This is a genomic window from Sphingobacterium sp. UBA3549 (assembly GCF_002376635.1).
In the GTDB taxonomy this organism is placed as follows: domain Bacteria; phylum Bacteroidota; class Bacteroidia; order Sphingobacteriales; family Sphingobacteriaceae; genus Sphingobacterium.
Map to the genome: position 1 here is coordinate 1 of NZ_DFOE01000025.1, position 88720 is coordinate 88720.

General features: G+C 40.0%; 68 protein-coding genes. 33 read left to right on the forward strand and 35 right to left on the reverse strand.

Annotation, left to right across the window (positions count from 1 at the left end; translation table 11 throughout):
- Positions 1–49: 49 nt before the first annotated feature.
- Both B2W36_RS12930 and B2W36_RS12935 read right to left on the reverse strand, forming a co-directional pair.
- Positions 50–997: an MlaD family protein gene (locus B2W36_RS12930; protein WP_209576696.1), complete on the reverse strand. Its 948-nt coding sequence runs from the start codon at positions 995–997 to the stop codon at positions 50–52.
- A gap of 61 nt (positions 998–1058) precedes the next feature.
- Positions 1059–1859, reverse strand: coding sequence for an N-acetylmuramoyl-L-alanine amidase family protein (locus B2W36_RS12935; RefSeq protein WP_293884378.1), 801 nt, complete (start codon positions 1857–1859; stop codon positions 1059–1061).
- Positions 1860–2015: 156 nt separating this feature from the next.
- On the opposite strand from B2W36_RS12935, the gene B2W36_RS12940 reads away from it, so the two are divergent.
- The 3 genes from B2W36_RS12940 to B2W36_RS12950 all read left to right on the forward strand — a co-directional run bounded on the left by B2W36_RS12940 (position 2016) and on the right by B2W36_RS12950 (position 7745).
- On the forward strand, positions 2016–4691 hold the full coding sequence (locus B2W36_RS12940; protein ID WP_293888059.1) for a putative LPS assembly protein LptD: 2676 nt from the start codon (positions 2016–2018) through the stop codon (positions 4689–4691).
- Between the two features lie 332 nt (positions 4692–5023).
- Positions 5024–6283, forward strand: coding sequence for a competence/damage-inducible protein A (locus tag B2W36_RS12945; protein ID WP_293888061.1), 1260 nt, complete (start codon positions 5024–5026; stop codon positions 6281–6283).
- Positions 6284–6395: 112 nt separating this feature from the next.
- A complete protein-coding gene (locus B2W36_RS12950) occupies positions 6396–7745 on the forward strand; it encodes a dihydrolipoamide acetyltransferase family protein (protein ID WP_293888063.1) in 1350 nt (449 codons plus the stop codon).
- Between the two features lie 76 nt (positions 7746–7821).
- Here the strand turns inward: B2W36_RS12950 and B2W36_RS12955 are convergent, their stop codons facing one another.
- Positions 7822–9198 (reverse strand): MATE family efflux transporter, encoded by a 1377-nt coding sequence (locus tag B2W36_RS12955; RefSeq protein WP_293888065.1) that lies wholly within the window; start codon positions 9196–9198, stop codon positions 7822–7824.
- A gap of 240 nt (positions 9199–9438) precedes the next feature.
- Here B2W36_RS12955 and B2W36_RS12960 point away from each other — a divergent pair, with 240 nt between their 5' ends.
- The 7 genes from B2W36_RS12960 (at position 9439) to B2W36_RS12990 (ending at position 16255) form a co-directional block, all read left to right on the forward strand.
- Complete coding sequence (locus B2W36_RS12960) at positions 9439–9960, forward strand: Sec-independent protein translocase subunit TatA/TatB (RefSeq protein WP_293888067.1); 522 nt, start codon at positions 9439–9441, stop codon at positions 9958–9960.
- Positions 9961–10045: 85 nt separating this feature from the next.
- Complete coding sequence (locus B2W36_RS12965; protein ID WP_293888069.1) at positions 10046–12283, forward strand: Tex family protein; 2238 nt, start codon at positions 10046–10048, stop codon at positions 12281–12283.
- Positions 12284–12458: 175 nt separating this feature from the next.
- Complete coding sequence (locus B2W36_RS12970; RefSeq protein WP_293888070.1) at positions 12459–13172, forward strand: hypothetical protein; 714 nt, start codon at positions 12459–12461, stop codon at positions 13170–13172.
- 5 nt (positions 13173–13177) lie between these two features.
- Positions 13178–13453, forward strand: coding sequence for a hypothetical protein (locus B2W36_RS12975; protein ID WP_209576710.1), 276 nt, complete (start codon positions 13178–13180; stop codon positions 13451–13453).
- A 534-nt stretch (positions 13454–13987) separates the two neighbouring features.
- The gene (locus tag B2W36_RS12980) at positions 13988–14332 is read left to right on the forward strand and encodes a PadR family transcriptional regulator (RefSeq protein WP_293884392.1); all 345 of its coding nucleotides are present in this window, start codon (positions 13988–13990) and stop codon (positions 14330–14332) included.
- Complete coding sequence (locus tag B2W36_RS12985; protein WP_293888072.1) at positions 14322–14939, forward strand: hypothetical protein; 618 nt, start codon at positions 14322–14324, stop codon at positions 14937–14939. The genes B2W36_RS12980 and B2W36_RS12985 overlap by 11 nt, the downstream gene beginning before the upstream one ends.
- Positions 14936–16255 (forward strand): serine hydrolase domain-containing protein, encoded by a 1320-nt coding sequence (locus B2W36_RS12990; RefSeq protein WP_293888074.1) that lies wholly within the window; start codon positions 14936–14938, stop codon positions 16253–16255. The genes B2W36_RS12985 and B2W36_RS12990 overlap by 4 nt, the downstream gene beginning before the upstream one ends.
- 364 nt (positions 16256–16619) lie before the next feature.
- Here the strand turns inward: B2W36_RS12990 and B2W36_RS12995 are convergent, their stop codons facing one another.
- From B2W36_RS12995 to B2W36_RS13035, 9 genes are all read right to left on the reverse strand, one after another.
- Entirely contained in the window at positions 16620–17777 is a 1158-nt protein-coding gene (locus B2W36_RS12995) for a sialidase family protein (RefSeq protein ID WP_293888076.1), read from the reverse strand.
- A gap of 70 nt (positions 17778–17847) precedes the next feature.
- Complete coding sequence (locus B2W36_RS13000) at positions 17848–19830, reverse strand: beta-N-acetylhexosaminidase (RefSeq protein WP_293888077.1); 1983 nt, start codon at positions 19828–19830, stop codon at positions 17848–17850.
- Between the two features lie 6 nt (positions 19831–19836).
- Positions 19837–21054 carry an AGE family epimerase/isomerase gene (locus B2W36_RS13005; protein ID WP_293888079.1) on the reverse strand — a complete coding sequence of 406 codons (1218 nt, stop codon included), beginning with the start codon at positions 21052–21054 and terminating at the stop codon, positions 19837–19839.
- 33 nt (positions 21055–21087) lie between these two features.
- Positions 21088–23193: a GDSL-type esterase/lipase family protein gene (locus B2W36_RS13010; protein ID WP_293888081.1), complete on the reverse strand. Its 2106-nt coding sequence runs from the start codon at positions 23191–23193 to the stop codon at positions 21088–21090.
- Positions 23194–23227: 34 nt separating this feature from the next.
- Complete coding sequence (locus tag B2W36_RS13015; protein ID WP_293888083.1) at positions 23228–24463, reverse strand: MFS transporter; 1236 nt, start codon at positions 24461–24463, stop codon at positions 23228–23230.
- Positions 24464–24513: 50 nt separating this feature from the next.
- Complete coding sequence (locus tag B2W36_RS13020; RefSeq protein ID WP_293888084.1) at positions 24514–25653, reverse strand: hypothetical protein; 1140 nt, start codon at positions 25651–25653, stop codon at positions 24514–24516.
- Between the two features lie 89 nt (positions 25654–25742).
- Positions 25743–26663, reverse strand: coding sequence for a dihydrodipicolinate synthase family protein (locus tag B2W36_RS13025; protein WP_293888086.1), 921 nt, complete (start codon positions 26661–26663; stop codon positions 25743–25745).
- Between the two features lie 72 nt (positions 26664–26735).
- On the reverse strand, positions 26736–28301 hold the full coding sequence (locus B2W36_RS13030) for a RagB/SusD family nutrient uptake outer membrane protein (protein ID WP_293888087.1): 1566 nt from the start codon (positions 28299–28301) through the stop codon (positions 26736–26738).
- A gap of 9 nt (positions 28302–28310) precedes the next feature.
- Positions 28311–31598: a SusC/RagA family TonB-linked outer membrane protein gene (locus tag B2W36_RS13035; RefSeq protein WP_293888088.1), complete on the reverse strand. Its 3288-nt coding sequence runs from the start codon at positions 31596–31598 to the stop codon at positions 28311–28313.
- Between the two features lie 147 nt (positions 31599–31745).
- On the opposite strand from B2W36_RS13035, the gene B2W36_RS13040 reads away from it, so the two are divergent.
- Complete coding sequence (locus B2W36_RS13040) at positions 31746–32474, forward strand: FadR/GntR family transcriptional regulator (protein ID WP_293888089.1); 729 nt, start codon at positions 31746–31748, stop codon at positions 32472–32474.
- A gap of 264 nt (positions 32475–32738) precedes the next feature.
- Here B2W36_RS13040 and B2W36_RS13045 read toward each other — a convergent pair whose 3' ends face one another.
- Positions 32739–33911: a glycoside hydrolase family 27 protein gene (locus tag B2W36_RS13045; RefSeq protein WP_293888091.1), complete on the reverse strand. Its 1173-nt coding sequence runs from the start codon at positions 33909–33911 to the stop codon at positions 32739–32741.
- 526 nt (positions 33912–34437) lie between these two features.
- Between B2W36_RS13045 and B2W36_RS13050 the strand changes: the two genes are divergently transcribed.
- Positions 34438–37125, forward strand: coding sequence for a carboxypeptidase-like regulatory domain-containing protein (locus B2W36_RS13050; protein ID WP_293888093.1), 2688 nt, complete (start codon positions 34438–34440; stop codon positions 37123–37125).
- 304 nt (positions 37126–37429) lie between these two features.
- Here the strand turns inward: B2W36_RS13050 and B2W36_RS13055 are convergent, their stop codons facing one another.
- Complete coding sequence (locus B2W36_RS13055) at positions 37430–37882, reverse strand: hypothetical protein (RefSeq protein ID WP_293888094.1); 453 nt, start codon at positions 37880–37882, stop codon at positions 37430–37432.
- Between the two features lie 583 nt (positions 37883–38465).
- On the opposite strand from B2W36_RS13055, the gene B2W36_RS13060 reads away from it, so the two are divergent.
- The 5 genes from B2W36_RS13060 to B2W36_RS13080 all read left to right on the forward strand — a co-directional run bounded on the left by B2W36_RS13060 (position 38466) and on the right by B2W36_RS13080 (position 47569).
- On the forward strand, positions 38466–41585 hold the full coding sequence (locus B2W36_RS13060) for a SusC/RagA family TonB-linked outer membrane protein (RefSeq protein ID WP_293888096.1): 3120 nt from the start codon (positions 38466–38468) through the stop codon (positions 41583–41585).
- Between the two features lie 78 nt (positions 41586–41663).
- The gene (locus B2W36_RS13065) at positions 41664–43103 is read left to right on the forward strand and encodes a SusD/RagB family nutrient-binding outer membrane lipoprotein (protein WP_293888097.1); all 1440 of its coding nucleotides are present in this window, start codon (positions 41664–41666) and stop codon (positions 43101–43103) included.
- 104 nt (positions 43104–43207) lie between these two features.
- Complete coding sequence (locus B2W36_RS13070; RefSeq protein ID WP_209576724.1) at positions 43208–43633, forward strand: tetratricopeptide repeat protein; 426 nt, start codon at positions 43208–43210, stop codon at positions 43631–43633.
- Between the two features lie 422 nt (positions 43634–44055).
- Positions 44056–46386 carry a TonB-dependent receptor gene (locus B2W36_RS13075; RefSeq protein ID WP_293884398.1) on the forward strand — a complete coding sequence of 777 codons (2331 nt, stop codon included), beginning with the start codon at positions 44056–44058 and terminating at the stop codon, positions 46384–46386.
- Between the two features lies 1 nt (position 46387).
- Positions 46388–47569, forward strand: a complete 1182-nt coding sequence (locus B2W36_RS13080; RefSeq protein WP_293888099.1) for a PepSY-associated TM helix domain-containing protein — start codon at positions 46388–46390, stop codon at positions 47567–47569.
- Between the two features lie 141 nt (positions 47570–47710).
- On the opposite strand, the gene B2W36_RS13085 is transcribed toward B2W36_RS13080, so the two are convergent.
- The 5 genes from B2W36_RS13085 to B2W36_RS13105 all read right to left on the reverse strand — a co-directional run bounded on the left by B2W36_RS13085 (position 47711) and on the right by B2W36_RS13105 (position 57545).
- Complete coding sequence (locus B2W36_RS13085; RefSeq protein ID WP_209576731.1) at positions 47711–48436, reverse strand: LytR/AlgR family response regulator transcription factor; 726 nt, start codon at positions 48434–48436, stop codon at positions 47711–47713.
- A 75-nt stretch (positions 48437–48511) separates the two neighbouring features.
- On the reverse strand, positions 48512–49831 hold the full coding sequence (locus B2W36_RS13090) for a RagB/SusD family nutrient uptake outer membrane protein (RefSeq protein WP_293888101.1): 1320 nt from the start codon (positions 49829–49831) through the stop codon (positions 48512–48514).
- A 21-nt stretch (positions 49832–49852) separates the two neighbouring features.
- A complete protein-coding gene (locus tag B2W36_RS13095; RefSeq protein WP_293888103.1) occupies positions 49853–53191 on the reverse strand; it encodes a SusC/RagA family TonB-linked outer membrane protein in 3339 nt (1112 codons plus the stop codon).
- 19 nt (positions 53192–53210) lie between these two features.
- Complete coding sequence (locus B2W36_RS13100) at positions 53211–55814, reverse strand: zinc-dependent metalloprotease (protein ID WP_293888105.1); 2604 nt, start codon at positions 55812–55814, stop codon at positions 53211–53213.
- A 384-nt stretch (positions 55815–56198) separates the two neighbouring features.
- A complete protein-coding gene (locus B2W36_RS13105; RefSeq protein ID WP_293888106.1) occupies positions 56199–57545 on the reverse strand; it encodes a sensor histidine kinase in 1347 nt (448 codons plus the stop codon).
- Positions 57546–57796: 251 nt separating this feature from the next.
- Between B2W36_RS13105 and B2W36_RS13110 the strand changes: the two genes are divergently transcribed.
- Positions 57797–58330, forward strand: a complete 534-nt coding sequence (locus B2W36_RS13110; RefSeq protein ID WP_293888107.1) for a hypothetical protein — start codon at positions 57797–57799, stop codon at positions 58328–58330.
- 15 nt (positions 58331–58345) lie between these two features.
- On the opposite strand, the gene B2W36_RS13115 is transcribed toward B2W36_RS13110, so the two are convergent.
- Together B2W36_RS13115 and B2W36_RS13120 are read right to left on the reverse strand one after the other, a co-directional pair.
- Positions 58346–58759 (reverse strand): NUDIX hydrolase, encoded by a 414-nt coding sequence (locus B2W36_RS13115; protein ID WP_293884406.1) that lies wholly within the window; start codon positions 58757–58759, stop codon positions 58346–58348.
- A 131-nt stretch (positions 58760–58890) separates the two neighbouring features.
- Complete coding sequence (locus B2W36_RS13120; protein WP_293888109.1) at positions 58891–60033, reverse strand: aspartate aminotransferase family protein; 1143 nt, start codon at positions 60031–60033, stop codon at positions 58891–58893.
- 219 nt (positions 60034–60252) lie between these two features.
- Here B2W36_RS13120 and B2W36_RS13125 point away from each other — a divergent pair, with 219 nt between their 5' ends.
- Complete coding sequence (locus B2W36_RS13125; protein WP_293888111.1) at positions 60253–61686, forward strand: PLP-dependent aminotransferase family protein; 1434 nt, start codon at positions 60253–60255, stop codon at positions 61684–61686.
- Between the two features lie 303 nt (positions 61687–61989).
- Positions 61990–62988: a beta-ketoacyl-ACP synthase III gene (locus B2W36_RS13130; protein WP_293884409.1), complete on the forward strand. Its 999-nt coding sequence runs from the start codon at positions 61990–61992 to the stop codon at positions 62986–62988.
- A gap of 142 nt (positions 62989–63130) precedes the next feature.
- Here the strand turns inward: B2W36_RS13130 and B2W36_RS13135 are convergent, their stop codons facing one another.
- The 4 genes from B2W36_RS13135 to B2W36_RS13150 form a co-directional block, all read right to left on the reverse strand.
- Positions 63131–65407 carry a multicopper oxidase family protein gene (locus B2W36_RS13135; RefSeq protein WP_293884410.1) on the reverse strand — a complete coding sequence of 759 codons (2277 nt, stop codon included), beginning with the start codon at positions 65405–65407 and terminating at the stop codon, positions 63131–63133.
- A gap of 229 nt (positions 65408–65636) precedes the next feature.
- Positions 65637–66533 carry a DUF3347 domain-containing protein gene (locus tag B2W36_RS13140; RefSeq protein WP_293888113.1) on the reverse strand — a complete coding sequence of 299 codons (897 nt, stop codon included), beginning with the start codon at positions 66531–66533 and terminating at the stop codon, positions 65637–65639.
- Positions 66534–66695: 162 nt separating this feature from the next.
- Complete coding sequence (locus B2W36_RS13145) at positions 66696–67106, reverse strand: hypothetical protein (RefSeq protein ID WP_293888114.1); 411 nt, start codon at positions 67104–67106, stop codon at positions 66696–66698.
- A gap of 147 nt (positions 67107–67253) precedes the next feature.
- Positions 67254–68060 (reverse strand): alpha/beta hydrolase, encoded by an 807-nt coding sequence (locus B2W36_RS13150; RefSeq protein WP_293884413.1) that lies wholly within the window; start codon positions 68058–68060, stop codon positions 67254–67256.
- A 198-nt stretch (positions 68061–68258) separates the two neighbouring features.
- Here B2W36_RS13150 and B2W36_RS13155 point away from each other — a divergent pair, with 198 nt between their 5' ends.
- The 4 genes from B2W36_RS13155 (at position 68259) to B2W36_RS13170 (ending at position 70254) form a co-directional block, all read left to right on the forward strand.
- A complete protein-coding gene (locus B2W36_RS13155; protein ID WP_209576757.1) occupies positions 68259–68690 on the forward strand; it encodes an SRPBCC domain-containing protein in 432 nt (143 codons plus the stop codon).
- A 168-nt stretch (positions 68691–68858) separates the two neighbouring features.
- The gene (locus B2W36_RS13160) at positions 68859–69317 is read left to right on the forward strand and encodes a MaoC family dehydratase (RefSeq protein WP_293884415.1); all 459 of its coding nucleotides are present in this window, start codon (positions 68859–68861) and stop codon (positions 69315–69317) included.
- Positions 69318–69357: 40 nt separating this feature from the next.
- Positions 69358–69816 (forward strand): GNAT family N-acetyltransferase, encoded by a 459-nt coding sequence (locus B2W36_RS13165; protein WP_293888116.1) that lies wholly within the window; start codon positions 69358–69360, stop codon positions 69814–69816.
- 60 nt (positions 69817–69876) lie between these two features.
- The gene (locus B2W36_RS13170; RefSeq protein WP_293888118.1) at positions 69877–70254 is read left to right on the forward strand and encodes a bleomycin resistance protein; all 378 of its coding nucleotides are present in this window, start codon (positions 69877–69879) and stop codon (positions 70252–70254) included.
- 55 nt (positions 70255–70309) lie between these two features.
- Here B2W36_RS13170 and cysM read toward each other — a convergent pair whose 3' ends face one another.
- The 4 genes from cysM to B2W36_RS13190 form a co-directional block, all read right to left on the reverse strand.
- Positions 70310–71182: a cysteine synthase CysM gene (cysM, locus tag B2W36_RS13175; protein ID WP_293888120.1), complete on the reverse strand. Its 873-nt coding sequence runs from the start codon at positions 71180–71182 to the stop codon at positions 70310–70312.
- A 5-nt stretch (positions 71183–71187) separates the two neighbouring features.
- Entirely contained in the window at positions 71188–71997 is an 810-nt protein-coding gene (locus B2W36_RS13180) for a serine O-acetyltransferase (protein ID WP_209576764.1), read from the reverse strand.
- 122 nt (positions 71998–72119) lie between these two features.
- Positions 72120–72503: a DUF3037 domain-containing protein gene (locus B2W36_RS13185; protein ID WP_209576765.1), complete on the reverse strand. Its 384-nt coding sequence runs from the start codon at positions 72501–72503 to the stop codon at positions 72120–72122.
- Positions 72481–73278, reverse strand: a complete 798-nt coding sequence (locus tag B2W36_RS13190) for a HipA family kinase (RefSeq protein ID WP_209576767.1) — start codon at positions 73276–73278, stop codon at positions 72481–72483. The genes B2W36_RS13185 and B2W36_RS13190 overlap by 23 nt, the downstream gene beginning before the upstream one ends.
- Before the next feature lie 288 nt (positions 73279–73566).
- Here B2W36_RS13190 and B2W36_RS13195 point away from each other — a divergent pair, with 288 nt between their 5' ends.
- Genes B2W36_RS13195 through B2W36_RS13210 form a run of 4 tightly spaced genes read left to right on the forward strand, consistent with a single transcriptional unit; the run spans position 73567 to position 76764 of the window.
- On the forward strand, positions 73567–74109 hold the full coding sequence (locus tag B2W36_RS13195; RefSeq protein WP_293888122.1) for a DUF1599 domain-containing protein: 543 nt from the start codon (positions 73567–73569) through the stop codon (positions 74107–74109).
- 7 nt (positions 74110–74116) lie between these two features.
- On the forward strand, positions 74117–75301 hold the full coding sequence (locus B2W36_RS13200) for a BT_3928 family protein (protein WP_293888124.1): 1185 nt from the start codon (positions 74117–74119) through the stop codon (positions 75299–75301).
- Positions 75302–75306: 5 nt separating this feature from the next.
- Positions 75307–75822, forward strand: coding sequence for a shikimate kinase (locus tag B2W36_RS13205; protein ID WP_293884422.1), 516 nt, complete (start codon positions 75307–75309; stop codon positions 75820–75822).
- 3 nt (positions 75823–75825) lie between these two features.
- The gene (locus B2W36_RS13210) at positions 75826–76764 is read left to right on the forward strand and encodes a glycerophosphodiester phosphodiesterase family protein (RefSeq protein ID WP_293888126.1); all 939 of its coding nucleotides are present in this window, start codon (positions 75826–75828) and stop codon (positions 76762–76764) included.
- On the opposite strand, the gene B2W36_RS13215 is transcribed toward B2W36_RS13210, so the two are convergent.
- Both B2W36_RS13215 and B2W36_RS13220 read right to left on the reverse strand, forming a co-directional pair.
- Complete coding sequence (locus B2W36_RS13215) at positions 76758–79334, reverse strand: cation-translocating P-type ATPase (RefSeq protein WP_293888128.1); 2577 nt, start codon at positions 79332–79334, stop codon at positions 76758–76760. The two genes, B2W36_RS13210 and B2W36_RS13215, sit on opposite strands and share 7 nt — an antisense overlap.
- A gap of 169 nt (positions 79335–79503) precedes the next feature.
- On the reverse strand, positions 79504–79713 hold the full coding sequence (locus tag B2W36_RS13220) for a hypothetical protein (RefSeq protein ID WP_209576779.1): 210 nt from the start codon (positions 79711–79713) through the stop codon (positions 79504–79506).
- A 258-nt stretch (positions 79714–79971) separates the two neighbouring features.
- Here B2W36_RS13220 and B2W36_RS13225 point away from each other — a divergent pair, with 258 nt between their 5' ends.
- Positions 79972–81264, forward strand: a complete 1293-nt coding sequence (locus B2W36_RS13225; protein ID WP_293888130.1) for a hypothetical protein — start codon at positions 79972–79974, stop codon at positions 81262–81264.
- 202 nt (positions 81265–81466) lie between these two features.
- Here B2W36_RS13225 and B2W36_RS13230 read toward each other — a convergent pair whose 3' ends face one another.
- Positions 81467–82963: a succinate CoA transferase gene (locus tag B2W36_RS13230; protein WP_209576783.1), complete on the reverse strand. Its 1497-nt coding sequence runs from the start codon at positions 82961–82963 to the stop codon at positions 81467–81469.
- 410 nt (positions 82964–83373) lie between these two features.
- On the opposite strand from B2W36_RS13230, the gene B2W36_RS13235 reads away from it, so the two are divergent.
- Positions 83374–84207, forward strand: a complete 834-nt coding sequence (locus B2W36_RS13235) for a helix-turn-helix transcriptional regulator (RefSeq protein WP_293884426.1) — start codon at positions 83374–83376, stop codon at positions 84205–84207.
- Positions 84208–84246: 39 nt separating this feature from the next.
- Positions 84247–85098 (forward strand): 3-keto-disaccharide hydrolase, encoded by an 852-nt coding sequence (locus tag B2W36_RS13240; RefSeq protein WP_293884427.1) that lies wholly within the window; start codon positions 84247–84249, stop codon positions 85096–85098.
- 146 nt (positions 85099–85244) lie between these two features.
- Here the strand turns inward: B2W36_RS13240 and rpsT are convergent, their stop codons facing one another.
- The gene (gene rpsT / locus B2W36_RS13245) at positions 85245–85499 is read right to left on the reverse strand and encodes a 30S ribosomal protein S20 (protein WP_209576789.1); all 255 of its coding nucleotides are present in this window, start codon (positions 85497–85499) and stop codon (positions 85245–85247) included.
- Positions 85500–85612: 113 nt separating this feature from the next.
- On the opposite strand from rpsT, the gene B2W36_RS13250 reads away from it, so the two are divergent.
- Positions 85613–86146, forward strand: coding sequence for an RNA methyltransferase (locus B2W36_RS13250; protein ID WP_293884428.1), 534 nt, complete (start codon positions 85613–85615; stop codon positions 86144–86146).
- 90 nt (positions 86147–86236) lie between these two features.
- Positions 86237–87109, forward strand: coding sequence for a succinate--CoA ligase subunit alpha (gene sucD / locus B2W36_RS13255; RefSeq protein WP_293888132.1), 873 nt, complete (start codon positions 86237–86239; stop codon positions 87107–87109).
- A 77-nt stretch (positions 87110–87186) separates the two neighbouring features.
- On the opposite strand, the gene B2W36_RS13260 is transcribed toward sucD, so the two are convergent.
- Both B2W36_RS13260 and B2W36_RS13265 read right to left on the reverse strand, forming a co-directional pair.
- A complete protein-coding gene (locus B2W36_RS13260; RefSeq protein WP_293888134.1) occupies positions 87187–87687 on the reverse strand; it encodes a DinB family protein in 501 nt (166 codons plus the stop codon).
- 7 nt (positions 87688–87694) lie between these two features.
- Positions 87695–88582 carry a DUF4886 domain-containing protein gene (locus B2W36_RS13265; RefSeq protein WP_293888136.1) on the reverse strand — a complete coding sequence of 296 codons (888 nt, stop codon included), beginning with the start codon at positions 88580–88582 and terminating at the stop codon, positions 87695–87697.
- Positions 88583–88720: the final 138 nt, after the last annotated feature.

The window sequence follows — 88720 nt, forward strand, 5'->3', positions numbered from 1 at the left end:
CGACTTTTCGGACACCCTCTTTCTATAAGACTATTGTATTTTCAAAAAGCTACTTTTCTCCCTTTTTTCCAAAAATAGAAAGCTTGATATATTTTCCAGGATTCTCTTTAACATCCTTCATCAAATAATCCATTTCTTTTGAAGCATTATTCAGATTATTATATAAAGCTTCATCATTAAGCAATAATCCGATAGAACCCTTACCGCTGTTAATCTTCCCGGTAATCTCCTGAAAATCATTAACGGCGGTATTTACTTTGTTCATGGTGTGTTCAAAATCCAATCTGGCCGCTTTGTCCGTTATATTATTTAAATTGGACATAATCGAATTGATTTTCTCTCCATTTTGTGAAAAGTTGGATGTAATTGACTCCATGTTGGCCATGATGCGATTGAGTCTTCCCTTTTCGTTTCCAACTAGACCTTCTACATCTTTTGTGATTCCTTCCACATTTTTCAATGAGGTAGATATACTATGAATACTGTTTTTAAAGTCGTCCTGAAACTGCTTATCTAAAACATTATTCACAACGGACAATGTTGAATCCAGTTTAATGGTAATGGTTTCGATCCTCTTTTGAATAGGCTCAACCTTATCCATAATATTCGGTTGGACACCCGAAGCTAAAAAATCGCCGTCCTTTGCCAATTCCTTACTGTTGCCCATTTCAAAGACAATCGCTTTACTCCCCAGCAAATCTGTACTTGAAATTCTAGCAATTGTGTTTTTCGGCACGGCGTAATCAGCGTGAATTTTAAACTCTGTTTTAATTTTGCCATCAGGTTGAAGAATCATCTTCGATACACGTCCGATTTGATACCCATTCACTAAAACAGGCTTGGATGGAGTTAATCCATCAACAGTCTCGTAAGTTGTGTAATAGGTGTTATCGCTACTAAAAACATCATTCCCTTTTAGAAAGCTATAACCAATAAATAATAAAACTATTGCAACCGTTGCTAATATGCCGACCTTTGTCTCGTTTGATATTTTCACGAATAATCTATTTAGTAATGATCATTAATTTAAGTTTAAAACAGCACAAAAGCAAATCTGTTTAGCGTTCTACGGAATTTTTATAGATTTTTATAGCAGAAACCAGATTATCAACAATCTCTTGTTGTCCCGCATCAGACAATAAGTAGCTCTCCTCTTCTCTATTACTAATAAATCCAATCTCGGTCAATACTGCTGGCATACCCGCTTCCGCAAGTACAGCTAACCCTTTCTCCCAGAAACCTCTACTGTATCGGCCAGCTTTCACGTACTCGCCCTCTATCATTTGCGCAAGACGTATACTTTTTTCACGAAATCGATTTTTCATCAACGAGAAGATGATCGCACTTTCGGGATCTTTAGGATCAAATCCCTGATAGTTCTCTTTATAATTGGATTCCAGTAATAAGGATGCATTTTCACGAACAGCAGCATCCTGTTGGCCTAAACGATGCGAACCAGAAACCAATGTTTCGGTACCATGTGCACTCGAACCACTGGAATTACAGTGAATTGATATAAATAAATCTGCTTTATTAGCATTCGCTAAACGTATACGTTTATAAAGCTCCACAAATTCATCGGTCGTTCTCGTGTAGATGATCTTAATACCTGGAATATCTTTCTGAATCTGCTTTCCTAATTTTAAAGCGACATCTAAAGCGACATTTTTTTCCAAAGATCGTCTTCCTTGTGCACCAGTATCCTTACCGCCATGGCCAGCATCAATTACGATTGTCCTTATTTGGTAGTCCGGAGGCTCGGGCTGCCCATTGTTTAATTTGAAAGAATTCAATAAAAAAAATCCCAAAGTAGCTAACATGACGCTACACCATTTTCTAATTCTTAAATCTGATTTCATTGAATAATTATTTGCTCTACTATAAACGAATCAAAATGAGTCAATATTATTTGTTGAATAGATAACGATATTTAACATATTTTCTATTGCTTTTTTGACTAATTTTGTCTCTCGAAGTTTAACATTATTTCACAAAAATAACATTTGTCTTTAATTTTGAAGTCGTTAATCAACATTTTAACACTATTTATCATTCTTGCGGTGAGCACTGCTAGTCATGCTCAAAGTAGTATTCCATTAAAACAGAACGGACTTCAAGGTAAGAATCCTATTTCTGCGACCAATAAGTTGCAAGATACCAGTAAGACTAAAACGGGCGATACGACAAAATCTGTCCGGGATACCACCAAGAAAAAAGGAAGTGGCCTACAGGCAGAAGTCAGCATTATTGCTGTGGATTCGCAAAAATCTGAAGTTGCAAAAAACATCAGTCACCTTTATCGTGGTGCAAAGGTTAAATATCAGGATTTTGAACTTTCTGCTGATTATATCCGTCTTGACCGAAACAAGAAAAAGATTTTTGCTTCCGGAATTTATGACAAAACCGGCAAATATGTAGGACGTCCTATCGTGATTATGGGAAATGGCGAATCACCTAAAACTGTGGATTCACTCTATTATGATTACGAGAAACAGGAAGGAAACACTTATGGTATTATGACCGAGGTGGATGGTGGATATATCCAGGCCAATATTGTTAGAAAGAACATTTACGACGAAATGTCTATCTATAAGGGGCTTTACAGTACTTGTAATCTGCCCTACCCACATACCCATTTTGGTATCCATATTACCAAGGGTATTGTCACTAAAAACCAAATTATTTCAGGACCAGCTTATCTAGTGGTTATGGGCGTACCAATGCCAGTGGCATTTCCCTTCGCATTCTTTCCAAAACCGGATAAAAGGGCTTCTGGCTTTCTCTTTCCTTCTTTTGGAGAAGATTACACTAGAGGGTTTTCCATGCGAGATTTAGGCTGGTATTTGGCCTTCAATGATTATTGGGATAGTGAAATTCGAGGTTCATTGTACTCAAAAGGTTCGTGGGAAGCCTCCATCAATACACGCTATACCGTCAATTATAAATTTAACGGTGGTTTTAATATCCGTTATGCCAATACCAAAACAGGCACCGAAGGAACCCGAGATTATGGTTCCAATAAAGATTTTAACGTCACCTGGAACCACACCCAGCGCCAAGAAGCCAATCCCGGAACGTCTTTCTCCGCCAGTGTAAACTTTGGTACATCATCATTCTATAGAAATACCGGTACAAGTAGTAACCAGACAACCTATCAGAATCTGGCGCAAAACAGAATGGCTTCCTCAATTAGTTATGGGAAAGTATTTGCAGACGGTAAGGTAAACCTGACAGCCAGCTTAACCCATAATCAAAACATGGCGGATAGAAGTATACAAATGAGTTTACCGAACATCAGCTTAAACGTCTCTTCTTTCAATCCATTTGACAGCAAGGACCGTGTCGGTGAACAAAAATGGTATCAGCGTATCAATGTAGGTTATAGTTTCCAGGCACAGAACTCGGTCAGTACTATTGATACCTTGTTATTTAAACCGGGGGGCTTCAAAAAATTCCAAAATGGTTTCCAACACAACATCCCGATCAGTTTGTCGCTAAACGCGTTTAAATATTTTCAGTTTAACACCAGTGTCAATTATACAGAGCGCTGGTATTTGCAAAGCACCAGACAACGCTTTGATAATACAGCTGCCGGTTATACACAACGTATTGACACCGTACAGGGATTCAATCGTGCTTACGATTACTCCGTATCCACCGGACTTTCGACCAAGATCTATGGTATGTATCCTAAGATCGGTAAAATTCAGGCCATCCGACACGTGGTTACACCGTCGATCAACCTGAACTATAGGCCCGACTTTTCCGATCCAAAATATGGATTCTATCAGCAGTATAACGACCAATATGGAAATAGAAATGTATACTCCATTTTTAGTCAGGGTGTGTATGGCTCCCCTTCCGCAGGGAAATCAGCAGGTATAGGTTTTTCCATCGACAATAACATCGAAGCCAAAGTCAAAAGTAAATCGGATACCACAGATGGAGGGTTTAAGAAAATCCCTATTCTCCAGGGTCTAACCTTCAGCGGAAATTACAATTTCGTTGCCGATTCGCTTAAATTGTCCCCTATCACCTTCTCTGGCCGTACCGCTTTTTTCGACCAAAAGATGAATGTCAACTTCAACGGTACTTTTGACCCCTATTCAGTGAATGAAAATGGTGTTCGCGTCAATCGATATGCCATAAAGGATGGTAGCCTGGCGCGTCTGACAAATTTCGGTCTTTCCTTTGACTATAGCCTGAATCCCAAAGCTGCAAAATCACGTAATAATAACATCGATTCGTTAAGAAAAGAAATGTCTGGCGCAGGTATGACTCCCGAACAGGCACAGGCCTTAGCTCGAATCAGCTCAGATCCAAATGCATTCGTAGATTTTAATATTCCTTGGAACCTTGCGGCATCGTTCAGTTTCAATACGTCCAAATCATTCAACTCGAGCACGCGTAGAATGGAGAGCCAATTTACAAGTACCTTAAACTTACATGGTGACTTCAGCGTTACGCCAAAATGGAAAGTTACTTTTCAATCGGGATACGATTTTAAACAAAAGGAAGTGGTCATGACCTCTTTCAATATCTATCGAGATCTGCATTGCTGGGATATGTCGTTCGGCTGGATGCCTTTTGGGCGATACCGAAGTTATAATGTGACGATACGGGCTAAGGCCTCAATCTTACAAGATCTTAAGCTCACAAAAAGAGCAAGTTCAGGAGGCAGTTATTTTTAAAATAGCTGCTTTTTTTTGAAAATATCTAATCCTATTCGCCAGAAAAAACTTTCTCGCTTTCTTAACTATGACGATTTCGATATCATGAAGGTCGTATTTTATTCTCTAGCTTTTACCTTTGCGATAGCATACGACTCCCCATATCAAATGCATATTAATGGTCCCACCGAATCACAATTTTATGTAAGTTTATATCCTGAATCGTCCGATGTTGATTTTTTATTTTTAAACCTTGGCGGAAGAAAACTGAACGCTGAAAGATTAGGAAGATCAAACAATATACCCATATGTATATAATCCATTATGGCGAAGTGTTACATAATTATAACAAGATGAAAGCAGAGATTATTACCATAGGCGATGAGATCCTCATCGGTCAGATCATTGATACCAATTCGGGCTGGATTGCCAAACAACTGCTCCGATTCGAAGTGGATATCGTTCAAATGACATCGATCCCTGATACAGAAGAAGCTATTTCAAAAACGCTGAAAGACGCCTCTTCCCGGGCAGATTTGATTTTAATCACCGGAGGCCTAGGTCCAACCAAAGATGATGTTACGAAAAAAACAGCTGCAAAATATTTTGAAACGACCTTGGTTCGCGACGAAAATGTACTTCGTCATGTGACGAACATCTTTGAATCGCGTAAGTTAAAAATGCTTGACATCAATCTGCAGCAGGCCGATGTACTCGCAAATTGTGAAGTCTTATTTAATGACTATGGTACTGCGCCCGGCATGCTGGTAAACCAAGGCGAAAAGCGGTTTATATTTATGCCCGGAGTTCCCTTTGAGATGAAATTTCTGATGGAAAAACACGTACTCCCTTTATTAGCAACACAAGATCCAGACCTATTTATCTGTCATGAAACGATCTTGGTGGGAGGTATCGGTGAATCCTATTTAGCAGAAGAAATAAAAGATATCGAAAGCGAACTGCCACCTAGCATAAAATTAGCCTATCTACCGACATTGGCATTTATCCGGTTAAGACTATCCGGAAAAAGTAGAAACAAGTCTGATATTATGCTTCAGGTTGCTCTTTTCAAAAAGAAACTTATCCATCGTCTACAGCAGTATATCGTAGCAGATTATGATACGGGCATAGAGTCCCATCTGATTAAAGAGCTTACTCATCGGGGCAGTACCCTGACTACGGCTGAAAGTTGTACTGGTGGTAGCCTCGCCGCTTCGATCACTTCAGTAGCGGGAAGTAGTGCTGTATTTCTTGGCGGCACGATTCCCTACTCCAACAGATTAAAACACCAACTGCTCAACGTCAATGAAGAAACATTGGCTCAATATGGTGCCGTAAGTGAACAGACCGCAGTCGAAATGGCATCGGGCTCAAAAGCAGCGTTCTCTTCGGACTATGCCATCGCAACGACTGGAATAGCCGGTCCAGGTGGGGGCACGGCTGAAAAACCTGTTGGAACGATCTGGGTGGCTGTCGCCGGAAAAAAAGAAATTATAACCAAAAAGTTTCAATTTGACAATGACAGGCTCATCAACATCGAACGTACACGAATGAATGCCCTTTTATTATTATGGCAATTGTTATTAAAAGAAAAAGAACAAGAAGCACAATAGGATAAAATAATGTTTTAAAAAAACCGCTATTTAAGGAATAATATTTTAAATTGTTGAAAGTAAACCACAATTTAATTAACTTCGTTTTTCTATAACGAGATTGCTAAAAAATATGGCTTTATATAAACTCTTACTCCCAAAAATGGGAGAAAGTGTATCCGAGGCAACAATCACAAAATGGTTAAAACAACCTGGTGACCGGATTGATGAAGATGACACTTTATTGGAAATCGCAACTGACAAAGTTGATTCAGAGGTACCTTCTCCCGTAAAAGGCGTTCTAAAAGAGCAACGTTATACCGTAGACCAGACCGTCCAAGTGGGTGAAGTCGTTGCAATTATAGAAATTGAAGGCGAAGAGGAAGAACCTACGCCTCCTCAGCAAGAAATTACAATTCCTTCAACGACAAGCTCCGAAGAGCGTTTAGATTTGAACATACCAGGTGTCGAACAGTTGCCCAATGTCGCTGTTGACACTTCTTCTGCTCAGTACGAGAGCACGCTTCGTTTCTATTCACCTTTAGTAAAGAATATTGCTCGTCACGAAGGATTGTCTCAAGATGAGCTTGACCGTATACAGGGTACTGGAGCAGAAGGAAGAGTGACGAAGGAGGATATCTTAACGTATGTAGCGCATAGGGATTCGTCATCCAAATCTGAAACACCTCTTCAGGCCGATCAGGCTGAAACACGCACGGAGTCGCCCAAAATAATCGTAACAGCTCCATCCCATGTTCATACCGTTGCAAATGGTAATGATGAAATCATTGAAATGGATCGCATGCGAAGAATGATTGCAGATCATATGGTCAAAAGCACGCAGATCTCCCCCCATGTATGTTCATTTGTTGAGGCAGATGTAACGAATTTGGTTTTGTGGCGCAATAAAGTTAAAGATGCCTATAAAAAGCGCGAGGGAGAAAATATTACGTTTACCCCTTTATTCATTGAGGCTATCAGCAAGGCACTTAAAGATTTCCCATTGGTCAATATCTCGATCGATGGCTACAATATCATTAAGAAGAAAAATATCAATATCGGTATGGCCGCCGCATTGCCTAATGGAAATCTTATCGTACCAGTAATCAAAAATGCGGATCAATTGAGCTTAGTCGGATTGAGTAAAAGTGTAAACGACCTTGCACAACGGTCGAGAGCAAATAAGTTGAAACCAGACGACACACAAGATGGGACATTTACATTCACCAATATCGGCGCTTTCGGTAATATAATGGGTACGCCCATCATTAATCAGCCGCAAGCTGCAATCTTGGCAGTAGGTTCAATAACAAAAAAACCAGCAGTCATAGAAACGGAATATGGCGATATGATTGGCATTAGACATATGATGTATCTATCCCTCTCCTATGACCATCGCGCAATTGATGGAGCACTTGGAGGTACATTCTTAAAACGCGTTGCAGATTATTTGGAAAATTGGGATACGAATAGGGTAATCTAACATCCAAAATCGATCAATAGAAAAGGCTCTGTCAGTTGTTACTGACAGAGCCTTTTTTTGATGAGTATATACTTTTCTATTTCAACAAACTTTGTTCAAACTGCATTTTCTTCTTCTTGATTACCCGTTGAAATCGCAGATAGAGTAAAAGAGAAGACGTCAACAAACCTAATGTCAGCCCATACCATATCCCCTGGATGCCCCAGTTAAATACTATTCCCATTAGATAGCCGCTTGGCAAACCAATAATCCAATACGCAACAAATGTAATAATGGTGGGAATATTGACATCCCCCATGCCCCGTAATACCCCAAGACCGACCACTTGTGTGCCATCAAACAATTGGAAAAGTCCCGCTATGATCAACAGTTGAGAAGCAATAATGACGACGGCATGATCTGATGTAAAAATATAAGGCAGAAAATTATTCAGCAATGCAAACAAGGAAGCCGTAATCAACATAAAGATCAATACCAACTGGTATGAAGTAATCGCAAACCGTTCAAGACGGAAAAGATTTCTATTCCCATAGCTATTCCCCACCTTGATCGTGGCAGCAGCAGCAATCCCGCTCGCCATCATATACGTCATGGCGGCCAGTTGTATGGCTACCTGATGGGAAGCTTGCGCCGTAGCACTTATTGTACCGGCTAAGAGCGATGCCCCCGCAAAAGCCCCAATTTCAAAAACATATTGCATTGCTACTGGCGCTCCAATCCGCAATATTTTAAGCAGTCGATCCCAATCGATCAGGGTCACTTTAAAATATTGGATATACCCCTTGAATTTCTGCGATCGTAACACATAGGTCATCATGACAGTCATCATGAGCACACGGTCAATCAATGTACTATATCCAACCCCTTTGACTCCCATTGGACTGATGCCAAACATCCCTTTGACAAAGATGATTGCCAAAATAATATTCAGTACATTTCCCCAAATAGTTACATTCATGGCTTGCTTGGTAAATCCTAATCCCTCGGCAAATTGCTTGAATGTACTGAACACCATCAGTGGAAGCATCGATAAGCTAAGGATAAGCAAATAAGGCTTCGCTTCCTTCACCACCGCCGGATCTTGGTCGAGGTGATCGATAGCCAACATAGAACCAAAGTAAACTAAAGCAAACAGTAAAAGACCCGATAGAAGATTTAACCAAAAGCTATTAGATAACAAGATGGCACACTCTTTCTTATTATCACGACCATTCTCTTGCGCAATCAATGGCGTGATGCCATACGCGATACCTAATCCGATAACCATAACAACCATGAAAACAGCATGCACTAATGAAACTGCTGCCAGTGGAATAGTTCCTGCAAAATGTCCTACGATCACACTATCTGCGGTATGGACCAATGTATGTCCCAATTGTGATATCACGACTGGCCCCGCCAATACCATCGTACTTTTGTAATACGGCTTGAAAGTTTTAAATTTTCCCCACATAATCGATTTCTCAAAAAATAGCCACAAAAGTACGAAGATATTTCTGTCCTATCGTCATATTATAAAATATTTAGCAAAAATACAACAATTTACAGGCGCTAGACACGTACCGCGTGTTAAGTAATTTTTATGTTTCAAATACCTTAAAAATATCTTAAATTTACTTTTGGGTCTAAGAACTATAGAAATATAAATGTAACTTAGCATCTAGTTAGTAATCAAAAGAAGAGGAAAAAGAGTATGTACAATCCAGTAATAGCATTTCTAAACATCGGCACGCAGGAGATGATCTTAATTGTGTTTGCAATCTTGTTACTTTTTGGAGGCAAAAAGCTTCCTGAATTGGCGAGGGGTTTAGGAAGAGGGATACGTGAATTTAAAGATGCGTCAGAAGGTATAAAACGTGAGATTTCAGATCAAATCAATAATTTCGAAAAAGACATAGACGTTAAGCCAGAAGTAAAAGAAGAAGCTGTTCCTAATGACGTACGTCTGGCGGAAGAAAAGGCCCAGACAGCGCACCAAGAAGAGGTTAAACCAAATGAAACTGCACAGGGATCAGAAATAGAACAGCCAAAGAAAAAATATGAGTTCACCACTCCCGCCGGTGTCGTCGAACACAATCCCCATAAGCAACCGGATTACGGAGAAGAACCATCTCATATCACTTACGGATATAATGATCATTTTGCTGAAACTAAAAACAACGAAGTAGAAGATAAAAAAGTTCCTGAGCAGGACAATACCCATAAACCTGCCTAATTTTACTATTTTAGTTTATAATTAGATATACTTAGAGCTGTTGAATCACCATTCAACGGCTCTACTTTTTAAGATTAAACCATCAATGAGCGTATCAACACACGAAATTATTATTGCTAACGAGCTTTCTATTAGCGAAAAACAAGTTCGCACGACTATTGCACTATTAGACGAAGGTGCCACCGTTCCCTTTATCTCGCGCTACCGTAAGGAAATGACCGGAAGTCTAGATGAAGTTCAAATCACCGCCATCAGAGATCGTTTCCAGCAATTGCGGGACTTAGATAAACGCAAGGAAGCTGTTCTGAAATCAATAAACGATCAAGGGAAATTGACCCCAGCACTTGAACAACAAATATTAGGTGCCGAAACCATGGCCAGCTTGGAAGATATTTACCTCCCTTACAAACCTAAGCGCAAAACGCGCGCAAGTGTGGCTCGTGAGAAAGGGTTGCAACCCTTAGCGGATCTTATTTTAGCACAAGAATCTGGCGATTTCCTTGCACTTGCCGAAAGTTTAGTGGATGCAGAAAAAGGCGTAAAAAACACGGAGGACGCGTTGGCAGGTGCTCGCGATATTATCGCGGAAATCATTGCAGAAGACGCTACTGTAAGAGCTAAATCGAGAGCTATTTTTCTCGAAAAAGGCTCATTTGTTTCAAAAGTAGTTCCTGGAAAAGAAGAAGCTGCAATAAAATATAAAGATTATTACGACTGGTCTGAATCCTTAAAAGATGCTCCATCGCATCGTGTGCTGGCCATGCGTCGTGGTGAAAAAGAAGAATTGCTCTACTTGGACATTGCTGTCAATGAAGAGGAAATTCTACCGCGTATCGAATCTATCTTTGTGAAGAGTGGCAACGCTGCAGCTGCTCAGGTAAAACTTGCCCTGATAGACAGTTATAAACGTCTCCTCAAACCGTCCATGGAAACAGAAATACGTGTATTAACCCGTCAGAAAGCAGATGAGGAAGCCATCAAAGTTTTTGCAGATAACGTGCGTCAATTGCTTTTAGCCGCTCCATTGGGACAAAAGAGATTACTTGCAATCGACCCCGGGTTTCGCACCGGCTGTAAAACAGTCGTATTAGATGAACAAGGCCAGCTTAAAGAAAATACAGCTATCTTCCCACATACTGGTGCCAATGGACTGGCAGAAGCCCAAAAAACCATTAAGTATTTAGTATCGAAATATGATATCCAAGCTATCGCGATTGGAAATGGAACAGCTGGCCGCGAAACTGAAGAATTTGTACGGAAGCTTGGATTAAACAATGTGACTATTGTGATGGTCAATGAAAGCGGAGCTTCCATTTATTCTGCTTCCGAAACTGCCCGGGAAGAATTTCCAGATCAAGATGTTACGGTACGTGGCGCAGTATCCATTGGCAGGCGATTGATGGACCCACTTGCTGAACTGGTTAAGATTGATCCAAAATCCATTGGTGTCGGACAATACCAGCACGATGTAGACCAAAACAAGCTACAAACCTCTCTCGACGACACGGTCATCAGCTGTGTAAATGCCGTAGGAGTTGAACTGAATACAGCATCCAAACAAATTTTATCTTATGTTTCTGGTCTAGGTCCATCCCTGGCACAACAGATCATTAAATATAGAAACGAGAATGGCCCCTTTGCTTCAAGACGTGAACTGAAAAAAGTACCTCGTCTTGGCGATAAAGCTTTTGAACAAGCAGCTGGCTTTCTTCGCATTCGGCATGCAGCAAATCCATTGGATTCGTCGGCAGTACACCCCGAGCGATATGCATTGGTTGAGCAAATGGCCAAAGATTTAGGAAAAAAAGTGGACGATTTATTGAAAGATGCGGATCTTAGAAAATCTATTCCCTTAAAAAACTACATCTCAGAGGAGGTAGGCCTACCGACATTAAACGATATTCTAAGTGAATTAGCGAAACCGGGACTAGATCCACGCGAAAAATTCGAAGCATTCTCATTCACTGAAGGTGTCAACAGCATTGGGGATCTAAAGGTCGGTATGAAACTTCCAGGAATCGTCACTAACATTACCAATTTTGGGGCTTTTGTTGATATCGGTGTCCACCAAGACGGTCTGGTACATTTAAGTCAATTATCCAATCGTTACGTATCAGATCCTCAAGAGATCGTGAAAGTACAGCAGCATGTGATGGTTACAGTGACGGAAGTCGATGAAAAACGTAATCGCATTGCTTTATCTATGAAGACCGAAGAAAAGTCTACTCAGCCAAACAACAGGAGAAAGGATAACAAAATACAGGTCGAACCACAAACGGATATGGCAAGTAAGCTAGCTGCCTTAGCTAGTAGGTTCAAATAGATACGTTTAATTTCACCTAAAAGAGCTGATCTTTGCTGGACTACCTCCCATAAAGTATATACACTTTTGGAAGCGTTCCATTAATGGTCAGCTTTTTTGTTCCGTTAAATCTGATTTTAATGACTCATAGCGACTCTTTATTTGTATCTTTAAAGAAAACAACGATAAGCCCGTTATGAAAAATTGCACGCTATTATTCTTCCTTTTTTTTGGGATCTGTTTTTCTAAAGCCCAAGCACAACAGCAACTTCATGACGGAGCCTATCTGTATCAGGATGGCATGAATAAGCATTTAATGCTCGTTAAAGACCATTACATCTCCTTCATAAGTTACGATGATGTGAGGAAACGTTTTCACCATACTTGGGGTGGCACACTTGATAAACAGCAGAATCTGATCAATATCCTTATCGAATATAACTCACAGGATTCGACTACTGTCGGTAAAACCATGCAATTGCCGTATCGGGCTGAAGTAGATTCTCTCCATCTAAAAACAGCCCATCATTACCATCTCTATATGAAGCAGAAAAAGATTCCGCAGGATCTTGATGCACTTTGGCGAATTAGTGGGCGTCAACAGGAGGGAAAAATGAATAATATTCCAAAAGCAGATCGCAAAACAATCAAAATATTAGTTGATGGATATTTTCAATGGGTAGCGATTAATCCTGCACAAAAAGGTTTTTATGGTACTGGCGGGGGATTGTATCAATATGCTCGAAATCGGTATACTGAAACACTACAATTCTTTTCGAGAGACAATAATCGAGTTGGGCAGGCGCTCGCCTTTGATGGTGAAATTGTGGCTGGAGCATGGCACCATAAAGGAAAAAGTTCGAAAGGAGACGCTATTTATGAAATCTGGAGTAAAGAAATAACAGAATAAAAAAAATGACAATAGAACAATTTCAATCTCTTGAAAGCCCAGTTCAGCACTGGACGGCAGTACAAAAATCACTTTGGTATGATCTAAAAGGACATTGGAAAACAGCCCACGATCTGATTGATCAATTAGGCGGAATTGACGCAGCACATGTTCATGCATACTTACACCGAAAAGAAGGCGATCAATGGAATGCAGAATATTGGTACCGCCGCGCAAAACAGGATGTTTACAAGGGTAGTCTGGAAGAAGAATGGAAAGAGCTCTTTAAACGATATGTATGATAATAGACAATTTTCCACGAGTCTGTTCACTTTTTAATACATTCCCCAACGACATTGCGACAATACTATTAAAAAAAATATATTTTTAACTCAATAGCACTCAAGTCCGCCACATCCTAACAAAATATTACCAATTAAGAGAGCTTTGCAAGGAAAAATCGATAATTTTACGTAACAAACCTATCACAAAGAAAAATATTATAAGGCGAACAAACAGAATGGCACGGAAATTGAATAACACATACTATACTTGAGAAAGTATACTTTTCATAAATTTAGGTTAATAATTGGTTAGGTTAAACACTTGAAGTTCCCCACTTCAAGTGTTTTTTTTTGTAGAATTAGCTTGCATCAAATAACTTTCTATTCCGCTTCTGGTGTGACTTTTATGTACAACTTCACTTCCTTTTCTAATAACACTTCTACGCTAAGCATACCTTCTATTTATAGCACGGCAAATCATTTATCGAGGTCTGTAATGAAACTTTAAAATAAATACATTGCATTACTATGTATTTTGTTATATTTACCTCCATGAACAAAGAATTTATTGACAAATGGATTTCACAGCTAAAAAAAGGAAGCCTTTCTTTTGTTATACTCGGTGTCCTCGCTTACGAGCAAGAATACTATGGTTACGATCTTATCCAGGAGGTCAAGAAGAAAACCACCATTGATATTGCTGAAGGAACATTATACCCTTTATTAATTCGTTTAAAAAACGAGGGGTTGGTCGAATCGCAGTGGGTTCCGCAGAAGACTGGGATTCCAAGAAAATATTACAAAATAACAAAGGAAGGCCAAAGTACCTTCTTAGAAATGAGAAGTTACTGGGCAGGCTTAAACCAACACTTAACCACCTTGACTCATGCATTATAACCAAATACATTTTACCAATAGATTCTCGGCTCAGCTTTATAAAAATTACATGTCAACAGCCACGGCTCTTGTCAAAAAATTAGCATTGGAGCAACGTCAGGATATATTATGCGAAATTAATAGTCACATATTTGAGGCGTTGCAACAGCAATTTCCCCAACAGTTAATCCAGGATACGACGCCTATGCAGCTCGAAGATATTTTGGAGAAGCTAGGTTTACCTGCGACCTTTATCTTAGAAATGATCTCTTCAGCCTCCTTAGGTCAGGCAATAGCGCCTTCAACTGAACCGACATCCCTCTTGCAGATCCCCATCATATTTGCACGAGCGATAGTCAATTTGGTTTATTACACCACCTATACCCTGATGCTTATTGCTATATTTTTAGTAGTGGCCAAGTTTGTTGATCCACAGGGAGTAGGCTTTTTCTATGCGCCCAATAAGTTTTTCATATTCGGAAAACTTATTCTACAGCACGAAGAGGCCATACGGTATGAACAGTTGGGCAATTATTTTATTCCAGTTCTTCTATTTATCATCATTGGGCTGTATTATTCTTCAACGCTTATTCTAAAAATCAAAAAATCTATATACCATAAATTATGAAAAGAACCCCACTTTTGCTCTTGCTATTAGGCAGTCTAACCAGCCCAATTTTAAAAGCCCAACAATTTAGTCCTATCCGGATGGACAGTCTGATGTCAATATTAGAAAATAACCAAGTCTGGATGGGCAGTATTGCCATCAGTAAAGGAGACGAATTGCTCTATCAAAAGGCCATTGGATATGCAGACATCGCCCAGAAAAAGAAAGCGAGCCCAGATACCCGCTATGGTATAGGGTCGATTTCAAAAACTTTCACAGCAACCCTTGTTCTGAAAACAGTTGAGCTTGGAAAACTCCAGTTAAACCAGACATTAGCAACATACTTTAAGAACATTCCAAACGCAGAAAAGATCACAATTCATCAATTGTTAAATCATAGTAGCGGTGTTCATAGCGTCACCAACGACAAAGATTACCTGACATGGAACACTAAACCTCAAACTGAACAGGAACTTGTTGAACGCATTATCAAAGGTGGTGCTGAATTTACCCCTGGAAGCAAACATGAATACAGTAATTCAAATTATATTTTACTGACATATATCCTAGAAAAAGTATGGAAAAAAGATTACGCTGCGCTCTTGAAAACGTATATATGTGGACCATTGAAATTGGAACAGACCACATTTGGGCGTCCACAAAATAATAGCGGTGCTGTTAGTGAATCCTATCGATTTACGCAAGAATGGATCCTTGAACCACACACCCACAACTCTGTTCCCCTCGGTGCGGGGGCAGTTTGGTCAACGCCAACAGATCTAGACAAATTTTTCAATGGTTTATTCAGCCATAAAATAATCAATGCGGCGAGCCTCGACGCCATGAAAAAAATAGATCAAGGTTATGGACTTGGCTTATTCCAGTTGCCGTTCTATGAGCATATGGGTTTTGGACATACCGGCGGAATCGATGGCTATTCTTCTGTAGCTGGGCATTTCGATGATGGTAATTATAATGTCGCTATCATTAGTAACGCCAACAATTATAATAATAATGAAATCCTAAAGTTCAGTTTAGGTGAACTTTATAAAAAGTCCTTGCCACTACCGGATCTTACGGAAGTACAATTGACAGACGAAGAAATTACTAGTCTTGTTGGCGAATATAAAAGCGAACAGCCTCCAATCCAGATAAATATTACCCGAGAAGGAAACAAAGTGTTCGGACAGGTCATTGGTCAACCGTCGTTTCAGCTGAAAGCAAAGGATAAAAACACGCTGATTCAACCGCAATTTGGTGTAAAAATAGTTTTCGAGCGCAACGAAAACAAAATGACACTCTACCAAAATGGACATACACTTGTTTTGAAGAAATAAGGAGACATTGTTGCTAGTGGACGTAGCTATACGACTTGATTAATGAATATATCCCCATTTGCTATCCATATCTTCCCTATTCATCAAATTGTACAATCTAAAAAGCAGGATTTTATTTAAATCTTGCTTTTTAAGTTTCATATTTCACGATTTGTCTAAACAGACATTATTCGCCTATGCGGAATTACTTGAAAGCCTATAGAAATAGACCGCAGCGTGATGCTATCTGCATCAACTGTATGAGTTGAACCGATCGTTTAAATAAGTCGGGAACCTATATGATTAGCTGACTAAAGTTTTCAATGCAGCCACGCATTTTTTTGGTCGCAATACAAACAAGCTTCTAATTACCTTTATTTTCTAACTATTTAATATCTACTGGCAAAAAGACAATTTTGCTATAACTTTCTTTTTCAAATAAAACACCGAGTTTATTTTTATTTAAAAGCACTAAATCGGAATATGCGGCATAATCCCCTTTTACACCCTCAGGTGCTTTTGCAATAACCTGATTGAAATACCAGGTTTTACCCTGATCTTTACTTAACCGAACGGTTAGATTGTCTCTTCTATTGGTCGATGCAGCATTACAGACGGCTAATAGGTATCTCCCCTTCTTTTGCCAGGAAAGCACGGAACCCTGATTTACCGGGTCGGGCAAATTTTTATCAGAATAGGTTGTATCCCAAGTAACACCACCGTCGTTTGAATAAGACACAATCCTTGATTTTACATTACCTTGCTGATTGCGGGAATTCATGTATAATCCTGTCCCCGATATTTGTGCGGCCATTGTTTCATTTGATCCTTCAAATTTTACACTCGCACCGATTTTGAATATTTTTCCATGGTCGTCCGAATAATAAGAATGCGCAAAATAATCTTTGCCATCTGACTTCGGATTTCCTTCGGAGTGATTAGCTGGAATGTATATACGTCCTTTATATTTACCGGAATCAAATTGTAATGCATGTCCTGGTGTATTCGCATAAGTTCGCCAATCCTCCTGAAAGTTATACTTCGCATTTACCGAAGGCTGATTGGGGCGATGCGTCTCAAGCGTAATATTCTGTGGATTGGACCAGGTTTTTCCGCCGTCGGCCGAGCTAATGGACCAACATTCTCTCAAGCCATTGCCTTTGCGTACTTCGCCTTCGTGATTATTGCCCGTATTATAAAAAAGTAACAGGCGTCCTTTGGGATATGCCGGGTCTAGCAGATCAACTACGGGTGCTGGGTTGCCGACTTGCAAATTATCGTTGTCAACGGCAACATGCAGCGGACCCCATGTTTTCCCATTATCCTGACTGATTTTATAAACAATATCCACATTGCCAAAATCTCCTGCATGATCTACCCTGCCTTCTGCAAAGGCGATTAGCTGTCCTGTTTTATCCTTTACAATAGCAGGGATACGGTAGCTCTTATAGCCTTCTTCGCCTGAAACAAATACATTTACTTCCTGTGCCTGACAAATCCCTGCTAACAGCGCAAATGCTCCCATTATACATAGTCTCTTCATATCTATTTATGTTTATTGTTACTTATTTTAAAATTCATCCGCTCCATCAATGGAATGAAACATGCTACTTTTACTCCTTATCAATAGGGAGACAAGTAAACATCCATTTCAATGGATTTTGCCAGTCTTTCCCTTTTAATTTTCCAACAGGCAACTTGACCACAATTGTATTCCACCCTTTACGAAATTTAACTATGGCAGGACTTCGATAACTATACCCCTCATCAATCAATGGGATTTCCAGATCTCCCTTCTGACCCGCATGCTGCCAATCCGGAGGAAGCACTTCATGTGCATTGACCCAAAGTCTACTCATCCTGTCGTCCCATGTCCCCAAATTTGGTGAATCACTGGCATACGAACGGGAAAGATCATTAAAACCGATCCAAAACTCCTTATTGACCTGCACGTCACTCCAGATCCGGCTCACAGCATACAGTGTGCTATTTTCAGCAGGATCATCTATGGCCCCTTTTACGACATCAGACCACCAATGGCGTAACACGATTGTGCCACCATAAAACTCACCGATCTTTTTTAAAGAAGTAAAATTTCCTTTCGCTTCCTCCTTTAAACTCATACTTAGGTTGCCTTTATTTTGCAGAGGTCCATACAATACCCATTTCTGTTTACTTTGCTGGTAGTAAGGAAAAATAAGATCTCTAAAATACAAATGCTTATGCTGGATCAAACGTTCCTCAAATGCCTCAAATTCAGCTAGCCCTTCCCGGTCCGTTTTGATATTGCTGCGCCATTCAAAATCTCCTCCACCGCACCAACTACGTTCTGCGAAAGTCAGCAGAGCAGGGTAAACTGCATTCTGACGAAATATATCCCGTTCATGATTGACCGCACGATCCGGCCATGAACAGAGTGTTGCCCCCATTAATTTTTCATTTTCCGATGTCTGGCCTCCCAATTGCCTGTAAAATAACGTTGTCACAGCTTCCAAGGGATCCATATGGTTTATATACAAGTGCTTTGAATCAATGACCTCGAAAGGAGAATCTTTCGTAATCGCTTGTGGTCCCCCCATCCAAAGCTGACGAATCGTCTGTGGTTGCAGATTGCCGCCGGGTTCCCAACCAATGGTCTTCATCCCCAAGCTTTCGGTCCATTTCGTCATAAGCGGTAAAAATTGCTGATTGTAAATTTTCACCTCGTCTCCTCCGATATGCAAATAAGGTAATTCCGGATAAGTGACCGCAAATTCCTTCACTAATTCCTTGAGAACGGTTAGCCCACTATCGCTCTGCATATCAGTTTTAAAATAACGTCGAAAGGCAGCCGAGTGCCCCGGCATATCAATTTCGGGTAGGAGCTGAATATGCCTGTCATGACAATATCGGATCAGCTCCTGCATTTCGTCAATTGTATAATACTTTCCGCGCCACCGATCCATGTTGGAAGAATCCGTCAGCCCCGGATAGTTCTTACTGGCAAGACGCCAGGCGATATCCTCCGTGAAATGGAAATGGAAAACATTCAGCTTATACCGTGCCATGATGTCGACTTGCTCCTTAAGTACATCCATAGACTGAAAATTTCGTCCTACGTCAACCTGATACCCGCGCCAGCGAAAAGACGGATAATCTGTAATGGAGCAATAGGGTAACTGCCCGTCCTGACCGCCCAGTTGCCGCAACGTTTGTAAAGCATAGAAAATACCGGCACTCGTTTTGGCCTCAATCCGTATTCCCTGTTGATCCACAGCAATACGGTAAGCTTCCAAAGATGTGGAGGGCAGATCCAATTGCTTATCACAAAAGATCGCGATATCACTATTCTTGAAACTCTCAAAATCAATCTTAGTTACATTCCAATCTTTTAGCAAGACACTTAGTGTCTGTCTATCAAAATCTGACACCTCGCCTTTGATATGAACACGAACAAGATGCTGAATAGCATAGTTCCCTGTTTTCCATTTCACAGAACGCGGCATAGGAAGCAGTGGCCTGATTGAATCCGGCAGACAACGTAAAGGACTGATAAAAAAAAGAATAATAATCAGCGTAGAGAGGAGGATATTTCGCGCAGCTTCTTGTCGTCTCATGATCTTTTACTTAATTGAGTTAAATTCCTTCAATATTTGCATACAATACCACTCTTGGCGAGGGAGGTGAAAAGGACCTTTAAATAAATTTCCCTTAGCCGTTTGCGCAATCTTCCCGTCGCGATGGAGGTAACCATACCATTCACCATTGAGTTTATCGTGGAAATGGTCATAAGCATATTGATTGATCTGTTGATGCCAGCTTTTATATTTTTCATTGCCGGTCACCATATAAGCGAGCAATGTTGCTATAATTGTTTCATTCTGTGGCCACCAGAATTTCATATCTTGCCAGTATTCTTGTACAGGTTTTCCGTATACATCTCTAAAGTATAGAATACCACCATATTCTTTGTCCCAGCCACGTTCCCACATATAATCCAGCATACGGCAGCCTAGACCAATCAAATGCGGATCATGGTCTCGGTATCTAGCTTCATGGAGGATAAACCAAGCTCCTTCGATGGCATGCCCGGGATTGAGAGTACGACCGTCAATATGATCGACAATTTCACCATTAGGCCCTACTTGTTCCATCACACAACGGATATCATCTTTAACAAAGTCTCGTTCAATCTGTGCAATACAATCGCTGATAACGATATCACAGCGCGGATCGCCAATCGTTTCGCGAATCTGTTGCGCGGTATTGATCATGATCATCGGTACACCGATTCCCTTCATGGGTCTCGTCGCTTCATACTTTGGTTCAATCAGCCTTTCTCCATTTGCATATGCGAGACAAATTCCAAAAAGATGACGAGCTTCATCTGCAATATCTTCGTCTCCAGTAGCTTTAGCATAAGCTGCGAAAGCGATGGCGGCAAATGTTTCCGAAAAGAAATAGCGGCGCATGCGAATAGGATTCCCCAGACGATCGACGTGAAAATACATTTTCCCATTTTCGTCAAAGCAATGTTTTTTCAAAAATTCATAACCTATCCGGGCACCTTCTAACCATTCTTCTTTCTGTTCTACAGTTGCGTAAAGGGTAGACAGCAGCCAGCAAGCACGTCCCTGAATCCATACGGCTTTATCTGTATCAATTAAAGTACCATCGTGGTCACGCATGAATAGGTACCCACCACATTCATGGTCAATCGATCTTGGAAACCAAAATGGTACAGTATCTTTTAAAAGCTGATCACGATAAAAAACTTCCATCTCCTTCAAGTAATCAGTGTCTATTATTTTTGCAGTATCTTTTATGCTTATCTGTTTCATATTTTCTAATTTTTATAGCAATTCATTTTGTGTTTATTTAATCGTCAAATCGAAAGTGGACACCGGTGTTCCGATTTCATTTTGAAGATTTGCCCTGCTAAAAGGTTCATATCCATACAGAATTCTCGTTACTTCGCCATTTGGCTTATTGATTTCGACAGTATTGTCAGAAAGGATATTTGCCCGTACATTAAAAATCCTTCCCTTATTGTCCACCAGCTGAAAGCCTTTCACAGTTGTATTCTCATTGGTTTTTAATTTTGTACAATGATCAAATGTCAATAGCAGCCGATCATAGTAAACCCGATATTGAATAGGGTTTGGATGATCCGCATTTAATACCGCCCCATAGAGATGCTGACTTGCTAGATTTGCCAAACGCTGCCCTACCAAGATCTTTTCTCGGGGATGCACCTCCAAAGAATCGCCCACATCGAGTGTCACTGCCATATAGGTACCTGAGATCTGTTTCTCCAATAAACTTTGAGAGTTTCTAAAATTCCCCCATGATGTTCTATCTAGACTTGTTAACTGAACAAAGAAGAAGGGCAGATCCTGATGAAAACTTTTGCGCCAGGAAGAAACCAATGTTTTGAAAAGACGCTCGTGAAGTTCAATATTATGCGCATTGCTTTCACCTTGATACCAAAGTATGCCTTTCAACCCTGTGCCCAACCACTTGCTGACCCCCGCTTCAAAATTATAGGCAGGTTGATAAGGATGGCGCTGATTTTTAACGTTAGAATGGACCAAATTTTGACTGGCGCGTTCCCGGCAGAAATCCTGCAGAAAATCTGATTTTTGCCAGCTATGGATATACGAGGCCAGCAAATCATCGCTTTCCAGGGATTTCCGGTCGATCCAGGATTCCGTATTGGATCCACCAACGGACAGATCGATGATACCGATAGGAATATGTTGTGCTTCGGTGAGTTTTTCCGCAAATGAATAGGCTACCGCTGAGAACTGTGCTGCTTCATCCGTTGTTGCTTGACTCCAGTTGCCCTGGAAATACGTAAGGTCATTCACCTTTTTTAATGTAGTAGAATCCCAAGCCACGGCATCGGTTTCCACTAGATTTCTACATTTAAAAAGGCGTAGATTCTTTCGCGAAGATGCATTTTTGATCAGCGATTCACTTTTTAGGGCCCGACGCAGTGGAAAAGCCATATTCGATTGGCCGGAAGCCAGGTAAACATCGCCAAAAAGAATATTTTTCAATTCGATGTTCTTTCCACCCGAGCTCACCTTTATTTCATAAGGTCCTCCTGCCTCCATTCTAGGAAGCTTTATCTCCCAGAATCCATCCAGATTCACATGGGTCCTATAGCTCTTCTGATTAAATGCAAGTTTGATCTCAGCAGCTGCAGTGCCCTTACCATAGATACGATTTTCCCAGTTACGCTGAAGCACCATATTTGAACCAATCGTTTCGGCCAGCTGCAAATCTTGCGTAATCGGGGTCAATACATGCGCTACTTGTCCGGCAATCAATGCTGCTCCCTGCTTATTTGGATGCAAATAGTCATCAAAAAGATCAATTCGAGCTGCAAGCGGGCTATGGAGATCAATCAGTCCAACCTGATTATTCTTTGCAATCTGAGGAATTAACACCTGAATCTGCTCATACCAATCTCGCGTACCAGATAGAAACCGGGGATGACCGCTAAAAATAGGAGTCAACCGACAGATGTAAATTTGTACGCTGGGATTAACAGATCGTATGGAATCAATCAGCGTCGCGTAATCTGATGCAAAGGAGTTCTTATAATTCGGCCAGTTTCTCGGATCGGTATCATTGAGACCCAGATGTATAATGGCAACATTAGGTTTAAAATCCAATGCTTTCCGATATTCTTCCGTTTTATAATAAGGTCTATGCCCCTTTCGTAGAAGTGTAGCTCCTGAATGGCCAAAATTCCTCACTTCAAACCGTTGGCCCAGCAATGCTTGAAGCTGGCTCGGATAAGAATCCTCCACAGGATTGCCGAGCCCATAACCAAAGGTTACGGAGTTACCTATGCAAGCTATTTTAATTCGCCCCTGCCCCAGGGAGACAGAGATCGAGATAATCAAACATAAAAGCAAAGCTCCTTTTTTTGAAATATAGATTGGCATCATGTCGATTAAGGATTTCATATTCATGATCTATTAATTCAGGATATCGCTACGATTACTTTTCCATTGTTTTCGGTTTAAGAAATAGGAGTTGCAACAACAGTGCTAGCAGTACCGCTGCCCCCAATAATGCAAAACCTAACCCAAAATGGCCTTCATCCTTAAATTTCCCCAACCATTGTGTGATCATAGCTCCAGCAAACACCCCCACCATATTCATAAAGCCATAAGCGGTTGCCCGCAAATTTTTGGGAACAACCTGACAAAGAATAGGCATATTGTTGGCATCGAATATGCCAAAACCAATTCCAAAACAGACTGCCGCTCCCACAACTGCAGGTAAGGTCTGGCCTAATCCCAAAAACAATAAAGCAGGTATGGTCAGTCCAAGGCCAATTGCGCTGGTATAAATACGTCCACGGATATGCTTCTGTGCCCAGCGGTCACTCAGTATTCCGCCGGCTATAACCCCAATAAAAGATGAGATAGCGATTGTAATCGTAGACAATGGGCCTGCGTTTGCCATTGGGATATTCAGGCTGTCAGCGAACAAGGTTGGAAGCCAATTTTTGATGGCCCAGCCCGGTAAGCTTGGAGCCGCGAAATAAAACAATAGAATCCAGAATGCAACATTGGAAAATAACAGCAATAAACTTTTGGAAAGAGGTAATTGGCTTTCCGCAGTGCTTTCTTCATCTGAAGACGTATGTTTTTTCTCCATCAATAAGATCGCGAGCAGCAATGCATAACATATTCCGACAATTCCAAACCAATGAAAAGCGGTATGCCATCCTTTTGATGCCGCCAATGTTGCACCAAAGCCACCTAAGGCTTGACCTGTATAGAGCCCCGTCATATGTAGTCCAATAGCCAGCGATCGATTTTTTCCGGTATGGTAATCGGCTATCAAGGAAAGGGCAGTCGGGATATACAGTGCTTCACTAAATCCCATAATTGCTCGCAATACCAATAGTGTTGAATAATCATGCGCCATCCCCATGCCATAAGTAACTGCTGACCACACAAATAGACTACCCACGATCAGCCATTTTCTATTGCTTCTATCGGCGACAATACCAGCGATGGGACTCATAATGCCATATATGTAGAGAAAAACAGCCATCAATACACCAAAAGTTTCGGCACTTTGCAATTGCGGAATATCGACCTGCATCGCATCACGCATAGTCGACAGCATCTGCCGATCCATATAATTCAGCAGGGCTACTCCCCAAAGGAGCGCTACAACCAGCCACGGGTAAAAAGATTTATGTCGTAAAGAAGAGATCATTTCAAGCTTTATCAGGTTTATATGAGTTTTTATATCTTATTTTTTCAATCCTATTTGTTAGAAAATGTTGCTACTAAAATCTCAGGAGTACGAACGCCCGCCTTAATTTCACCACTGGGCAAAATGATCATGTCGTCCCAGACAACAGCTGTCGTGGTTACAGGTCCATTCGATGGCAAATCCCCCATCCGATTCCATTTATTCGAATGTAGATCGTAACGCCATACTGCTCTACCGAAGCCAGGATGATTGATTTGCAATTTATTTTTAGCATCAATGAGTTTCTGTCGCTGCAATGGGTTTGTTTCCTTTTTAGCATCAAAGATCAGCGCTTCTACCTGATGGAAGGTATTGCCCCGATCAGCACTCAATAACCATATCCCTTGGTCTGGTAATACACAGGCAGTTCCTGCTGCCGCGGAAAAAGGAATGTCAGTCCGTTTGGACCAAGTAATTCCATTATCGGTTGAGCACCATAGTTCATGGTATAATGTTGAAGGGCTCTCTGGATGAGCCTTTCTTCCTCCAAGCAGATAAAGGCCATTCTGACTATCAGACAACAATTGCAAATGGGAGACCGCATAGGGTAATTTTCCCACACAGCCCCATCCTTTTTCAAGATGCGCTAGATCTAATTGAAACACTTGGTCCGATACAGCATCAGGCGTTTCACCACCGGCAACGAAAAGTTTATTCCCATGAGCTACCGCTCCCATATTGGCTAGCGGAAATGGGAGATTCGGAAAGTCTAACACCGTAATTTTCTTGGCGTAGCTATCATACTTAATCAGTCTACAAGCAGCTGTCTTTCCACCTGTCGTCTCTCCACCAATAATCAGCAATCCATCGGGTAAGCTCAGGCTGGCGGCATAAGCAACTACCACAGAAAGACTATCCAGGGCTGTTAAGCTAAGTCTCTTCCCCTCTTTTCTGTAAATAAAGACTTCTTTTTGGATCTCTTTCGTTCCGCCTTCCCAGGGTGGTAAATGAGGGAAATTCGCTCCACCGGCAATCAGGAGACAATCACCCGTGACACCAGCTATTGGTCCTGCCAGACCAATATGCTTCTTTCCATCTTGCATAGCTGGCAATGTAATGCCTTTATGCCATTCCAATCGACCAACCTGTGCATGAACAGCACCTGTAAACAGTATTCCCACAATAACTCCCATCCAATGTTGTTTTGTCATATCTATTTATTCTTGAACCTACAGTCCAGCCTGTAATTTCCCTCTCGATGTAAGCACCCATGATACTCATCTCGAGAGGGAGATCTGTTTTACTGTGCACAAAACGTCTGAAATTTAAGTTTGTTCACATCACTCTTAAAGAGTTCAAATTGCTCCGCCGAAATATTCTTTACAGGCAGTCTAAATACTCCGCAGTCTAGGCCAATTAATTTCATATACGATTTTCCTACTGAAATACCACCGTACTTTCCTAACAATGTGATCATATCGATGGATTGCTGCTGCAAAGCATTAGCTTTTTCAAGATCTCCCCGATCATAAGCCTCGATAAGCTCAAGATATAAAGGTGCAGCGTAGTTATAGGTACTTCCAACAGCACCTTTGTTGCCCAATACTAAGGCAGACAACATATTCTCATCTCTTCCCCATAACATGTCGTACTTGCGATCTGCATAATTCATACAGCTTAGAAAATCCATAAAATCTTCATGCGTATATTTGATTCCTTTAAAATTGGGTATCACTCCATCAATCTTCTTCAACAAGTCGATCATCTGGAAATTCCCGCCGGTCAATACTGGGATATGATAATAGTAGAAAGCCGTATTCGGTGCCGCACGTGCAATTTCGACACAACATTTTGCCAGCTGATCTACGTTGGCGGGTTTAAAATAAGATGGTGACGTAAATGACACGGCATCTACCCCTGCATGCTCAGCCAGCCTAGCCAATTGTTGACATTCTTTGATATTCGTCCCGCCCAGAAGCATCATGAGTATAAACGCATCGTCGTCTTTTGTTAAACTGGCCCAAGCTGTCATCACCGCAACTTTTTCCTCAAAAGTCAACGATACACCTTCTCCGGTAGAGCCACAGATAAAGGCACCCGTTACCCGGTTGCGCTTTAACATCGCATAGTATTGCGGAATCAGCTCAAGATTCAATTCTCCGTTTTCATCGAAAGGAGTAAATGGCGCTGCAATTAATCCTGAGATTTTTTGATTTAGCATATGATATTTTTATAAGATAGTAATAAATATCCTGTCTCAACTTTCAAATCAGTTGAGACAGGGTATCAGTTTTTAGGTTCCTTTATAACCAGGATTTTGCTGATCATTTAATTTAGGATCTGCAGTAAGGGTTCCTAAGTCTATTGGCCATAAGATTTTATGTTTCTGACCGTCAATATTGTTCAATACGCCGACCAAGTTTAAATCTTTACGAAACACCAAAGGCTTTCCGGATGCATCCTGCATACGTCTCAAATCAAACCATCGCTTGCCCTCTGATACAAACTCTTTTGTACGTTCATAAAAGATCGCTAATTCGTTTGCTTCGAAACTCCCATTTGTAAACAAAGGCGCTTTTCCGGCATAGGCCCGGTTACGTACAGCCATGATTTCGCCGGTTGGGTCTTCTCCCAATTTATTTTTAATTTCTGCTAACAATAGATAAGCTTCAGATAAGCGATAAACAGGATAGTCATCCGAATAGTTACGAACCCCGTCTATCAAAGTTCCCAAGAATTTTCTAAATACTACCGCCGATGTATTCCCTTTATTAAAATTCAGGAAAGTTGCATTTGCTCTAGTGTCAGTCTTTTCATATAATCTGTACAGATCAATTTTATACTCATAACGGATCAAACCCGTAGATCCGGCCTGTAAAGGATCTTTTGAGATAGCTTGTCCATTATCATCTACATAGCCTGTAATATCATCGCTTGCGGCATAAATGAAATTATTGAAAAATGAAGTCGCTTCTCCATTTAGATAACGAAGTACAAAAATCATCTCGGAATTACCTTTCATAGCCGGTACACTTGCAGATTTAAATGCATCTCCAAAATTACTGATGAGTGTATATTTAGGAATTACTTCCTCTATAGCGGCTTTTGCAAGTTTTAAATCCGCCGTGCTATTCTCTGGTGCTTTTCCATCTATATCTACTTTGGCCGACCATAGATACACTTCTGTTTTCAACATTTTTGTTGCTGCCAACGACCATTGTGCTTTCTGGTTTTTAGTTTCGTAGTTCCCTGAAAATGACTTTTCCGATTTATCAACTTCAGTTTTAATAAAATCCAGTGTTTCTTTCTCCGTTTCGGTTCGAGCTTTGTAAGCTTCCTCTGCGGATGTCGGTGTGTTAACAGCTGCCTGAGGTTCCGTTACTAATGGCACCCGACCATAAGTTCTAAACAAATAGAAATAATAAAAAGCACGCAGTCCATAGGCTTGCCCCAAATAATAGCCCTTTTGGACATCTGTCAAATAATCAGCTTTCTCCACCTGATAAATAAAATTATTAACCTGAAAAATTGGAGCGTATAATCCTGCCCAACCTGATATTCCAGGAGAACTTTCACGAATATCCTGTGTAATTATCCCTGCAGAGTTCAATGATGCCGTTCCTGTAAAACTGGTACCATCTCGTAAGGTTCCCCCACGCAGTTCACCCAAATTCCATAAGTTTTGCTGTTGTCCACGCAGTTGGGTATGAAGTCCCAACATAGCTCCGGCGACCTGCTCGTTGCTTTTCCAGAAACTCCCACTGGCAAAGTAATCCTCGGGACTAAGGTCTAAATCAATTTCTTTACAAGAAGAAAACAGAAAAACTACAAGACCTATATAAATAAATATCTTTTTCATAATTTGGAATTAAAATGTTAATTGAAGCCCAAGTATAAATGTTTTAGGAAGAGGGTACCCACCGCCATTTTGCCCTACACTTCCACTTTCGGGGGAGAACAATGTATTTTTTGACCAATAGTGTAAATTTTGACCTGTGGCGGAGATGCTTAAATCTTCCATTTTTAATCGGTTAGCAATGGATTTAGGCAATCGATAAGACACATTAATCTCTCTAAAAGCTAGATAATTTCCCTTATTATAGAACATACTACTTTCCCGACTGGTATTATTTTTAAATAATTGATCTGCCCAATAATAAGTCGGATATTTTGCATTTGGATTTTCAGGAGTCCATGTATCAAATACACTCGTTGTCGTATTGAATGTTCCCTGCATCATTCCAAGAAACCAGGCTCTCGGTCCATCATAAGCAACATAGCCCAATGCGTAATCAAAACGGGTGCTCAAGCTAATATTCTTCCAGCGTAAAGCCGCCCCAAATCCGCCCGTCCATCTCGGCACTGTATTTCCCATATACACCCTATCATAAGAATTGATTATGCCATCTCCATTTACATCCTTCCACATAACATCGCCTAAAGCTAATGGATAGTATAAATTCTTCTCACTACTGGACAACGCATTATAGACATCAGGATGCACCAATGTACGTGCACCGATCAGATCCTTCAATTGCAAGGCATAGCTATCCAACTGTTCTTTTGTCCGAATGATCCCGATGGCTTCATAAGCATAAGCAACATTCGGGTCTTGCCCCTCCTGATTGCCTCCTACCCAAACGAGTTCTTTGGATTTTGGATCATAAACCTGTAAACCGCCTTGTCTGTTATTTTCAACACCATTAAATGGTAATTTTAAGATCTTGTTTTTATTGTAGGCAGTATTCCAGTTAAAGCTTAAATCCCAGTCTTTTCTCCTTAGCATTTGATAATTCACCCCAATTTCGACTCCCTGATTCTGCATATCACCATTGTTGGTCGTAATTGTGGTAAAACCGGCTGAAGCTGGCAATGTCAGGCTTGCGATCTTATCTTTAGTCGTTCGATGATAATAGGCAAGACTCAAATCAATCTTATTTAAGATTCTGGATTCAAGTCCTACTTCTTTTGTAATCAGACTTTCCCATTTGAGGTTTGGAATTGAAAGCGTAGACATTGTGTACCCCACTTGTCCGTCATACTTGTTTGTGCCATATGAACCTTGAAGTGTATAGGATCCGATTCCACTGACATTACCGTTCCCCCCATAACTTGCGCGTAATTTTAACGTATTTACGACTTTATCAGTACCTAAATAATCCTTCAAGAAATCTTCATGATGTAATGCCCAGCCAATTGAGACTCCTGGAAAGGTTCCCCATCGATTATTTAGCAATGTCGAATAACCATCTCTACGTGCCGTCAATGTCAAAAGGTATTTTTCTTTATAGTCATAGTTTACGCGTCCAAAATAGGACATGATACGTTGTCGATCATGGTATGAATCGATACTTCTTTTATTGGCATCTGGACTCGTTAATCCAAGATCCATAAAGTCGTCTGTCGGAGCTCCACTTCCAGCCGCTGTAAATCCATTGTTATACGTATCAAAAAATTCCGAACCCAACATAGCGTCGATATGATGCGAACTCGCGATTTCAGTTCTATAATTTAAAACGGCGTTATAGGTTTGATTATATATTTTATCATAGGAAGCCGAGGAATTTCTTGTGCGAACATAATTTCCTGGGCTGGCTAAATAATCTCTATTAAAGGATTCCGAAGTAGACTGGTTGAAAAACCAGTTACCACTTACACGTAAACTAAGGTTCTCTAAAAAATTAATTGTAAAAGCTTGGGTAAGCGTAAGCTTCTGATTTAGGTTTTTACGAATGAATTTATCGTCATTTACCGCAGGATTCCCATCTTGATAATCACGACCAACGAGCAGATCACCATTGGCGTTTGTACCACGCATTGTTGGAGGGGCTCCCAGCGCCCGGGTCATATAATTTCCTTCTCCATTAATAGCATCACGCCACTTTGTGTAAGCGAAATTGACACCTGATAATGAATGTAGCCAAGGTTTAACTTTATATTCACCATTCAACACAAAAGTTGTACGATCATAAAAAGTATTGATGGGCATCCCTTTTTCGTTATATTTCCCCACGCTTCCATAATATTTACCTTTATCGTTCCCACCTTGCAATGCGATATTGTAATCTTGCGTCAAACTAGCATCACGAAGTGCATATTTAGCATAGTCAAAATCTTTAAAAATTAGTTCTTTTCCCGTTACAGGATCAATCATGGTCTGCCACCCTTGTTGTAACAATTCACGATTGGTATCGTCGAGCAACATGGTACTCCACACTGCATTGTTCGTAAGATTGCCATCTAAGATATTTCCCTTATCATCCTTATATTTATTCCCCGTACCAAAGGGGCCCACACTCGTTAATTGATTCAACTGGGACGGTTGATATTGCCCCGATACCTGAACACCTTTTCTACTCCAGTTTAAGTAATCTTTGGCACTCAGGAAATCAAAAGGATTGTTCAATTTATTGACACCAACTTTAGACGACAATGTAATATTGGAAACACCTTCTTTCCCCCTTTTTGTGGTTATCAATATCACACCGTTTGCAGCTCTAGCACCATAAATAGCTGTAGCAGAAGCATCTTTTAAGACATCGATCGATTCGATATCATTTTGATTAATGTCATTAAATCCATTTCTAATCAACCCATCAACAATGACTAATGGTGTACCTCCGCCACCATAAGTAGTTCCGCCTCGAAGCACAACTGTGGGGACAGCTCCCGGTCTTCCTGATGTTTGTTGAACCCGAATACCCGGTATGGTACCCGCTAAAGCCGAAGCTGGGTTCGAACGAACTCCAGTTTCAAGCACCTTTTTATCCAAGCTGCTTACAGACCCCGTTAAATTCGACTTTTTCATTTTTCCATATCCCACCACAACAACCTCATCCATTTGCTCAACCTTAGATTCAAGCTTAATATCCAATTGATTTAATTGCCCAACTTTTACCTCGTATGGTCTATACCCCGTAGACGTAATCACTAAAATAGTATTGGGATTGGTACTGATGGAGAACGTTCCATCGGTATTTGACTGCAGAGATTGGCTGGATCCTTTGACCTTTACAGTCACATTTCCTAGTAATTCTCCAGTTTTTGCATCGGTAATTTTTCCCCGCACGGCATGGTCCTGTGCTTGAGCCAAGAGCATATTGCCCGTCAATATAGACAGGGTAAGCAGGGTTCGTAATTTTAGGTTTGAATACATATTGGTTTGTATTAAGTATTACATATATGCAAATATATAAATTACAAAATATAAAAAACAAATTTAAATCAAATTATGTATAACATATTAATCACTTTTATTAATTATCTTTGTCTTAACGCGCCTAATGCGCTATATGTAATATATATGGAACCGAATTCTTCGCTGATAGAACATCTTAATACAATTGATACCTCTTCGCTAGTAGATCGTGCAGAAAAAGAAATCATCAATCTTTTTGTCAATCAGGGTTTAAAAGTTGGAGATGCATTACCTAAGGAAATTGAATTGGCCGAAACCCTTGGTGTAAGTCGTACAGTAGTTCGCGAAGCCATGTTGCGGTTGCGTATGGTCGGATTGATCGAATCCAAAAAACATCGTGGGGCCGTTTTAACAAGTCCAGATCTTATAAAACCGCTACGCAAATCACTTTATCCAACCATCATGGAAAATAAGACCCTACAGGATCTTTTTGAAATGCGCATGGTTCTGGAAGTAGGTATGGCCGATATCCTCTTTGAACATATACAAGAAAAAGATATTGAGGAGCTCGAAGCAATCGTTGCAAAAGAACCTATACAAGCAGATAATACAATTTTTGATATTGAAACCGAAATTGCCTTTCATGGTAAACTTTATGAAATCACGGGTAATACCATCCTGAAAGATTTCCAGAATATGTTGTTACCTGTTTTTCAATATGTACATAGTAGTGGTCTACTGACCAGCCCCAGCCCTTCAAAAAGCTTCATCTCGCACCGGGGATTAGTCGATATATTGAAAGTAGGCAATGCTGAAGTATTCCGAAATGCGATGCGCAAACATCTTGATAATCATTACCAACGGCTCTTTTTGTATAAGAAATCTGTCGGGTAAACGGCACTTAAATAGCAGCATAAACACATATAAAAGCCCAATAGTTAGTATATTGGGCTTTTTCTTTTACCTGCGTTATTTAATTTGAACCATCCAATTTATCCTCCTTCCAAACTAGCGTAGCTGGTGAAATTTTTGCAGTTGATTCGGTATCATGAGTAAATCCGTTATATCCTTAAATTCAATCACGAAAAACATGAGGCATGTATGACATAAAAACATTTTCTGGAGGTTCATTTGGTCTCAATGTCTTTATCGCCCCGCCTATTCCGATAGCAAAAGTACGACTATACCATGGGGAGGAAGCGTGAAGTTTCTATTTTGGCCAAGTTTCCCATCATGCTGATGACGCCATAAATCTTTCACTCTATTTTTCGGCGACAAACTCAGTGCTTTTGCATCCAATATAAACCGGGTTTCGCGATCTGATCTGTTGAGAATTGCCAGTGCCTTATTCTTTGGATTGGCCAATTCTTTCTTCCATACTTCTACCTCTCCTGCCTTCAGGACACATTGGGCCTGTTTAAAAGCCTTGTCCTGATTTAGCGCAATCATTTCTTTATTCGTCAATATAGCGAGTGTCTCCTTCGAAATTTTACGCAGATCATTTCCCGCCATCAAAGGTGAATTCAGCATGCACCATATTGAAAAATGTGTTTTATCCTCTTCATGAGTCATCCCATTGCCCACTTGAAGCATATCCATATCATTATAATGGCCTGGTGAGCTATAAGGATATAGATTACGATTGAGATCGATAATATGCAGCACCGAAGCAAAATTCGGCTGTATATCTTGCGAGATACGCCAAGAATCTACTTGCTTAATTGCCCAATTTCCAGGAAATTGCCAGCGGCAAAGATTAAACCCTACATCAGGACGAACCGCCCGCACCGCTGTTATTATTTTTGTGTATTGCTCGCGATCATCTAGTTTCATTTCCAATCCACCACACCAGTCTACTTTGATAAAATCAAAATTCCATGTTTTAAAAAACAACGCAGCATCCTCACGTTCATGGCCATACATACCAACACCAATGCCCTTAGGATCTTTATCCCAAATTGAGCCACAGGTGTTTTTTCCGCCTTCCGAATACAATCCCGCTTTTAACCCCTTAGAATGAATATAATCGGATAAGGCCCGCATTCCATTGGGAAATTTTGAACGATCTTCGTAAAGTTTTCCTTCCGCATCTCTCCCTCCAAAATATCCATCATCCACATTGATATAGTTGTATCCTGCATCATGCAAGCCGGTAGTGATCATTGCATCAGCCTGCTCCCGAATCAACTTTTCGTCAATATGAATCCGAAAACTATTCCAACTGCTCCAACCCATAATGGGTGGTTTTGCCTCTTGCCCCACCGCCCTCAGGCTCCAATTACCTATTAGAGCCACTAATAGAACGCTCTTGAATAATAACTTAAATCTCATAACTTCTTATAAAAAATTGATTTGCTTGTCCTTTTCTCTATTTTCCAGCCTTCAGCTCAAAAATAGCAATAGGTAATGATATGGGAAAGTAAATTCAACATCACAACTATTTTATGTAACACATAACAATTAATCGGTAATTATAAATGTATCAAAGAAGAAAGATCTTTAACCTTCAAAAAGCCCCAATAAACTCCATAATATATACAATGATCCTGCTTACCAGTGCGTTTTCAAAATGAGGTCTCCAATAGATCGGACGCCCTCGCTTTGCTACTATAGTCTTCTTCTAACTTCTTATCCTCTGCAAACTATTCAACCAAGCACAGTGGGTTCCTTGTAAAAAAGATTGCCTCTCGAACAAATAATATTAAAAAAATTCTAATAAATAAAATTCGCAATCGATTGTCTTAAAAATAAATTTTCATTTATAGTATAATTTTCATTTCTTTAATATTGTATTAAAATGATTTACGAAAAATCATTTTAACCCCTTATATAACCAAGACATAGGCCCTTAAATTTTATGAGAATTTACTTATTTTTAATTTTATTACTTACATCAAATATAGTTATAGGTCAATCGAAGGGAAAAGTTCTCGGAACTGTATTTTCTCAAAATGCAGAACCGTTGGAAAAAGCGACTGTAACGATTCTCAATTCAAAAGACTCTTCTGTAGTTTCCTACCTCCTTACTGATACAAAGGGCAAGTTTGAATTTGTCAAAATTCCCACAGGGACCGCTTTAACACTTTTCATTTCACATGTCAATGCAAATCCTTTTCGCAAGGAGTTTATTATTCCAAATGGTGAACAATATGATTTCGCCCAGTTGAAGCTTGATTCCAAAAGTCTCGATGAGGTAGTCGTCAATATTGTCCCGCCCGTACGGATGAATAAAGATACCTTAGAATATAATACCAATTTCTTCAAAACACGTCCTAATGCTAATGTAGAGGAATTGCTCAAAGAACTCCCCGGTCTGCAGGTCAATATGGACGGTTCTATTTACTATCAGGGCAAGGAGGTTTCCAAAGTAAAGGTCAACGACAAGGATTTCTTTTCAAGTGACGTACGTATTGCTACGCGAAACCTAGACGCTTCCCTGATCAAGACGGTACAGGTATACCGTGACAAGGGGGAAACAAAGAAAGATAACGAAGATGAAGATAAACTACCGATTACGATCAATCTAAAATTTAAGAAAGATTTCCTCAGAGCCAGTTTTGGCAAACTCTATGGCAGTGCGGGCACGCGGAGCAGATATGAGGCCGGCGGTTTATTCAATACGTTTAAGGATACACTCCAGCTGAGTTTAATCGGTTTCGGAAATAATATTAACCGCCAGAGTTTTGATTACAATGAGTTAAACCAAGAAGCTGGACTCGGTCGTTCCGAAAACTATGGTTTTGATAATTTTGGTGGCAGAAACTATTCCGGCAAGGCCAACGATATTGGTCTGGGATTTAACCTCAACAACGACTGGGGAAAGAAAACCAAGCTGAATATCATGTACATGCTGAAATATAATAAAGCTGAAAATCAAAATACTGGCAATCAAATCTCTTTATTCGACCAGGAAAAACAATACTCAGAATCCAATTACCGACAACAGGAAAAAACTGTAGGACACAATATCAAAACGCTCCTCCGTCATCGGATGGATACCACAGCCTATTTCGAATTTACACCGAATCTGGGTATAAATTCCAAGAAAAATTCAAGCTTCGGAATGAACCGCTCCTATACGGACATCAAAAAACTAAATGACGCTACCGGTACAGGTGAAGATAAGGAAAATACACTGAACTATTCACATGGCTTCTACATCGAAAAACAGCTCAATAAAAACCATATTGTATCGTTTAGAAATACGATTTCCATCAACACCAATGAAAAGACCGACAGCTCTTTTCAGTATACCAATATCTATGATGCTGCTAAGCCCCAAACTAGTTTAGGGTATAAAAATCTAACGCAGAATAATTCCAGCAATCTATATTTTAGTTCTGCCTATTACAATAAAATTATTAAAAAACTCAACTTTGATTATTACTTTACCTATGTCACTAACCGCCAGGGACCACAGGAAACTGTCTATGTCGACCGCGACAGTACTGGTGAAGTACATGCAGCCCCCTATGAAAATAGTTACCGCTACAAATACCAAGATTATATCACAGGTATTATATTTTACTGGAGACCCACAAAAGATTTTAACGTAAAATTTGGAACTGCTTATCAAGTGAAAACAAATCATTTTGATCTACTTAAAATTAATTCGGTCGAGAAATCATCTTTAGGCTACTGGTTGCCCAATATTAATATCCGTTATAAAGATCTAAACCTTGGCTGGTATAAAGATCTCGAGTCTCCCGAACTCTATGGAATCCAGCAGCTCGTTATGGATCTAAATCCATTGTATACACGAAAGACATCCTTTATATTCAACAATATCGAAAAACAGAATGTCAGTATATCATACTATAAATACACCTCGAAATTGCAGTTTAATGTAAATGGAAATATCAATTATGTCAATAACAGCATTGGGACCCGTAGCTGGCGAAACAACAATACAGGACAAATGACCACCCAAATGTTTCTCGCGGGCTCAAAATATAACTATAATGCCTATACTTACCTGAGATATAACCTAAAAGCGAGTAAAAATTGGTCATTCTATCTATCGCAAAACAACAGTATCTATACTTATGAAAATTATAGTTCCATCAACGATGTAGATAATAAAGGGACCAATGTAGGGATCAATGCCAGCCAGCAATTTTCCGCGACGTGGAAAAATCTGGTGACGATATCACCGCAGTATACTTATTCTTGGAACAAGAATATAAATTCGGTAAAAGATAACTCCGATTTTATTGAATCAACCTATTCAATACATAAAATTGGTGCAGGATTGAATATTAATCCGATCCACGGATTTTCGTTGGAATCAACCTACTCGTTGGATAATCGAGCCAGCGGACTTAGTGGCAGAAAAAACTATCATATTTTAAATGTATCAGTCTATTATACCCTGAAAAATAATTCACAGCTAAAATTGACCGGTTTCGATATCTTGAATCAGAATACGCAAAATTATTGGGGCAGTCAAGGCAACAGAACATATTTTGGAAATTCACTTACATTGAAACAATATTTTATGCTAGGTTATATTCATAAATTTAATATTGTAAAAACAAAGAAGTAGCACATTTAAAGATCCGAACCTTGTCTACAAGACGTACTCCAGGGTATCAAATCAATACCTCTTCTTTTGCAAAGAGGCAATTGAGCGCTGGTTTAAACCTTGTTATATATCCTTTGGGTTTCCTTGACAACAGCTATGTTACAGCGTTGCTATCTGTTTGTTCTTTCGTTGCTATTTGTTTTCTATAAGACCGAATAATAAGTAACGAAACAGCAAAGGATAGGCAAGGAAACAGCAGAGAAATAGCAAACCAATACGCCGGCAATACCAACGGAGGTAGCCATAAGAAGTAAGAAAATGATCTTTACAATCTTTCAATGCTTGCTATCCTATTTTTCATATCTTCCAGTTCAGCACGAGATACTTTTTGCTTTTCAGAATAACTATTGGAATGCTGCTCGCGCAATTTACGTAGGCCTTTTCGGCTATCCGCTTCATAATCGTTAATGTCAAAGGTCACAGAATCTGTCGTCAAATTGGCAATACGATAAAGCGTACGTATCGTCTTTCCATCTTTTGCATAGGAAAGTTCGTACACATCGCCAACCTTTGGATCTTTCAGGTATTTTTCTTTCTTTTTTGCGCCAGAAATCCCAGCTATAACAATAGCAGCTGCCAAAAGTCCAATCAGCATTAAGCCCGCAAAATAACCGATAGGCGTTTTACGGATAGTTCCCGGCGGCAAGGATTGAAGTATCTGTGGATTGATTTCAGATTGGTAGCTCAACTTTTTGCAATGACTGCAAATCGTAATCATCTGCGCGGAATAAGGAAATATGGGTATCCAAAAAATGTGAAAACACTTAATTTGTCTATATGCAAATAGAGATTGAGCAGTACCACAATAATCACAGTTGCCGATTGCCGATTGCGATTTGTTGGTTAATACCTTGGTTCGTGTGCCAAAAATAATCATAGTATGATACGTTTTAATTCATTGTAATCGAAATACAAGAATGCTGCCCTTTCCTAACAGAAAATACGAGGATTTACAATTCGCAGGTCGTCGTTTACGATTCGCATATTCCGAATAAATATCCTGACAAGCAATATATTATAAAAACAAGGTAAAGCCATTTCAGAAAAAGCAGCTGAAATTGATCACCAATGCCCCTACACCTTCCTCATTTCACTATTCTGACTCAAATATTACAAAAAACAAAAAAACAAAGTATAGTTATCAGGTAGATTTTATATATTTGCATTAACATTTTTTAACACATGAAACAGCATATACAGTATACCCTTGAAAAACGAATGTCCTAAGGGGATGTTTTACAAGTAAATTCAAATATCTCCGATAACCCATCTCAAACAATACACTCACTATTATAATTAGTATGACAAAAAACAACATAAATTTTGTCGTAATGGCCGCGCTTTGTCTAAGTTCTGGCGCACTATACGCACAAAACACTATAAAAGGAAAAGTAGTTGACAATAACAACAATCCTATTCAAGGGGCTACTGTCACCGAAACGACCAGTAAAAAACAAGTACAGACAGATACAAATGGTCTATTTGAGTTACCTTCTTCTGGCAGCTCGCTAAATATCAATATACAATATATAGGCTTTGAAAGTAAAACGGTTCAAACTAATCCGACAGGCTTTACCACAGTTCAACTTGTGCCTTCAACTGCCCTGTTAGACGAAGTGGTCGTAACGGCTTTAAATATATCCAAGGAAAAAAAGACGTTAGGATATTCTATTCAGGAACTAAAGGGAAAAGATCTTTCCGAAGCTAAAGAAAGTAATCTCGTAAACTCCTTAGCCGGAAAAGTTGCTGGGGTTCAGGTAACAAATAGTCAAGGAAATATGGGTTCTTCGAGAATTATTATCCGTGGAGAAACTTCCATTGCCGGAAACAATCAACCTTTATTTGTGATTGATGGAACACCTGTTGATAATTCCCAGCTGGGAACGAGTGGTAACCGTGACTATGCAAATGCAATTTCAGATATCAACAGCGAAGACATCGAATCCATAAGCGTACTAAAAGGGCCTAATGCAGCTGCGTTGTATGGTTCAAGAGCCGCCGCTGGGGTGATTTTGATTACGACAAAAACTGGAAAAAAACGCAAAGGATTGGGGATAAATATTAATTCAAATAATACCATTGAACGTCTTGCCGTTCTACCCGATTATCAAAATGTATTTGGACAAGGTGCCAATGGAAAGTTCAGCTATGTTGATGGAAAGGGTGGCGGTATCAATGATGGTGTTGATGAAAGCTGGGGGCCAAAAATGGATGGCAGACTCATCCCACAATTTTATTCAAAGGGTGAAGCAGTACCTTTCTTGCCACATCCAGATAACGTACGCAGCTTTTTTGGAACAGGACGAACATTAAACAATGGAATATCTATTGCCGATGCCACAGATAAAGTTGATTATCGTTTTTCTTATAACAATAGTAATCAAACAGGAATTATCCCAAATTCTTCGATTGAAAAAAATAACTTCAATATTAACACACGTTATAAAATCACGGAAGATCTGACACTTACAGCAAATGCAAATTATGTACGTACAAACTCAGGTAATTTACCAGGTGTAGGGGGCTTTCGCTCGAACGGCTATATGCTCCAATTTACCTGGTTTGGCAGACAGGTCGATGTTTCCCGTTTAAAAAATTATCGGGATGAAAACGGTAACCTTGTCAATTGGAACAATAGTTATTATAGCAATCCATACTTCATCGCAGAGGAAAATACGGTACAGCAACAACGCGACCGAATTTTTGGAAATGTTGGTTTAAATTACAAGATCAACGAGTTTTTGACAGCCAACTTCCGTACTGGTAACGATTATTATACTGATCGTAGAAAAATACGGATTGCTTATGGTACCAATGGTACACCCTACGGTTCCTATGAAGAAGATGCTTATACAGTAAATGAAAATAATACGGAGTTTACTTTAAACTACAATAGACCGCTTTCAACAGACTTTACGCTGGATATATTAGCTGGAGGTAATATACGTAGCCAATCGCGGCAACGCAATAACCAAAAAGCCCCGCGTTTAGCTGTACCTGATGTCTATACGCTAGCAAACTCCAGAGATGCCTTGATTTCAACAGGTGAATATAGCCCATTGAAGGCCTACAGTATTTTTTCATCGGCGCAATTAGGGTACAAAAATTATGCATTTTTGAATCTAACAGCTCGAAACGACTGGTCTTCTACTTTGCCTGTTGACAATCTTTCGTATTTCTATCCGTCTGCAAACGCTAGCATAGTCCTGACAGATGCATTCGCTATTCAAAGCGATATATTGTCTTTCTGGAAATTACGGGGGGGATGGTCCAAAGTAGGTAAAGATACAGACCCTTTTAGTTTAATTGATTCTTATCTATTTAGTGCACCATACGGAGACAACCCACAATTATCGGTCAATGACATTAAGAAAAACCCAGACCTAAAACCCGAAACAACCACCTCAACTGAGCTAGGTACCGAACTGGCTTTCCTAAAAAATAGAGTGCGATTAGACTTAAGTTTATACGACATCAATAGTATCAACCAGATTTTAGCCGTTGATGTGAGTCCATCGACAGGTTATAAGAAGAAACTCATGAACGCCGGAAAGATCAACAATAAGGGGCTTGAAATTCAATTAGGGGTTACACCGGTGAAAAAACAGGATTTCCAATGGGATATCAATGTCAACTTCGCAACAAATAAAAGTAAAGTTGTAGAATTAGACAATGACGGATTATTACAAAGTTATACGATCGGATCATCAGGAACCGTGCAAGTTTTGGCCGCAGTCGGAAGACCCTATGGAACTCTTTATGGAACTGGCTTCTTACGGAATGAATCGGGTCGCCTTATCGTGAACGCCGACGGAACACCTGCCACTGATCCAGTGAATCACTATTTTGGCAAATTTACACCAGATTGGTTGGGCGGTATTACAAATCAATTCCGTTACAAAAACTTTGATTTAAGCTTTTTGATAGACATCAAGCATGGGGGCAAACTCTACTCAGGTACGAATGCGACCGGTAGAGGAACTGGGGTATTGGCCTCGACTCTCCCTGGAAGAGATGCTGAACATGGCGGACTGAGCTATACAGTTAACGGGACAACCTATGATGATGGTATTATCGTAGATGGCGTAAATGCAGACGGTTCAGAAAATACGAAAGTTGTATCGGCACAACAATATTATAAAACGCTATATAGAACCAATGAAGCAAATGTATTCGATGCTTCTTATGTTAAATTGCGCGAGGTAAAACTAGGTTACCAATTGCCAAATCATTGGATTTCCAAAATCGGCTTTCAGGGAGCTTCGTTCTCTTTAGTAGCTCGAAACCTGTGGATTATCCATAAGAACGCACCCAATATTGATCCAGAGACAGCCTTTAATACAGGCAATGCACAAGGTTTGGAAAGTTTACAGTTACCGACCACAAGAAGCTTTGGCTTCAATTTAAATCTTAAGTTTTAAGCAACTGAAATCATCGCTGCCTAAGGCAGTTCGATTTCTTACTAGCGAACAATTGAAGAACAAATAATTATTTTGAGCATGAAAATAAACAGCAAATATATAACAGGACTTATTCTCTTACTGGGCCTAACCACGTCCTGCAAAGATGAATTAGCAAAAGTCAATCAAAATCAGAATGAGGCAGAAAATCCTCAACCTGGCTACCTTCTCACAAGCGCGATTAAAACAACAGCCGACAGCTACTGGGGCGTAAGCAATAATCTTGCTTCTAGTCTGTTGTTTGTACAACATTGGGCTAGAATCCAATACACGGACCCCGACCGCTATATTTTCACAAACAATGATTTCACAGAAGGATGGTCAACCTGGTACTCAAAGAGCATCAGCCAATTAAAGATCACGCAAAAATTAGCAGCAAATAGCGGCAACGACAACTACAAGGGCGTAGCACTTATCTTGCAGTCATGGGTATTTTCATTACTGACAGATGCCTATGGAGATATTCCTTATACTGAAACAGGAGACATTGATGCTTATTTGACTCCTCGTTACGACGCACAGGAGAATGTATATAAAGGCCTATTGAACGATCTCAAAAACGCACAAAGTTTATTAAAAGTTGATGGTGAGGCTATCCAGGGTGATATTATTTATGAGAATAAAATCATTAAATGGAAACGTTTTGCGAATTCACTCAGATTGCGCTTTGCATTACGTATTGCTGACCGCCTACCGGATCTAGCCAAAACTACATTGCAGGAAATCGCAGCAGAAGGAAGTGGTTACATTAGCTCCAATGAGGATATCGCTCAGCTGATCTACCGCGATGCTCCTTATCGCAATCCCGTCAGTGCATCTTTTGAAGCAAGAGAGGATTATCGCGTGAGTAAAACAATGGTAGATAAGCTTGTCGAGTTAAACGATCCACGCTTACCTATTTATGCGGATGCAACGGACAAACCGACTAAGGAGCAATATGTTGGTCTCCCAAATGGCCTCACTTCAAGTGAGGCTAGCAGTATTGGTTTTGATCTTACATCCCGACCAGGAAAATATTTCCGTGAGCCAAAAGCTCCTGCAGTGATCTTAAGTTATTCGGAGGTTCTTTTTGATCTTTCCGAGGCCGTAAGCAGAGGATTTATTACGGGTGATGCAGCAGATCTCTACCAAAAGGCCATTCGCGCATCTTTTGAACAATACAAAGTCAGTAATAATTTAATCGATGCCTACCTTCGTCAATCATCAGTAATTTTCGACCCCAATAACTATAAAAAGTCAATTGGCGAACAAAAATGGATTGCGTTATATGGGCAAGGTTTGGAAGCATTTGCCGAATGGCGTAGATTGGATTATCCTAAGTTAACACCTGCAAAACAAGGTGCTTTGGGCGGAAAAATCCCTTTGCGCTTTCTATATCCCGGAACAGAACAATCTCTCAATGGAGCTAATTACCGAGAAGCCATAGCACGCCAGGGTAGCAATACGTTGTTAACTAAACTGTGGTTTGATGTAGAATAAATAGATATCAACAGAACTAAAAGCGGAGAAAGCACAAATTTTTTCCGCTTTTTTTTTTGAATAGATTTCTTACCTTAGTATAGGACTTTAACGATTTAAATGCCATGGATGATCAAACATTAGACAGAATAGACCAACTCAGCGAAGAAGGAAACATTCAATGTGACGAAGGCAACTATCAGGAAGCGATCCGCTTGTGGACCGAAGCACTTGATTTGGTCCCAAGTCCGCAAAATGTTCACGCAGAAAGCCTCTGGCTCGAAGCCTCTATAGGAGATGCTTTTTTCTTACTCGACGACTTTACCAATGCGCTCTCCCATTTTGAAAAAGCAAAACAAAATATCATCGAAAATGCTTACGAAAATCCGTTTATTATGTTGCGGTTAGGACAATGCTACCTACACGACAATAATAGTGAGCTGGCTCAGGAATATCTTCTCCGGGCTTATATGATGGAAGGAAAAGATATTTTCGAGGATGAATCCCCCAAGTACCTTACATTTTTAAGTAATAATATCGATTTAGATTGATAATTATCAATCTAAATCGATGGCTTCTTCACCTTTCATCGGCACACCAGATGCCATAACTGCGGCGTCGACAGCAAATACTGCTTAGTATTTTTGGCCTTTCTGCTTTGTTTCACTTTATCGTTAATAATCGCGTTCTCGAGAAGTCCTGCTTCAATGGCTCCCGATGCCAATTTCGTTGCCTTTAGAATAAGTAAAATTCTCACACATCGCCTGATCAAAGTAAATCTAGCGAACAGATTATTTTTCCAAAAAATAATGATCTAATTTGATAGCAGACAGCAGTGCATTGGCTACTAAATTAGCCTTAAAATCCAACAATAACCACTAAAAAAATCAAAAAAAGAGCACATTGATGTTGTCACAATTATAAAATAAACTATATTTGCACATTAATTTATATTTGATCTAAATAAATTACCATGAAGAATAGAACACGCTATTTGATGTTCAATTGTGGAATCTTTTTGCTTTTAAGTGCTAAGCTAAATGCACAAGAAATATCCCTTGTTGTAAAAGACCGAGAAAATAAACCATTAAGGCAAGCGAATATCAAAGTTGATGGAAAGAGCGTAGGATATTCCAATCAATTCGGGCAATTCAATTTTGCAAAAAAAAGTTTAAGCAATACTATTCAATTACGAGTATCCTATACAGGCTTCTCTCCGGTTGAAAAAATGGTGAATTTAGATACCGTTCAACAACCCTTAATCATTCAGCTTAATTCTACCCAAATTTTAGATGAGATCATTGTAACAGCAGGACGTAAAGCGGAAAGCATCTCCACTGTACCTTCTTCAGTTTCTATCTTAACGACAAAGGAGATTGAAGCCCAAAGCCAAATCAGCACTAATCTTTCCACTATTTTGGGTAACACCATTCCTGGGCTTGGAACTGCGACAAACAAAGCAACCAATTCCGGCCAGACCCTCCGTGGACGATCTGTATTGGTTTTGATTGATGGAATTCCACAATCCACCCCCTTGATGAATGGACAACGTGATCTCCGCACCATTGACGCAAGCGTCATTGAGCGAGTTGAAGTCATCAAAGGTGCTACTTCCATCTATGGAAATGGATCCGCAGGAGGCATTATCAATTACATTACGCGCACCCCGTCAAAAGATGCTGCACCGATTCAGGGAATGACTAGTCTGCGAACAACATTTAATCCCGTAAACAGCGCGGGTACCATGGGATATCGCATAGGCCAAACATTATATGGTCAAAAAAACAAATGGAATTATACTGTAAGCGGTTCGGCCGATTACGTTGGACTGCAACGCGACGGCGACGGTGTCCCCCTTGGTCAGACTGACGGTCTTTCGAACACCTATCAATACAACGCATTCTTAAAGGCTGGTTACCGCATCGATAGTAGTTCTAATATAACGGCAGTGTACAACTTCTACAGAAGCAATCAACACAACAGATACATCAGCCAGGCAGGTATATATGGACAGACTCCTACGATAGGAGTAAAAGGCGAAGATCCAGGTAAACCGGCTGGAACTCCCTACAACCACAATGCCATGCTGACCTACAACAAAAACAATCTCTTTGCCTCCACATCTTTAACGGCGTCAGCGTACTACAATACGTTTCGCTCAATGAATCGTTATGTCGAGAAAGCTTCTGCATGGTATGGTCCGGGACAAACACAAATCAATTCGGAGAAAAAAGGATTACGCGTTAATCTCAACACGCCATTTCAGCTATTGGGATCCAATGCGGACATTACCTATGGTATAGACTTATTAAATGATGTGACAGATCAGAATCTGACTGATGGAAGGGTTTATATCCCCTATATGAATATGTTAAACATTGCTCCATACGCCCAAATTAAGATTGATTTCCTAGAAAATTTAATCTTTAAAGGCGGTGTACGCTATGAAAATGCAACCGTAAAAATCAAGGACTTCAATACCATTGCTACAGGACCCAATAACGAGGGAAGTATTGCTGTAAAGGGTGGAAAGATCCCTTACAAAGGAGCAACCTTCAATGCAGGCTTACGTTATAACAAATATGCAATTTTTAACCCCTTCATTAGTTTCTCACAGGGTTTCGCGATTAACGAACTGGGTCGTATCGTCCGCAGAGCAACAGATAATGACCTAGACAGCCTAAAAACTGATCCAATCATTACCAACAATTATGAAATAGGATTTTCAAGTAATTATAGTATTTTCCAACTATCCGCTGCCTACTACTACAGTACATCCAAAATGGGAGTCGAACTCGTTGATATCGGTGGTTACCTGATGCCCCAACGTCTGCCAGAGGATGTATATGGATATGAAGTTGCATTAAGCGCTAACATTTCACAGCAATTGACCATTGGTGGAACTTATGCCTATGTAGAAGGGAAATCCAAAAAGGACGACGGAACAAAGTCCTACCTCAATGGCTCACGTATTTCTCCCAAAAAAGCAACGGGATATATTTACTACACGCCAATCCAACCCCTTACCTTTCAGCTTTTTTGGGTACATACAGGGTCACGGGACAGATTCCTTCCCAACGAAAAAGGAATATACAAAAACAGCGAGGGACCGGTCAAATCTGTTGATGTATTTAATTTAAATAGTAACTACCATATCAATAAACAATGGTCTATTGGTATGGGAATAGAGAACTTATTTAATAAAAATTATTATCCTGTCGTTAGTCAATACCGTGCCCTAAATGAAGAGTATGTAAAAGGACAAGGGATGTTGGCCTCGTTTAACATCAACTATAAATTTTGATATGTTTAAAACTGTCACCCTTTGGTTGCATAAATGGCTCGGAATCATTACCGGTGTTGTCGTCACCATCCTAAGCCTGACAGGCTGTATATACACCTTTCAGGATGAGCTCAAACTAGTGGCTTATCCCGAAAAATATTTTATCTCCGGCACCACTGGCCATCCAACCATTCCACTTCCTTTAAGCACGCTTCTTCACTATGCACAGAAAAGCCTTCCAAAGGATGAGAAAATTACGCGAGTTGACCTTTATCCAACCAAGAACCGCACTTGGGTGTTTCGTGCTGTAAAAACTGACGAAAACGCATTTGGTCACTGGAATTATTACAAATACTATAAACGCGTATTCGTCAACCCATACAGCGGGCAAGTACAACACGTTGAAAATTCAAAAACAGAATTCTTTCAGCTGACACTTCAGCTTCACCTTAACCTACTTTTGGGCAAGCGATTTGGCCATCCTATCGTCGCCTGGTCAACCGCCATCTTTATTCTTATCCTACTTAGTGGCATCGTTCTTTGGTGGCCAAAAAAATGGAAAGGCAAGAATCTCAAGCGAAGTTTTTGGCTTGATACCAAAGTTAAATGGAAACGACTCAACCACGATCTGCACAATGTCATCGGTTTTTATAGCCTATTCATAGGATTGATTTTTGCCATAACTGGACTCGCCTTTGCTTTCCCCGGCTTTAAAAAATCATACATCGCAACATTCAATGTATTGCAGTCGACAACTGCATCTTCTGGGCGCATTTCACCTGTGCCATTACCTACGGCAGAAAATCAGTTTCAGGACAATGCGTTGCGGTATGCACTGACAAATTATCCCGCCGCTGAAATGATGTCTATACGATTGAAAAAAGGTACGCAAACAGGAATGGATATTCAGGTACGCCATGATGAAAAACGAAGCGGGGTGTTTGATTGGCTCTATTTTGACAGAAGAGGCAATAATCTATACGAAATCAAGTCTAGCGAACAACTACACTACGGTGATAAGTTGGGCGCCCTTAATTATGATATCCACACAGGTAGCATAGGTAACATCTCAACAAAAATCATTGCATGCCTAGCTAGTCTCTGCTGTGCGTCCTTGCCCATTACCGGATATATCATCTGGATGAACAAAAGCAAAAAGAAGAAAAAGAAACGTTATCAACACAATGTTAATAAGTACTGTTAATAAATGTATTTTTCTTATAAACAGGTTTTCAACAACGTTATTAACATTATGTGGAAAAGTTAACCCAACATAGTTATCGGAATCAACAGCTCGTTTCGCATGAATATATCGGGTAGTAAGCTAAATTGATCCAAATTTCTATTATTGGTCAAGCCATCTTTGAAAATTTGGAGAGCGTTCTTCACTGACAATGACAACAATACTTTCAGGGGTTGGTGGTATTAATGCTAACTTGATCCGATTCCTGCTAATTTTTAACATGGACTGAATCGCATCGATCCGAACGAGAAATTTTCGATTGATCTGGAAAAAAACCATTGGGTCCACCTGGGTGACCAAATGGGTAATGGTATCTTCAATAATATATGCGATTCCCGATCCCTTTTCAACGGCATATAGCTCTTTGTCCTCCGCCATAAAATAAGCAATATCAGCAATAGCCAAGGACTTTAAAAAATTTCCGTACTTCACTAGAAAGCGCTGTTTGAGTTGAGGTTCGATTTTGGGTAGTAATGGCTCAATACGATTCATTACCTGTTTCAGCTCATCAACGTCAAAAGGTTTTAACAAATAGGCATAACCTTTATTTTGATAAGCCTCCAAGGCATATTGTTCGTAAGCGGTCGTAAAAATAAGAGGAACATCAACAGCCACCTGCTTGAAAATTTCAAAGCTCAGTCCATCCATGAGGTGAATATCCATAAAAATCAGATCAAAATGCTGCTTATTGATCGCTACCACAGCCTCCTGAATCTCTTTTGCATTGGAAAAGGTAAATATAGTTTCGCCGTATAGCGAGTTCAGCATTTCCTTTAAACCAACGAAAGCCCAATCTTCATCTTCGACAATCAGTATTTTCCATCCCATGGGTTGAATGTAATAAAAAATCCATTTCCTTAAAAAGAAAATGGATTAATATATATAGGATTTAAAAAAAATCAATTATTTCAACAGATCGGGATTATTGTTGATGGCTTCCTGTGGATAACGAATGACATAACGAGGATCATTCTGCTGTAAGGTTACCGTTCTGCCGAAGCTACTATGGGTGATCGTCGGTCTGGTCGTCCGTTTTAGATCATACCAACGTAATCCTTCAAGTGCCAGTTCGCGTTTGCGCTCCAACATGACCGCATCTAGCAATTGCTCCTTTGATAAACTAGCGTCAGCTTTAGATTCTGTGGCATATGCATCTGCGCTGAATCTGTTTTTCTTTAATGCCGAAAGATACTTCAATGCTTCTGCGGTATTTCCCAGACGAACGTAACATTCGGCCATAGTCAAATAAAGATCGGCATTTCTAAAACTCACATTGAAACGATTTTCACCGCCTTTGAGAGATACATAATTACTGCCACTTTTTTGGAAATAACGGCCTTTTCTCAAATCACCATCTGAGTATGCCGATAACAAAGAAGGCGAGATAAACGAGCTTGAGCGAACTTCAGGAACGGACACCTTTTCCAGAGCCATAATCATCTCTGCTGATTCAAAATCGTTCGGAAGTTGACTTCCAGCAACATTCAGATCAACCAGTTTGTCATTTATAGCCGAAGCTTTTTTAGCAGCATCAATCGCTTCCTGCCACTCTCCGCGATACAAATGAACACGTGAGGCCATCGCATACGCAGCGCGTTTACTAAAGCGATAATTAGCGCCTTTTGCCTGATCATCGACAGTCAGTAAAGCTGTTCCTTTTTCCATATCCGTCAGGATCTGCGCATAAGACTCACCAATGGTCGCGGGAACAAAACGTTGTTCCAGGTCAATCTTTGTCGATAAAGGAACACCCCGAAGCCCTGCATTACCCGCTGAATAGACCTCACTGTAAAGATTTAACAACTCAAAATGAGCATATGCACGCATCAGGTAGGCCTCACCTTTAATCTGATCTACCGTGGCATTACTTCCTAATTTTTCATCGATGGTGCTGATAATTTGATTGGTATAAAAAATACTGTTGTAAAATGCCAAATAGGGATAAGCGATTGTTGTTGCGTCAGGATTTTGGTCGTTCCAAAGATAGATATCTTTGGTTCTAGCGGCATCGGTTGAACTTTCATCCAACAATAGTTCATCCGTACGCAAGGACAAATAAGACTTATGTGTTGGAAACCCCACATAGCTACTTGTCATTAATCCCCTAAAATCACTTTCCGAAGCAGGGATGACTGTTCCAACCGGTTGTATATCTAAATATTTATTGCAGGATGTCAATGCACTTGCTGTCATGATCATTCCAAAATAAATTATCTTTTTCATGTTAAAAATCAATTAAGAGAATTAAAAACTTGCAGAAAGACCAAAAGCAAAAGATTTACTTATTGGTTGTGCATAATAGTTGCCGTAGGTCTCTGGATCAAAATACCCATCGTAATTTGCGCCGAAAACAAAGAGATTACGCCCTTCTACATTCACACGCAAATTGCTCGCACCAATTTTTTTACTTACTGCAGCCGGTAAAGTATACCCTAATCGAATACTATTGATGCGGACATAGCTCATCTTTTTTGCCCAGATATCATACTGCTTGAAAGAGTTGATCGGATCGTTGCTTTCCATCCAAGCATAGGCCATCCAACGATCATTGAATTCGGAACTTATGCTTCCCAAAGCAGGCATATTACCACCTTCTTGCAATGCCTTAAAAAGATCTGTTGTATAATTCTGCCCACGGTCTACCAAAGCCGGATTATAAGTCGGGGTACGGCTTACCCAACGCTCCAAATTAAACACTGCAGAAATCGCAAGGTCAAAGTTACCATAACGGAAACGGTTAGTCATTCCACCGATAAACTTCGGATCTTTACTACCCTTGTATTTAAATTTAGAACGGTATTCTGCAGCAGTCATATCGGTTTGCGAAGTATAGCCCGGTAAGAATTCTGCCCATGGATCGTATAAACCATAAAACTCTTCAAAACTTGAAACGGACCCATCCTGATTTCTAAATTGCATTACGCCATCTTTATCCAAACCTGCAGTTTCCAATACATATAAACCATTTATGGGACGTCCCTCCTGTGCCTCCGGCGCATACGCTTTAGGATCATTCATGACCTTTAATAATTTATTGTCATTATGTGCGATATTGAAATCCGTTGACCAAGAAAACTTATCTGTCTGAATCTGACGGCTTGAAATCGTCAACTCAATACCTTGATTTCGTGCTGACGCCCAGTTAACCTGAACATTCTGAAAACCATTTTCCAAAGGTAATGCGCTGAAACCAATCAGGTCAGTACTTTTTCTGTTATAATAGTCAACAGTAATGTTTAATCGATTTTTCCATAAGCCCAAATCAATTCCGGCATTATAAGACTGTGTCCGTTCCCAACGAAGTTTGTCATTGGCAGGCATATCAACAACCACAGTTCCCTCGGTGTTACCCGGAAGAAGCGTGGTATTACCATAGTTACCGACGATAAAAGGATAGGTATTGCGGTCTACATTTCCCTGGATACCATATGAAGCCCGTACCCGCAAATCGGAAAAGGCCGTTTTTCCTTTAATAAACTCTTCTTCTAGCACATTCCACGATCCCGAAAGCGACCAAATTGGTAAAAACCGATATTTTGGATCCACACCAAACATGTTTGAACCATCGTAACGAATGCTACCATTGACGTTGTACTTACGGTCAAAGGTATAAGTTGCATTCCCATAAAATGACGGATATGAGTTCTCAATAAATCCCTTTTTGTACTGAAGAAATCTTGAATCTGTTTGATAGTTACTATTTGGAAAAACAATGCTCTGGGTAGTCAAAGTCGCCGGATTGTAGCCAAATCCTTTGGTTGACACCACTTTATTTGTAGTACGTCGCAGCTCTGTTCCTCCCATCAATTCCAGCTCATGGCGATCGTTCCAGCTTTTGTTGTACTTTAAGTAAGTTTTCCAGTTATATTGAAAAATACTATTATAGTCATTTTCGATCTTACCTCCAGTAGGCAAGAAATACTTATAAGTTTTACTAGCAGCATCGTAATACCGTGTAGCAGCACGTAACTTGCGCGTATTATAACTCTCTTGATCGGCAAATTTTTCTGTGCTGTTTTCATCAAACTGCAAGCCAAATTCGGAGCGTAATGACAATTGTGGAATAATCGTATATTCCAAGTAACCAATCGCTTTCAGTGCCTTATTCGTTAAAGTATATTTGGTATTTTCCCTTTCTTCTATAGCATTGAAAGGAATATAGGTATCTTTTTCATAGCCCTCAATATCCGGATCATAGTTGAATCTACCAGATTGATCATAAACAGAAAGATATGGGTTAACCGAACGCACATAATAACTTCGGTTCGTAAAAGCATCTTGATCCTGAATCGGATTTTGTCTATTCGAAATCGATCCTAATACATTAATACCCGCCTTAAATCGATCGTTGATTGTAAAGTCGTTGTTTAAGGTAAGCGAATAACGACGAAGATCAGCTCCTTTAGTTGCTCCCTTTTCATCATAAAAACCACTGGACATATAATAGCGATGTCCGTCATTACCACCCGAAATAGATGCAGAATACTGCTGATTCAGCGCCTGACGGTACAATTCTTTTCCCCAGTCCGTTTGTTGTGCACGCAATTGATTGATCGACTGCTGCACTTCTGGTAACAAAGCGGCCAGACCACCCGAACGATAAGCATCCAATGCATCTGCTTTTTTTAGTATCCGCATAACAGCGCCCTTATCCGTACGATAATTTAAATCGGTGCGGTCGGCCATCAATAACTCAAAATCTACCTTCTCGTTAGCATCCATCAGATTGAGCTTACCGAAATCCGGACGTTGCGTCACAAAGGTATTGGCCGACACTTGCAGTTTTGCGGGCCCAGATTTACCTCTTTTTGTGGTAATCACAATGACTCCATTTGCCGCCCTCGCGCCATAGATGGAAGTCGCCGCTGCATCCTTTAATACCGTAATATCGGCGATATCGTCAGGATTGATACCCGCAATCGGAAGATTACTCAAGCTATTCAAATTGTCTTTGTCAATTCGTTTGGGCAATTCAGCTCCTTCAATCGGCATGCCATCGATGACCCATAATGGGTCTTGTGTGCCATTGAGTGATACCGTACCCCGGATACGGATCTGTGGGGCACTGTTTGGTCCACCATTAAAATTACTCAGCTGCAAACCTGCGACCTGACCAGCCAACATTTCGTCGATCGATGCAACTCCCGTCTGTTTGATATCAGCAACGTTGATTTTATTGTAGGCAGTCGTATTTTTACGTTTTTTGATATCGGTATAACCCGTTACAATCACCTCATCCAAAGATTCGCCGCTAGGCTGTAACAAAATGGTTTTATGATCCTGAAATACCGGTACCTGAATTCGCTGGTATCCGACATAGCTAATCGTTACATATTTTAAATTATTAGGCACTTTCAGTCGAAATTCACCTGCCGCATCGGTCAACGACCCCAATGCCGACTGCTGTACCTGATTGGGTACACCGATGTCCTCTGCTACTGCCGAACTTTCAACGACAACCGTCGCCCCCACGACCGGTTTTAACGTGACCGCATCCAGTACCTTTCCTTTCAGTTCCCTGGATTCCTGCGCATGCGCAACGTGCACACACATGAAGGTCAACGGTATTAAAAACTTATTCATTTTGGTAGATGTTAATATATTAGTTTAATTCTAAGGTATTTGCAATACGTAGTAAAAGATCCATGTAATGCGATTTTGTAATGGCATCACCAGTCCGCTGCTTTTGTTTCAGCAACTGGTAGATCTCATATAATTCAGCGCGCTTGTAGGTCAGCATATCGGACGTGCGCATCATACCGGTGACATGGACATTCCGAAGTTCAACTGGTGAAGAGGATGCATGTTGTGGATGCAAACATAGATCAGGTCGTGTCGCTTCAACCAACTGCTCAATGCCTGCCAGTTTCTTCGCGTTTAACTTCTCCATGGATTTGTTTGTAGAGACCATCAGCACATCCACATAGTTTTGTTGAAGCATCCGTGTTTTAAGATCCAACGGTTGTCCAATGATGGTTTTAGCAAAAATTGTCTGACGTACAGAAGTCAGAAACTCAGGTGCACTCCATGCTTTTTGACTTCCAAAAAGATTTTCCATCTCAACCATACGCAGTAGACGCTCATCGTTCACAAGTTTATACAACATAGCGTATTGAAATTCACGTTGTAAGTTATAAGGAGCGTACTCAAATGGTCCAATCGGCGAATCTCTCAACGGAAAAGTTTTTGCCATCAGCGCCGGCACGAACAACCACTCGGGCATGTAAAAGACATTTTTCTTGAGGTATTCCAAAGCACGCACCTGTTTTTCTTTCGGCACTGGACTATATGCATCTTTTTGATCGCCCAAAACGGCATTTTCTAGATAGATACCCCCGATGTTATTTAAGACATGGTCCGCATACGCGTACCATTGACCGACAACCCCCATATATAATTTACCAGCACGGTAGTAATCATCGCCTACCTTAGTGGTCCAATTGATTATATTTGGCATCATACGACGCAGATTCAGCATACCATATTCACCAGCTTTCATGGCGTCATCACCAAGATCTTCCGATTGAGCCCGCGGATCAACGATATTTTTGGAATCCTGTTGCTCACCATAATGATAAATCGGATCGTGTACATGGTTATCAATTTCCTTTCTCAACAAAGGTATTTCATCCCAAGGCTGTGTTTTACCGTACCAGCGGTAGGCCCAGCCAATCGCATACTTGTCGTATGCACCGATCACCGGGGTAATCTGTTCTACACCATCCTCAGGTTGCGCTACATAATTGAAACGCGCATAATCCATGATAGAAGGTGCTGTTCCCCCCATTTTTGCGGTAAAGCTTTTACTACGTAATGAATCCACGGGGAAACTCGCCGATGCCCCCATATTATGCATAAGCCCCAAAGTATGGCCAATTTCATGGGATGATACAAAACGAATGGCATGTGCCATTTTCTCATCGGAAAAAACATTAGCACGTACTGATGTATCGACGATGCCTGTTTGTATACGCATCCAGCTGTTCAGAATAGTCATAACGTTATGCCACCAGATCACATCAGCTTCCAATATCTCCCCCGAGCGTGGGTCAACGACGGATGGCCCCATCGCATTTGCCTGTGCAGATGCTGCATAAACGATAGAAGAAACGTTAGCGTCGTCCGGATCAAATTTGACACTGTCGGGCTGTTGTTTGGCCAGAATTGCATTTTTGAAACCAGCAGCTTCAAATGCGACCTGCCAATCGTGTACCCCATCAATGATTGCCTGACGCCATTGTTTTGGTGTCGCCGGATCCAAATAAAAAACAATCGGCTTCTTTGGTTCTACAAGCTCCCCCTTCAAATAGCGCGCTTTGTCTTCATCTTTCGGTTCCAATCGCCAGCGATTGACCAGATTTTTCTTATCCAGTTCTTGTTGTTTATCGTTAAAATACCAACGTGGTGAAGTGAAGAATCCCACTCTTGGATCGGCAAAACGCGCAACCATAGGTGTTTCTGGAAGCTCATACAGATTGCTCGTTATCTCTAGAGAAACTGGCACCGATTCATTCCCTTCAGTCACCTTCGTGGACAATACCGATTTCACAACGATATTATTCGAATATGATTTGATATCTTCGATCGTAGAAATACTGGTCTTAGGCGAAGTACCCAAGCCCAAAGAGGTAAACACATCCGTAAAGCTCTTTTCTGAACCATCAAAAACCTTGTTTACTTTTATTACTACAGCACTGGAGTCTTTGGAGTAGCTCTCGACTTTAAAGGATTCGATATAAGAAGGACGGTAATTATCATAAACTGAAGCCGCAATCGCATCACCCTTGGGTACTTCGACCTGTGGTTTAATCTCCGAAACCCACACTTCTTTTTTCTCCTTACGATGAGTAAAACGAATGACCTTATTTTCATAATTCATCCCTTTATTTACGCCGGCCTCATTCAGCGCCAATGGAACAGAAGATAACTTCTGAATCAGTAGAATATCTTGCCCCATCTTTTTCAATGGAATCTCAAAGTAGTAGTTATTTTCCTTACGGATCACCGTAAACATCCCACTGTCCACATGTGCATCTTTCAACAATTTGTCGTATGCCGCTGTAGAGTCTTTTTTGTCTGTCGAATCCTTGGCAGCAATAACCGTCTCTTTTTTTCTTAAACCAACTGTTTGCAATATGGCACAAGATTGCATTAGACCCGTTGAAAATAAAAGACCTACGGCTAGCTTTGTATAAGTGTTTTTCATCAAATAATTATTTTTAAGCTCACTTTCAAAGGCATAAATGAGCTCGTGGCACGCTATTTGTTTTTCACTGGTGGCGATGTAATATCAACCGAATATCCATTGTCTAACCAAAGCTTGTATCAGCTGAGGATAAGTTATAGTAGAAAGTAATTGCATCTATTCCATGAAGTCAATCCTAAATTGCACGCTATAAAGGCCTTGACATTTTATCGGATAAGATTAGGCTGATCACAAACTAAAACCACTGGATTAAGAGCCAAATTTGTTAAAAATATTGTAGAGAATAATACATAAAGGGATGAACACGTAGTTTAGCGGTATGAACACGCACGATAAAAACATGAACACGTTAGACACCTTCAATTTCATTACGCATATAAGGTATTATGCGAGTGGTAATCGTACAATAAATTGTCCCCCCTCTATTCCGAACTGAAAACCAGACATTGTATAATAAGTATAGATCGATGATAAATAATTGAGACCGTACCCCTCTCCTTCCGACTCTGCCCCCTGCCGAGGCTGCCAGTTGTTGCTAATTTCCAGCAAGTTGCTTTCCGGAATGTAGATTAACCGAATAGTAAACGGATTCTCTTTAGAAATACGAGTATGCTTTATCGCATTCTCAACAAGCATTTGCAAACCCAAACGGGGAATCTTTTTTTCCAATAATTCATTTGAAATTTGAATGTCCATATCATTTAATGCCGCCCCAAAACGCACCTGCTGCAAGAAGAAATAAGCTTTACCCAATTCCAGTTCCTCTCGTAGCGTAGACCATTCCGCCTCGTCTGTACGCAGCATCTTCCGATAGACTTTAGTCATCTTGCCAATAAAAGACTTGGCCAGTTCATCGTCTTTTCCGATTAAGTACTGAAGTGAACCAAATGTATTGAATAAAAAATGTGGATTGATCTGTTGTCTCAATTGCACAAGACGCATCTGCGTATATTCATTTTCCTGTTCCAAGGCCAGCAATTTCAATTGTTGAATTTTACGCCGCTCCACAACATTGAAGTAGATTAATGCCATAGCGACCAGCATCAGCCCCACACCGAGCAAGATACTATAAGTCAACAATTCCTGGATTTCCTCTTCGATGCTCAACAACAGAACATACACCTTAATTTCACCACCAACAAAAAGAATGTTAGAAGGATAAGAATTGACCATTACGTCCAGCTGAAGAAAATCAGACTGGACAATTTGACCTTGTTTTGAAAATGCAGCAGTATTTCTTCGTCCCCACCTCCTATTATCTGGAGAATACACACAGATACCGCGGTCGTCATAGATCTCAAAGTAAGCGCGCCTTCCAAAGTTGAGTTTTGAAAAATAAGCATTCAGCCGTTCAATATCCATGTAAATATGATACAGCCGATGATGTATTGTCCGGGTACGTAACAATGTTAGCATCCTGTTGCCCACATCTTCAACCTGACCCACAGGGATAATGACCAATAAGGAATCCCCACTTTCTTTTGGATCGAAAACGGGTTGTTCCAATATCTTTTTCTCAGAAAGGTACAGATCTTGCTGCAACAATTCTAGTTGCTTCTTGACAAGCAACATATTCTCATCAGCAAAATCAATCAATATTCTTTTCTTAAGACGATCAACTTTATGATGGATAATACCGAGCAGTCCTCCCCCTACCAGCAGCAGCAACAACAAACAGACAATCAGGATAATACTATTTTTCTGCTCGCCATTTTTTAATCGAAATTTCACGGCACAAAAATACATGAAAAATTTTAAAGCGTATGCAAACTACCTCACAAGAAAGACTTTAACAAAGCCATGTATCCATTAATGCCGATCGATTCCCACTGCTCTTTCAAAATACAGGCCGCAAAGAATTAAAAAAAAACGCTAATTACTTTTTGTAAATTTAGTCGACCAAAATAGGGCTTTAATTAAAACATGCATTAAAATAACAAAGAGAATTATTATCTTAATAGCGTAATTAATGATTTGACACCATGAGACATACACTAATTATTTCATTGGCAGTGCTATCGGTCTGCTGTTGGTACAGTTTCAACAGTCCGAATGATCAGCGAAATCCTTTATATGGCAAGGTATTCAGAGAGATCAATGAGATTGCCGAATTAAAATCCTACAAGTATTCAACTGGTGCAATCGTCGAAACTGGCGAGCATCCGCAGGGAGACCACCGCTTTGCTGCCGGCTATTTTACAAATGCAAAAAATGGCATCTGTATTCTAGAGGAAGTGCTACCCGATGAAAAAGCAGGTAAAGGTAAAGTAAAATACATGATTTTGGACACCATCAATATTCAAAAACTTAAACCCGACCAACAACTTAGCTTATGTAACTGCAAACAAGGTGATAAACCAAATACAGAAATTATAGCCATTAGTCATGTTGATGAAGACAAAGAATATTTCAACACCATCATCACAGCATGGCGAATAGATACCCAAAACCAGAAAATTGTCCGTTTAAAAGATACAAAAGGGATCAGCTGTCTCAATGAAGGTTATGGGATATAAACACAAATGGCTATTTTAAATCAATCCATCAGCCTTTAGCTTGTCAAACACATGCAAAACACCAATAACCTGGACAGATTCCTCCAGGTATTCCTGGTGTGAAAAATAACGAACGGCCCCAATCTCATTACTGGGTTCTATCGGCTCTGTTAATGGATATAGAAAACAGTCCTGTTCCATGATAACCTCCGGTGCAAGCCCGTATGCCGAAGCTGTTATATGGCAATAATAGGAGATTTTATCCGGATCCAGATTAATATTTAGCTCCTCCAAAATCTCCCGACGGAGAGACTGCAAAGCTTCCTCTCCAGCATCAATTTTGCCGCCTGGCAGATACCACGCCTTTCTATTGTTGCTATATGCCAATAGTAATTTACCCTCTTTAATGCTCACTAAACCCGCTGTAGGCAAAGTTTTTTTTGTTTTCATGAATTTAAATATAAGCTAGTACTGATCGAAAAGATAAATTGAAATTAATTCTTTTACGACATTTATCAAAACACGACAGTCAATTTTAAGGATTCCCCCCTAAAATTCTTGAAAAATCAATCAATGCACCGTTAGTAGGATGATCTATCTTTGTGCACGAGCTTCCGCAGACTCTTCAGAAAAGTCTCTGCGTCATTCCGGGTGAAACACAACGGTGGTAACAAACGGAGCGTATAGCGTCCGGCATACCCCGTAAAAACCTTTTCAGAAAACAGCAGTTCTTCCCGTAGTCGTTTAATGTCGTTTTCAAATTCTACGCCAATCATCAGGCCTCGGCCTCTCACCTCACTCACGCCATCTATTGTCCTCAATTCTGTTAACAAAAATTCACCTACAGCAGCCGCATTGTCGATCAATTGTTCGTTATGGATAACATCCAATACTGCTAAAGCCGCCGCGCACACCACCTGACTGCCACCAAAAGTAGTCCCTAATTGTCCCATCACAGGCTTTATCTTTGGAGAAATAATCGTGGCTCCCATGGGAAGTCCATTTGCAATTCCTTTGGCAACAGTAATCAGATCGGCTTCTATCCCAGCATGCTGATGTGCAAAGAAAAGCCCTGTACGTCCATATCCACATTGAATTTCATCCAAAATAAGCAACGTACCCGTTGCTGTACAAATTGATCTCACTGCTTGCAAGAAATCAGGACTTGCCTGATGGATTCCTCCAACACCTTGAATAGGTTCAATAATTACAGCGCAGTATTCTTCTGTTTCCAATTGTTTTTTCAAACTGGAGATATCATTGAAGGGCGTGAAAACAAACTGTTCACTTTCATTTAATGGCGCACGGATAGATCGAATATCCGTTGCCGAAACTGCCGCTGAGGTCCTCCCATGAAACGCATTGGACATTGCTAAGACTTTCCTCCTCCCCGTATGGAATGAAGCCAACTTCAGTGCATTTTCGTTTGCCTCAGCACCAGAATTACTAAAAAAGACAGCATAGGTCGGATAACCACAAGCTAAGCCTAGGCGTTGAGCAAAACGGTCCTGCAAGTCATTCTTAACCGCATTTGAATAAAATCCAATCTTATTGATCTGTTGTAAAACCTGTGCGATAACATGGGGATGACTATGCCCAACAGAAATAACTGCATGCCCGCCATATAGATCCAAATAGGACTGCTGCTGGTCATCATACACAAAGCAACCTAAAGCGCGTTCGATTGCAATATCAACTTTCTCAAAAACTGGAAATGGTTTCATGAATCAATTCGTATTAATAAAACTCAAAAATCAGCTTAAATATACTTTACGTACTAGTCCAAAAAGGTTATTTACTACTAGTCCAGCCGACGCGGACAACCAAGCAAATAACTCATCTTAAAAACAATAGCTTAGCGCTGATCTCGCGCGCGACATCCTGTATATTTTAATCCTGCTGAACAATCGTATCTTTGGATAATTACCCGATATGAAAGCCCCATGCTTAGACCTTGGAATTTAACAATAGACATTGACAGATCTTCTGCAAAAGCAATTTACATCCAAATAGCAGATAATGTTGCCGCAGCCATACAATCAGGCAGGCTGCCGAGAGGAACGGCCTTACCGAGCAGTCGATCACTTGCAGCGCAGCTAAAAGTGAACCGGAATACAGTAATTGAGGCCATACAGTTGCTAGTCAGCGAAGGTTGGTTACTTAGTCAACCGCGTAGAGGTATATTTGTTGCAGCACAATTACCTTATGGCTCCAACCTATATACGGAACAAAAGATAGCATGGTCAGATCATCAGGCTCCCCAGCGCATCATCTTCGATGACGGTAATCCAGACAGTAAAATTGCGCCGGTAGAGCAGCTTGGAAGAGCTTATCGTCAACTATTTAAACGCAGTGCACGCTGGAAAATGATGGGTTATGCCGATCCGAGGGGCCATATTGATTTTCGGCAGGAAATCGCAAACATGCTTAACATCGAGCGTAACATGCGCATCAATGAAGATCATATCTGTATCAGTCGGGGTAGCCAAATGGCCATGTATCTTGTTGCCCAATGCTTGTTACAGCACAATGACTATATTTTTGTGGAATCTCCAGGATATCATTCGGCCTGGAAGATCTTTGAAAAAGCTGGTGCAAAATTAATTCCTATCCCAGTAGATGAAAATGGGCTTAAGGTTGAGGAGCTGCTACCACATCTATTGAAAAAGAATCCCATCAAGGCTTTATACCTTACCCCACATAGACAATATCCAACCACCGTCACATTAAGCAAAGAACGCCGTGCTCAATTAGTTGAGCTATCCAACAAATATAACTTTGTAATCATCGAAGATGATTACGATTACGAATTTCATTTTGAACAAGCCCCCTATTACCCGCTCGCCTCACAGCCTGAACTGATCAATAATGTTTACATCGGCACGTTGAGCAAAGTGGTTGCGCCAGCACTCCGTATCGGTTATCTTGCAACGAGAAACGAATATCTGCTCCAGCAAATTACCGAACTCCGATCCATCATCGATATTCAGGGAGACAACATCATGGAGCAAGCAGTGCTCGAGCTCATTCAGGATGGAACCATCCGTAGACATATCCGAAAGGCAACACAGCTGTACAAAAAGAAACGTGATTTTATGGTCGCCCAATTGGATAAATTTCTACCGGATCATGTGGAGTATACATCCCCTAAAGGAGGATTGGCCATATGGCTATCCCTTAAACACCAAATCAACTGGGCGTTGTTATTCCAAAAACTAAAGGAAAAATCAGTACATATACCGCATCCCGAAAATTACACTAAAGAACGTACATTTGGTGGAATACGACTCGGCTATGGCTCTTTATCGGAGGAACTGATTAAAGAAGGAATTACGATTCTGGCCGAAGTGTTGGAACAGTCAAAGCTTCAATCCTAATCAATTTCAATTAGTCGTTTGGCTAGACCATTTTCCAATTTGGACGAACGTCATTAGATTAAAATTCTGAAAACACAAACACATTCAATATTTAATTTCGCCTCATTAAAACCGTTTAGAAGATTAGTATAGGCAATACGTAAAAAACAGTTAAAAGTGTTGCTAAAAGGTAATTATTTTGTCAAAAATCATTTTTTTCACTTATCAATCGCACAAATTAACCGTAGTTTTACAGTGCAAAAACGCACAGAGCTATTCCAATTGGATAGCGATACAATAAGAGAGAATGGAGTACATTAATTTATGACGGAGAGAATACCCAGCAGGCCATATGCCGCAATAACCGGTATTGGCGGATATATTCCACCGAATAAGAGATCAAATACAGATTTAGAACAGTTTTGCGATACATCCGATGAATGGATTATCAAACGTACAGGTATTAAGGAACGAAGAATTTTAGAAGAGAATCTTGCCACATCAGATATGGCTGTAAAAGCGATACAGAATCTGGCGGAACAATATCATAAAAACCTGAAAGATGTAGATGCGCTCATTGTAGCGACTTCTACACCCGATATGCCGATGCCGGCAACAGCCAATATTATTTTAGAAAAATTAGGGCTTTCTCATGTCTGGGCTTTTGATGTCAACGCAGCTTGCTCTGGATTTCTATATGCCCTGGATATGGCTGCTGCTTTGGTGGAGACAGGACGTTACAAAAACGTACTTGTTGTAGGAGCCGATAATATCAGTACATATGTAGATTTAAAAGACCGATCAACCAATATTCTTTTTGGGGATGGTGCTGGCGTTATCTGGCTGGAGCCTTCATTAGAAGGGGGTATTATGGACGCTTATCTTTGCAGTAACGGCGCGGGAAAAGAATTTTTAAAAATAGAGGCTGGTGGTTCTTTGTATCCCATCGACAGTAATCTTCCTGTAAATGACAACAGATTTCTGAAACAAGATGGTAAAACTGTATTCAGACATGCTGTACAGTCTATGAGCGATGCGTGTACTACGGTGTTGCAACGCAACAACCTACAGATTGAAGATATCAGCTGGTTAATTCCACATCAGGCCAATCAGCGGATCATCGATGCTGTTGGACGTAGCCTTAATATACCAGAAGGCAGAGCTCTAAGTAATATAGAATACCTAGGAAATACGATTGCTGCCACAATTCCATTATGTATTTGGCAAAATATTAAAAAATTAAATACAGGTGACTTAGTCATGTTAACCGCCTTTGGCGCCGGTTTCTCTTGGGGAGCCAGCCTATTTAAATGGATGATTTAAGCATTAAAACTTTTGTCGTCATAAAATTCACACTATGATTAAATGCCAGAGATTTCTGATTTCTGGCATTTTTTATTTTCTCTTTTAAAAATCAGCTGTTCTTTTTCCATACTAGCGATTTCGCCTATGCTGATCTACCCCCTTAATAATTTAATGACAAGCCTACACCAAACCCCATATCACTATCATAATGCGTTCTAAAGGCCATATTTTTGGTGATGACATAGTTTAGCCCCATCATATATTCACGATCTGAATTGACCATAAAATCACCACGGATCCTTCTGGAGATCGGAATATCTTCACGCATCAGTTGCAGTCGTATAATGCCATCGTGATAAACCTCTGCCTGAACGTTAACCAGCATGGGCAAAGTATACATAAAACCTAAACTTAGCGCTTTGCGGCTATCTTTTTTATTTGCCTGTCCGAAAATATTTGTTTCATGTTCATCCTCCCCCATACGGCGGTAACGATAATCAAAGCCTACAAAAGGCATAAACCATTGCATCTTCCCGAAGAATCGGCCTAAATGGGTTTCCACCTCATAACCGTGCATATCATTATAGCCCAATCGCCATTCCGAACCAAGCTGCCAACGTGCATTCTGAAACATTGCCTGCCCATCATTTCCATTTGTCGCAAAATCATTTTGCGCCATGAAATGCGTCATATTACTTTCCATTTGCAGTTCTTTATAGGCTTTGGTTTTGTTCGGAAGGTAGGGGTTTTGGTAATCCCCAACAGCGAAAACTCGATTCATACCAGCCATCATATGGTACAAAATGTGGCAATGAAAAAACCAGTCCCCCTCTTCATTCGCTAAAAATTCGATCGTATCGGTTTCCATAGGCATAACATCAACCACATTTTTCAGCGGCGCATTAGCTCCTTTTCCATTCAGCAGGCGAAAGTCAAAGCCATGCAGATGTATGGGATGACGCATCATTGAATTGTTATAGAGGGTAATGCGCAATACCTCACCCTTTTTTACAGGTATCTTATCCGTCTCAGAGAGAATTTTGTTGTCCATGCTCCATACATAACGGCTCATATTTCCGGTAAGCGTAAATTTGAGATCTCGTATGGGGGCTTCTTTCTGGAATTCAGTCGCCTGAGGAGACTCTAGCATCGCATAGTTCAGCGTGACAATATTACCTAATGCATTGGCATTATAACGATTGGGATCTTCGTCCATGTTCATTTGTCCATGATCCATACCGCTATGTTTATTGTGATCTTCTTTTTTCTTTCCATCGCCTGTAATTTCGGGATACATCACCACATTCATATCCATCTGATTCAGACTCATCTTCATGCCCATATCATTGAGATCGCCATTCATCTTCATCATGTCGTTCATCATCTTCATTCCTTCAAAATATTTAAGGCGGGGAAGTGGGGAGATCAACTGTTTGATACCATTACCGATAAAATAGCTTGTAGATTGTGAGCGATCTTCCGTGGTTGCCATAAATTCATAAGCTGTAGCTTCATTTGGGATTGTTACAACGACATCATAAGTCTCCGATACTGCGATCATTAATCGATCGACCTCCACTGGTACCACATCATTCCCATCATTTGCAACAACGGTAATTTTACCACCTGCGTAGCGCAGCCAAAAATAAGACGAAGCACCACCATTGGAAATTCGTAAACGCACTTTATCTCCTGCTTTCAATGCTTTACCATTCACCGAATTCAAATCCGTGGAATGAGCCCCGTTCATCAAGACCTTATCATAATAAACGTCACTGACATCCATCGCAAGCTGACGTTTCCATTCATTCGTGACTTTCGTCTTAAACTTTCCTGCTTTAATAGCTTCAACGTACGATTGTGTTGAACCTTTTTTTATCGCAGCCCAATCGTTTGCTGTATGTAGCATCCGCTGTATATTATCTGGATTGTAATTTGTCCATTCACTCAATATGACGGGAATCGTGGGTAAATCATCAATTCCTTTTCGGAAAGTCTTATCATCAGCACGCTTGTTGAGAATCAGGCTACCATACATACCGATCTGTTCCTGCAGGCCTGAATGCGAGTGATACCAATGTGTACCATGCTGGATTATCGGAAAACGATAGGTGTAAGTTGAATTTGGTTTTATCGGTTCCTGCGTCAAATGCGGTACACCGTCTTCTTTGTTCGGCAAAAAAATACCATGCCAGTGTAGCGAAGTACTCTCTTTTAACTCATTGTGAACAACAATCTCTGCCGTATCTCCTTCTGTAAAAGTCAAGGTAGGCATCGGAATCTGTCCATTTACAGCGATTGCCCGTTTTGATTTGCCGGCATAATTGACGGTTGTATCCCGTACATAAAGGTCGTGACGAACCACTTTCTGGGCCAGCACAGTCAGTTGCGCCATCAATAGTAAAACAACGGTTAATATATTACTCTTTTTACTCATCTTAATTCATTTACTTAATTAGTATTCTGTTACCCATAGGTCCTACCCCATACTGATAGACCAACCTCACACCCGGATGCCCCGTGATCAGTGGTGTAACTGACAAACTTATCAACAAAATCAATATTAAATAGTTTATCCAGACTTTTGTATCACTGCGAAGTCCTACACCACGTACAGTTGCCATTCTAAAAGCCAACCAATATGAATATAATCCATAGGGAGGCGATTAGTTTAACGTTTCTACGGTGCTTCCACAACCGATCATTTGCGCCCCATAGAAAGGATTTTTTATCGCGTTCTCTTTACTGAGCCAATGCGCACCCTTGCCATTATCATACATGGGACAATGCTGATAATAAATAGGTCCATCCAATTTACTCACCTTGAGAAGTTCATAAAAAGTGTTTGAAAGAGAAGCAAAAGTCACGCGTTGCTTAGCCACATCTTTATTTTGGGCGATGCCCGATGCATCAGCTGCTAAGCTATTCATTACCTTCATCCAAACCGTATGTTCGGCAGCCGTAAGCTTATTCATATCGACTGCTTTGATCGCTTCCTTCAACGCGGTGGCTTTGACTGCAGCTCCCTGTGCGTCGGTCTTCACCAAAGCATCTTTTAGCCCCAAATAATGGTTTACCAACTGGCCAAACGCTGTCTTCTCTTTTTCAGGTTCTGTTATCTTCGAAGGGTGAACATGGGAAGCATTATTTGCTGTTAGGCCGCCCTGATTGTGCTTATTATGATCGACCTGCTGTTCAGCTCGATTTTTTAATGCTGGTTTTAGCACGCGTTCATATTGCTCAGCTTTAGCCAATTGCGCATAGACATCATCTGGAGCCAGGAACTTTTCATTGTCGAAGCCTGCCAATGCTATACGCTTAAGAACTTCATCAGCACTTGTTTTTGAAGGATCATAAGTAATAGATGCTAGTTTGGATGTCGGATCCCAGTCAACGATCGCAGTGTGTCCATCGCTGCCAACTTTTTCAATTATCTTTTTAACAGCCGTAGTGTTTCCGAAGATCTTTACTGTGGCTGTCTTTGCATTTTTTATTTGTCCATATGTATATTGAGTGGATAGTAATACCGAGATTACCAAACCAAGTAATGAAATTAATCTCATGATTATGATATGTTGTATATAAATGAATACTGATGAAAATTACGGTACAGCAATCAATACATGTATGCATTGAATCCCATAGATCCAAAGGGATTTTCATAAGCTAAATAAATCGGGCTTGGACAGAATCCTATCCAAAAAGACATAGCAAGGGCTATCAATCTATAGTTGAGCGAGCTGAGGAGGCTGCCAAATGGATATATATATATCTGTACAAAAAGGTTGCTTATAGCGTGCATAGGAGCTTGAAGCATCGGCATACGCCGGTAAAATCTGCGGAGCTTCGATTACTGACACAATAAAACTATATTGAAAGGAGAAACGGCAAGACTTTTCTCCACAGCGCTTACTGCAGTCATCTACCCATTCGTCTGAAGCCGCCGACTCAGCTCCATTATCTTTACAACAATCGACGGTTGCTGTGTCTCTTGTCTTTTGCGTTTCATCAAGACAACATGATTTTTCTTCCTGACTGTTTTTTTCGGACGGCGCATGGCAGGCAAATAACCTATTTGGAGCAAAAAAAAGCCCCATAATACAGATTATAAATACGATACCGCGTTTTATCCACATAACGGATTGAAATTTGCGAAGTAACTACATACGTTACTTCTGAAGTAAATGTCGGTAGAATTTTTGAATGAACAATTGTACTATTTTATTTTTTGTTTATGATATTTCAATAAGGCCTATTTTGACACGCTATTTAAATACATAAAACTACTTTTCAATTTGCCTAATCCAGTTAAGCATCAGCAGACAGGCAGGCGCATATACACCACCATGGTCAAAGCCCTGCAGCTGATAGAGTGAGGTTTTTGTATGTCCAACCTGCTTTAATATTGCTGCCAAATGTGCATTTTCCTCGAATCGTGCAGCCATTTCCAATTGCTGATCGCCGGTGATCAGGAGGATGGGCGGCGCATCTTTGCGTACAAATGAAAGTGGTGCAAACTGATCAATCTGAGGAATCACCATCGATTGTCCACGTTCCTTTTTTATTGTATAATGGGTATTGGTCTGTCCACTGATTGGTGCCAGGCCTTTTATACGATCTGCATCAACACCAAATTTTTGAAGATAATGCTTATCTAAGCCTACCATTAAAGCCAAATACCCACCCGCCGAATGGCCCGAAACATAAATTTTTGAAGGATCTCCACCATAATTGGCAATGTTTGAGAATGCCCAGGCAACAGCTTCTGCAGCATCTTCAATATATTCAGGGGCTTTTGCTTTAGGACTTAATCGATAATTGACCGCTATAACCGCCACACCTTTCTCTTTAAGTTCAAGTGGAATAAATTTATTCCCCTCTTCTAATCCACCCCCATGAAACCAAACAATGGTAGCAAAATTTTTACGATCTGTCGGGATATAAATATCCAATTTACAACGTTCTTTCTTATAAGAATCCGGCTCGTTAGGTTTGCAATACGCAACATCGGTAGTCGTTTTATAGTGCTGCGCAAAAATCAAACTTGGCGAAAACAGGAAAAAAGAGATAATAAGGAATTTGAAGGACATATGAATCGTATTTAAGTCTTACATCCCTTAAAGGTAACAAACTTTAAGAGAAACCATTTAATTGCACTAAAATAAGTTTCAATTTTAACCTTTTTATTATATCTTGATAATTATCTGGAAACAGATATAACAAAATACAAATTTTCCTGTTATTAACGTAAAAAACATGTATTAAAATAGAAAACAGAGTCACATTATATGGAACGGATAAAAATTGAAACCGCTATCAACGTGCGCGTAGAAACGGTCTGGAACGCGTATAACTCGGCAGAAGATATCATGCAATGGAACCATGCCTCAGATGATTGGCACTGTACAAGTTCAATCAATGACTTACGCATTGGAGGAAAGTTCAAAAATCGAATGGAAGCAAAAAATGGATCGATGGGGTTTGATTTTGAAGGCAGCTATACCGCACTAGAGCCTTTTAAAAAAATAGCCTATGTCATGCCTGATGGACGTCATGTTGAAGTCAACTTCAATGCTAAAAAATCTGTAACTGAAGTCACCATAATTTTCGATGCTGAATCTGAAAATTCGATTGATATGCAGCGTAATGGATGGAAGGCCATACTCGAAAACTTCAGATCTTACGTTGAAAATACTTATGCAACTACACAAAACGGATAATGAATTGGTGACGGACCAGCTTAGCTTGTTATTTCACTCCATCACCTTTTAAATAAAGGATATCTTTAGGATTCTTAAAAGTATAGTTATATTTAGCCACAAATTCGTCTTCCCTTCACCATACATAAGGGGGACCGACAAAAACAAAACGCGATAAAAAGATTACATATGACAATAATTAACAATTATGAAGAGTACAAAGCCTTTGAAGGAAAATCATTAGGCGAATCCCAATGGCATGTTATTGATCAAAAACAAATTAATCAATTTGCGGATGCAACACTCGACCATCAATGGATTCATTTAGATAGTGAAAAAGCAAAAACTGATAGCCCTTTTAAATCGACTATCGCCCATGGCTATCTGACTTTGTCCCTCATTCCCTATTTATGGAAACAAATAGCTGAAGTAAGAAATGTCAAAATGGAAATCAATTATGGGATCGAAAACCTACGTTTTGCACAGCCCGTTTTGGTTGACAATGCGGTGCAGCTACATACACTGGTAAAGTCTGTCGTCAATTTAAGAGGTGTTATCAAAGTAACCATAGAAGCTACATTGAAAATCAAAGATAGTGCAAAACCGGCTTACGTAGGTGACGTCATCTTTTTATATCATTTCAATTAGTCGCAGCTTTAGGTTCACAGAAATTAGCGAATTCCTATCAATGCACAATCGCTATCAAATAAAGCATATTACAAATTATAAGGAATACCCTTATGATTTGTTGCTTTTAGCAGACGAAACGGTACATGCAATCGATAAATACCTTTACGACTCCCTAGTGTATGTTGTATATGACGTGAAAATGCCGATTGCTGTTTTTTGTTTATATCCAGTCGATTCAGAAACATTGGAAATTAAAAACATTGCCGTATCTCCAGCATTTCAAGGCATGGGACTCGGAAGCCAATTGCTTGATTTTATTAAGGCCAATTACCAGCAATATGCTAACCTTATCGTAGGTACCGCCGATTGTGGACTAGCACAAATTCGTTTCTATGAACGAAATGGATTTGTTAAATACGGAATTCGTAAAGACTTTTTTATCAAAAATTATGAGCGGCCTATATATGAAAATGGCCAGTTATTGAAAGATATGATTATGTTGAGGTACAATAAATAACTACCTTTGAAAGAGGCAACTAACAGAATTGATTCAACGGAACTTTATTTATATAAAAAGATGAAATTGACTGCCATTCACCCCAAACTACCGATGCGCAATAAATCCATTACAAAGGATTTTTATGTACATAAACTTGGTTTTTCATTGATCGGGAACGTCGATTACGAGGGCTATCTCATGCTAAAAAAAGATCATATTGAAATCCATTTTTTTGAATTTAGAGAACTTTTACCCAAAGAAAATTATGGTATGGTGTACGTCCGTACAGACGATATTGACCGCTTGTATCAATCTCTTCAGGAAAACAACGTAGCTATACACCCCAATGGAAAACTTGATACCAAGCCTTGGGGTCAGCGTGAGTTTTCAATTTTGGACCCCGACAGCAACTTCATAACCTTTGGGCATGACGCTGAATTCCAAAAAGCCCACTAAGATTGTGTTAATTAGCATAATCTCCTAGTGGGCCGGGCATTTTTTATGTTATTTTTTAGCCAAAAAGATCCGAACTCAAGTAACGGTCACCGCGGTCGCAGGCAATAAATACAATAACGCCCGCTTCAATTTCATTCGCAATTTTGAGTGCTCCAGCTAAAGCTCCCCCCGTACTCATCCCCGCAAAAACACCTTCGCGCTTAACAAGCTCCCGGGCAAGCTCAGTGGCCTCCTGTTGGGATATATCGAGAACGCGATCTACTCTGCGCGGATCAAAAATCTTAGGTAAATAGGCCTCGGGCCAACGCCGTATACCTGGTATGGATGATTCAGGAGTGGGCTGGCAACCTACAATCTGAATGGCTGCATTTTTTTCTTTCAGGTAGATGGAGTTACCCATGATTGTTCCTGTGGTGCCCATGGCGCTTACAAAATGTGTAATCTTGCCATCTGTGTCACGCCAGATTTCAGGACCTGTGGTCTTGATATGTGCTTGGTAATTATCTCGATTCGCAAATTGATTCAATATATAATAGCCCTCTTTTTCAGCCTTTTCTTCCGCATAATCACGGCATATTTCCATCGATTCCAACAGGGTAACTTTCGCTCCATACGCCTCCATCGTAAGCGTTCGCTCGCGGGTGGAAGAAGCGGGCATCACAAGTTCTAGGCTCAGCCCATATATACCTGCAATCATAGCCAATGCGATTCCTGTGTTACCACTCGTTGCCTCAATCAATTTGCTATCTTTTGTAATATCGCCACGTTCCATCGCTGAACGGATCATATTGAGCGCTGCACGATCTTTAACTGAACCAGCTGGATTATTACCCTCCATTTTCGCAAAAATCTTCACCTTCGGGTTGGTATGGAATTGCGTAATCTCGACTAATGGCGTATTTCCAATCGTATCTATGATATTTCCCATGGTATTTAATTTATTGGTTTCGAATCTATAAACTTTGATGTAGCCTGATGGTATACCGTGGTATACGGCTCTACAGAACTTGTCAACCACACATTACCGCCAATCACCGAATGATGACCGATCTGTGTTTCGCCGCCAAGAATGGTAGCACCGGAATAGATAATCACATGATCACCTATAGTCGGATGCCGCTTTACATTGGAAAAAACCTTATCCACACTCAGTGCGCCTAAAGTTACCCCCTGATAAAGCTTTACATAATTACCAATAGTACAAGTTTCACCAACGACCAGTCCGGTTCCGTGATCAATATGCAAATGATGGCCTATCGTTGCTCCAGGATGGATATCTATTCCAGTTTTGGAATGAGCATGCTCCGTCAATATACGTGGTATCAAAGGAACACCCAAACGATGTAGTTCATTGGCCATCCGGAAAATACAGATCGCAAAAAAACCAGGATAAGTACGTACGACCTCTCTCTTGTTCTGCGCTGCGGGATCCCCGTCCATCAATGCATCGGCATCCCAGCACATCAGTTCATAAAGTTGTGGAATCCGTTCAAAGAATTTATGCGCTACGTCCGAATGATTGCAGCTTTGACAAGCTTTGGATTTGCTCAAAAGCTGCTCCAGTTCCAATTCAAATTGCTCAAAAGCGAGCTTCACATCATCGACAGATTTCATATCGCCTGAATTTCGTTCCGGAAAGAGCACATCCAAAATTCGGATAGCCCATCCACAGATCTTCTTATTAGAAGGCATTTCTAAAACAGCCAATTGCTGCTCATAGATATGTTGATAAAAATCATGCATCTTCACTAATTTATTGAAACAAATATACTATACAATATTGATAGATTAAGCCTTATACTAAAAAACTTAACGGCTTTGACCATCACTTTAAATCCGCTCGCTAATGGAATAAATCATTTGGCCTAAAGAACCAAACGCTCAAACAACTCTCTCAATGTTACTTCTGGATCTTCACACAAACCGGGATGTGAGGCCGAACATTGGATCAAGGTACTCCGCTTCGCTGTCAACCAACGAAAACGTTCGGTGATATCCAGCTCAGCAAGTTTGCCAGCATCTCTTTCTCCATGACAGATTCGCTGGAAAGAAGACAGGTGATTTTCAATCATTTCCAATTCAATATCCGGACAAAGCGACCGCGCTTTCTGTTCATTGACAAAATAAATCATTTTCGCATAACGGTACTTGCGACAATACAGAGCTACACCCACGTTAATAAATTCCTCGCGTTCCACCCGTGGTATCAAACGTACCACAGCGTACTCATATAAGGTCTTTTCTGGCATCTTCAATTTGCTTTACAAAAATGGATGAATTGGCTACACGGCGTTTCAAGAAAGAAACATATACTTCTCGCGCATCCGCCGCCGAAAGTTCACGTTCGGAATCTTCCAACCACTCATCCGGTACCACGGCTAATATGTCACGAAATACCGTCTCCGTAAAAAGTGAACGATATTCCGCATCTATCTCCCCCACCCTACTGGCATTTTTTAACAGTACGTGATCTTTAATCTGAACAAATGGCTTTAACGACTGTTCCTCCCAGTTATCCCAGCTGTGATGGAAATATAAAGCAGCTCCATGATCTATTAACCAAAGTTCTTTGTGCCATATCAGCATATTTGTGTTCCGAACAGTTCGGTCCACATTCATTAAGAGTGAATCTAGCCAAACAATCTTGGATGCTTCTTCCGCCGCAATAACGTCAACATTTGCATCGAATGTGATGGCTCCGCTCAGAAAATGTAGACCTAGGTTTTTGCCCACACTGAATTTAAGTAGATCCTGAATTTCTTCATCAGGCTCTGTCCGACCAAAGGACTCGTCCAAATCGGCAAACACAATTTCGGGCACGCGCAATTTTAACAGTCTTGCCAGCTCTCCGCCAATCAATTCGGCGATGAGGGCCTTCCGCCCTTGCCCTGCTCCCCTAAATTTTATGACATAACTGAAGCCATCATCAGCATCGACCAGTGCCGGTAAAGACCCTCCCTCCCGAAATGGCTGTACATATCGAATGATCTTTACTTTCCTAATAACAGGTTGTTGAAAATCCATGAATTTATTTTTTTTATTAGCTAAAGTTGGTAAACTAATCCACTCTTTTAAAACTATCCCAATTAAACATTTTAGCAAACAGAAAGCAAGAAATCTACACCATGTATTTGAGCATTGCCTAGTGCTTTACCCTGCGAACTTTATATTGTGGTAATATCCAAAATTATTATCTATATTTTATTAATAAAGCATAAATTGTACATTCATTTGACCGTCGGAAGTATTATTTTCTAATTATATTTGTAATGTAATCACAACTTGTCTCATCAAGTTTCTTCAATCAACGATATGGATACCATTCAGGAATATAACAATGTGATCAAGCATTGTCCGGATTTATTTATAAAAAAAACAAAAGATTATGGAACAGCTTGGCGAATTATGCGCCTATCTTCCATTACAGATCAGATTTATATCAAAGCACAGCGTATACGCACACTAGAAATCAAAAAAGTTTCCAAAGTAGGCGAGGGAATCGCTGACGAATATATTGGTATCATAAATTATTGTGTCATGGCCATGATTCAGATTGATTTGGGAGAAGATGGCGAAGAAAATTTGGATACAGACTTTGTGAATCAAAAATATACCGAAAAGGTGACTGAAACCAGAGATCTTATGCTCGCTAAAAATCATGATTACGGTGAAGCTTGGCGCGATATGCGTGTATCTTCCATGACAGATCTGATCTTAATGAAAATACACCGAGTTAAACAAATCGAAGATAATGACGGGCAAACACTTGTTTCTGAGGGTATTCCTGCTAATTATCAGGATATGCTCAATTACGCAGTTTTTGCATTGATTAAATTAGGAATAGCACAACAATAACCGGATTATGACATTGACACAGCAGCGTACCAAAACGAATTATTTATTAGGGTTTTGCCGAATTTTTACCGGACTTCTTTTCATATTCTCAGGCTTTATAAAAGCCAATGACCCGACCGGGTTTGGCTATAAGCTCCAAGAATACTTTGAGGTGTTTCATCTCACAGCCTTTAATGAGTATGCTACCGCAATCGCTGTTGTGATCTGTGGTTTTGAAATTCTATTAGGAGCACTATTATTATTGGGGCTATATGGCAATACAGTTGCTTGGGGCCTACTCCTGCTGATCCTATTTTTCACCTTTTTGACCTTCTATTCGGCTTTTTTCGAGGTTGTAACCTCCTGTGGATGCTTTGGCGATGCAATCCCCCTCACACCTTGGCAATCATTTTCCAAAGACCTCGTGCTGCTGGCGTTGATTCTAGTAATATTTTTTAACCGAAAACAGTTGCGATCGATTATCAAAGGATCAGGCAATCAATTTGTTGTTACAATGATTACAGCGGTTATCTCCTTAGGTATCGGTATTTATACTGTAAACTACCTCCCATTTATTGACTTTTTACCCTATAAGGTTGGCAACAATTTACCTTCGTTAATGGTATTGCCAGAAGGCAAACAAGGGGATCTGTTTGAGCAAATCTATACCATGAAAAATAAAAAGACAGGCGAAACTAAAAAGGTCAACGACAAAACTTATATGGCTGATAAACTATGGGAAGATGAATCATGGGAAATTATAGGTGAACCTGAGAGTAAATTAGTCAAAAAGGGTTATGATATTCCTATTCCAGATCTTTTGATCACTGATGCAGACGGAGCTGATCACACACAAGAAATCATTGCAAACCCTTATTACAATCTTATTATCGTTGCAAAAGATCTTTCGACGGCCAATATTGATGCCATCCAAAAGATCAATCAATCCGCTATCCAGTTAACAAAGGATTATAACGGACTCCGTGTCGTCCTATTAACCGCGTCAGCATCGAAAGACGCTCAATATCTGAGTGATAAAATGCAATTAATCGCGGAGATATTCTACGCCGATCTAGTTCCTTTGAAAAGTATGGTCAGAGCAAATCCAGGCGTACTACTCTTAAAAGGAGGAAACGTGATCGGAAAATGGCATTATAATAATTTTCCGGATGCCAAATCCATTGAAGATGAATTTCTAAGTAAAGACAAATAATACCTATGCCTAAACCTATATTTTTGATTGGTTATATGGGAAGTGGAAAAACTACCCTTGGTAAAAAACTTGCCAGTAAACTAGAGCTGCCATTTATAGACACTGATGAGGAGATCGTCAAGCAAATCGGCATGAGTATTACTGAGTATTTCGCGCAATATGGCGAAGATGCATTTCGCGCTTTGGAACGCGAGCAATTGCGTAAATTTGCGGAGAAAGCAGCTGTAATCTCAACAGGGGGCGGTGCACCTTGTTTCTTCGACAATATGGATTGGATTAAGGCAAACGGCTATGCAGTGTATTTACACATGTCTCCAAAAGCACTATTTGACAGGCTTTCGCAATCAAAACTTCACAAAAGACCGATTCTGATCGGAAAATCACCTGAAGAACTCCGCTTATTTATTGAAGAAAAACTGATCGAAAGAGAGCCTCATTATACGCAAGCCCATCTAACAATCGATCAATTAAATACCAGTGTCGAAGAACTGGCCGATCTGATTATTGAGCACAATAAATAAACAATGAAATCTCGTATCGCCCACTATTTCCTCTTATTGATCTGCCTGGTATTAAGCAGTTGCTTTCGGCATGGAGACAATACGGACGGCTTGCCGGTAGGTAAACGCTTAAAACTCCAGCATGTTGAGGAATTATATCAGTTTTTGACCTATGACGATAATCGCTATCCTTTGGTCAGTTTGCATCGCGGTGGCCCGACATCCGGATACCCCGAGAATGCTATCGAAACATTTTCTTATAATGCGAACTTGCAGCCAGTCATTATTGAGTGTGATGTACGCCTCAGCAAAGATTCAGCATTGGTATTAATGCATGACAATACGTTAAACCGTACAACAACGGGCAGAGGGCCTGTGAACGCCAGCACCTTGTCGGAACTCAAACAGCTACGTCTATTGGATAATTACAAAAAAATAACACCATATCAGATCCCAACGCTGGAAGAAGCGCTATCTTGGGGAAAAGGTAAGGTAATTTTCACCTTAGATATAAAGAATGATGTTCCTTATGAAGCTGTTATCAATGCTATCCGTAAGCAACGTGCAGAATCTAGTGTGGTCATCATTACCTACAGCGCCAACCAAGCAGCCAAGGTCCATAATCTCGCTGGCGACTTAATGATTTCGGCTTCTATCAATACCGTGAACGATCTTGCCAGGCTTAATGAAAAAGATATTCCAGACAACCGCCTATTAGCCTTTGTAGGAACGCGAGAAGCGGATCCTCAGTTGACAAAAATACTCCACGATCATGGTATCATGTGTATATTGGGTACACTTGGTAATTTGGACAAACAAGCAGATAAAAAAGGCATTCAAGTTTATGCAGGATTTATTGATCGAGGTGCAGATATACTGAGTACGGATCGTCCTACCGAAGCAGGACGAGCGCTGAATTTCTATATCAAGAAAAGAGGAATCACTTCAAAATTTATTCAGTAATATCCCTGATTTGACTGCGTCTTCTTTTGGCTGTCAAAACTATATTTACATTCTTTTTTCCGCGATTTTTGATGGGCAATTCTTCTGAACAGTTTATAAACCTCGAACCATAGCACAGATACAGCGGCAACGGCGAATGTTATGCCTAATTCATGTCCGCTCAGCGCTGTTACGTTAAAAAAATCGGCCACCGGCCCCACATAGAGTATCACAGCCAAAAATAGGAGCACAGCGATTGAAATACCCAACAGCAACAGATTTCTATTTTTAAAACTTTCAAAGATGCTATAGTGGAAAGATCTGTTTGCATAACTCAACAAAATATTAGCAAAAATTAAAGTGGAGAAAACCATTGCCCTTGTTTTCTCTTCCGTATCACCCTGCTGAACGGCAAGTTGATACACAAATAGAATCCCTATCGTGATGATAACCCCTTGAACGATGCTTATGCCAAGCTCATTGATACTCAAAAAGGTATCGCTCATTGCTCTGGGAGGACGTTTCATGGTATCTTTTTCAATTGGTTCGTTTTCATAGACAATCGAACAAGTAGGCCCCATCACTAACTCAAGAAAAATTACATGTACGGGGCTAAAAATCTGTGGAAATACCCAACCCAAAAACAATGGAAGCGATACGGTTAAAATAATGGGGATATGAATAGAAATAATATATTGAACCGCCTTCTTGATGTTTGCATAAATTCTTCTCCCAGCTGCTATACCGATGGTCAATTTTTCTAAATCATCGTTCGTGATGATGAGTGCTGCAGCTGATTTTGCAATTTCAGTACCTTTATCGCCCATAGCCACTCCTATATGAGCAGCTTTCAATGCCGGCCCGTCATTTACTCCATCGCCAAGCATAGCAACGACTTCACCGTTCTTTTTCAGCGCATTTACAACGGCCAATTTAGCATCTGGGAACATTCTTGTAAATAAGGTTGTTCTCTCCGCTAACGCTATTATTTCAGCTTCCGATTGGCTCACTATTTCGCTGCCATTGACTGGCGGGGTTAAGCTAATAATTCCAGCCTGGGCCGCTATTGCCTTAGTGGTGTCAGCATTATCACCGGTTATTACTTTAACTTTAATCCCCGCGGCATAGATATGCTCGAAAACTTTTTCAATATCCTTTTTAGGTGGATCATAAAACACGGTCAGTCCTAAAAATTCAAACGCAAAATCCTGTTGCTTTGTAGGAAAATTATCGCCTTCGAATTTCGCCTTGCCCACGCCCAACAGACGAAATCCCTGCTCTCCATAGGATGTAATAATACCTCTAATTTTATTTTTCTCATTATCGGAAAGCCTAGAGACACTAAGAATAGCCTCAGGAGCGCCCTTAGCTGCAATAATCCTTTCTTTATCGCGATTTTCGAAAAGATGAGTCATCATCGGTGGCTTGCCTTCCAGGGGATATTCATGAAATAGCTTGAATCCATTTCTAAGGTCCTGCTGCTGCGTTTTTTCGTATATTTTATGCAACGTAATTTCCATCGGATCAAAGGGCACAGGCTCACTACTCCACATGGCGTAATCGATAAGTTCACTCAGCGCTGGATCACCAAACTCTTCCTGTTTATACGAGGCATCACTAGCGTAATTATACAGGTATTTTAACTGCATTGAATTTTGGGTAATCGTTCCCGTCTTATCCGTGCAGATCACAGTGGTACTACCCAACGTCTCAACAATACTGCTTCTTTTGATTATAATTCCTTGACGCATAAGTTTCCAAGCACCCAGTGCCATAAATGTTGTGAATGCAACAGGAATCTCTTCAGGTAGTACTGACATGGCCAAAGTAAGCCCATTGAGCAGACTTGCCACTAAATTACCACTGTCAATAAAACTATATAGACAGACAAACAAAAAAATTAGGATACCAATAATGGCCATTACTTTTACAAACTTTTGAATTTGCAGTTGCAACGGTGATATCTCTTCTTTAATGTTACTTATAGACTCGCCGATCTTACCAACACGCGTCTCTTTGCCGGTTTTTGTAACTTCAAAGACTGCAAGGCCAGAAACTGTAACCGTTCCGCCATACACCATGTTATCTTCGGATTTATTATCCTTAAATACGGAAAAGCTCTCTCCCGTCAAAGAAGATTCATTAACAGAAAAATCGTTACTATGTAAAATATGACCATCGGCGTTTATAATACGCCCTTCTTCAGTAATACAGAGGTCTCCCACAACAATCTCATGAGTCGGGATGTCAGTAACTTTACCATCTCGAATCACAGTGCTTAATGGTTCATTTAGCTTTTCTAGTTCTTCTAAAGCTCTCTTGCTGCGGTTATCCTGATAAAAAGAAATTGCCGTGACGGCAACAATAGCAACAAACATAAACACAGCCTCTCCATAATTCCCTACAAGGACATAAATAATGGAGATTACAATCAACAGGATCAACATCGGCTCCTTCAAAATACCGACAAGTAGTTCAAACCAGGTACTCTTATGGTTTTCGCTCAACTGATTCCAACCATATTTATATCTAGCAGCAGCAACCTCGCTTGCAGAAAGACCTTTCAAATTTTCGGGGATATTATATGACATATCGAATTAACTAGGTTAACTAAATATAATGAATAATTCCGATTTTAAACCGGTCAAATCTTCTGCTGTTCAAATTATTACATCACTCATCCAATGTTTTTAGCAATAAAACACCTACTCAATTCGTCTTCTAAGGAGCTCAAAAATAGCGCATAACATTTAACCCCATTTATATTTTTTTGAGTTCTTCTTCCGGCCAGGTAAGTAGCTCCTTCAATAAATAAGTTTTGGGTGCTGTATCCGCTGTATCCTCCGCGAATTGCTTTAGAAATTCGGGGATATCACCTTCAACTTTAATTAACTCTCCATCCTGAAGAATGTCATAGCCAGCCGCAATCCATTCTTCAATTTTTTCCGTAGTGATTTGTAGTTTCTCCATATACTATATCGTACACTTATGCAACAATAAAAAATACTCCAATAACGGAATATCAATTTATAAAAAGCAGTTCCTTTAAAATTAGAACAACACTAAGCGATAAATCGTTGGCATGACTATAGTCCCTCACATCCGCGCAAACAGTAAGTCATTGAATGAATCGACAGTGACAAAAAATCAAAAAGTTTTTTATTACCTTAGATACATAAATCGAAATAAGAAAACAGCTTGTTTTTCATTAACTATATGATCACACATATGAAAATATATGCCTTTGTTTTAAGTGTAGGTTTACTTCCCGCTGTTGGCCTCTGTCAGAAAACCGTCACGCCGGGTAGTCGCGATATCAACACCAACTATATTAAACCAGAAAAATCGCTATACACTGTTTATTATGTCAAAGATAACACCTGGGATAAGCAAGGGTCATTGACCTACAACATTATCGCCGCTAATAATCAACTGACTTTAACCAATACCTATGTTCCAAAGGATAATGCATGGACTTCGATGCGAACCACTGTTGCCGATGCAAAAACGCTTCAACCGATTAGCTATTCCAGCGATGGAAAGGAAACGAAGTTAAACCTCAGCTTTGGCGAAACAATTACAGGTAATTATTATTCGAAGAAAACTAAAAAAGATAAAAAGATTACGTTGAATCCGACTCAGCCATTTATAGATTTTAACTGGATGGATCACGTGATTTTAACCCTCCCTTTAGATCTCGGTTATAAAGCGCGCATTCCACAATTCTACTACAATAGCAATTCGGACATTTTCGTTGAAGACTACACGATCAAGGAAGTAAAAAGCTACAGTTATGGTTCCCCAAAAACGGGTAAGCACGACAGTTGGCTAGTTACACTTTTAGAAGAGAGTACCGGTGCCATTTATAATTACGTAGTCGATAAGAAAGATCGACGGTTATGGCAACGTGAGATGTCCATGGGTAACGGAAAATGGGAAATTACAGTAAACGAAGAGCTGGACTATCAACCTATTAAAAATAGATTCAACAAAGAACAAGCTGCCCAGCAAATAGCCCGAGGGAATAGTGTCATCATCGGGACGGCTTACGCAAGGTCTAGCTCAGGAAAAAAACTTGGTGGTCTTGTCAATACCGCAAAAAAGCAGTATGCTCCCAAAGGTACAGAAATCACACTCTTCGCCAACTCTCCTTATTACGAAGAATGGTTGGAAGTCAATAAAAAGATACGAAAACAAAAGAAGGTTCAGGAAGTGCCATTAGACCCTGATTTCGGATATGCCGTTAAAAAAGCAAAGGTATACGACGATGAGGGCCATTTCGAATTTACAGATCTGATGCCTGGTAGTTACGTGATCATGGCAAGCTTCGATTTCACCAATTCTTATAACTATTCATACGTATCAGGTTATACCAATTATTATAATTATTGGGGCTATACAGGTTCCACCACAAATTATGGTACGGCAAGATCATCCTATGTCGATAAGGCTAATATCGAAAAACGTGTCACTATCGAAAAAGATGGCGAAAAGAAAGAAGTGAGTTTAAAGGAAATGTAACGTAAAAATGCCGTTAAAACAGCTGTTGTAACGGCATTTTCCAAGCACTCCTCCTATCCAAACTGTTTGATCTAACGTCCATGTAATCCTCAACGATAACGTGACCACTGTTGCGACCTCATGATTTTAATCGCTGCAATTAAGTGATCAAAATCCGATTATAATCGGTGGCAAAATACGTGATACTTCCATTGGAAGAGCGCTATTTATGTTTTTTCATAGTGCCTTTTTCACGGAGATGAATATGCCAGCTAAAAGCTTCTTCTAATAAATGCGGAGTATGTCCCCCCCTTTCACAAGCTCGGTTGTAGTAATCTAAAAGCTGTTCCTTATAATCAGGGTGTACGCAGTTATCAATAATAACTTTTGCACGTTCGCGAGGTGCTAAACCACGTAAATCGGCCAAACCAAAATCTGTTACTAAAATATCAACATCATGCTCGGTGTGATCTACATGGGAAACCATCGGAACAATATGAGATATCGCATCCCCCTTAGAGGCTGCCTGAGTGACAAAGATGCTCAAATAAGCATTTCGTGCAAAATCACCTGATCCTCCAATACCATTCATAATATTAGTACCCGAAGTATGGGTAGAATTTACATTTCCATAAATATCAAACTCAATGGCAGTATTGATCGCTATAATCCCCAAACGTTTGATCAATCCAGGAGTATTGGAGATATTTTGCGGACGCAACACAATTTTATCACGGTATCGATCCAAATGATCGAACACTCTTGAATAACATTCTTCCGAGACTGTTATTGAAGAAGCCGAAGCAAAATCAAGTTTCCCGGCATCGATGAGATCGAACGTACTATCCTGCAACACTTCGGAAAACATAGTTAAATTTCGAAACTTACTATGTATAAATCCCGTCAAAACAGCATTGGCAACTTTTCCAATACCCGCTTGAAGCGGCATTAAATTCTCTGACAAATGGCCAAGTTCCACTTCACTTTCAAAAAAGTTTAAAATATGCTTTGCTATGGCTGTTGTTTTGACATCTGGTTCAGCAATATCAGCAGGGCTATCCAATTCATTCGTAAAGACAATCCCCACCACCTTGCTTGTATCCAAAGGAATAGTTTTACGACCAATTTTATTTTCAGGAGCTACGATTGGAATAACATTACGTCGTGGATAATCTTCTGCCTGGTAAATATCGTGTATTCCCTTGATGCTCATCGGGATCGCTGTATTTACCTCTAAAATAACCTGCTTAGCCAAAGCAGCAAAAGTCGCTGAATTACCCACAGAAGTCGTTGGAACAATACTTCCGTCAGATTCAATTGCTGCAACTTCGAGTACGGCAATGTCTACTTGAGGTAAATTCTTATTGTGCAGCAATTCTGCTGTTTCGCTTAGATGTTGATCAATAAACAATACATCTCCAGCATTTATTTTATTACGTAGAATACGGTCTACCTGGAAAGGCATGCGCTTGGATAATGCTCCTGCCTCGGCCAATTTACCGTCAGTTCCATGCCCTAAAGAAGCCCCAGTGATCAAGGTTATTTTCAATGGATCCACCTTGGCGCGTTCAGCTAAAGCCGGTAATACAACCTTGCTATCTCCAGCCTTCGTAAAGCCACTCGATCCAACCACCATTCCATTTTGAAATAGTTTAGCGGCTTCTTCACCTGTAATTACTTTATCATGTAAGCTTTGAACTTTTATTCTTTCGTAAGCCATAGTGTTATAATTTTATTTTATTCAGTTATTGTAAACTTAAGAAATTGAAAGCTATTTATTATATTTTACCAATCTCTAAACCAAACAATTTTAGCATTTTTTCCAACGCTATATTTATTGTCATGTGACACAAAATTATCCAAATGCGACTAAGAAAACGCAATTGGCTACAGATCAAAAATATACAACAAATCATAGCAAAAAAATAGTTTACATCATCTAGATTCATAATTTATATCATACTGTAAATAAACAACTTACTTTAAATGCATTAACATTAAAGTAAGTAAATACTAACTTTCCAACTAAAGAAAAGCCGCTTTATTGTAAGTATACACTCACCTTTACCAAGTAAAAAGTGTGGTCTAGTAAAAAAGTCTTACCTTTGTCACATAGGATGATAGTTTAAGATGAATACACAAGATATAACGACAGATGCAAAATATGTCAACCGTTATTACATGACGGAAGTAGACTCATTTGAAGATAGCATTTATTGTCACCATGCTATTATAGCAGAGCATTATATTTCCGAGCATCGCCATGATAAGGATCAATTTCTATACACCGAAGGCGGTGTTGTTTTTATTAAAACAGAGAAAAAGTCTTATTTCTTACCAGCGCGTCATTATTTATGGATTCCAGCCGGTATAAAGCATAGTATTCATCCAAGTACTCCCGAGGTCGTTATGCGTAATTTGTACTTTCCAAAAGCCAATAATGATGCTCCATTTTACAGCAAGATGGGAATTTATCCCGTAAATGATCTTTTGATAGAGCTTATCATGTTCACTAACCGCTGGAACGGCAATATATTTCCAGTTGAAGAACCTAAATACAGCATTGCTACAGCATTTAAACTTATCCTTCCGGAGTTATCCCTACATGAACTTCCATTAGCGCTGCCCTATCCCAGTCACCAAAAATTAAAGGATATAGTCACTTACCTCGAAGAAAATATAACGGAAAATGTCAACTTCAAAAAGCTTGCTGGATTATTTAATATCAGCGAACGCACATTAGCCAGATTGTTTCAAAAAGAATTAAATATGTCTTTTATTCAGTATTACACAATTCTCAGAATGCTGACGGCACTTAAGCTGCTTTTGGACGAAAAATTGAGCGTAAATGAAGTTGCACTCAAAGTGGGGTACAATAGCTTACCCACATTTAGTAACACATTCAATAAGGTTGTCGGTATCCGTCCCAGTGAATATGTCAAACAAAAAGAATTGCTTATTTAAAAATGTTTACCTAATTTAGGTCAATAAACCTAATTCAGGATGAAATTCAAACATATCATTTATAGTACTGGAATTCTATTGCTTAGCACGAATCTATTTGCCAACTCTCAAGACAAGAAACCCAAACCCATTCAATTATTTAATGGGAAAGACTTAAAGAACTGGACCCCTAAAATTAGAAATCACAAAGTTGGGGATAATTATAAAAATACATTTCGCGTAGAAGACGGTTTACTTAAGGTGAGATATGATGGCTATGATAATTTCAATTTTCAGTATGGCCACCTGTTCTATAATAAAGAATTCTCTGCTTATCTATTACGTGTCACTTACAGATTTGTTGGTGAACAGGCTAATGGTGGCGAAGGCTGGGCCTGGCGTAATAGTGGGGCCATGTTACATGGACAAGATCCGAAAACCATGGGTGTAGATCAGGACTTCCCAATATCAATTGAAGGACAGCTGCTGGGCGGAAATGGCAAAGATGAACGGACCACAAGCAATCTATGCACTCCAGGTACAAACGTTGTTATGGACAACAAATTATTCACTCCACATTGCATCAGCTCAACATCCAAAACTTATGCCGGGGACCAATGGGTAACTGCGGATTTTTTGGTGCTGGGCGACTCTTTAGTACAGCATATTCTTGAAGATAAAGTAGTCTTACAGTATACTAAACCCCAAATTGGTGGCGGAAACGTAAGCGATTTTGACCCAAGTGTAAAAAAAGATGGTCAGCTATTGACTAAAGGTACCATTTCACTTCAAAGTGAAAGTCATCCGATTGACTTCAAAAAGGTAGAACTTTACGATTTAGAACCTTATATGAAAGATCCAAACAAATTGAAAAAGGTTATTGCCGAATTGCTGCCCAATTTGCACCAATAAGGTTTGCAAGAAAGGCTTAAACATAAAAAAGCATCGAATATCGATGCTTTTTTATTTACAATTCGCTTGGAAAGAGAAATCCAAAGTATATAACATAAAGAAAAGGGATACAGCGAGCTGTACCCCTCGATATCTATACAAAAAGCTTACGCTAAACTGTTAACAAATTTAGTTAACTTAGATTTGTTGTTTGAAGCTTTTTTCTTGTGGATCACATTTTTCTTTGCCAAACGATCAAGCATAGAAATTACGCGAGGTAACAATGTTTTTGCTTCTTCCGCAGAAGTAGTATGACGTAATTTTTTGATTGCGTTACGTGTAGTTTTTGCTTGGTAACGGTTTCTTAAACGTTTAGTAGCGTTTGCTCTAATTCTTTTGATCGCTGATTTATGATTTGCCATTTTTTTTAGCTAATTTTTATTCAATTTTTTCTTGTAATTCGGACTGCAAAAATAACACCTTATTTTCAATATTCAAAATCTATTTTATTTTTTAGGTTTAGTATATTTGCAGCATGCAAAAATTATCGATGGATGAACTTCAACGTACAGATGTTGAATCGTTTAAAAAACAAGAAAAAACTCCAATCGCAATCATTATGGACAATGTACGGAGCATGCATAATGTAGGCTCGGCCTTTCGTACAGCAGACGGATTTGCTATTGAAAAAATATACTTGTGTGGCATCACCGGAACACCTCCCCATCGCGAAATCGAAAAGACAGCCTTAGGAGCAACTCAATCGGTCGCTTGGGAATATCACCAGGATACGACAGCTGTCGTCGATCAGCTTCGGTCAGAAGGCTATGTCATTGTTGCCATTGAGCAAGCAGATAACAGTGTCATGCTACAGGAGTTTGAACCCGAAAATCATCAGAAATATGCATTGATTTTTGGAAATGAAGTCAATGGGGTTGATGAAGAGGTCATGAGAAAAATTGATACCTGTATCGAAATACCGCAATACGGAACTAAACACTCCTTCAATGTATCTGTCGCAATTGGCATTATTCTTTGGGATTTTATCCAAAAACGCAATTCCAATTAAAAATTTATCAATAAAGGTCACATTCCTATTCACATTGCTTCCATTTTAGAAAGCAAAATAGTAGATTTGTGTGCAAAATTTAAAGAAGAAATGAGTGTATTAGTTAATAAAGATTCAAAAGTAATCGTTCAAGGTTTCACTGGAAACGAAGGTACTTACCATGCTACTCAAATGATTGAGTACGGAACAAATGTAGTTGGTGGTGTTACTCCTGGTAAAGGTGGTCAACAACACTTAGACCGTCCTGTATTCAATACTGTTCAAGATGCAGTAGACGCTACAGGAGCTAATGTTTCTATTATCTTTGTACCTCCAGCATTTGCTGCAGATGCGATCATGGAAGCTGCCGCTGCAGGTATTGAAGTGATTGTTTGTATCACAGAAGGTATCCCGACAAAGGATATGATCCAAGTTAAATCTTATTTAAGCGACAAAAACTCTCGTTTAATCGGTCCTAACTGTCCAGGTATTATCACTGCAGACGAAGCTAAAATCGGTATCATGCCAGGATTTATCTTCAAAAAAGGTAATGTAGGTGTAGTTTCTAAGTCAGGAACTTTGACTTACGAAGCTGTAGATCAAACGGTGAAAGCGGGATTAGGAATTACAACTGCAATCGGAATTGGTGGCGACCCTATTATCGGTACTACAACAAAAGAAGCTGTTGAATTATTAATGAATGATCCTCAAACTGAAGCTATCATCATGATTGGTGAAATTGGTGGTGGAATGGAAGCTGAAGCTGCGCGTTGGATCAAAGAGCATGGTACTAAACCTGTTGTTGGATTTATCGCAGGGCAAACAGCGCCTCCAGGACGTCGTATGGGACACGCTGGTGCAATTGTAGGTGGCGCAGATGACACAGCTGCTGCAAAAATGAAAATTATGCGTGAGTGTGGCATTCGTGTTGTTGAGTCTCCAGCTGAAATCGGAAAAGCAATCGCTGAAGAATTGGCTAAATAATTAGCTGATAAAGTATATAAAGAAAGGGAATCAAAAATTTGATTCCCTTTTTTTATTCTTATTGGCGACGATACGCACTAAATCGGCATTGCTTCATCTGCCGATGGTCCATATAAGCCCGGTACAGCAATATCCAACAATCGTAAATATACTGTTAACTGACCACGATGATGTACTATATGGTTATTAACAATAAAACGTATCGCTCCAGCTCGGGGTAAACGTGCAATGACATAATCTCCAGATTGTAAAACCCACTCTTTAAACCAGTCTTCCTCTTGAATACCTTCAATTGCGGCCTTATTATTTTCCAATCCTATTGTTAAGATCTCCTTTAATTCTTCTACAGAAGACACTTTAACAGGTTGATAATCCACTTTAAAATCAAATACATCTTTTGGTATTGCCTGATGTACCCAGTTGTGTAGTCCAACCACATGAGAAGCCAGTTCGCCCAAGCTCATTGATTTATCGTGCGGACGCCAATCCAATTTATCATCCGGTATACGCTCTAAAATACGTCTTGTGTTTTTGGTTTCTTGATGCAATTCGATCAAATAACTCTTTTTGATACTCATATAAATATTAATTGACTAATTGAAAATCCTTTAATACCGTTACTGCATAAGGAGCTTCCACTGCTTTATGTGCAGCAGCCCGCGCAATAGTTCCCTCCACATAGGTTACTTTGAGGGGTAAAAATGTATTACCCAACACACTTTCATGGAACAAAGACTCATACCAGGTACATGCCGCAATAAAACGTCCGTAATCTAAATTTAGATGATAACCATCGCGTGTAAAATGATCCCCCATAAAACTTGAGCGTGCATTTTGGATCGCTGTGCCACATGGGACTAATAGATCAAAATTCCCCCAGTTAAAGACCTCTCGCGAAGTATGGGCAATAGCCTTATACATATTATCCTGACTACGGTTATAACGGATAAAACCTTCGTGAGATGCCCCATTTTGATATGCCCAAGTCTGATGCAGTATATACTTCGTCTCAGGAAATGCAACATGCTTCGTTACGTACTCATATAAGGGGGGAAGATCTTTCGCATAGGACTCATAATCACCTGATAGCGGACTCGCTTGCTGAAGGCTGATATAATCCCAGGCTTCATCTATTAACGCGTCAGATAAGCGTTCATTTGCTTTCTCAGACATTTGGCCATCAATATTGATTTTGCGATAGCGGTAAGCAGGCTTATCATCTTTTGCATTCTTTACATGTAAACTTAAAGGAGCCCCACCAATATAGAGATTTCCGATCACTATCTTTTTCTTTCCTGCTTTCGCTAATTCATATAAATTTTGTTCAATAGCATCTTCGGAAAAGCTATTACCGATGGCCAAAATGCGTAATACGCCGTCGTCTAGAGATTTACTCTGCGCAATTAGTCGATCATGCTTTAGAAAGAACAAGACCAAAAAAACGAATATCGATATCTGTTTAATTTTCATCATAATAAAATGCAATAAGCACTAAATTAGCTAATATCTGGTAGAAATACGAATGATAGTACATAGAAAGTGGACCGCCACTGGGCCCGCAGCGCGTAAGGATGGGAACGGAACATCTACCGATGGACCAGCCCCATCTAT

Bases quoted from the DNA above. Each gene is read 5' to 3' on its own strand.
- B2W36_RS12935 (WP_293884378.1), bottom strand. From the start codon at position 1,859: ATGAAATCAGATTTAAGAATTAGAAAATGGTGTAGCGTCATGTTAGCT.
- B2W36_RS12945 (WP_293888061.1), top strand. From the start codon at position 5,024: ATGAAAGCAGAGATTATTACCATAGGCGATGAGATCCTCATCGGTCAG.
- B2W36_RS12950 (WP_293888063.1), top strand. From the start codon at position 6,396: ATGGCTTTATATAAACTCTTACTCCCAAAAATGGGAGAAAGTGTATCC.
- B2W36_RS12955 (WP_293888065.1), bottom strand. From the start codon at position 9,198: ATGTGGGGAAAATTTAAAACTTTCAAGCCGTATTACAAAAGTACGATG.
- B2W36_RS12960 (WP_293888067.1), top strand. From the start codon at position 9,439: ATGTACAATCCAGTAATAGCATTTCTAAACATCGGCACGCAGGAGATG.
- B2W36_RS12965 (WP_293888069.1), top strand. From the start codon at position 10,046: ATGAGCGTATCAACACACGAAATTATTATTGCTAACGAGCTTTCTATT.
- B2W36_RS12970 (WP_293888070.1), top strand. From the start codon at position 12,459: ATGAAAAATTGCACGCTATTATTCTTCCTTTTTTTTGGGATCTGTTTT.
- B2W36_RS12975 (WP_209576710.1), top strand. From the start codon at position 13,178: ATGACAATAGAACAATTTCAATCTCTTGAAAGCCCAGTTCAGCACTGG.
- B2W36_RS12980 (WP_293884392.1), top strand. From the start codon at position 13,988: ATGAACAAAGAATTTATTGACAAATGGATTTCACAGCTAAAAAAAGGA.
- B2W36_RS12985 (WP_293888072.1), top strand. From the start codon at position 14,322: ATGCATTATAACCAAATACATTTTACCAATAGATTCTCGGCTCAGCTT.
- B2W36_RS12990 (WP_293888074.1), top strand. From the start codon at position 14,936: ATGAAAAGAACCCCACTTTTGCTCTTGCTATTAGGCAGTCTAACCAGC.
- B2W36_RS12995 (WP_293888076.1), bottom strand. From the start codon at position 17,777: ATGAAGAGACTATGTATAATGGGAGCATTTGCGCTGTTAGCAGGGATT.
- B2W36_RS13000 (WP_293888077.1), bottom strand. From the start codon at position 19,830: ATGAGACGACAAGAAGCTGCGCGAAATATCCTCCTCTCTACGCTGATT.
- B2W36_RS13005 (WP_293888079.1), bottom strand. From the start codon at position 21,054: ATGAAACAGATAAGCATAAAAGATACTGCAAAAATAATAGACACTGAT.
- B2W36_RS13010 (WP_293888081.1), bottom strand. From the start codon at position 23,193: ATGAAATCCTTAATCGACATGATGCCAATCTATATTTCAAAAAAAGGA.
- B2W36_RS13015 (WP_293888083.1), bottom strand. From the start codon at position 24,463: ATGATCTCTTCTTTACGACATAAATCTTTTTACCCGTGGCTGGTTGTA.
- B2W36_RS13020 (WP_293888084.1), bottom strand. From the start codon at position 25,653: ATGACAAAACAACATTGGATGGGAGTTATTGTGGGAATACTGTTTACA.
- B2W36_RS13025 (WP_293888086.1), bottom strand. From the start codon at position 26,663: ATGCTAAATCAAAAAATCTCAGGATTAATTGCAGCGCCATTTACTCCT.
- B2W36_RS13030 (WP_293888087.1), bottom strand. From the start codon at position 28,301: ATGAAAAAGATATTTATTTATATAGGTCTTGTAGTTTTTCTGTTTTCT.
- B2W36_RS13035 (WP_293888088.1), bottom strand. From the start codon at position 31,598: ATGTATTCAAACCTAAAATTACGAACCCTGCTTACCCTGTCTATATTG.
- B2W36_RS13040 (WP_293888089.1), top strand. From the start codon at position 31,746: ATGGAACCGAATTCTTCGCTGATAGAACATCTTAATACAATTGATACC.
- B2W36_RS13045 (WP_293888091.1), bottom strand. From the start codon at position 33,911: ATGAGATTTAAGTTATTATTCAAGAGCGTTCTATTAGTGGCTCTAATA.
- B2W36_RS13050 (WP_293888093.1), top strand. From the start codon at position 34,438: ATGAGAATTTACTTATTTTTAATTTTATTACTTACATCAAATATAGTT.
- B2W36_RS13055 (WP_293888094.1), bottom strand. From the start codon at position 37,882: ATGATTACGATTTGCAGTCATTGCAAAAAGTTGAGCTACCAATCTGAA.
- B2W36_RS13060 (WP_293888096.1), top strand. From the start codon at position 38,466: ATGACAAAAAACAACATAAATTTTGTCGTAATGGCCGCGCTTTGTCTA.
- B2W36_RS13065 (WP_293888097.1), top strand. From the start codon at position 41,664: ATGAAAATAAACAGCAAATATATAACAGGACTTATTCTCTTACTGGGC.
- B2W36_RS13070 (WP_209576724.1), top strand. From the start codon at position 43,208: ATGGATGATCAAACATTAGACAGAATAGACCAACTCAGCGAAGAAGGA.
- B2W36_RS13075 (WP_293884398.1), top strand. From the start codon at position 44,056: ATGAAGAATAGAACACGCTATTTGATGTTCAATTGTGGAATCTTTTTG.
- B2W36_RS13080 (WP_293888099.1), top strand. From the start codon at position 46,388: ATGTTTAAAACTGTCACCCTTTGGTTGCATAAATGGCTCGGAATCATT.
- B2W36_RS13085 (WP_209576731.1), bottom strand. From the start codon at position 48,436: ATGGGATGGAAAATACTGATTGTCGAAGATGAAGATTGGGCTTTCGTT.
- B2W36_RS13090 (WP_293888101.1), bottom strand. From the start codon at position 49,831: ATGAAAAAGATAATTTATTTTGGAATGATCATGACAGCAAGTGCATTG.
- B2W36_RS13095 (WP_293888103.1), bottom strand. From the start codon at position 53,191: ATGAATAAGTTTTTAATACCGTTGACCTTCATGTGTGTGCACGTTGCG.
- B2W36_RS13100 (WP_293888105.1), bottom strand. From the start codon at position 55,814: ATGAAAAACACTTATACAAAGCTAGCCGTAGGTCTTTTATTTTCAACG.
- B2W36_RS13110 (WP_293888107.1), top strand. From the start codon at position 57,797: ATGAGACATACACTAATTATTTCATTGGCAGTGCTATCGGTCTGCTGT.
- B2W36_RS13115 (WP_293884406.1), bottom strand. From the start codon at position 58,759: ATGAAAACAAAAAAAACTTTGCCTACAGCGGGTTTAGTGAGCATTAAA.
- B2W36_RS13120 (WP_293888109.1), bottom strand. From the start codon at position 60,033: ATGAAACCATTTCCAGTTTTTGAGAAAGTTGATATTGCAATCGAACGC.
- B2W36_RS13125 (WP_293888111.1), top strand. From the start codon at position 60,253: ATGCTTAGACCTTGGAATTTAACAATAGACATTGACAGATCTTCTGCA.
- B2W36_RS13130 (WP_293884409.1), top strand. From the start codon at position 61,990: ATGACGGAGAGAATACCCAGCAGGCCATATGCCGCAATAACCGGTATT.
- B2W36_RS13135 (WP_293884410.1), bottom strand. From the start codon at position 65,407: ATGAGTAAAAAGAGTAATATATTAACCGTTGTTTTACTATTGATGGCG.
- B2W36_RS13140 (WP_293888113.1), bottom strand. From the start codon at position 66,533: ATGAGATTAATTTCATTACTTGGTTTGGTAATCTCGGTATTACTATCC.
- B2W36_RS13145 (WP_293888114.1), bottom strand. From the start codon at position 67,106: ATGTGGATAAAACGCGGTATCGTATTTATAATCTGTATTATGGGGCTT.
- B2W36_RS13150 (WP_293884413.1), bottom strand. From the start codon at position 68,060: ATGTCCTTCAAATTCCTTATTATCTCTTTTTTCCTGTTTTCGCCAAGT.
- B2W36_RS13155 (WP_209576757.1), top strand. From the start codon at position 68,259: ATGGAACGGATAAAAATTGAAACCGCTATCAACGTGCGCGTAGAAACG.
- B2W36_RS13160 (WP_293884415.1), top strand. From the start codon at position 68,859: ATGACAATAATTAACAATTATGAAGAGTACAAAGCCTTTGAAGGAAAA.
- B2W36_RS13165 (WP_293888116.1), top strand. From the start codon at position 69,358: ATGCACAATCGCTATCAAATAAAGCATATTACAAATTATAAGGAATAC.
- B2W36_RS13170 (WP_293888118.1), top strand. From the start codon at position 69,877: ATGAAATTGACTGCCATTCACCCCAAACTACCGATGCGCAATAAATCC.
- cysM (WP_293888120.1), bottom strand. From the start codon at position 71,182: ATGGGAAATATCATAGATACGATTGGAAATACGCCATTAGTCGAGATT.
- B2W36_RS13180 (WP_209576764.1), bottom strand. From the start codon at position 71,997: ATGCATGATTTTTATCAACATATCTATGAGCAGCAATTGGCTGTTTTA.
- B2W36_RS13185 (WP_209576765.1), bottom strand. From the start codon at position 72,503: ATGCCAGAAAAGACCTTATATGAGTACGCTGTGGTACGTTTGATACCA.
- B2W36_RS13190 (WP_209576767.1), bottom strand. From the start codon at position 73,278: ATGGATTTTCAACAACCTGTTATTAGGAAAGTAAAGATCATTCGATAT.
- B2W36_RS13195 (WP_293888122.1), top strand. From the start codon at position 73,567: ATGGATACCATTCAGGAATATAACAATGTGATCAAGCATTGTCCGGAT.
- B2W36_RS13200 (WP_293888124.1), top strand. From the start codon at position 74,117: ATGACATTGACACAGCAGCGTACCAAAACGAATTATTTATTAGGGTTT.
- B2W36_RS13205 (WP_293884422.1), top strand. From the start codon at position 75,307: ATGCCTAAACCTATATTTTTGATTGGTTATATGGGAAGTGGAAAAACT.
- B2W36_RS13210 (WP_293888126.1), top strand. From the start codon at position 75,826: ATGAAATCTCGTATCGCCCACTATTTCCTCTTATTGATCTGCCTGGTA.
- B2W36_RS13215 (WP_293888128.1), bottom strand. From the start codon at position 79,334: ATGTCATATAATATCCCCGAAAATTTGAAAGGTCTTTCTGCAAGCGAG.
- B2W36_RS13220 (WP_209576779.1), bottom strand. From the start codon at position 79,713: ATGGAGAAACTACAAATCACTACGGAAAAAATTGAAGAATGGATTGCG.
- B2W36_RS13225 (WP_293888130.1), top strand. From the start codon at position 79,972: ATGAAAATATATGCCTTTGTTTTAAGTGTAGGTTTACTTCCCGCTGTT.
- B2W36_RS13230 (WP_209576783.1), bottom strand. From the start codon at position 82,963: ATGGCTTACGAAAGAATAAAAGTTCAAAGCTTACATGATAAAGTAATT.
- B2W36_RS13235 (WP_293884426.1), top strand. From the start codon at position 83,374: ATGAATACACAAGATATAACGACAGATGCAAAATATGTCAACCGTTAT.
- B2W36_RS13240 (WP_293884427.1), top strand. From the start codon at position 84,247: ATGAAATTCAAACATATCATTTATAGTACTGGAATTCTATTGCTTAGC.
- rpsT (WP_209576789.1), bottom strand. From the start codon at position 85,499: ATGGCAAATCATAAATCAGCGATCAAAAGAATTAGAGCAAACGCTACT.
- B2W36_RS13250 (WP_293884428.1), top strand. From the start codon at position 85,613: ATGCAAAAATTATCGATGGATGAACTTCAACGTACAGATGTTGAATCG.
- sucD (WP_293888132.1), top strand. From the start codon at position 86,237: ATGAGTGTATTAGTTAATAAAGATTCAAAAGTAATCGTTCAAGGTTTC.
- B2W36_RS13260 (WP_293888134.1), bottom strand. From the start codon at position 87,687: ATGAGTATCAAAAAGAGTTATTTGATCGAATTGCATCAAGAAACCAAA.
- B2W36_RS13265 (WP_293888136.1), bottom strand. From the start codon at position 88,582: ATGATGAAAATTAAACAGATATCGATATTCGTTTTTTTGGTCTTGTTC.